Here is a 110,866-nt window from a genome sequence, read left to right as displayed (position 1 = left end):
ACGATTTTCTGCAATTTTATACAACATTTTTAAGCGAAATTTGATAATAAAATATTGAATATCAAATCGTTGTATTTATTTTTAGGAATGACTAAATATAAGTTCCGGAAGCTGTGCATGAACGGTCAATACAATCGGAGGATTGATAAAAGGTAATTTCTGATCAGCATCCCAGTCGGCATCTTTTTTATGGTTGTCATAGTGTTCCATGACGAATTCTGAAAGATTTCCGTGATATTCCATATAATGTTCCACAAACATAGGCACCTTGAGTACTTCCCCCGCATTGGTGGTAGCCAGCACATACATCATCGAGCATAATATGGAGAACCATTTTAACATTACTGCAAATATAGGGCTTAAATTTTTCCTGAGGAAAATGTAGAAGATTAATTTTTGTTTAATAAAGAGGTTTTCAGCTGATTTTAAAACCTGTACCTTATTTAAAATTTATATGTTGAACCTTTAGGGAATTTAAAGTTTTAAAAAGTATTAAGGTCTTGGATCAACGTTATTTAAAGATGAATTTTACTTAATGATTTGTAGTTATAACATTTTACTTAAAGCTTTGATTTAAGTCGGCTCAACGTTTCCTGCGAAATATTAAGATATGAAGCAACCATTTTATTAGAAAGCCTGCGGACGATAATCGGGTTCTCTTCCAATAACTGTCGGTATTTTTCCAGTGCATCCTGAACCAGGAAAGACATAAGACGTTTCGTATTGGTCACATAGGCTATTTCAAGGTAAATTCTGTAAAACTTTTCCCATTTCGGAACAATGTCAAGCAGGTGATAAAAATCTTTATGGGTGATATAGAAAACTTCAGTATCTTCTACTGCCTGTATGAATTCTTCAGAAGGTTCAGAAGTAATAAAACTCACTAAAGCTGTCGCAAACTGATTTTCAAAAGCAAAATACCGTGTTGAATCCTGCCCGTCTTCATTGATAAAGAATATTCTGAGACATCCGCTTGCAACAAAAAAAGTTTTCTGGCTGGATTGTCCGGTGGTAAGAAGCAATTCGTTTTTTTTTAATCTGATCGGTTTAAAATAAGGAAGAATGGTAGCCAGTTCTTCTTCTGTTACCGTTATTTTCTCTTTGATGTATAAAGCCAGCTGTTCTTCCATGATGGTAAATCAATCATTGGCAAATGTAGTAATAAATGCTTTATTCATCCCTATTTTGCCTATGAGAGCACTTTTTTTGAATAAGATTTATTTCTAATCAAAATCCAGAAACCCATCTGTAAGTTTTTTCCACTGAATTTTTGCAATTCCCATCATTCCGCCAGCTGCTACGGTCATATTTCTTAGAATATCTATAAATGCAGCATTGAAGTTGGGCGATTCATTCCGTCCGTATACAGCAGTTTTTAGATGGGTCGGACTTTTGTAAATCAGGAAGGAAGAAGTTGCTTTAGAGCTATAAAAATGAGCAATATGCGTGCTTTTTGTATCAATAGGATTTCTTGATGGTCTGCAAGTGATCATGATACTTTCTGAAATAGTATCTTGGTAAAAGCATATATCAACAATTTCCACCCAATCATAACCTTTGGCTTCCCTTTCTCCTGGTCCCGGAATATTTATTCTGATGAAATCTCCCTTTTGAGGATCACGTTCGGTAGGATTTCCGGTAGAATCGTAAAGTTTAAAATCAGCAAAGGCTTCTCCGCAATAGCTTTTCCATTGATGGACAGATAAAAATCTTTTCTTCAGTATTTCAAATTTAAATGGAACCCATTCTGTTTCGAACTGTTTTCTGCTTTCCGTATCATGAAATCCTCCGGACTTTTGTTGTGGAACTCCTTTAATGTTTTTAGGTTTCATATTATCTGTTTTATCCAAATTAAAAGAAATTATAAGTATTTCTTTATGATCAGAATCACAATGATTTACAGATTAATTTAAAAAAGTAATCACTTATTCCCTTTCACGGAGTATTTATTCCGCTTTATAGACATCATATTAGATTGCGGGCTGGTAAGTTTGCAAATATTAATATTATTTAGAATTATTCTTAATAATTATATTAATAAAAAATAGTACGTGTTCATTGAAAGCTGGAAAAGAAGCAGGAATCTTTTGTTGATTAAAAGATAAGTAGATTTAATTTTCATTTACAAATACTTTCCTCTTCGCCAGCTTTCTTTTACTTAATGATTTACAGCAAAATAATGGAGCAACAGAGACAGTTTATTTTAAATGAAAAGATACACAAGGTAATGTGGCAAATGTCATGGCCAGCCGTGATTGCAATGGTTCTTTATGGATTGAATAATTTTCTGGACGGAATTTTCGTGGGACATCTGATCAGCAATACAGCGTTGGCTGCTGTGGGAGTAGCATATCCATTGGCACAGTTTGCACAGGGATTCGGTACGTTGATTGGTACTGGTGTAGGTTCTGCAGTCAGCATATGGATTGGGGCAAATGACAAAGAAAGGCTGAGTCGCTCAATGGGAACTGTCAATTTTCTTACTTTATTGTTTTCTGTTGCCATTACCATTCCGTGTTATATTTTCGCTAAGGAACTGGTATATATGATGGGAGGAAGAGGTGAGATTTTAAGTTTAGGAGTAGAATACTTCAGGGCAACAATTTTGGGAAGTTTTTTCTGGATTCATGGCTTAGCTCTTAATATGCTGATCCGTGCAGAAGGCAAAATGAAAACTGCAGCATGGATGATTGCTGTGGGATTAATTGTGGATGTAGCATTAAAACCTCTGTTTATCAAAACTTTTGGCTGGGGAGTAAGCGGAGCAGCATGGGCAACGAATATTTCCATGATTATTTATACGGTTCTGGGAATCTGGTATTATGCATCCGGAAAAGCATCGTTCAATACTAATTTTTGGTCTTTCAAATGGGATCAATCTATCATCAAAGAGGCATTGTCTTTAGGAATGCCGGGTTTTATTATGATGGTAATGATTGTCGTTCAGAATATTGTAGTGTTTAATGTCCTTGCTAAGTATGGAAAAGATACGGATATAACTTTTTTTACAGCGGTAAACCGATTCTATATCTTATTAAATACGCCGCTCTGGGGATTGATGAGAGCCCTGCAGCCTGTTTCAGGAATGAATTTTGGAGCCGAAAAATATGAAAGAAGCATCAGAGCTTACCGGCTGTTTTCTTTTACAGGATTGATGATTCTCCTTCCCTTCTGGTTTTTGGTGATGTATTTCCCTTCAGAGGTTCTATCTGTCATGATTCCGAATGTAATATTTAATGAAGCTCAGCTAATGGATTTTAGAATTTATATGAGTGTTTTACCTACATTACCTTTTATATTTATGGCGGTAGTTTGGTTTCCTTCCATAGAGAATGCAAAACCTGCTACCATTATAAGTATTGTAAGACAGGTAGTACTTTATATTCCTGCTCTTCTTATTATTCCAATGATATATGGAATCAGGAGTATTTATGTAGTAAGTGCTGTAATAGAATGGCTGATATTTACCATTGTAATGTATGTGGTATGGCTAAATTTCAAAATGTTAAGAAAAACTAAAATATGTTAGCGAATGACTATTTTTAATTAAAATAAATAATTTTTAAAAAAAATGCACATATGATGCTTTGCATAATATAATTTTTGCTTATATTTGTGAATCGAAATAATTTTTTTTCATCATTTGTGTTTTTTTAAGGTCTCCATCACTGGGGACCTTTTTGTTTGGATAGATGTTGTAATTGGTGATTTTATGCTTATCTGAAAATACAGCAAAATGGGAATTATATATCAAAATGAATAACGGAAGTACTTTTAAATAAGGTAGTTTTTAACTCCGAAAATGTTAATAAATCCCCTTTTCTACGCTAACATTAATATTTTTAATAAAATCGGAAGGTCTTTCCTGCATCACAGACAAAAAACTTCTGGTATATGCCTGTACACTTTTATACCCTATTTCATAAGCGGTTTCTGAAATCGTTAAATTTCCTGAACTCAATAATTCAAGGCTTTTAATGATACGAAGCATCTGTTGGTATTTACTTAAGGTCAATCCCGTTTCCTTCTTAAAGATACGTTCCAGAGTACGGAAAGATAACAATGCTGTATCACCGAGATCTTCCAGTCGGATTTCTTTATTATAATGATCATGAAGATATTCAATGACTTTGGTTAGCCGTTTATCCTTTGGAAGACAAATATGAAGTTTCAGGGAATGCTCTACGAAATGCGGAAGTTCATTGAAAAGTACTTTTAAAAATAAAGTTTCATTACGGTCTTCTTTAAGATGCTTAGACCATTTTTCAGCATATTTTATCATTTCCCTTAGAACGGGAGGAACAGAAAATACATTCACCTCATCATAAAAAGGATTCTTTTTATCTGTATCAGCAAACATGATCATCAGTTTGATCTTTTCAGAATGAGAATTGGTTTTATGAATAATATTTGACGGAATCCACGCGGCATGATTTTGTGGAAGTAGGTAAATCTTTTCTTCAATTGTAATGTATTGAAAACCACTTTCTACATACACAAGCTGTCCCTTTTGATGATAATGAAGTACATCATCATGAATCCAGTTTTCTTCAAACCAAACGAAATAAGGTTTATTCAGTTCATCTATTTTTATACTGTCATTCGCATTCATGTCGTTTTAGGTTAAAACTTTGGCAAAATTAAACAAAAATACTGTCTTAATTTTGTACAAAAGTTTTTAATATGATGAAGAATGAAGTAAGAAAGAATGCTTCTTATGTTTTATTAGTTTTAAATGTTTTGGTAGTGATCCTGATCTCAAGTAATCTCCGCTCACCTATTGTTGCCGTATCTCCGGTACTTGGAGATGTCAGAGATACTTTGAAGCTGGATAATTTTCAGGTGAGTCTTCTTACCTCTATTCCACTTTTTATGTTTGCGGTGTGCTCTGTTTTGGTGAGCAGGTTTTCAAATAAACTGGGAATTAGTAGACTATTGATGTATTCATTGATTATTCTAAGTTTCGGATTGTTTTTAAGAATCACAGGATCTCTTTGGTTACTATTCATTGGTTCTGTATTTATTGGTCTGGGAATTTGCATTGGAAATGTTGTGACTCCGGGGTACGTTAAAAATAATTTTCCTAAACAGATTGGTCTCATGACAGGTATTTTTGCCGTTTCCATGAATCTTACGGCAGCTCTGGCATCAGGGTTTAGTGTAAGAATTGGCGAATGGACAGGTTTCGGATGGCGCGGTTCTTTAGGAATATGGTTGGTAATTGCTGCTTTAGGGTTTCTTGTATTGATTTTAGAAATGATTTTTAATAAAAAGAATTCCGATCAGCCAAAGCCTGCCTTGGGTACTTCCGATTTCAATATGTTTAAGTCTTCTCAGGCTTGGAATATCAGTATTTTTATGGGATTACAGTCATTGTTTTATTATTGTATGGTTGCATGGCTGCCCTCATTTCTTACAGATTATAATATGCCGGGTGAAAGTGCAGGATGGGTTCTTTTTGTGATTCAGATTACAATGATTCCAGTTACATTTTGTTGCCCGATTATTGCCAGTAAAATGAAAGATCAAAGAATAATGATCCTTTTTATCTGTGCTCTAATGTTTACAAGCACCATGATGTTTGTATTTTTAAAATCTCAATGGATCTATGTAAATGCTGTTGTAATCGGAATTTCAAATGGATTGTCTTTCAGTTTATCAATTCTGTTTTTTTCAACAAGAACGAAAAGCAGCATCAATGCGGTGAAAATTTCCGGAATGGCGCAATCTGTGGGGTATCTTATTGCCGCATTCGGACCTCCGGTATTTGGAAAGCTTCATGATTGGGATATTTCCTGGAATACGTCCTTCTATTTTTTAAGTATTGCTGTACTTATTATGCTTTATTTTGGAATGAAGGCTGCAAGAAATAAATATGTAGAAGATTAATATTATTTATTTAAAAATCTAGATAAAAAGAGGCTATTTCTGTTTGAAAAGCCTCTTTTTTATTGAAAATCGGATGTTGGTGTATTGATATAATGAATTTGAATGCTATATAGATTTAGATTAAAGTAAAATATTTAATCGTTAAACTGATCTAAGACTTCAAGAATATTCTGATAAACAAACTTAAGCTCTTCCGGAGATATGCAATATGGAGGAACCAGATAAAGAACATTTCCTAATGGGCGCATGATGATTCCTCTCTGCAGAAATTCATTATAAAGTTTCTTTCCAATCTCATTGAAATAGGATGTGCCATGTCCGGTTTTAAAATCAAAAGCTAAAATAGTTCCGATCTGACGAGCATTTTCAATCTGAGGATGAAGTGAAAGTGTTTTTATAAAATCAGAATGTTGCTGGGTAATCCGTTGAATATTCATTTGGGTTTCTTCTTTAAGTAATAATTCCATACTTGCTAAGCCTGCAGTACAAGCTAAAGGATTGGCTGTAAAAGAATGTCCGTGAAATAGCGTTTTATGCTGATCATCGGACCAGAAAGCATCAAATATTTCTTTTGAACAGGTAGTAATTCCCATTGGCATGGTTCCGCCAGTTAGTCCTTTTGAAAAACACATGATATCCGGATGTTCTGAAAGATGATTGGCAGCAAATAGTTTTCCTGTTCTTCCAAACCCTGTAAAAACCTCATCCTGAATCATGAGTATCTTTTGTTCTCTACAGAATTTCATCAGACTGTTTAAATCTTCAGCATCATACATCAACATTCCTGCAGCTCCCTGAACCAATGGTTCATAAATAAAGCACGCCACCTCATCAGCAAGATCTTTGATCTGAATCTTTAAGTCTTCAATATTTTCGGAATTGGGTGTATCAATGAAAACAACTTCAAAGAGCATGCTTTCGAAAGGTTTAGTCCAAAAACTTTTCTCACTTACAGACATTGCTCCGAAAGTATCTCCGTGATAAGCATTCCTGAACGCAAATATTTTAGTTTTCTTCTTTTCCTTATTATGAGCAAACTGAATACACATTTTCAAGGCTACTTCCACTGCCGTTGAACCATTATCGGAATAAAAAACTTTTTTCTGGTTAGAAGGCAGGAGTTTCAAAAGGTTTTCTGAAAGCTGTACCGCTGGTTCATGCGTAAATCCGGCAAAAATTACTTGCTCCAGAGTATTGAGCTGCTCGAATATCCGTTGAGCAATATAAGGATGAGAATGCCCATGAAGTGTTACCCACCACGAGGAAACCACATCCATATATTTTTTCCCCTCTTCATCGTAGAGATAAATACCTTTTCCTTTTGTAATAGGAATTATATTATCAGCTGTCTTCATTTGAGTATACGGATGCCAATTGACGTCTTTGTCTCTTTTCTGCAGGCTGGTTTTTACTTTATTCATTATTGTGGAATATGTACTGGTTACTTTAGATTGTTTTAACGCTATGTTCGCTAAGTTTCTGATATCATTGCTTCATTGATTATGATCGCAAGGGCGTTACACTCAGCAGAGGCATGTGTCCTTTGCTGAATGAAATACCGTTGCAAACTAATAAGTCTAATTATTATCTTTCCTTGCGAGCGTTGCGTTTAAAGATTAAAATAAAAGATTAATCATTTAAAATATTTGACAAAAGTTTTTTAATTGAATTGATAATACACATAATTAAAATCCAAAAACTCATAATACGTGATTAATGATATTAACAACAAGTTTCTTTTTTCATCATAGGCTTCAGTCCTAATGTTTCCAGCATCTGCATATCTTCAGATACACCAGGGTTCGGAGTAACCAATAAAGTTTCTCTTTCGCCTGTAAAAATAGAATTGGCTCCTGCCATGAAGCACCAAGCCTGTTCTGTTTCAGACATTTCTATACGTCCTGCACTCAGCCTTACCATAGAGGCTGGCATTACAATTCTTGCGGTAGCAATCATTCTTACCATTTCCCAGGTGTCTACTTTTTCATTGTTTTCTAATGGAGTTCCTTCTACTCTAGCCAGAGCGTTGATTGGAACAGATTCCGGATGTTTAGGCATAGTAGCCAGTGTTAAAATCATAGAAATTCTATCTCTGTGAGTTTCTCCTAATCCAATGATTCCGCCGGAACATACTGTAATTCCTGCTTTACGAACATTATTAATTGTATTGATTCTGTTATCAAAAGTTCTTGTTGAAATAATTTCTTCATAATACTGTTCAGAAGTATCAAGATTATGGTTATAGGCATATAATCCCGCCTCCTGAAGTCTTACAGCCTGTTCTTCCGTAAGCATTCCTAAAGTACAACATACTTCTAAGCCTAATTCATTTACACCTTTCACCATATCAATTACTCTGTCAAAATCACGATTGTTACGTACTTCACGCCATGCAGCAGCCATACAGAACCGGGATGAACCACTGTCTTTTGCTTTTTGAGCATGGGCAATTACCGTTTCTGTAGGAAGTAAAGCCTGTACTTTGATATTGGTGTGGTAACGTGCTGCCTGCCCACAATATGAGCAATCTTCAGGGCAGCCTCCGGTTTTGATGGATAATAATGTAGAAATCTGTACCTCAGAAGGATCATGCCATTCTCTGTGAACGGTTGCTGCTTTATAGATCAGTTCCATTAAAGGTAAATGATATATTTTTTCAATTTCTTCTTTAGTCCAGTCGTGTCTGATTGTTGTATCCATTATCATAGTTTTGTTATTTTTAATTGTTTTGCTGTAGTTGTGATATTTTTTTTATCAGGATCAATCTCAGATATTCTGATAATTTTTGTTTCTTTTTTAATATAATTACAGATTACTCTTTCTGTATCTTCAGGGAATTCTCCGTTAAGGATCAGATATTCCAGTTTTATATTCCTTTGTTCCAATGCCATAATGGAAAGTAAAGTATGATTGATACATCCCAGATAATTTCTCACAACAAGTGCTGTGGGAAGTTTCAGTTGTTCAATCAGATCAATCATAAATACATCATCCGAGAGAGGAACCATAAGTCCGCCCGCTCCTTCTACAATAAGAGAGTTTCCAGTATCTGGCAATTGGAAGTCATCTAAGTTTATTTGTATATTTTCAGCTTTTGCAGACTGATGTGGAGATGCAGCTAATTGGAGACGGTAAGTTTCAGGATGACAATACGTATTATCTGTCCATTTTTCAATTTTGTTACTGTCCGTATAATGAAGATCTCCTGATTGTACGGGTTTCCAGTAATCTGTTTTGAAATGTTCTACTAAAATTGCTGAACAAACAGTTTTCCCGATTTCAGTTCCTATTCCTGTAATAAATAATTTCATAATGTTGAGAGACAAAATAGTATTTGAATAAAGTCTGTTCTTTTCTCATTTACGATTTAGTCTGTTTTTAAATAAATTCTTTAATAATTTCTGTCAGTCTTATAATTTCTTCTTCTGTATTAAAGCTATGCAGGCATATTCGGAGTCTTTCTGTTCCTTCTTTTACTGTCGGGCTGTGTATAGCATACGTTTGAAAACCTTTTTCAAATAAAGATTTTTGTAGCATTTTCAGTTTTTGATTATCCGGAATGATAATAGCTTGAATAGGGCTTGATTCCGAAGATGGAGATTCCAATCCCTGGCTTCTGAATGCTTTTACGTTTTCCTTAAGTCTGGTAGAAAGTTTCTGATGATCTTCCAGAAATTCGTATCCTGTTTTTATGCTCATCCATTGAAAATCCTGTGCAGAAGTTGAGTAGATAAAAGGAGAAGCAAAATTGATCAGGTAAGACTTTATAATATCATTGCATAATATAGCAGCCCCATGAGTACCAAGTGCTTTACCATAAGTTACTACGGTTGCTGTAATTTCGCTTTCCAATCCGTATTTTTCAATCAATCCGTTTCCAAAAACGCCGAATGCATGAGCTTCATCTACCAATAGATCTGCATTATATTGCTTAGCAAGTTTTACAATCTCCTGAAGAGGTGCAAAGTCTCCTTCCATGGAGTAAAGACTCTCTATGGCAATGTAACAATGTCCTTTCTGTCTTTGTAGCACTTTTTCCAGATCATTCAGATCATTATGCCTGAATTTTAATTTCTTAGCATGAGACATTTTACAGGCGTCATGTACAGAACGGTGGATCTGTTCATCCGCAATGATAGTATCATGACGGCTAGGAAGTGTTGAAAATAACGCCAGATTAGCATTATAGCCGGATGGAAAAAGTAACGCAGAAGAAAATTTGTGCTTTTTTGCAATGAATTCTTCAGTAGAAATCACCAAATTGCTATTTCCACTGATAAGCCTTGAACCCGTACTTCCAGAAAGCAATTGAGGAGTATCATTGATCTTTTTTAATAAAATATCCTGAAACTCTCTATTTCTTGCTAACCCTAGATAATCGTTGGAATAAAAGTCAATACCTTCAGTTGGACTCTTTAAAGTTCTTAATGTACCTTCCTGCTCTCTTTTATGAAGCGCTTCCTCAAAACGGCTGATGTTTTTAAGCATAATCAAGCTGTACGACTTCTTCTGTAATCGCATTGATCCACTGTTCGTGCAATCCCTTTTCAATCGTTAATATATTTTCTGCATGGAGCTTCCAGTCTGTAGAGAACTCATTTAATTGATTGATCATTTCTTCGAGATGTCCTTCTTCTTCCAGAATAATAGACTTTACCATAATCCTTGAAGATTCTTCGGTGAGAACCTGCTGATATACTGGATAAAGCTCATCCGCACGAACTTCTATAGCATAGGTTACGAAAAGATAGGCTGCATACTTTAGATCTTCTTTGTTTAATTGAAATACGTCCTGCAAGTATCTGCATGCTTTAATATCAAGCGAATGAAGATACTGTCGGGTAGCAATTGAAGCAAGAAGTTCTTTATCTTCATATGTTTTACAAAGCTCCGGATCTATCTTGCTGATCTGTTTTTTCAGATAATAGGCATGACGATGTTCTTCCGCAGCGTGTTTAAGCTGGATTTGTGATACCAGAATCGGGTGTTCACATTTTGAGATCTTTCTTGCTCCGGCATTTTCCATGAAGGAAAGCGTATTCAGCCACTTGGCATGAGTACCGCCGTCCTGTACAATTTTTTTAAGCAGGCGATGAAATTCCATAGATTTTTATTTTGAGTCAAAAGTAGTATATTGCCGGATGGTTCCATGGTGCCAGTTTTTATATTATGGATAGTCCGGTTAAGATTCCTTATGAAAGTTTTATTAAAATAGATAGAAAATCAGAGACTTCTATTTATCTTCAAATCGCAAATCAGTTAGTAAATGCTATTCAAAGAGGATATTTACCCTTTGGAACAAAGCTTCCCGGTACCAGAGCTTTCAGTGAGATACTGGATGTTCACCGTAATACTGCTGTTGCGGTGTATGATGAATTGTCTGCACAAGGCTGGGTAGAAAGTTTCCCCAATAAAGGCACCTTTGTCATCGGAAAAGATCAGGAAAAACCAATAAAAGTAAAAGATTTTGAAGAAAATAATCTTCAGAACTATCCTAAAATAACAGGATTTTCCTTCAAAACATCAAACATTCTTGATAATCCTTTTGAACATTCAGACTGTGAATACGTTTTTAATGATGGAGTTCCGGATATAAGACTTACTCAGGTTGGCCAGCATTCCAGATATTATAGTTCTATTCTTAAAAGAAAATCCACTCAGAAAACATTAGGTCACTATAACCATGATGGAAGCGAGTTTTTTAAAGAACATTTATCTCAATACCTGAATCTTTCCCGAGGACTCCCTATTTCTAAGAATAATCTTCTCATTACCCGAAGTACGGAAATGAGTATTTATATTGTTTCTGAAATTTTACTTTCCGCAGGAGATACGGTTTTGGTAGGTGATCTAAGTTATTTCTCTGTAAATATGATTTTTCAGAAAGCAGGAGTTAATATTGTAACGTTACCGATAGATCAAGACGGAATTATTGTAGAAAATGTACGGGAAATATGTAAAAAGCAGAAAATAAGGATGCTTTATCTTACTCCTCACCATCACTATCCTACTACCGTTGCTCTAAGTGCACAAAGAAGGCTGGAACTTTTGGAGCTGGCGAATGAATACGGTTTTGTAATTCTTGAAGATGATTATGATTATGAATTTCATTATGATAAAAGCCCAATTCTTCCTCTTGCCAGCGCAGATACAAACGGTATGGTGATCTATATCGGTTCTTTTGGAAAATCGCTCGCTCCCGGATTCAGAACAGGCTTTATTGTTGCTCCTGAAAATCTTATGGTGGAAATGCGGAAACACCTTGGAATCATAGACAGGCAGGGAGATATTCTAATGGAAAGAACATTGGGTGAAATGATTGAAGAGGGTGAAATTAACCGTTACCTCAAGAAATCTTTGAAAGTATATCAGGAAAGGCGTGATCATTTCTGTGATTTGCTGGAAGAAAATCTAGGGAATCATATCAGTTTTGAAAAACCATCTGGAGGTCTTGCCATTTGGCTGCAATGGAATATTCCGCTGAATCTGATGCAGCTGAGCAGGAATTGTGCAAAAGATAATCTTTTCATACCCAAAACATTATTGTATCAGAACAAAGGGCTAACTGCAATGAGGCTTGGTTTTGGAGATTTAAACTTTGATGAAATGGAAAAAAGTGTCGATATTTTTTCAAAGAATTCAAAAAATTTCTTCTAGGTTCTATTTTTTATGCACGAGAGATTACCAAAAGATTCTCATTAAGATTACAAATGCAAAACTCCATGAATTATACAGATCTTGCCGATATGAAGATCAAAGCTTTTCCTTATCAGAGTCGTGGAACAACGTTTTCTGCAGGTTACACGTTTAATTATTAAACTCTCATAAGATTTGCTGATATATTTTAATACTGTTGAAAATCAAATATTCAATAGAGTTAAAATATATCAGTAATCTACATTCAAAACAGATTCTTAAGGGTTAAGAAGAATACATACACATCGTATCTATCAATACAGTTAGATCTATTGATGTAAAACTGTTTTTTATTTAATATTATTGGTTAAAAAACTTATCAAACAAAGTCAGTTGCTCAGAAAGTGATCTGCTCCAGTATTTATCATCATGAACTCCTAAAGATTCTATATAAAGATGTTGGATTTTAAGATCTGTAAGCTTTTTGTGAAAATTTCTGTTCATTCCGATCATCTGTACATCCTCAGTTCCACAATCAAAAATATAATGCTGTCCGGCATCTGCCATAAGTTTCACTTTGTTATCAGTTAAGAAACCAGGATTGATTGTTAATAATGGACCAAGCACCTTATCTACCATATATTTATTATATCCTTGCCCAAAGGAATTGAAATCCAGAGCACCACAAGAACTTCCTACAATACCAAAGGTTTTATTATAAGTAACCCCAATATTTGTTGCTCCATAGCCTCCCATACTCCATCCCAAGATACCTCGGAATCTCTTCTCTGCTTTTACTGGGTAATTTTTGTCAATAAATTCCACAAGCTCCTTTCCAATAAAGGTCTGGTACTGTGAATCTTTCACAATCGGACTGTCTACATACCAAGAACTGTAGTTTCCATCCGGCAAAACATAAATTGTTTGATACTCTTGTGCTTTCTGAACCAGATCCGGAATATCCTGTTTAATAATTCTTTCCGGATTTCCACTGAAGCCATGGAGAATATATACCGATGGATAGGTGGTTTTGGGTTGAATATCAGGGGTAATGATGATGGTTTTGATTTTTTTATTCATTTTCGGGCTGAAAACTTCCTGATGAATAATCTTTTGTGCTGATAACTGAATACAGGCAATCAGTACAAATACAATGTTGATGAGCTTCTTCATGTTGAAAAATATTTAATTAATGATAATCACAGGTCTCTAGATGACAAAACACATAGCGTACCAATGACCTTTTGACATAACAAAATTGAGGTAGAAAAAAGAAAAAAGCTTCAACATATGTTGAAGCTTTTGTTAATTTATTTTTGATATGACCAGATCATTCAATAAATTAATATCTCCAAAGCATTAAACCTGCCTGATAGCCTGTTCCCAGCGTCCATATGAGAATGTAATCACCTTTTTTCAAGCGCTTTACTTTTTTTTGATATTTGTCTAAAGCTAAAAACGGACTGGAAGCTCCGGTATACCCCAGTTCTTTAGAATAAAAAGGAATTTTTTCTTCTGGCAGCTGAAAGTATTCGCGAATAATATTGATGTTTTTTATAGAAAACTGTGAAAATAAGAATAATTCAATCTGCTCAAGATTTATCTGATTGCGATGTAAAAAGTGAGTAATATTATCCAGTGCAAAATTGACACTTCCCATTCCATCAAAAATTCGGTCCCATGTTGTCAGATCACCAGGATGATGTCCTGAATTTCCTTTAGGCGGGTACAGTACAGTATTACAAAAGCTACTGTCTGTATGATACAATACATCTATTAATCCTGAGGTAGCATCTCCGTCATTTTCTACGATGAAGGCAAAAGCTGAATCTGAAAGACAAAAAGCTGTCGTCGGGTTATCAGGGTCTAATATTGTCGAAAATTTTTCAGCACAAATAACTAAAGCTTTTGTTCCTTTGCCAGCTCCTGTTAAGTATTTTGATACCTGATCCAGTGCTATAAATCCTCCAATACAATTGGCGTTAATATCATAACATAATGTATCCGGCTTTCCTTCCAATGCATAATGGATCTGGATAGCATCACAAGGTATATGATGTTCAGGAGAGTTGGTAACAAAAACAATAATATCTATATCAGTAATGGAAATATTACTTTCATTAAGAACTCCTCTTCCTGCTTATATTGCCATGGAAAGTGTAGTTTCAAAAGAATTTTCTGGAACAATAAAACGATCTTCCCTCCCTAAAGCATTTTGGATTTTTTGCATTGAAATTTCCAGAAGTTCAAAACGCTCAATAACAGCAGCATTATTTTCTACAAACTCAGGATGATAGAAATACGTGTGATGTAGTTTCATGATTGGTTATTTTTGTTAATTATATCTCTAATAAGTGATATAATACAAAGTTAACACTAAAATGCAATATATCACATAAATATGAAATATATCATTAATACCTGATAATTAAAAATATATGATAAAATTTAATTATAAATTATTTCCGTGAATGTCTTTTTTTATCCTGCTTAGTTGTGTAGGTGTAATTCCCAGATAAGAAGCTATATGAAGTTGTTTCAATCTGTCATACAGAGATTTATTTTCCAGTAATTGTAAGTAACGCTGTTTCGCTGTCTCAAATTTTAAAGAAACTTCAAGCGGTTCTTTTTTCACGACCCAGTTATGTTCCAAATATCTGATATGAAAAAGAGCGAGATCATGATGTTTTTCTAATAAATCCCTGTAAGCTTTCTCAGGATATTGTATCACAGAGCAATCTTCAAGGGCAATGATATTGAAATCACTGGGTTCATTTTTAATAATGGCTGCTGTAGAAGCTACAAAACTGTTTTCCTCAAAGAAAATTTTATAAATAGGGTCGCCCTGTTCATCAACCGTGTAATATCCTACCAATCCGGATTGTAAGAAATAATAATACCTTGCCCTATTTCCTGCTTCCAGAATAAGATCATTTTTCCTGAATCGTTTTTCTGTACAGATATCCAAGAGGGGTTGAATAGTATTATCAGATAAAGGATAATACTGATTGATTTGTTTTAAAAATTCTAAGGTGTTCACGCAGTGTAGATGACTTCTAATCCAATACTTTCTTCATCATCAGATCAGTTTGTTCTTCATCTCCAAGTCTGAAAATATGCTTATCAAATTCAATAAATCCGTTTTTTCTGTAAAAGTTTAATGCTCTTAAGTTCTCTTCCCAAACTCCTAGCCACAGACATGATTTATTAAGATGCTGAGCGATTTCTAAAGCTTTGTCATAAAGAAGCTGCCCAACTTTCTTGCCATGATGGCTTTGTTTAACGTAGATTCTTTCAATTTCAAGACTGGTTTCATCCTGTAATTCTGTTTGGGTACTACCAGTGTTTACTTTAAGGTATCCAACGGGATTGTCTTCTTCCCAGGCAATAAAGAAATGGGATTCTTTATTGCTAAGTTCAGCTTTCAGTTTTTCTGCATTGAAACTTTCCTCAAGGTATTTTTTCATAGCCTCTTCAGAATTATCTTTTGCAAAAGTTTCTGTAAAAGTCTGAATTCCGAGGTGTTGTATGATTTCCCAATCTTCAGATGAAGCTTTATGGATGATAATGGATGCCATGATACTATTTTATGAGAATAATATTTTCTTAAATGCTTCAGAAGCTAAATGTACCTGTACACTCCAATCGTCTGCTGCATCACTTCCTGCGTCGTCAGAAATATATTTTAAACACAGGAACGGAATGTTTTCCTGATGAGCAATAAGTGCCAATGGATAAGCTTCCATATCTACAATATTGTAATCCGTTTCAGAATGGTTCATCTCAAAACTATCACCACTTCCGCAGATTCCTTCTTTTAGTGTATCCATTTTAATACCATATTCCAAGACAGGCGGAACTCCGGATAGCGGGGTTTCATAAAGTTTAAAACCAAGTCCTCTTACATCCATATCTCTCTGAATAAATTTCGTACAGCAAACTACTTCTCCTTTATGAAATCCTTTACTTCCTGCTGATCCCAAATTGACAATCAGCTTTGGTTTTCTGGCATGGATTTCTTTAGTCAGTTCTATCGCAGCATTTACTTTTCCGATACCTGTTATTAATTTATTTTTTCCGTCAAATACTGTTCCCGCTTCTGAATCCAATGCAAAAACGAAAAGCGTATCTGCAATCGGATAATGAAGTTCATTATTAATTTTTATCATTGAGAAAATAGATTTTATACAGCTACTGAAGCTGTCTTACAAAGATACGAGAGTTTTATTGTAATTCGGAAGTATTATGGTGCGTACTTTTTTAGTAAATATATTAAAATCCCCAAAGCAATAGAGAATTGTTTTGGGGATTAAAGATTTATTTTCTTAGATGCTACAGCCATCAGCATCGCAGGATGCACCGCTGTCTCCCGAAAGATCTTTAAAAGGACTCACCGTCTCTTTATAAGTTTGCTGAAGAGCATTTTCAAATACTTCTACAGGTTGTGCTCCGGATACTGCATATTTTCCATTCAGAACAAAGAATGGAACTCCGGTAACACCATTATTTCTTGCCTCAAGGATGTCCTGATTTATTTCATAATCCATTTCATCAGAAGTGACAGCCTGTCTTGCTTCTTCCGTATCGATTCCCATATTTTCTGCAAGAGAAACCAATACTTCAGGATCACCTACATTTTTACCGTCTATAAAATGAGCGATGAATAAAGCTTCTTCCATTTCATTAGACTTATTATGCTTTTTAGCTAAATGAAGAAGTTTATGAGCAGTGAAAGTATTTACAATTAATGCTTTCTCAAAATCAAAATTAATTCCCGCACCTTTTCCCATCTGAGCAACCTGAGCAAGCATTTGTTTAGCCTGAGATTCCGGTACTCCTTTTTTCTCTTCAAAATACTGTATGGTAGTCTGAGGCTTATTGGCATCCAATGTTGGGTCCAGCTGAAAACTCTTCCATTCTACTTCCACCTGATCTTTGAATGGAAGTTTTTCTAATGCCTGTTCAAAATTATTTTTTCCGATATAACAAAACGGACACATCACGTCCGACCAGATTTCTATTTTCATTGTATTTAATTTTAAATCAAATTGATCAAACAAAGATACGCATTTTATTTAATGTAACAAAAAATGTTACAGTTTAATTATGACAGGTAGAAAATTGTTGATTTCTTTTTTCTAAAATACTTCTTATCAATATCATTAAAAATGCCAGAATTCCAAAAATAAACCCTATCCACGGCGTATACTCCACTCCTTTTGTAATGATAATCCATCCTCCGATTGTAGTTCCCAATGTTACTCCAAGATTTCCAAAAGAAGTGGCTAAACTGTTGGCAAATTCCAGTGCGTCGGGTGCAGAGGAAATCATGTAGGTAGAAGCGTTAAGAAAACTTGGCGAATATAGAAATCCCCAAACTCCAATCACGACTACAGTTGCCCATAAATTTCCGTCTGATAAATATAATAATATAGGAACCAAAAGAGTTCCGGAGAGAAAGAATGCCATCGTTCGCGTTACATTTTTATTAAGCATTTTTCCGGCAATCCAATTTGCTATAATACCTATCACTCCAAATAAAAGCAGCATATAGCTTATCATAGAAGGATTCATTCCCTTACCTTTTCCAAGATATTCTGCAAAATAGCTGTAGCTGGAAAACCATGCCGTTATCATAAAGAAATTGGCTAATGTACTCAGTATAAATGAAGGCTGTGCAAGAATCTTAATCTGGCTTCCATAAGATTTTTTCTCTTTAACAGGCATTTCGGGAAGAAGAAAATAAATAGTGATTAAAGCAATGAAGCTTACCACAGACTGTATTATAAATGAGTATTCCCAAGACCATAAACCGGCAATCCATGTTGCAAAAGGAACTGTAGTTACCATAGCGATTGCCACCCCATTGAAAACAATACTCATCAAACCATTTTTTCTGCTTTCATCTGCTCCGGAAATAGCTACAGACAATGCTGTTGCAATATAAACAGGCTGAAGAAATGCAGGAAGTATCCTTACGATCATCAATAGCCAGAAAGGAGGTGAAAATGATGAAATAATTCCTGTAAGCAGAAACATGAATACAGCAATGAACATGATCTTCTTACGATCAATTCCTGAAGTGAGAAGGGTCATAAAAGGTCCTGTGAGTGCTATAACAAGAGCAAAAGCACTCAACAGGTAACCTGCTTTATCAATACTTATTTTATAATGCTCAGCAATCTGTGGCAAAATCCCAATGACCCCAAATTCTGTGGTAATCACTGCTATAAATCCCAGACAACCTATGTACGCATACTTTTTCATTCCTGATTTTCTTTAACCATCTTAAAATTGTGATGAGCAAATGCAGCCATTTCTTCAATTGCAAGTTGTACTTCTTCCAGAATTTCTCCCATATGCATAAAACCGTGAACCATATCTTTATAAAAACTTGTTTTAAGTGAAACGCCTGCATTGTTCATATTCTCTGCAAGTTGCTTTCCATCGTCCAACAATGGATCATGTTCGGCAAATATCATAAGCGTTGGTGGAGTTTCTTTAAAGTCTTTTATTCTCACTGGGATGGCAAGAGGATTATCAAGTTCTTCTTTTGGAAGATACCAGTTCCATGCTTCAATACCTCCCTGTTTATTTAGAACAGGACCGTTTTCATAGACTTTCCAGGTTTCTGTATTGAGTTGATTATCCGCAGCAGGATAAATAAGTACCTGAAATTTTAAATATTCTCCCATTTGAGTGGAAACAGCAGTGGAAACAGCTGCTCCTGCACTGTCTCCAATGATCCCGATCTGGTTTTCATCAATACCTAAAACTTCAGCGTTTTCTACTACCCATCGTACAGCATCAATACTGTCATTCAGCCCTGCAGGAAAAGGATGTTCCGGAGCAAGACGATAATCTACAAAAATAACTATGGATCCTGTTGCATTAGCCAATTTACGAACAACAGCATCATGGGTTTCAAAATTTCCTGCAATAAACCATCCACCGTGAATGTAAACAATAGCAGATGATTTTTGAACTGTTTTTCCTTTTGGACGGTATATTCTGATTGGAATCTGATGATTTTCTTTTGAAATATTCAGTTCTTCAATGATAGCAACAGGTTCTTTCTTACTACTCAATTGAAGAGACATTGTTTCAAGATATTTACGGGTTGCATCTAGCGGATTTTGTACATTGAAGGGCTGTATTTTTTCTAATTGGTCTACAATCTGATTTATTTTTGATGTTAGCTGCATTTTATTTCGATTTAAATGAATATTATAGCTGAGAACGTAAGCGCTATTGTTCTTTAGCTGGACTATTTTTCGTTTTACAGGGCAAAATTAAATCTCAAACCTTACATTTGCATTGTATACGACGAATTGTGCGGTACTAACAAATTTGTAAGTAATGGGTAAAATAAAAGAAAACTCAACCAATAATATCAACCGACAGTACATTCACGAGTGTGATTTGACTTATGCCGTTTGTAAAATTGGTGGAAGATGGAAACTCTTGATTCTGGATAAGTTAAAAGGTGGAAAACTGCGTTTCAGTGAGCTAAGGAAAGCTATTTCTGGAATAACCGAAAGGATGCTGACTTTACAGTTAAGAGAACTGGAAAAAGAAGGTCTGGTAAAGAGAACCGTATACGCTGAAGTTCCGCCAAGAGTAGATTATGAGCTTACTGAAATTGCTATCGATTTGATTCCAATATGGAACCAGCTCAGTAAATGGGGCGGAAAACATAAAAATTTAATACAAAATAAAGAAGCAGATGTATAAGTATTGCCACGAATACACGAATTATTTTATACTATTTGCTTATTTAGTTATAAAAAACTCATAGTAAGATATAGGTTTTAAGGATTAAAAACTATAGTGTATTCGTGGCAATATTTTAATTAAGCCTTATTCACTTTATTACAGAAAAGAATATGGGCAATGAGTGCTAAGACTCCAAATAAAGTTCCTACAAAACAAACGCCCGTCCATTGTGCCTTCTGCCATGCTATAGAAGCCAGCCAGGTTCCCAGTGAACCTCCGATAAAATAGGAAACCATATAAACCGTATTAAGCCTGTTCACCGCATTGGATTTTATCATAAAATAATTCGTCTGGTTCATGATGTGACTGGATTGTACGCCCAAATCCACAAGGATTACCCCTATAATTAATCCCCAATATGTTTCTCCTGCAAAATAAGTAAAGCCCCAACTTCCTATCAGAATCAGTAAAGAATATAAAATAATTCTATTGATATCCAGGTACTTCTGTAAGTTCCCAACTTTCGCTGCCGCTAATGCACCTACTGCTCCTGCCAATCCAAAACTTCCCACAACGGATGAACCTGCATTGAAAGGAGGTTTCTCCATATGAAAGACCAAAGTAGTAAATAAGGCACACATAGAACCGAATGCCATAGCACCACGGAACGAAGCAAGCTGAAGAATAGGTTGGGTTTTCGCAAGATGTGCAACGGAATTCATTAATTCTTTATATGAACCTTTAAAATTCGGGTGAAGCTCAGGAAGCATTTTGTAAACGGCTAGCCAAACCAAAATCATCAATCCAGCTGCAATTCCGAACATTGCCCGCCAGCCCCATACTTCTCCTACTATTCCCCCTATAAATCGGGAAAGAAGAATTCCCAAAAGCAATCCGGACATTACCAGCCCGATGTTGGCAGACTTTTCTTTATCAGATGATAATTCTGCGGCAATGGGAACAAACAGCTGTGGAATAACGGATGTGGCACCAATCAATAAACTTGCGGCATACAGCATCCACAATTGGGTGGCAAATGTCATCCATAATAAAGCTCCAAAAACAAGAAAAAGATCTGCAAGAATCAGTTTTTTACGATAGAACTTATCTCCAAGCGGAACAATCAACAATAATCCTAAGGCATACCCAATTTGGGTAAGTACTGAAATTCTGGAGGCTGCAGATTCAGAAACATTCAGGTCTTCTGAGATAAGAGCCAGCAAAGGCTGATTATAATAATTATTTGCCACAACCAGTCCTGAAATAATGGACATTAACCAAATCACCGTTCGTGAAATTCCGTTGGTAGAGTTCTCCTGCATGTTATTTTTTATTGATTGAAATGATGATATACAATAATTGAATATGTGTAAAATATATCATTTTAAAGGTCTCAAAGGTAATCATTTTCATAAAATATTTAAGATCCGATCATTGATTTAACCTTTGAGAATTATAGACGAAAAATTGAATTATTTCTTTATTTAATCGTTTTTACCGATGATTTATATTGATGAAAAACCTTTCAGATTTTAGAAATAATCAGGAAATTTGCAACATGAAAATCATTCCACTTAAAGAAGGCAATTTTTCAGCCAGCAAGACCAAAGACTTTACCCTTTTAACAGAAGATAACTTTGATACGATCACCGGAATAAAAATGTCTGTACAGCCTTTTCTTATCATTACGGAAAATGATTATATCCTTTTGGATGCAGGAATTGGATGGAAAAATGAAAATGGGATATCTGTGGTTTCAGAAATATTGGAAAGAGAGAATATCAGTCACGGGCAAATTACCAAAGTGCTCCTTTCTCATCTTCATAAAGACCATATTGAAGGTGCTGTAATATTTACTGAAAATGGTTTTGAGGCAACTTTTCCTAATGCGGACATTTACATCCAAAAACGGGAATTGGATTTTGCTATGGGAAATAAAGGAAATCCATCCTTTGATTTTGAGGTTTTGGAAAAACTGATTCAATTACCTAATATTATTTGGATGAATGATGATCAAGGACAGATCACTGATGAAATTTCTTACGAAGTGGTTGGCGGACATACTCCATTTATGCAGGTTTTCTGGATCAAAGAAAACGGAGAAACAGCTTTTTATGGTGCTGATGATCTTCCACAGGCATCTTACTTAAAATATCATTTGTCCTACAAAAGCGATTTTGACGGTAGAAAAGCAATGGAACTGAGACTTAAATGGGAAAAAGAAGCAAGAGAAAATAACTGGAAGATTCTCCTTTATCATGACCTTGAAAAAGCAGTGATAGAAGCATAAAAAAAATGGTTTAAAATTCATTAAACCATTTATAAATATCTAATTCAGAGGGAATATTGAGCTTCTTTCTGATCCTGTTTTTCCTATTTTGTATTGCTTTTGGTGTAACGAAAATGCAGGTCGCAATTTCTTTTGTTGTCATATTGAGCTTAAGGTAAATACAAAAAATCAGCTCAGAGTTTTTTAAGGCTGGCTGTATAGCAGATAACTTTCCGAAAAAATTCGGATATACCAGTCTGAACTTATTCAGCAGACGGGGAGAATTTGCTTTGGCTAATGCCATGATTTCATCTTGTACAAGAATCTTTTGATTCAAATCCTCTAAGCTGGATTCAAGGTTTTTGTTTTTCATAATACTTTCTCATCTTTACTAATTTCCAATAGACATCCTTTGTCCATGGGTGCAAAATCTTTTTTTATCAATAGTTTTTTAATATCAGGGATATGAAACGGCTTTACTTATGCAGGAGTTTCATCAGCATTTCTTAAAACAATTGACGTAAGGTTTGTATTTATCGAATAATTAGGTTGAAATATTCACACATTGGAATTTTAATTCATTTTTATATTGGGCAAAGAAAGAAAAAATGATTAAAATTTTATCATAATAGCGTACCACATACATACCACGTTCCATTTTTAAGTGAAATATCATAACTGCTTTTATCAGCCTGTTTGCAATTGTTTTGCTTTCCCTTTTTGATATGGTTGTAAATGTAACCAGTTTTACAGTTTACTTTTTATGATCGAGATCAATACTTTGAAACCTTTCTGAAAATAATGTGGTATATGAATGGTACCATATTCCGAGGCTGGAACTAAAAATATCCGTTACTTTATTTTAAACTCTGAATTTAAATGATATTATCTGAATGATAAAAAATGTGCATTTAAAAAGGTTTTGAAAATCACAAACTAAAATAAATTCACAAATAACATGATTCTTGAAAATTTATTAATTTCCTTTGGAGCCGAAATGAAGCATTATAAAACGGGAGAAATTATTTTTCGCGAAGAGGAAATACCTATGCATTATTATCAGATAAGAAAAGGAAAAATAAAGCTGAATAATTATACAGAAGAAGGAAAAGAATTTATTCAGAATATATTTTCAAATGGTCACAGTTTCGGGGAATCTCTTTTATTTGTAGAACATCACTATCCTATGAATGCGGTTGCGATTGAAGATTCTTCTGTTTTCAGAATGCCAAAATCCAGTTTTTTAAATTTAATACAGACTAATCCTGAGATTTCGCTCAGCATTTATCAATGTCTGGCAGAGAGAATGTATCATAAGTATATTATGTTCTATAATCTGTCTTTTCAAAATCCAGGTTCCAAGCTGAAACTCCTGTTGGACTATCTGAAAAGCTATCATGAAGACAAAACGCCCTACTCTTTTCAAGTTCCTCTTACAAGGCAGCAATTGGCATCCTTAACTGGTCTTTGCGTAGAAACAGTAATCAGAACCATAAAACAAATGGAAAAAGATCAGATTGTGAAAATTGAGAAAAGGAAGATTTACTATTAATATCGAACCTCTTTTAAACTAGAAACTTTCAGATTGTAATACCTACTGATCAAGCTGTCTTTGAAATTCCTCCACATATTTCGCAAGATGAATACCATCTGCAAGTCCATGATGAGCCTCAATAGAAACTGGTAGAAACTTCTTTCCATCACGGCTACTGAACCTTCCGAAAGCAATTTTAGGGATAGATTCTCCTGTATTAAAATTTGTAGGATGAAGAATCGCACTGAATGAGTTCCATGGAATTGTAGTATGTCTTATATGATCTTTTCCAAGCCTCTCATTGCTTAATCGAAGTCCTGTAGAATTGTGAACCCCTTTGATTTCTTCCTGTAATTCAGCATTGAACGTTTCAAAATCTTCTGAGAAATGAGTAAATGAAAAGCCAAAAGTTCCATCTGGTCTGCCAATCGTACTTCCGGCATGAACTGTATCAAACTGAATCACCTTCCCATCATCAATTCTAAGCTTTAGTTCATCTACTGTATTAATGGCAACCATAGATTTATGAAAGTAATAGGCAAAAAAAGAATATCCGTTTTCCTTAGCTTTGTCATAGGCTTTTGTACAATCCACTTCTGTTGTAAAACCAAAATAAGGACTTTCCATACCGGAGAAAAACTCAAAATGTTCTTTTCTGTTCCAGCTTTCAATATCTACAATCTTCATCAATCTTTTATTTGGCGCAAATTTCGGGATTTTTTATCAGTTTTTACTATTAAAACGAATATTAAATTTCCATAAACATTACAGTTTTTAATAAACAGAAAAGATTGATAAGCATGATTATTGCATATTACTTCAATAGCCACGAATACACGAATTATTTATAATGTTATGCTTTTTATAATAACACAACAGCAAGATGAAGTCATTCAGGAAATATAAACCATTCAGATAAAAATTTTCACCTCCTTCCCTTTTCTAAATTCATCAAATACACATTATTATGGAAATACTAAATTTAAAAGGAAATCACTGGTCTGCAAGAAAAACAGATCAAATTTATATGGTAAGTATTAAAAACAATTCAAGTATTGTGGAAGCTTTAACTGATTTTGTTCAAAGTCAGAATATTCAGGCTGGAGAAGTTACCGGAATTGGTGCTGTAAGTGAAGCCACACTGCGATTCTTTAATCCTGATACCAAAAAATACATCGATAAAACATTTAAAGAACAAATGGAAGTCACCAATATTTCAGGAAATGTTTCTATAATTGATGATAAACCAATACTTCACCTGCATATTACTTTAGGCAGAGAAGATTATACAGCTCTTGCAGGACATCTTTTAGATGCTAAAATCCGGGGTGCCGGGGAATTTATTTTTTACCCTTTACATACAAAAGTTGTTAAAACCAAGAATGAAGAAATAGGAATCAACCTTTATGATTTTGAAAAATAAGGTTCTCATTGGTACTGAAAGTCTTATTTTTGAGGAAATATTTGTAGAATGTTTGATGTCCTGCTTTCCCATATTCAGAATAAAGTTGATATAACTGAAGATCAGAAAAATAAGATCCCTTCTTTTTTTACTTTAAAAAAACTTAAAAAGAAACAATATTTGTTGCAGGAAGGTGATATCTGTAAATCTCTTTCATTTGTAAGTGAAGGGTTACTGAAATCTTATTTTCCGGATGAAAAAGGTAATGAACATATCAACATGTTTGCTTTTGAAGGTTGGTGGATCTCAGATTTCAATAGTTTTATTCATCAGGAAAAAGCAGTCTTAAATATTGATGCAATAGAAAATACAGAAGTATTAATGATCACATTGGAGAATTATGAAAAAATGCTCCTGGAAATCCCTGTAATGGACCGTTATTTCAGAATCTTATATCAAAATAGTCTGGTGACAAAAGATTACAGACTCATTGTTTCAAACAGCTACACAGCTGAAGAGAAATACCTGCAGCTTGCACAGAAGAATCCTGAAATGATCAAACGTGTTCCTCATAATTTAATCGCATCCTATCTTGGACTTGCTCCTGAAACTATAAGCCGCATCCGTAAAAAGAATTCATTGAAAAATACTTGATCCATATCAATTCAAATGCGTGATCCATATCAAGAGTTCAGGTAATAATCATCCATAATTTTGCTAAAGAATTTTACAATTATGGAAAACACAGAAAATATTGCACTGGTAGTAGGTGCTACCGGAATTACAGGAAGTAATCTTGCAGAAGAGCTTATTGCACAAGGTTTTAAAACCTACGGATTATCAAGAACTCCTAATGATAATATCATTGGTTTACATCCAATCAAAGCTGATTTACTGGACGTACAGAGCCTGACAGAAGCATTATCGGAAGTATCTCCTACCCATGTTTACTTTACAACCTGGATGCGTAATGATACTGAAGAAGAGAATATCCGTGTCAACAGCCTGTTGGTAAAAAATCTTTTGAACGTTTTATCGCCTAAAAAATCAGTTAAGCACGTTGCATTAGTTACGGGATTAAAGCATTATCTCGGACCATTTGAAGCTTATGCTAAAGAAGGAGTATTACCGATCACACCGATAAGAGAAGAACATCCGAGGCTTCCTCTTCCCAATTTTTATTATGCGCAGGAGGATGAAGTATATAAGGCTTCTGAAAGAGACGGCTTTACATGGAGTATTCACAGACCACACACTGTAATAGGATATGCCGTCGGTAATCTTATGAATATAGCTGTTACATTATGCGTATATGCCAGTATCTGCAAAGAAGCAGGGAAACCTTTCATATACCCTGGTTCAGAAGCGCAATGGAATGGTATTTCAGATGTTACAGATGCTGGAATATTGGCAAAACAATTAGTTTGGGCTTCCACTACTGAATCAGCAAAAAATCAGGCTTTTAACATAACAAATGGAGACGTTTTCAGATGGAAATGGCTTTGGGAAAGACTCGCTAATTGGTTTGGAATACAGGCAGAAGGCTACAATGGGTCCATAAGACCTTTAGAAAAAGAAATGGAAAACACTCAGGAAATATGGACAAAGATTGCTGAAAAATATAATTTAAAAGAGAAAAATGTAAACCGCTTATCTTCGGCTTGGCATACTGATCTGGACCTTGGCAGACCACTTGAAGTAATGTGTGATATGTCGAAAAGCAGAAAACTGGGATTTACAGCTTATAAAAATACCGAAGACTCTTTTATAGAAGTATTTGAAAGATTAAAGTCTGAAAATATAATTCCGTAATCTATTCTGTTTCACAAAACTTTTTTTATCGCCACGAATGCAAGAATTATTCTATACGATGCACTTATTTTGTTATAAAATATAGTTTTAAGGATTAAAATCATTCGTGTATTCGTGGCAATTTTTATTCAGAGTACAATTTTTACTTTCGATAAAATCCTCGCTCCTTACAGCAATATTAGTACTTGCGCTCCTATATTTTCAAACACATACAGGTTGTAAACAACTTTTCTTTCATCATAGGCATTGAATTACAATAAATCAACAGTTTATCGTAAATTGGTTAAGTTTTTGAAGCATCTTATCCAAACCAATCACACCATTGAAGCTAATCACATTTACAAAAAAAGGAATTTACTGCCCTCAGGGAAAATTTTACATAGATCCGTGGCGACCTGTAGATTTTGCCATTATTACTCATGGACACGCTGATCATGCCCGCTGGGGAATGAAGAAATACCTTTGTCATCATTTTACAAAACCAATTTTATATCAAAGAATTGGTGTGGACATTAATTGTCAGAGTGTAGAATATGGTGAAAAAATTAATATTAATGGAGTCAGTGTTTCATTGCATCCTGCGGGGCATATTATAGGTTCGGCACAGATAAGACTTGAATATAAAGGATTTGTAACCGTTGTTTCCGGAGATTACAAAGTTCAGAACGATGGTTTAAGTACCCCTTTTGAATTAGTGAAATGCAATGAATTCGTTACAGAAAGTACTTTTGGACTGCCCATTTATAACTGGTTGGAAATTGATGATTTAAATAAAAAACTACAAAATTGGGTATTAAAAAATAAAGAAAACAATAAAACATCTGTATTCATTGGCTATTCCCTTGGAAAAGCACAACGCATTATGAAAGCCGTAGAAGGATTGGGCAAAATTTATGTTCATTACTCTATTGGAAAGCTTAATGAAGCATTTGAATCCGTAGGAATCCATCTTCCAGAGTATGAAATTGCAGACTTCAGAGAACATCCTAAAGATCTGGAACATGAAATTGTCATTGTTCCTCCAGCTTTGCTGGATAGTAATGTTATCAGAAAGATTCCTGATCCGGCAACAGCCATTTGTTCAGGATGGATGCAGGTTCGGGGTGCCAGAAGATGGCGAAGTGCCGATGCAGGATTTGCGATGAGTGACCATGCCGACTGGAAAGGATTATTGCAAACCGTAAAAGCTACAGAAGCAGAGATTGTACATGTTACCCACGGACAGACAGAGATATTTTCAAAATATCTGAATGAAACAGGCATAAAAGCAGATGTTGTAGAAACATTGTTTGGAGAAGATGAAGAAGAAACAGAACAGGAAACCATCAAAACCTCTGAATCATGAGACATTTTGCAAATCTTATCAATGCCTTGGAAACCACCAATAAAACCAATGCTAAAATAGATGCCATCATCGATTATCTGGAACGTGCTCCCGATGAAGATAAAGTATGGTTTATTGCTCTGTTCACGGGAAAAAGACCCAAAAGAAATGTGAACACAAATTATATGAAAGAATGGGCGTTGGAAATCACAGGACTTCCGCTTTGGCTCTTTCAGGAAAGCTATTCTTCTGTTGGAGATCTTGGAGAAACCCTTTCATTAATTCTTCCGCCACCACAGGAAAAAATTGAACAAAGTCTGTCTCAATGGATGATGGATATTGTTCATTTAAAAGATAAAACAGAAGCTGAAAAGAAAGAATTTGTACTCAATTCCTGGAATGGATTGGATTATACCGAACGCTTGATCTTCAACAAACTAATAGGCGGAAGTTTTAGAATTGGTGTATCCGATAAAACATTGATTAACGCATTGACAAAATTCTCAGGACAGGAATCAAGTACACTGATGCACAGCTTAATGGGAAAGTGGTTACCTGATGAAGTCTCTTTTAAAGAATTAATCTCCGCTGAAAATATAAACCCCGATAATTCGAAACCGTATCCTTTCTGCCTTGCCTATCCTCTTGAAAAAGAAACCGAAGCCTTGGGAAATCCCGATGAATGGCTGGCAGAATATAAATGGGACGGTATACGAGGGCAGATCATCAGAAGAAATGACGAAGTTTTCATCTGGTCAAGAGGTGAAGAACTTGTCACAGAACAGTTCCCTGAAATCACTGAAGTTATCAAAAATATGAAAGGAAATTTCGTTGTAGATGGAGAGATTCTTGCGGTAAAAGAAAATAAGGTTTTAAATTTTAATGAATTACAAAAAAGATTAAACAGGAAAACTTTAACTAAAAAAATGCTGGAGGAAATTCCGATTGAAGTATTTGCTTATGACTTATTGGAACTCGAAGATAATGATCTCCGGGAAAAACCGATTTCAGCAAGAAGAGCAATATTGGAAGAATTATTATTAAATGAAAATCCCAAAAATATAAAGCTTTCCCAAAGTATTAATTTTGACAAATGGGAAGAACTTAATGACATCAGAGAAAATTCCCGATCGGTAAACAGTGAGGGACTCATGCTGAAACAGAAAAGTTCGCCTTACCATTCCGGCAGAAAAAAAGGTGATTGGTGGAAATGGAAAATCAATCCATTTACCATTGATGCCGTTTTAATCTATGCACAAAAAGGAAGCGGCAGGCGAAGTGCTTATTACACCGATTATACTTTTGCCGTAAAAAATGAAGATAAATTGGTAACCATTGCCAAAGCATATTCCGGGCTTACAGACAAAGAGATCATGGAAGTCAGCAAATTTGTAACAAAAAACGCGATTGAAAAGTTTGGTCCAGTACGAACAGTAAAAGCAGAACTTGTTTTTGAAATTGCTTTTGAAGGAATTGGGTTCAGTAATCGCCATAAAAGCGGTGTTGCTCTCCGTTTTCCAAGAATTGTCAGATGGCGTAAGGATAAAACGGTGGATGAAATAGATAATCTGGAAGAAATTAAGAAATTAATACAATAGAAATGACTGCCTTTGAACATACCGACGGATTTACAATCATTCAGCAATGGATGAAAGATAAAGGAATGTCCCCTTTTAAATTTCAAACAGATACCTGGCGGAAGTTCGGAAGCGGATATAGCGGAATGGTTGTGGCTCCTACAGGTTTCGGGAAAACTTTTTCTGTTTTTCTGGCTTTAATTTCAGACTTCCTGAATCATCCTGAAAGTTATAAAAAAGGACTTAAAATGATCTGGATCACTCCCCTGCGGTCTTTGTCTAAAGATATTGCCAAGGCAATGCAGGAAGCGATGGATGAGATCGGGCTAGACTGGGTTGTAGGCGTAAGAAATGGAGATACCGATCCCAAAGTAAGACAACAGCAGATCAAAAAAATGCCGGAAATCCTTGTTGTAACCCCTGAAAGCTTACATTTACTTCTTGCTCAGAAAAATCATGAAACCTTTTTTAGTGGTTTAAAATGTATCGTTGTAGATGAGTGGCACGAGTTGCTCGGCTCAAAGCGGGGAGTCATGGTAGAACTGGCAATCTCACAGCTCCGAAAATATACTCCGAAGATGAAAATCTGGGGGATTACTGCTACTATTGGAAATCTGGATGAAGCAATGGAAGTATTAATTCCTTATGATATTAAAAAAGTAAAAATTACAGCAAAAGAACATAAAAAAATTGATATTATTCCCGTCATTCCCAATGAGGTTGAAATATTACCTTGGGCTGGACATCTGGGAAACAGACTTGCGGATCAGGTAGTTCCTATCATTCTTAATTCGAAATCAACAATTGTTTTTACCAATACGCGTAGCCAAAGTGAAATGTGGTATCAGCTACTTTTAGATGCACATCCTGATTTTGCAGGACAAATTGCCATTCATCACAGTTCTATTGATGCCCATTTACGAATCTGGATTGAAGAAAACCTAAGCTCAGGAAAGTTGAAAGCCGTTGTTTCTACATCTTCATTAGATTTGGGAATAGACTTTAAACCCGTTGATACCGTAATTCAGATCGGATCTGCAAAAGGTGTTGCCAGATTCCTTCAAAGAGCCGGACGTAGCGGACACTCCCCTTTTGAAACTTCAAAAATCTATTGCGTTCCCACTCATTCTTTAGAACTTATTGAAGTAGCTGCATTAAAAGAAGCTGTAAAACAAAAAGTAATAGAACCCAGAGAACCACAGGTCTTATGTTTCGATGTGCTGGTTCAGTTCCTGATGACTTTAGCAGTTGGAAACGGTTTTTATCCCGATGAAACCTATGAAAGAATCAAAAAAGTATATGCTTTCCGGGAAATGATAGACGAAGAATGGAAAAGCATTCTGGAATTTCTCACGATTGGCGGCAGTGTCTTAAAAAGCTATGAAGAATTCCATAAAATTGTCGTTTTAGAAGATGGGTTGTATAAAGTAACTTCACGAAAGATTGCCATGCTTCACCGTATGAATATGGGAGTCATTGTAAGCGATGCAATGCTGAAAGTTAAGTTCATTTCAGGCGGATATGTCGGAATGATTGAAGAATATTTTATTTCAAAACTTAAAAAAGAAGAAAAATTTATTTTGGCAGGACGAACCTTGGAGGTCGCGATGATCAAAGATATGACCGTTTATGTAAGAGCTGCAAAAGGAAAAGCTCTGGTTCCCAGCTATCTTGGAGGAAGATTACCCTTAAGTTCTGATTTGGGGCATTTTTTAAGGGAAAAACTCTCTCATGCTTTGAATCCTAAAGCTTCCGAAAAAGAACTGAAATTTTTACATCCGTTATTAATCAATCAGGAAATGAATTCCCACATTCCCAATGAAGATGAATTCTTAATAGAAATGATCAGAAACCGCGAAGGTTATCATCTTTTTATGTACCCTTTTGAAGGGCGTCTGGTTCATGAAGTAATGGCAGCATTGATTGCTTACCGGATTTCAAAACTGGCACCTATTTCTTTCTCCATGGCAATGAATGATTATGGTTTTGAACTTTTCAGTGATAAGGAAATCCCGTTGAATGAAGAAAACTTACAACAGATTTTAACCAGAGACAATCTCATGAACGACGTTATTGCAAGTATTAATTCCGCAGAAATGGCAAGAAGAAAATTCAGGGATATTGCTGTGATTTCAGGAATGGTAATTCAAAATTATGCAGGTAAACAACGTTCTAATAAATCATTACAGAGTTCCGCAGGATTGATTTTTAAAGTCCTGGAAGATTATGACCCTAATCATTTTCTAATCAGGCAGGCTTATACGGAAGTTTTTAATATCCAACTTCAGGAACAGCGTCTGGTAGAAGCCTTTAAAAGAATTGAAAAATCAACAGTCGTTTTAAAACATTCCCGTTCCTTTACTCCATTAAGTTTTCCAATCAAGGTAGACAGTCTCAGACAGACACTTTCCAGTGAAGGATTGGATGCAAGGATCAGAAGGATGCTGAAATTATAAATGAATAAAATAAACCTGAAATAACTTTTATAATAAGGTTTTTCATGAGTTTCAAACGTTTTTTTTAGTTTATTCTATCAATTAAAATTAAGATAAAAATCATCTGTTTCTTTTTTGATAAGTTTAAGAATAGCCGTACCTTAGAGTATCTTCTCTGAAGAGTAAAAAATTAAATGATGACAAAATTATTTTTAGTCCGACACGGGCAGTCACTCTGGAATCTTGAGAATAGATTTACAGGCTGGCAAGATATCGACATTACAGAAGTTGGCATTGAAGAAGCAAAAAAAGCAGGGATATCCTTAAAAAAAGAAAAGATAGACATTGCATTCACCTCAGTACTGATAAGAGCAAAGCATACCCTTTCCATTATCCTTGATGAAATAGGAAAACCTAATATTCCGGTTATTATGGATAAAGCTCTTAATGAACGTTCCTACGGAAATCTGGAAGGACTTAATAAAGCTGAAACAGCATTGAAATATGGTGATGAACAGGTTCATACATGGCGAAGATCTTATGACGTTGTTCCGCCTGGAGGAGAAAGCCTTAAAGATACTTATAACAGAGTTATTCCTTATTTTGAGAAAGAAATTGTTCCTTTCCTGAAAAAAGGTGAAAATGTTCTGATCGTAGCTCATGGAAACAGTCTTCGTTCATTAATCATGTATCTGGAACATCTTTCTCCTGAAGAAATTCTGGAAAGAGAAATAGCAACCGGAGTTCCGGTAACCTATACTTTTGATGAAAATTTTCATGTAAGCAGAGTGGAAAATTAATAACTAATCTTAAATTCAAAACTTTAAACCCTCTCCTGTGTTTATAGCTACAAAAGAAATCCTTATTCAAAATGAAACCTTTACGCTGACCAATCAACGGGCTGTATTTTGGAAAACCGAAAATGCGCTGATCCTTTCTGATCTTCATATTGGAAAAACAGCACATTTCCGTAAAAATGGTATTGCCATAGCCAATCATATCATGAAAAGCGATTTGGAAAGACTATCTGCGTTGATTGAATTTTTCCAGCCGAAAAAGTTCATTGTCGTGGGTGATCTGATTCATGCTGGTGATAATTCTGATGTGGATGAATTCTGCACATGGAGAAAGCAATATCCTGACCTGAAATTTCACCTTGTTGAAGGTAATCATGACCGTATTTCAGAAACTTTGGAACAGAAACTCTGTCTGGATTTTAAGGCTTCTTTGCTGGAAATAGGAGGATTTTCTTTTATCCATGATTTTGATAAAACCAAATCAGATTTTCAGATTACCGGACATATTCATCCTGGAATTATATTAAATTCTGCAGTTAAAAGTATCAGACTTCCCTGTTTTGCTATTAGTGACAACCAGTTGCTACTTCCTGCTTTTAGTGAATTTACAGGTTTGGATACAAAGAATTTACCTAAAAAAAGTAAGTTTTTTGTATTTACAGATGCTGAAATTTATGAGATTTGATTTACCTATCATACATAAGAATGCAGACAAAAAAATCTGCATTCTTAACATAACTACTTTACATTATTAAATTATTATTCTGATCGTTTAATTCTCTTTTTCATTCAACCATACTACTTTCTGTACCGAGGAATGCTCTTTTCCTATGATATCTTTGTAAAGTTCAGGTCTTCTTGCCTCTAAATATCGGTAGCCACCAGCCTGATTCAGCTTTTGAGGAGTAATAATAGCCGTTTCAAAACTATCCTCAAATGAGCGGCATTCTGCAATAATATCACCAAAAGGATCAATAATCATAGAACATCCATTCTTAAGCTGATCATCATCCATTCCTATAGGATTGGAAAAAACAATATAAGCACCATTGTCATAAGCTCTTGAGGGAAGCCATTTCATCAGCCAGTCTCTCCCTTTCATTCCATTAAACTCCAATCGTAAGGAAGTAGGATCCGATTCTCTGTTGTCCCAAAGCAGAGGATCTACAAAACCCGCTCCCGGTCTTGTTGAAGGAGTACACATCGTTACATGAGGCATAAAAATAATATCAGCCCCCAAAAGTTTGGTTGCTCTTACATTTTCTATAATATTGTTATCATAGCAGATCAGAATACCACATTTCCAGCCAAGGATTTCAAAAACACAATATTCATTACCAGGAATAAGATGAGGATTGATAAAAGGATGCAATTTTCTGTATTTTGCCTTCAATCCTGTTTTATCCACACATACATAAGCTTTGAAAAGGTTATTATTTTCATCCTTCTCAAAAAGTCCGGCAAGAATTGTAATCTTATATTCGGAAGCTATCTGTTGTAATCTTTTAATGCTTTCTCCGTCCGGAATAAGTTCAGCAATATCAAGAAGTTGATCCTTTGAAAGTTTTCGGGCAAAAGTATATCCCGTGATGGAACATTCATGAAAGGCAATAACATCAGAGCCGTTGGCAGCTGCCTGTTTAGCAAGTTTTTCTATGACGGATAGATTGTAATTTTTATCTCCGCTTCTATTTTCAAACTGTGCGGTTGAAATTTTAATATTCATTGATTTTTTTCAGCAAAACTAGACGGTATGGTTTCTGAAAAATTGTATAAAACCGACATATTTGCTTTACAGCTCAATGAAATTAACAGCGATTTTATTTTCCGTTTTTTGATATTGTTTAGGAGTAAGCCCGATATTATTCTTAAATTCTCTGATAAGATGTGACTGATCAGAATATCCCGCTTCATAAGAAAGTGTAGTTAGGTTTTTATCATCAATACCTTTATTCACAAGGCTTAAAAAGTAATGTAAACGGATAATATTTGCATATTTTTTAGGACGCATTCCCATATGATATTCAAACTTTCGTTCTAAATGACGTTCAGAATATCCGGTAAAATGTTGCAGATCCTTGGAAGATATTGCCCCCTTATTATTCAGAATATACTGTTGAGTAGCCGAAATAAGATGATGATCCATACTCGTTCTTTCTGATAAAAAATGGGTAAAAAAGATATTCAGGTCTTCAATAATACTTAAAGGATTTGTTTTATTAAACAGTTTTTCTTCAAATACTTCCATCTTATTCTTCAATACATCTTCTACGGAAATAATTTGATTACTCATTTCTTTCGCAGAAGTTTTCAGAAGGATATTCAAAAAATAAGGTTGAAAAACAACTGCGATTAGGGAAAACCTCCCTTTCGAAGAGAAGTCTTTATATCCATTTAAAGTGCCGTAAAAAAAAGAGATTGGCATCCGATCTTCCGAAACTTTGGAATACAGATTCATATCTCCGGATAAAATAAGCCCGGAACTTCCATCAGTGAAGAGCCTTAAATTTCTCATATCCTCTTCGGAGTTCTCCAAAAAGATATAATGTCTGATATAAGGAGCTAAATGCTTAGGAGGCGAAATCTGCATTCATCAAATGTACATAAAACTTATTTGTAGAAAAAGAAGGCTTCAAAATATCTTTTAGTTTTTAAGCTGAGATACCACATTTAATTTGCTTTTGGTCAGGTATTTGAATGATTTAATGCATATTATTCTCCATTTTGTTGAATATATATATTTAATCAAAATACCAACCACTTAAAATATTATGTCATGTCAACACAAAACCTTACCCATCTGGAAGCAATCAGGAAGATCAAAGAACTATCTGAAAAAGCAAAAATATGTATGTTCTGTACCGAATTGGAAACAGTTCCTGTTAATTCAAGACCTATGACTTTGCAGGAGACGGATGAAAATGGTAATCTTTGGTTTATCAGCAGTGGAACCAGTAACAAAAATTTTGAAATAAAGGAAGACCGGAGAGTACAGTTATTCTTCATGAACAACAGTGATGCTCAATATCTTTCGGTCTACGGGAAAGCTTCCGTTTATAAAGACAGAAAAACCATTGAAGAAAAATGGTCACCTTTGGTAAAAGCATGGTTTGATGGTAAAGATGATCCAAATGTTACAGTCATTCGCGTAGAACCACAGGAAACCTATTATTGGGACACAAAGGCGGGAAAACTTCTAAGTCTTTTCAGTTTTGTAACAGCTGCAATTACAGGACATAAAACCAATAATGCCGATGGTATAGAAGGAAATGCCATTATCTAAAGTTTTTTCCACGAATTAACGAATTTAATTATTACGTCATAAAGCCTATGTCGCCTTTAGTTTGTAAAAAGAAATTAAATTTACAAACTAAAAGTAGCATAGGCTTATATTTATCCGTGCATTAGTGGTACTAATTCTTTATTTCATTAAGAATCTTTCTGAATTCTTCAGATTCCTTATCAGTCAAAGGCTTTAAAGGTTTTCTTAAATGTCCGCTTTTCTCTCCTAAAATATCCAAGCCGGCTTTTACCGCTCTTGGTAATCCTTTCGCTACAATAAATTTTAATAACTCAACTTGTTTATAGAAAACATTCTGAGCTTCAGCAAGCTGATTATTCTCAATGGCTTTATAAAGATCAAGGTTCAATTCCGGGATAAGATTCGGAGCAGCTGTACACCAACCTCTTGCTCCTGCAGCAAATGCCGCAAGTGCTAATGGATTAGAGCCATTATAAAAAGCAACATCTTCACCCAATTCCTTTCTCAAAAAATGCATTCTCTGTACATCGCCGGTACTTTCCTTGATCATTGTGACATTAGGTATTTCAAGAAGTCTTTTCAATAGATTTGGAGACATATCTACTCCACCGGTTGCCGGATTATTGTATGCCATAATCGGGATTGAAATTTTCTTTGCTACAGCATCATAATGAGCCACGATTTCGTCATCCGTCAATTTCCAATAACTCATGGGAATGATCATTACTGCATCAGCACCTGCTTTTTCTGCAAATTGGGCATGATAAATAGTTCTTTCTGTAGTCAGGTTTGAAACGCCTATCAGCGTGGGAATTCTACCATTTACCTGTTGAATTGTGGCTTCTGTAACGGCTTCTTTTTCATCATCAGACAGATAAGGCATTACTCCGGCACTTCCCAAAGAAGCAATACCATGACTTCCTGTAACGACCAGTTTCTCAACCATACTTCTGAAAAGCGAAAGATCTATAGTATCATTTTCATCAAAAGGCGTGATCGGATACGCTATAATTCCTTTAAATGGAACATTTTTCATATTCTTATTTTAAAAATTAAAAGTTGTTGTAAAATATTTTTAAATAAATTATTAAGAGGTATTAAGTCTAATATGAAGGAACTAAATGATGTTTAAAACCTTAATACCTCTTAATGGCAGGAGGATTAAAGATCTCTTCCTTCTTCTTCTCTCAATGCAACTCCAAGATTCTGTAACTGAGGCGCATTCTCACAGGCAATATATTTGGCAGGCTCCGTATCACTTAAATTCTGATGCTTATGCCAAGCCCATGAAGGAATGTAAACAGCATCTCCTGCTTCCCAATGAACGCGCTCGCCTTCCACTTCTGTCCACCCCTTTCCTTCGATTACAAATAATACCGTTTCATAGGTATGGCGGTGTCTGTTGGTCTGTTGCCCTGGCAGCAAACCTCCAATAGTCATACTTACATTTTTACTGGGAAGATCTACAAAGAATACAGGATGTTTTCTTTCCGTTGAAAATTGATTGTGTTCCCCTGCATTTTCCACATTTTTATGAATTAAATGACTTGGTTTTACATACTTTGGTCTTGCAAACGTTTCGTGAAAGTCTTTTGAACTGAACTCTTTTTTGTCCATGATTTTAAAATTTTAAAGATTCTGTGCTTTATTGCATGACAAAATTATTTTATATTTGGACTGTTTAAATAACTCAGTTTTTACATAAATAAGTAGTCCAGATGCTTCGACCTTGGAAATTAGAATTTGAAATTGATAAAAAGCTTGATAAAGCAGTCTATTTACAGATTGCCGATACGATTATTACCGATATCCGTTCAGGAAGACTGAAGGCAGGAGATGCCCTTCCCGGAAGCCGAAATATGGCGACCATGCTGAAAATCAATAGAAATACGGTAGTGGAAGCCTATCAGGTATTGCTCAATGAAGAATGGGTGATTTCCAAAGAAAGAAAAGGAATTTTTGTGTCAGAGAAAATTCCGGTTCTGCATTCGAAAGGAATGAATAGAACTTCAGATGCCCCAAATATGCAGGTAATAACAGACAGAATGATCATCAATTTTGATGACGGACATCCGGATAGTAAAATTGCCCCTGTTACCGAATTGGCAAGAGCTTACCGGCAAATATTTGGTATAAAAGCTAAATGGCAAATGATGGGTTATGGCGATGAGCACGGAGATATTGAATTCCGTAAAACAATTTCCCAAATGCTGAACCATCAACGTGGCATGCAGATCAATGAAAGCGAAATATCAATCACCAGAGGTAGCCAGATGGGAATGTTTCTTACAGCACAAAGTCTTTTAACTTCAGGAGATTGTGTTATTGTAGAAGATCCGGGATATCAACCGGCATGGCAAGCTTTTGAATACACGGGAGCAACATTATTACCGGTCTCTGTAGATGAAGAAGGCATTGATGTTCAATCTGTAGAAAATCTGTTGATTCATCATAAAAATATAAAAGCAATATACATCACTCCTCATCGTCAATATCCTACAACGGTTACATTAAGTTTGTCAAGACGTTTAAAACTGATAGAACTATCCAATCAATATAATATCACCATTATCGAAGATGATTATGACAATGAATTTCACTTCGGCTATCGCCCTATTCTCCCTTTATCGAGCTTTCCTGAGCTTAATAATTATGTTTATATAGGGACATTGAGCAAAGTGGTGGCACCTGCTTTAAGAATTGGCTATCTGGCTACTAAAAATCAGGATCTCTTGAAGAAAATCGGTGATTTGAGAAAGATTATTGATGTGCATGGAGATGTTATTATGGAACAGGCAGTTCTCCAGTTGATCAAAGAAGGAGCTGTAAAAAAGCATATCAGGAAAGCTACAGTTCATTACAAAAATAAGAGAGATTTTGTATACAACCTTTTGACTAAACACTTGAAAAATGTTGCGAATTTTACTTTACCGGAAGGAGGATTAGCATTTTGGATAGTCCCTAAAACAGCATTGGATTGGGATCTGGTGACACAACTGTTATCAGAAAAAAACATAAGAATCATTCATCCGAAGCAATACAGCAGAAATTCGGTTAATGGATTTAGATTAAGCTATGGTTCCCTCGGAGAAGAACAATTGGAGCAAAGTATAAAAGTTCTTTCCGAAATTTTGACAAAGCTTTCTAAATAATGATTGAAACGATTTTAAACAAAGATGTCATAAAAAATTCGTGCATTCGTGGCGAAAAAAACACGCCACGAATGCACGAATAAAATTTATATTATTACTTATTACAGATTACTTTAAACATAATTATCTATAAAATCTGCGAGAGTAATAAATACTACTCCACTTCAAAAACAGCCTGAATTTCAACAGATGAATTTACAGGTATAGAGGATGCTCCAAACGTAGCTCTTGCATGCTTTCCTTTTTCTCCAAAAACATCAGCTGTTAAATCAGATGCAACATTCATTAAATCTGCATGTTTTATATAATCATCCTTTGTATTGAAAATTCCTGTAAGCTGTACACATTGTTTTACTCTGCTTAAATCTCCGCCTACCGCTTCATTTAATACAGAAAGAACATTCAGCATCGTAACTTTTGTAGCATCTTTTACCTGTTGTTCCGTCACATCTACTCCTAATTTTCCAGCATTAAAGATCTTCCCGTCTTTTAAGGCAACCTGATTGATGAATACAAGATTTCCGGAACGTACAAATGGCTGATAATTTCCGGCTGGTTTAGGAACCTGAGGAAGCACAATATTTTTTTGCTTTAAGATTTCACTGAAATTTTGGTGGTTTTCAACGATTGGACTATTTTTTTTAGGATGGGTATCCTTTAAAGCTAAAGCAATCTTTGCAAAATTTTTCCCTTGAAGTTCCGCCAAATGTCTTTCTCCTTTTGTGGGTCTATCAACATCTTTTAAAGAAGCCATACTCGTGATTCCCAACACGGTATTTCCCTGTGGTATAGCTTTATTCAACTCTTCAGTTCCACGGATTCCATTGGAAACCAGTACCATTCCATGTACGGCAAGACTATTCCAGAATGCCTGTAGAGCAAGTTCTTTTCCTGCTCCGCTTCCTGCTGACATAAAAACTGTTGCCGGAACACCCTCAAGAGCATGATTAGTCCAAAGTTGTACCGTTTTGGATAAAAATTCACTCATTCCCGTACTTATATTCCCGAAATAAACAGGTGATCCAAAAGCAATTCCGTCATAATTTGTCAGCTCTTCCACGGTGGCTACGGGAAGGCTTTTCAGACTGGGATTTTGTGATGCTTTAACTAGTTTAATAGCTGAAACAGCATTGTTTTCACTTTCAATTCCCTTTGCAATTTCTTTGGCAAGTTCGTAAGTTCCACCATTATCCGAATGGATAAGAACTAGTATTTTAGCTTTATTTTGAGCCATAATGTTGCTGGTGTTAAATAATAAAATTAAGATAAAAAAAAGACATAATTTTCTCATTCTGAATAAAATATAGTTTTAATATTATTGTTCGCTTTTTAATGTAAATGTACCCCTTAGTAAGATCATTCTTCTTCAAACCAATGTACATGAAATCACATTTGTTTTGATAATACAAAATTAGTATTGGCGTTTTTATTAAATTTGCCAAAAAACACATGCAGAACGACAAATTAAAATGTGGCTTATTTGAAAAATCCGAAAGCCAGTTTGTAGATACCATAGAAAAGGAAGCTTATGTATGGTGTGAAAAAGACTGGAGACATGACACCTATGAGCATGTTCATGACCGGGCTCAGTTAACTTTTGTAGAAGAAGGTTACCAGTATTTTCATATTGATCAGAAGATTTATCTTGTTCCACAGCATCATGTGATTTGGATTCCGTCAAAAAAAGCACATAAAATTACTTCTGAAGCAAAAACAGTGAACTTAATGGTATTTTTATTCAAATCTGTTTTTGAAGATGATTTTTATAATAATGTACAGGTTTTTGCAGCTCCTCCAGTGCTTAAAGAAATGTTATTTTATGCTTCGAAATGGAACCAGTCATTATTGGAAAATGAAGAACAGGACATATTTTTCAGAGCTATTTTAAAAAGTCTTCCCAATTTATACAAAGAAAGTAACGGACTGGAAATTCCTGTCCCTATGGATACCAGACTGATCCCTGTTTGCAATGATATCAATGCCAATTTTAAATACAATCTGGATATTGATTCACTCGCAGAAAAAGCAACGATGTCAGTAAGAAGTCTCCAGAGGATTTTTAAAAACGAAACAGGAATTACCCTTCAGAAATATCTTCAGCTGACCAGAATTTTGAAAAGTATAGAACTGATAGATACCCAGCATTATACTTTAAGTGAGATCGCTTATAAAGTAGGTTATCAGAGTCTTTCTGCATTTACAAATGCTTATTTTGCCGTGATGAAAGCTAAACCTAAAATTTATAAAAATTAAATGGTAATTTTCGGAATATTAGCAGTGAAATGCATTGGATTTATTTTAAAATCAATAGCCTATTGATCTCACTCTTAAAACAACCCAAAATAAACTCTGTATAATAGAGCTGGGCATTTAGTGCTTGAGTTTTGGGGTGAAGTTCCAGTTTCTTTGTGAGAACAATTTCTCCTTTGTATGAAAAAGAGAAATAGGCAAAAATTTTATAGGAAGAATTCCTGATCGGTGTGCAGTAACCAGTAGTTGCTATAGACCAGTCTGATTCGAAAAGTGAGGCAACATTCAATGCCATTGTTTCCGCTATGTTCTCTGAGACACAATCACATTCTTCAGCTTCCTGTTTGTCTACTTTTAGTAACCTTATTTTTTCGGGTAAAGTATAAGTAGTGATGCCTCCTTTATAAAATAATGAAGCGTTCGACATCTGTGAAAAAGCCAATTGTAAACATCCTGAAGTAACGCTTTCTGCAATGGAAATAGTTTCATCTGTAGCCATTAAAGATTGGCTTATATATTCGATAAGATTTTTTTGAAATTCCATAATATTAATATTTAGTGATTGTATTGCAGCCATGGTTAATTTAGACGGCAATGTTTTTTAAACCTCAATTTCAACAATTAATTTTGCCTGTCTATTATTAAGATTTTAAATGTCTGTACTGAAATTGAATTAATCAAAAGTACATGAGAATACATTATTTTTTTATGACCTGAATCATGTTGGCAAATATTAATATAAAATTTTTCTTTCTTTAAATGCTATACTTCCCTCTTTTTCCATCTTTTTTAAGGCTCTGATCACCGTTTCTACACGCAATCCTACAAGATTGGCAATCTGCTGCCTCGTGAATTCTATAGGAAAACAATGCGTACAGTCACCATCATGGTAACTTTTAAGATAATCAAGCACGCCTTTTAAACGCTGAATAGGATTTTCTGACGCCATACTCTGCATCATTTTTAGCTTGTAAAATATTTCCTGAGAAAAGCAGGTGTTCATTTCCAGTGAAAGTTTTGGGTTTTTACGGATCATTTCCATAAAATTGTCCTTTGTAATCCTTATAATTTCAGATTCTTCCAGACAAATAGCATTCATTGGATAATATTGATTGAGGAAAAGTAATGCATCACCAAAACTTTGGTTTTTTCCTAGAATATTGTGAATAAACTCTTTACCTTCTTCACTGTAATTATTAAGTTTTACCTTTCCTTTTGCGATCTGAAAAAAATAAACCACATGATCTCCTTCTTTAAAAACTGATTCCTTTTTTTTATAAATTTTATTTTCTGCACCGAAAGAGTACAAAAGATCTTTATCAATATTCATGCAGCTTATTGTTTTCATAATGTCGAATAAATTTTAATTAAAAATCGTAAAATTTATGCTAATATAAAATTTTACGATTTTCAATTCTAACAATTTTATCTTTTTCCATATGCTTTATGGTCCTTATTGCAGTTTCTACACAAAGACCGGTAAGGCTTGCCATCTGCTGTCTTGTTAAAGGGATCATAAAAGAATAAGGGCTTTCATCCTCCTGAAAACTTTTAAGATAATCCATTAAACCTTTTAGTCTGATTGTTGGGTTTTGTGATGAAATATTCAGCATCATAACAAACTTATAATAAAGCCTTTGGGATAGAAAGCTGCTAACTTCCAAACATAATCTAGGATTCTGATTCAGTAATTTGAAAAAGGCTGTTTTATGAAGACGCAGAACATTACATTCTGTCATTGCCTCTGCATTCATAGGATAAGGTCTTTCTATAAAAAGAATAGATTCTCCACAGCTTTGCCCTTCCGAAAGAATATTCTGTATAAACTCTTTACCCTCTTCATTATAATTGTTGAGTTTCACCTCTCCTGTTATAATCTGATAATAATAATTGGGGGTATCACCCTCACAGAAAATAGTTTCTGTAGGTTTATAATCTTTTATTTCCGCTCCCGCTGAAAGTAAAATGTTTTCGTCAATAACCATAATAGCTTTTTTGATGTTGTTTTCTTCTTCCTTTCTTCTTAGTAAAAATATCATTGGGAACTGATAATTATATGTATGCAAATATTAAACCTTATACTCTTTTTAAAAAGTTAAATAGAGTTAAATAATACATTTATTTTTTAAATTTCAAATAAAAACCATTCATATTTCAACAACTAAATCAATTATAAATGAATTTTATTAAATAATATTCAAAATACAAATAATGAATACTTTGATAAAATGATAAAGCCCGCTTTTTCGTAAAGAAAAAACAGGCTTTGAAATTTATAGATAGATTGATGTTTTTTTGACTTATCTTTATTTTGCAAATTTTTTGGTTCCTGCTACACACAGAATCACTCCTATCGTTATACCAACCATACCAATACTCACCTGTTCATGAAGAAGATAAGCTGCCAGAGCAAGTCCGAAAAATGGCTGCAATAACTGAAGCTGTCCTACCGCGGTAATTCCGCCCTGCGCAAGACCTTTATACCAGAAAATAAATCCGATAAACATACTGAATAGAGAAATGTAACCTAACCCGAACCATCCTTTAAAACTTATAGCTTCCAGATTTTGAGGAAAATAAACAAAAAACAACGGAAGCATTATTGGTAAAGACAAAACAAGTGCCCAGGAAATCACCTGCCATCCACCCAATGTTTTTGAAAGTTTAGCTCCTTCTGCATATCCTAACCCACATAGAATGATTGCTACAAGCATCAGAATATCACCTATAGGCGAAGCTGAAATACCTTGAGAAAAAGCATAGCCTACTACTAAAAGACTGCCAATTACTGAAAAGAACCAAAATACGGGATGAGGCTTTTCCCCGCCACGAAAAACACCAAACACAGCAGTAGTTAGAGGTAATAAACCTAAAAATACAATAGAATGTGCCGAAGTAAGGTATTGTAATGCCAGTGAAGAAAGCAAAGGAAACCCAATGACACAACCTATCGCAACCAAGGCTAAGGAAAGTACCTGATTCTTTGCCGGACGTTTCTCTTTATATAACAACAAGACCGAAAGTGCCAGAATTCCTGCTATTACAGCACGGGCTACTGTTGCAAATATAGGATCCATTTCCATCACGGCAAGTTTAGTTGCAGGCATTGAACCACTGAAAAGCAACACTCCTATAAAACCATTGATCCAGCCACTTACAGCCTGGTCTTTTGAAATTGTATCTGTCATCATTTTTTACAAGTTTTAATTAATGGTTCAAAATTATAAAGTAAAATTAGATAAGCACAGTATCAGTTTTGTATATTTGCATGAATACAGTTAAGAAAATGAGTAAAGAATTTTTATATACAGAGATTGCAGATGGCATTGCTGCTCAGATTAAAAATGGAGTTTTAAAGGCAGGTGATAAGCTTCCTTCTGTTAGAATGCTGTGTAATGAACATCAGGTAAGTATGAATACTGCAAAACGTGTTTTTCTTGAACTTGAGTCATTATCTTTAGTAGAATCAAAGCCACAATCCGGTTATTTTGTGAGCCAGTTACTGTCTGTAAAGCTACCATTGCCTGAAGTAAGCCGACCTTCTTTAATAGCCAACAATGATGAACCTGACGAACTGATCAGTAAAGTATACGAAAATATGGGACGAAAGGATATTACCTTTTTTTCCATTGGAATTCCATCAGGAGACCTATTACCTCAGGCTAAGCTTAAAAAGGAGATCGTACACGCCATACGTGAACTAAAAGAAGGCGGTACTGAATATGAAGAGCTTCAGGGAAATCTTAAATTACGAAGAATGATTGCCGTACGCTCACTGCAATGGGGAGGAAATCTCAATGAAAATGATTTGATCACAACCAACGGCGGAATGAACGCATTATCTTTCTGTTTGATGGCTCTAGGAAAACCAGGTGACACCATTGCCATTGAAAGTCCATGTTATCCTGGAATATTACAGCTTGCCAACGGATTAGGCTTAAAAGTACTGGAACTTCCTACACATCCCACTACAGGAATAGAAATTGATGCTTTAAAAAAATTGATTCCCCAAATTGATCTGTGTCTGTTAATCCCAAATTTTAATTCCCCTCTGGGAAGCTGTATGCCGGATGAAAATAAAAAAGAAATAGTAAAGATTCTTTCAGAGAATAATATACCACTGATCGAGGATGATGTTTATGGAGACCTTTATTTTGGAGCCAGCAGACCAAAGTGTTGTAAATCTTTCGATAAAGATGGAAGTGTGCTCTATTGTAGTTCCATTTCCAAAACATTAGCTCCCGGATATCGTGTAGGCTGGATCGCTCCAGGGAAATACAAGGATAAGATATTAAAGCTTAAACTTCTGCATTCCACTTCATCAATTTCCATCGTTAATGAAGCTGTGGCTAATTTTCTAAAATCTGGAAAATATGAAAAACACCTTCAGCAATTGCGAAAAACATTACAAAATAATTATCAGAACTACGTACAGACCATCGCAGAATACTTCCCGGAAGGCACTAAAACCAGTCGCCCGCAAGGAGGTTTATCTCTTTGGGTAGAATTTGATAAAAAAATACGAACCAAAGAACTTTATGATCTTGCCATTAAACAGAATATAAGCATTGCCCCCGGAAGGATGTTTACTTTTCAGGAACAGTTTGAAAACTGCATGAGACTTTGCATTGGTCTTCCCTGGTCAGAAGCAACACAGACAAAACTCAAGCAGGTTGGACTGCTTGCCAAACAGATTTATAAATCATAAACTTTACGTAAAAAAATCAAAGCTGGAAGCTGGAAGATAGAAGTTGTAATAGTTACAAAGTTCTTTTGTGTTCAACAGAACTGCTAGCTTCCCTCTTCCAGCTTCAATCCTTTTTATTTATTATCAGGAATAAAATTCTTCCTTGCCAGTTCTTTTCTGACACGGCTTAAACTTTCAGGAGTAATTCCAAGATAAGAAGCAATCATCCATTGAGGAACTCTCAGCAACAAATCCGGATACATTTTAATAAATTTCATATATCGTTCTTCAGCAGTTTCTCCTAATAAAGAATTGATTCTGTTTTGAAGACTTCTGATATGTTTTTGAAGTAAAAAATCACTTCTTTCTATACTATTTGGAAACTGTTCCACCAGCTTATTGAAAAAGTCAGGATGCAGAAACAAAACTTCAGAATCTTCTACCGCTTCAATATAATAATTGGATTTTTCATTGAAATAAAGACTGCTTCGATCAGAGATCAACCAGCTTTCAGGAGCAAACTGTATAATATGTTCCTTCCCGTTTTTATCAATGGAATACATTTTTAATAACCCTCTTTCTACAAAGAATATATGTCTGCATATTTCTCCGTATTGAAGCAGAAACTGGTTTTTAGGTATTTTCTTTACTTCATAATGAAGGCTGCAAGCATTCACACTTTGAATCGGAACATTGAGAACTTTAGCTAAATAATCATTAATATTCTTCATTATACAATCTGGCTTAAAGAAATATCCTGGTGCGAAGCACTGTTAACGGGCTTTCCGTTTTCTATAACGATCAGCTGTGGACTTTCATGTCTTATTCCAAGATCCTCAGCAATTTTATTGGAAATAGGTCTGTGAGCTAATAAGTCCAAAAAGTAAAGCTCCGGCTTTTCATCAGAACCATCCACTTCTTTTTCGAAGTTTTTCAATACAGTTCTGCTGATAAAGCAGCTTGTTGAATGTTTAAAAATAGCTATTTTATGTTGGTAAGAAAGTTCAATTGCCTTTGCAAGATCCTCTTCCTTCTCGATCTTTTTCCAGAAAGATTTTTGATCAGGGGTTTCATTGTTGCTTCCACCGAATATTTTATCAAAAAAACTCATACATTAAATTGTTTTAAATGATGATCAAGATGTTTATATTCTAAAAATTCCCAGTCTTTTTCAGTCATGTTTCCGAATAATTGATGACTCTCAGGTAAAGTTTTATTTTCACAAGCAGCTCTGAATTCCATCAATGTTTTCAGTAGATTGGTTTTTGATTCATCGAAATCACACTCAAAATTAACGATTAGTTTTTGAAAAGTAGGCATGTTTCTGGGAATTCCGTTATTGAAAACATACATTTCCCGCTTAGTAAGAATTCCAATTCCTCTAAAAAGTATATTAATTGAAGGAAGTTCTATTTTTTGTAATGCTACTTGAAGCACTAGATCACAATGCTTTAACATCTGTGAAACATTCATTTCACCCCATTTTCCAGGGCTGTTCACAGATAATTTAGAAATTCTTTCTATAACTTCCTCAAAGTAGATCGGATTATTAAAACTCTTCTTTACCAACCTTTTTCTTTCTTCAGATTTTCAATATGTGCAAAATGATGATCGCAATGCCATACATATAAAGCTAAACTTTCCCTAAGATTGTAATTTTTATTATGCTCAGGATGGTAGAATGTTCTCTCAAATTGTTTATTGGTAAGGCTTTTGAGAAGCACGGTCCATCGTTGGTGAGTTCCTTTAAGTATTCTCATAGCCGGTTTTACAGGCATGTGAAAACTATCCTGAAGTTCTGCCCATTTTGCTTCATCATAAGGTTTAATAGTAGGATTATCTTCTGTAAGAGCCAGTTTAAAACGGATAAAACTATTCATATGACTATCCGAAAGGTGGTTTACAAGCTGTCTTACTGTCCATCCTCCTTCTCTGTAAGGAGTATCCAGCTGTTCATCTGTAAAATGCTCAATGAGGTTTTTCAATCTGCCTGGAAAATCTTTTATGACTTTGATATAAGTATCCAAGGTTGTGTCACAAATATTTTCCGGCGTTTCAAATTGTCCTATCGGAAATTTCTTTTTTTCTAAATCGCTCATTGGTCTGGCTTTTAATTTTTAAATATTGCAGAGTTGTCCAATTAGGTTGTTGGTGGACAAAATAGCTTGGTAAATTTATCAAAATTCAAGAAATTTGAATATGAAAAAAATGTTAATTGTATACATTTTCTCATTATGAATAAAAAAGCTCCAATCAAATAAGATTGAAGCTGTAATATTTATTGTAAATGATATTAATAACCATGCAAATTAATATCCTCTGTTCTCTGCAAAGGTACTTTTTTCCCCATTTTCTTTTGAATTACCCTAAAATGCTGCAACTCATCATCAGTTAAAATATTAATAGCAGTTCCTTTTTCGTTGGCACGTCCTGTTCTACCAATACGGTGAATATAATCCAGCGGTGAGCGAGGTAATTCATAATTAATAACACAAGGCAGGAAATCAATATGTATACCTCTACCAATTAAATCCGTAGCAACTAAGATCTGTGCTCCGCTTGATTTAAATTCTTCCAGATTATTCCTACGGGCTCCTTGTGACTTTTGACTATGGATCGCTACAGCCTTAATTTTATTCTTCTTAAGTTTTTCAACCAGATTATCAGCCGATCTTGTAGACGAAACAAAAATCAAAGCTTTCTCAACCTTCTTTTCTTTAATCAGGTAACGTAGAAAAGGTCCTTTATTTTCAGGAGAAACATGATAAGCAAGTTGTTCAATATTGTCAATTTCAACTTCTTCTTTCTTAATTTCAACAATCACAGGATTAATGGATAAACGTTCCTTCATTTCAGAAACTTTATCATTTAACGTTGCCGAAAACAAAGTGGTTTGCTTTACTACAGGCATTTGAGCAAAAAGTTTATTCATTTCCTCTCCAAAACCTAACTGAAACATTTTATCTGCTTCATCAATGACCAAATGCTGAATTCCTGAAATACTCAATGCATTATGATCAATCAAGTCCAATAGACGTCCTGGAGTTGCTATAAGAACTTCCACACCAAACATTCCTTTCATCTGCGGATTAATGGAAACTCCTCCATAAACAGCCATTGTACGTATTTCGCGTTTCAGATTATCAGTAAAAGCTTTAAAAACTTCATCAATCTGAATTGCCAATTCTCGGGTAGGCACCAGAATTAAAACCTGAACATTACGTCCTTTTTTAACTTCCGAATTTTGCAATTTCTCCAAAATAGGCATTACAAAACAAGCCGTTTTCCCAGAACCTGTCTGTGCAATTCCCATCAGATCTTTTCCCTGCAAAATAACAGGTACAGCCTGCTCCTGAATTGGAAATGGCTTTAAATAACCCAATTTTTTAACTGAACGAATGATATTGTGTGATAATCCTAAAGATTCAAATGACATAAAAAAATATTTATTGCAAAGATAAGCTATTGGGATTTGGTTTTACGGTCTAAGTAATATACTTCTGCAAAGCTTTTCTTTTCAAAAGTAACACCAACTAACAATTACAAGTTCAAACACTTTATTTTAAAGTATTTCTAAGCTTGAAAATAAAGCACATAATATAAATTGGAAATCAACCATGTTTTATTGTATAAGAACTTTCGGGCTAAAAACTTTTTTAAATCTACTCATTTGTTTCTCTACAAGATGCCAAGAAAAATATGACAGTATATAAGTTATAATTGTAGATAAAGTAAACAATAAAACGGGAGACAGATGCAAAAAGTTCATTATAACCTGTTGTACGAAAAAGGCATAAATGTAAACTCCATATGATATATCACCAAGCTTTTCTGGAAGCTGAAATGACTGAAAATAACTTTCACCTAATGGAATTATTAACAATGGAAAAATAAAAGGTGAAGTTAGATGGTATACGTTAAAATAGAAACTAACAACCAAAGACGTTAATAGTACGAAAAACAAAATAGGATTAAACTTAATTTTAACGTAATTCATTAGTGCTCCGCCAATAAATAAAGCTGAAAGCTTATAAAATAGAACAGGCTCAAGATTGATTGTATTAAAAAATATTTTAAGATAATTAGGATTAAAATTAATAAAGTAAATACTTATAAAAAAAGCAACTATCATCAAATTCCTCTTTACTAATGGCGATTTAATAAAAAACAAAAGGCTTATAACGATATACATACTAAATTCATACGCTAGTGACCATAAACTACCATTAGTTGCATTGGGGTAAGGGTTTTTATTAAAAATTCCCGGAACATTATACTGAACATTGTATAAACTTAAGTTATTAGGCAGATAGAGCCAATACTCTTTTTGAAAAATAATTTTGTACTTGAGTAAAAACATGATCACCATTGAAAAACAAAGCATAACAAAAAGACCTGGAAAAAGCCTTAGCCCTCTTTTCCAATAATATTCATATAAACTTTTAGAATTATTAAGGCTCTGAAAGATCAAATATCCACTCAAAACAAAGAAAAACGCAACGGCAATTCCACCAAAAGAAGTTGCTTTTGTTAAATCAGAAAGAATGTCTGAACCTCCAGTGAGATCAAATGAATGGGAAAAAATAACTAATGTTGAAAATAAAAGCCTAAGGGAATTGAAATTATTTTTCATTTTCAAATTTAACATTAATATTTTTATGGATACAATTGACTTTTTAGAAAAATTACTTTATACTGATTAGAGTACATTTAAATTAAAATGATTTTCGATATTAATGAAGATTATCACTACTTTGAAATAGAAAGATTACAGACAAAGTTTGATGGCAGCGAGATGATTTATGTATTGAAAAAAGTACTTAAAATCACATAAACAGGGTTATTGAGTTAATTAAAGGCTATTATTTAAAATAAGCTCTGATAAAAGGCAGCTTAATTTGGTGCTGCTTTACTCTCACTGTTGTAAAAAATTATTGCCGATTTGTCAGATAATTTAATTTTGGACAAATTTTTGCCTGTTAGTTTTGTAAATTTATCAAAAATTCGAGAAATCAAAATATGAAAAAAGCGTTAATAATCGTCGATGTACAGAATGATTTTTGTGAAGGTGGAGCTCTTGCAGTTCCTGGAGCCAGTGAAATTATTCCATACATTAACCTTCTGATGGAGGAAAATGAATATGACCAGATAGTCTTAACACAAGACTGGCATCCTGTAGGGCATAAAAGTTTTGCCAGCAGTAATGGCAGAAACGTGGGCGAAAGCATTATTCTTAACGGAGTTCCACAGTTTATGTGGCCAGATCATTGTATTCAGGGAACTTTCGGAGCAGAATTCCATAAAGATCTTAACCAAACTAAAGTAACTCATGTAATTCAGAAAGGAAAAAATCTTGAAATCGACAGTTACAGCGGATTTCAGGATAATAATCACTTTATGAAAACAGGATTGGATGATTTCTTAAAATACCACGATATTCAGTTGGTAGAAATTGTAGGATTAGCAATGGATTATTGTGTGAAGTTTACAGCTTTGGATGCTGTGGCAAGCGGATATGTTACCTGTCTTCATTTCAACGGAACCCGTGCAGTAAACGTAAAGCCGGATAACGGAAGAGATGCAATCTATGAAATGATTGAAAAAGGAGTAACCGTATTAGGATAAGTTACAAATAGAATAATATATAAAAGCACAGAAGTAAATTTCTGTGCTTTTTATTTGTCATTAAAAAAATACAAAAGACGCTGATGATTTCAGCGTCTTTTATATTTTTAAACTTAAAATTGTATAATTCTGAACTTTAGAAATTCAAAGTTCGTATTATATTAAAGCATTTTAAGGTTATTCACTTCCAGCTCGGAAAGGATTCTCCAGTGTCCTCTTTTGATATTCTTCTTCGTCAATCCGGCAAACATTACTCTATCTAAAGCTTCTACTTCATATCCTAATCTTTGGAAAATTCTTCTGATAACACGATTCCATCCGATGTGAATCTCAATACCAATCTCATTCTTAGGCTTACCTTCAATATAAGAAATCTGATCTACTACAGCTACTCCTTCATCTAAACGAATACCCTCAGCAATAAGACGTAAATCCTCACCAGTTAACTTCTTATCCAGTGTCACGTGGTAGATCTTTTTGGCATCAAAAGATGGGTGTGTCAACTTTTTAGTCATGTGTCCGTCATTAGTCAACAAGATAACCCCTGTTGTAGAACGATCAAGTCTTCCTACTGGGAAAAGTCTGTAAGGAGAAGCATTAGCTACAAGATCCATTACTGTTTTTCTCGCTTTGTCATCCTTTGTTGTCGAAATATAACCTTTTGGTTTATTCAGAAGTACGTAAACAGGTTTTTCCGGAGTAATACTTTGTCCGTCAAAAACAACTCTGTCGGTTTTCTGTACCTGATATCCCATTTCAGTTACTACCTTTCCATTTACCTCTACAAGCCCTTGAGTGATAAGCTCATCAGCTTCTCTTCTGCTGCAGATTCCTGAATTAGCAATATACTTATTAAGACGGATGCTATCTTTATGAACATCTTTTTCGATTTTATTCAATCTTCTCTTTTGTACAAAAGATCTTGTCTTGTCCTCACTTCTATCGTCTCCATTAGATGGTCTTCTACCATACTTTAAGCTACCTCTTTCGTACTTATCTCTGGTATCGAAATTTTTCCCACCTCTTTTAGGTTTACCAAAAGATTTTTTCTCAAAGCCCTCACTTTTATTCGTGATATAAGGTTTTCTCTCTGATTTTGATTCAAAATCATCATTGGAGCTTTCAAAACTTCCGGTATTTTTCTTGAACGGTTTCTTTTCAAATTTTGAGTTGGACCCTCTGTGTTCTGGACCTTTTCTATCTCCATCTTTAGAGAATGGTTTTTTAAAAGGTCTTGATCCTGAAGAATTTCCAGATCTGGAAGCACGAGAATCATCAGAACTTTTCTTGGTTGAAATTCTTGGTCTCTTTGGTCTGTCTGAATTATTATTATCTCTGCTCATTCTAAAAATTTCTGCAAAGATAGTAATTTAGTTATGAGTTAAAAATTAAGAATCATAACTTTGCAATATAGTTTACGTTTTTAACTTTATATATAAACTAAGATGATAACAATATTAAACGATAATTTTTCTCAGCTCAACGACTTTCTTCACGAAAAATCATTTAGTAAAATTTTTATACTAGTAGATGAAAACACTCATGAATACTGTCTTCCCGTTCTTTTAGGAAACATGGAAACAGATCTTGGGTTTGAAATTCTGGAGATTGAAGCCGGAGAGGAAATGAAGAATATCCAGACAGCTAATCAGCTTTGGGAAATTCTTACAGAAATGCAGGCAGACAGAAAAGCATTGGTTATCAATCTTGGTGGCGGTGTGATTACGGACATGGGAGGATTTGTAGCTTCTACTTATAAAAGAGGAATACAGTTCATCAATATCCCTACTACCCTTTTATCCATGTGTGACGCCTCTATTGGCGGAAAAACCGGAATAGATCTGATGCATTATAAAAATATGGTAGGAACTTTTGCTTTTCCTGAACAGATTTTTATTTATCCTAAATTTTTAGAAACTCTTCCTTTCAAAGAATTAAGAAGTGGTTTTGCAGAAATGTTGAAACACGGATTGATTGCTGATAAAAGTCACTGGAATCAGTTGATACAAATTCATAAAATTGATGTAGAAGCAGTTACTCCTCACATCCAGACCTCAATGGATATTAAGCAGGATGTTGTTGAAAAAGACTTTCACGAAAGTAATATCAGAAAGACACTAAATTTTGGGCATACCATAGGACATGCTGTTGAAAGCTTATGCTTGCAGCAGGGAAATCCAATTCTGCATGGAGAAGCAGTTGCAATGGGAATGATCGCAGAAACCCACTTGGCTTACCTTGAAAATCTTATCTCAGAAGATGACTCGAAGGCTATTATTGAAAATATCCAGAGATATTATCCTTATTTGGACATCAGTGATTTTAGTGATGAAAAAATTACTGCCTTGCTTTTAAATGATAAAAAGAATATAGACAGCAAAATAAACTTCTCCCTTCTATCAAGCATTGGTTCATGCACTTACGACTATCAATGCAGCCAAAAAAACATCCTTGAATCATTATCTTTCTACAGAAAATTGAATGATGCCTAATAAATTATTCTATTTGTTTAATCAAATTTTGACAAAATTGTCAATTTAGATCATTTCTAAACAAATGTTTAATTAACTTTATAATAGTCTAAAAATCAATATATTAAAATTAAAACCACTTAATCATTAAGTGGTTTTTTCATTGATTTTAATCATGAAAAATATTTTTGGCAAGCAATTTGAAAGATATCCTGCGTTCTACAGAAATGTGAACAAGTAGTAAAATTTAAAATTAAGAAAGAGTAAAAATTAAAAATTTAAAGTTATGAAAAAGTTAATTTTAGGATTAGCAGTAACTGCAAGCACGCTAGCGTTCGCTCAACAGACAACTTCTTCTAATCCGGTATCATTCGGGGTAAAAGGTGGAATGAACGTATCTTCACTTTCAAAAGATAGCGGTTTAGATGATCAAAAATCTAAAATAGGTTTCAATGCAGGTGTATTTGCAAACATCCCGGTAGCAACTTCATTCAGCATTCAGCCGGAGGTATTATATTCTCAATATGGTAACAAATCAGACTTTACAGCACTTGGAACTAAGTATTCAGCTTCTACTAAATTAGATTATATCGCTGTACCGGTAATGTTCCAATATAATGCCCTTCCAAATCTTTATTTAGAAGCAGGACCAGAATTTGGTTTCATGGTAAGTGCAAAGAACAAACTTAAAAACGAATCAAATGGAGATTCTACTACATCAGACAACTACAAAGATAATTTTAACACATTCAACTTTGGTATTGGTCTGGGTGCAGGATACTATTTCACTCCAAACTTAGGAATTACAGCGAGATATGTAGCTGGTTTAACAGATATCGCGAAAAACAGACCTAGTGGTTCTGATGCGGTAAGAAACAATGTATTCCAGGTAGGATTGGCTTATAAATTCAAATAAGCCCCAACATTCACTAACAAATTTTATATTCAATAAAAGATCAGATTATTTTAATCTGATCTTTTTTTATGTTAAAACTTAAAAGTTTGTTAATTAAGATAAATCATTTTACTATGAATAAAAAAATATCTCCTATCGCTTTGATTACAAGATATATTCTATGAATAAAAAGTACTTAAGTAAGGCATTATTACTTTTGGCACGCTGTTTGATAATATACAAAGTGTTAAATAAAACTTAAAAACTATTAAATAAATACTTATGAAAAAGATTTTTTTAGGCCTAGCATTAGTAGCAGGTACTTTCACTTTCGCACAAAAAACATCTAGCAATACTTCTTCATCTCCAGTTAGATTTGGTTTAAAAGCTGGTCTTAACGTATCTACACTTTCAGGTGATGGTATGAAAGCTAAAGCTGGTTTCTACGCTGGTGCATTCGCTAACATTCCAGTAGCACAGGATTTCTCTGTACAGCCGGAAGTTTTATATAGCGGTATGGGAGCTAAAGATGACTATAATTCAGATACTAAATTAAACTTAGATTATATCGCAGTACCGGTAATGTTCCAGTATAATGCACTTCCTAACCTTTATTTCGAAGCAGGTCCTCAATTCAGCTTCTTGGTAAACTCTAAGTTTAAAAACGGATCTAATTCATTAGATGTAAAAGATTATACTAAAGGATTTGATTTTGCTCTAGGTTTAGGTGCTGGATACTACTTCACTCCAAACATTGGTGTTAACGTAAGATATGTTGCAGGTTTAACAGACATTGCAAAAGACAGACCTAGCGGAGCTGATACATCTAAAAATGGTGCATTCCAAGTTGGATTAGCTTATAAATTCTAAGCTTTAGCTTAAGATTTAAAAATAAATTTATCAACCGGATTATTCATTTAATCCGGTTTTTTATTTCTTTATACGGATTCAAAATTTTTGGCAAGAAATTTGCCTATTGTATAATATTGTATCTTATCTCGAATAAGGATGTTTTATTAACGCAATTTTCGGATACAGGATAATATTATCAGAGATACACATCTCTAAAATTTAAATACATTTTGATTTCAATAGAAAAAGTCAGGTTTACTCGTTTAAGTCTGACTTTTTCGCATTTATATGACTTTTGTCATTTTCTTCTCTTTGGCGGAGGTTTTGCTGCAGTATCAGCAAAATTAATTTAAATTTTAAACCATGAAAAAATTATTCACAGGATTAGCATTTATGGGAGTTCTTTTCCTTAACGCACAGGAAAAAAAACAATCTACTTCACCTATATCCTATGGAGTTAAAGGAGGATTTAATGCTTCTAACCTTTCCCGCACTGATATGGATCGTTATAATTACGGCAGCCAGTACGAGGAGCAAAATAATGATGACAGATTAAAGCCTGGTTTCCATGCGGGAGTATTTGTAAATATTCCGGTAGCACAGAAATTCAGCATTCAGCCTGAACTTCTTTTTAGCCAACTAGGATCAAAAGCAGAGGAAAGATACAGATATGCTTCGGGAGGTTCTATATATAAACGTAATGTTGATTTTACCACAAACTTAAATTATCTTACCCTTCCGATTATGGTTCAATATAATATTCTTCCTCAGCTTTATGTAGAGGCAGGTCCTGAATTTGGATTATTAATAGGAGGAAAATTAAAAGGAGATATGAGCGTTGAGGAAAGATCAGGCTCTCAAATTAATACATACCGTGATAGTTTTTCTAATAAACTGGTCATGGACTTTTATAATAGATTCAATTTTGGGTTAGGTGTGGGTGCCGGGTATTATTTTACTCCAAAATTTGGAGTGACGGCAAGATTTACAGCTGGTATTACCAACGTTATGAAGAACACTGATTCGGATTACAAAGTAAGAAATAATGCACTCCAGGTAGGAGTAGCTTATAAGTTTAAATAGAGATATTCATTATTTTTCAAATGATACCGGGTTTTGCGATCCGGTATTTTTATTTGTAGCTGGTTTTAATATATTAAAAATGAATTAAATTCATCATATTTTTCTATTTAAACAATATTTAACGCACTAAATGAATTTAACAGAAAATTTATTATAAATATTCAATATATATTGAAATATTTCAAAGATAAGAAAATAAAACAGTTATTTTTAAAACAACAAAAACTATCATAAAACCCCTGTTTATCGGCATTTATTAAGTTTGGCAAGCATTTTGCAAATTATAGTGCAAATAGTAAAATTAAAAATAAAAATTATGAAGAAGTTATTTTTAGGACTGGCATTAGCTGCTGGTACATTAGCCTTTGCTCAGGAATCAACAACTGTAAATACATCACCTCTTAAAAAAGACGTTCAACCTGTAAGATTCGGTATTAAAGCCGGAGGTAACTCTGCTTACTTCAGTGCACAAGAATTCGGAATGAACAGCCAAAAGCTAGGTTTCCATGCTGGTGCATTTGTAAACATTCCAGTTTCTAAACAATTCAGCATCCAACCGGAGGTATTATATAACCAAATGGGAGCAAGAGACGTAATCTCTAATTCTCCAATTGAGAACGGAAATGTAAAAGTACAGGATAAAGTAACAATGAACTATATCTCAGTTCCTTTAATGGTTCAAATGAGACCAATGGATAAGTTTTATGTAGAAGCAGGTCCTGAATTCAGTTATTTCATCAATGGTAAAAATAAAGGTGACGTAACAAGAACAACTACAACAGGTGGTATTACAACTACTACTACTCAGTCTCACTCTGAAGATCTTGATAAGGATCAGATCAATAGATTTAACTTCGGTTTAGGGCTTGGTTTAGGATATGATATCACAAACAATATCGGAATCAATGCAAGATATACTAATAGCTTGACAAAGATCGATAAGAGCAGACCAGCTGCGGAAAACAACAACAGAGTATTCCAATTAGGTTTGAACTATAAGTTCTAATTAAAAATAAACCAATTTTTTAACTCCAAGTGCATGTATTTGCATTTATAAAATAGCCGGAAGATTTTCTTCCGGCTATTTATTTTTTTGAACATTAATTAATAATAATTGTTTTCTTTAAGAATCCAATTGATTTTTTTAACTACGTAATCACATAGAAATTTTCCATTTTTTATTCGAATATTCTGGGATCATCTGTGATAACGCCATCTATTCCTATTTCTTTTAGTTCTTTCAGTCTTTCTTTGGTATTAACAGTCCATGGAATAACTTTCATTCCTAATGCATGGCATTCTTGTATAAGTTTTGGAGTTACAAGTGTATGTTCCGGGCTATAAATGGTTGGTGTGAAGCTTAAAAATTTCATGTCTTCCGCTACTCCATTCAGATGATTGGGATATTGTTTGAATTTCTCTAAAGGAATATTTTGAAAATACTGCTGCTGCTGTGCCAGCTTTTTATCATCTACTTTTTCTACCAATAATGCAGTCATAATTTTAGGATATTCTTTATGAACAATTTCCAATGTTCTTGGATCAAATGACTGGATAATTACTCTATCCTGAATTCCTTTTTTAATAATAATCTTCATCATCAGATCTACAAACTCTTTGGGTTCAGGGTGAAAGATATTATCTGAGAAAGGGCGTGTTTTGGTTTCTATATTATAAAAAGGTAAAGGTCTTTTAAGTTCCCGGGCATAAGATTCACAAGCGTCTACAACATCTGAGAAAAGAGGCTTTTGGGCTTTCATTTTCTTTTGATCTGGATAGTTATTGAGTTTCTTTAACCCTACATCAAATGTCTTAATTTTCTCATACGGCATTTCATAAATTTTATAGTAAAATCCTGAATCTTTTGGAATGTAGCTTCCATCGGGTTTTGTAACTAATTCTGGAGAAAGAAAGGCATCGTGAGAAAGAATTACTTTTTTATCTTTTGTGGTGGCGAGATCCATTTCCAAGGTGGTTACATTCATTTTTAAGGCATTTTTCATTGCCGGAATTGTGTTCTCAGGATACAGAGATTTCCCACCACGATGTGCTTGATTATCGAAAGACTGAGAGTAATAAAATTGAGTAAATACCAGGAAAATTCCTGCGAAAAAGGCATGCTTCATATGTTCTGTTTTAACCTTATAAAATTAAAGTTTGTCTTATTCTTTTAGACTACAGCAACATTAAGCTTTTGCTATATTTTCCTTAGTTTACCGACTTTTTGGTAACATATAGTTATAACAAAAAGAGCCAGATATAAAATCTGGCTCTCTATTATATGTAAGAAATATTAATTAAATAATACTGCTTCCTCACCTTTTCCTACCGGATATTCTTCTGTGAAGCATCCAAAGCAATGATTAGAAGATCCTAAAATCTCTTTTAGGTTATCTATACTTAAAAACTCTAAAGAATCTACTCCTAAATAGTTTTTAAGTTCTTCTGTAGTCATGTTTGCAGAGATCAAATCATCTTTTGACGGAGTATCGATTCCCAGATAACATGGAGCGATAATTGGTGGAGAAACACTTCTGAAGTGAATTTCTTTTACGCCTGCATCTTTAAGAATCTTAACCAGTCTCTTGGATGTTGTTCCACGAACGATAGAGTCATCAATGATAACTACCCTTTTATCTTTCATTTCTGAAATGATCGGGTTAAGTTTAAGGTTGACTACCCTTTCTCTCATTTCCTGTGTAGGAACAATGAAACTTCTTCCGATATATCTGTTTTTGATCAAAACCGGACGGAATGGTATTCCTGAAGCTTTTGAGAAACCAATAGCAGCCGGGACTCCTGAATCTGGAACTCCAATTACCAAATCAGCTTCTACAGGTGCCTGTTCCCAGATTTTCTCACCAGATTTTTCTCTGATTTCGTAAACGTTGATATTCTCTAAAGTAGAGTCAGGTCTTGCAAAATAGATGTATTCAAATGAGCAGATTCTTTGCTTGCCCTTTGCTTCATCCATCATATAAGATTGAAGTTTTCCAGGTTCATTTTCATTTGTATAAATGATTTCTCCCGGAAGAATATCACGTACATACTGAGCTCCTACAGCATCTAATGCTACAGATTCTGAAGCAACAACATAGGAGTTTTCATCAATTGCTCCTAACACTAACGGACGGATACCGTTAAAGTCTCTGAATGCAAAGAATTTATTTCTAGTCATTCCCACTACAGAATATGCACCTTCAATCTTTTCCATTGTAGCTTTGATGGCTCCACGAAGTCCCAAATCAAGGTTTTTCTGGATTAATCTTAGGATTACTTCAGAATCTGAAGTAGCTCTGAAAACTACACCTTCAGCTTCTAGTTCTGCCTTTAATTCTTTCGCATTGGTAAGGTTACCATTGTGTGCTATTGAAAGTATAATCTGGTCATATTCGTTTTTCGCGAAAAATGGCTGGAAGTTATATTTCTTTTTATCTCCTGCAGTGGTATAACGTGTATGTCCAATTGCAGAATTTCCCATAAAAGTTTCAGGTTCCTGAATTTCTTTATAAACATCTAAAACCAGTCCTTCATCTTTCATGTTTGTAATTCTTCCATCCTTTAAAACGGAAATACCACAAGCTTCCTGACCTCTGTGCTGTAAAGCAAAAAGCCCGAACTGTGAAAGGGAAAACGTATCCAGATCATTATCTGAATATAATCCGAAAATACCACATTCTTCGTTAGGAGCATCTAATCTTTCCTCTTCCTGAGTTCTGAAAAGATTCCTTCCGTAAACCTGGTTTTCAAACTGTTTTAAATATTCACTTTTATGAATGTCTAAACTTTTCATTTCTATTTTTTCTAATTGTAGATCTTAGAAGTCAGATTTCAGACCTCAGACTAAAAGCTAACTTCAAATTTTAATTTTGTTTTAACTAACAAAGTATTTTCAGTGTCAACATCCGGTATCTGACATCTGGTATCTTATTTCCCTAAAAGATTTTTAAGACGGTTATAGATCTCAACATATGCCTCAGTTACTTCACCTAAGTCTCTTCTGAATCTGTCTTTGTCAAGTTTCTTCATCGTATCTTTATCCCAAAGCCTGCAAGTATCAGGAGAAATTTCGTCAGCAAGGATGATTTCACCATCTGAAGTTTTTCCTAATTCGATTTTAAAGTCTACTAAGATGATATTGATCTTGTCAAATAAGTCGATAAGGATCTCGTTGATATCTGACGTTAATTCATACATTTCGTCAAGTTCTTCGTAAGTAGCAGCTCCTAAGAAAACAGCGTGATGATCATTGATAAGCGGATCTCCTAATTCGTCTTTCTTATAGCAGATATCGAAGATCGTTACTGGAGATTTAATTCCTTCTTCCACTCCTAATCTTTGTGCCATACTTCCTGCAGAATAGTTTCTTACTACCATTTCTAATGGAATGATAGATACTTTTCTTACCAATTGTTCTCTTTCGTCCAATTGTTTGATGAAATGAGTTTTGATTCCTTTTTCATTTAAGTATTCAAAGATAAGGGTTGTGATCGCGTTGTTCATCTCCCCCTTCAGGTCAACCTGACCTTTCTTTTGAGCGTTAAATGCTGTAGCATCGTCTTTGAAACGTACTACTACTTCATCAGGATTATCGGTAGCAAATACTTGTTTCGCTTTCCCCTCGTACAACATTTCTTTCTTTTGACTCATAATTTTACTTTCTAAATTGTAGTTAGATTTATTGATTTACTTTATTATTATTCCTGTTAAGACAGCCAGTCCAAAACTCAACAATGTACCAATTAATACATATTCCGTGAGTTTTCTCTGTTTTGCCTGTGCAAGGTCACTGAATCTGAAAACAGATTTGGCAGCAACCATGAAACCTACGCCTTCCCAATGATTCACCAAAATAAAGGTGAAAACAAGAAGACGTTCTAAAATTCCGATATATTTTCCGGCACTTGTTAAAGATTCGGTTTGGATATTGTTGGGACCATCCGGAGCAGGTGTCCATGATGATAATAGGATCTTAATAAAAATAGAAGCAGGCGTTGTAAGAAACAATGCAGCCATTATTATTTTTAAAAATTCCTGATTTTGTAAAAAGTCAAATGTAAATTCGCCGAAATAAAAAGATATACCGCCGATCACTAAAACATGCAGCAGCTGATCTATAAAAAACCATCTTTTTTTCGTTTTTACATTCTGAAAACAAAGTTTTGCCAGATCAATAATGAAATGAGAAATACCCACCAAGACAGCGACCCACCAAAGTTTTAAATCCCAAAGGAAAATTAAACTTAAAGCAGTGTGAATCAGAATATGAAGGTATAAAAACTTACTTTTTAGTTTATAGTTCTCCTTATCCGCAACCCATGAATTTGGCTGAAGTATAAAATCTCCGAGTAGATGTGCCAATATGAGTTTGATAAAGATCATGCTTATAGTTCTGAGATTTTCTTTCTGAAATACTGATTGGTTTCCACGATGAGCTCATAGTTAGCCCGTTTCAGTCTCTGGCTGATAGAAGACTGTGAAATAGCAAATCTTTTGGCAAGATCTTCCTGGGTAATATCCTGATTCATAATCATTTCGTGAATGATTTCTGATGTAGCCATTGTCCAGTTATCAAAATCCTTTGATGACCATTTTAGAAGGATATTAAGATCCCTGTCTACAGCATCGTTGGATGTTTTGATGGCAACGGTATGTCCGTCGTTTTTAAGGTCGTTCAATAATCTTCCGGAGTGTACATAAGCGGTACCGTTGGATTCGGTGATTTTTTCGGATGAAAAACTTTCTTCTCCAATGCCTATAGCAATCCTTACATCGAGGTTTTCCTGACTTTTAATGAGAGATTTAATGGCTAGAAAATGCCAGAAGACAGAGTCTATACTACATTTGAACTGAAATTCATCCCCTCTGTAAATTTCCCATGTATCAGGAGCGCTCCCCCAATTTTCGAGAAGATTTTTCAGCTTGGTGATCCAAACTTCAGTATCTGCATGTTGTGAATTTATAATATCACCGGTAATGACCGCTATCATACTGCAAATATAAGCATAATTACTTATATATAAAAAATATAAGCAAAAACACTTATAGATATTGATTATTAGTGAATATGCTTATATCGATTATATCGTAAACATAAGGTTTTTAAGGGTTTAATTGAAATCGTAAAATTCCTGAAAGATAAAAAATGACAGGAAATTTGTAGAACCCAACGAATATTAACTCAACTTTTTTAATGTTTTTTATTCAAGGAGCTATTTCCCGCTATCCGCTCATACTCCTCGCGCCAGACTTTTCCTTCACCGCTGTGGGGTAACCGCTACTATCGGGGCTAAGGAGTCATTGTGCAAAGCAAAGTGATCTCGTTATAAAGAAACCTCATAGATTTTTAAAATCTATGAGGTTTATGATTCATGTAAAGGTAAAATATACCTCTATTTATTTCTTGATAAACTGCTGTACTTTATCATCCAGTCTCAGAAGATAAACCCCAACAGGAATTCCCTGTACAGAAATATTTTTCTTATTTCTGAACGGATCTTTTTCCATGTAGATTACTTTTCCTGAAAAATCAAGGATTTGTGCAGTTTGTATTTTTTCAGTTTCCCCACTTACATAAATGTTCTCATAAACTGGGTTCGGATAAATCTTAAACTCTTTATTAACCGAAGTAATAAGTTCCGAAGTAGATAGAGTTCCACCTAAATCCTGGCAGTAATCTACGGGATAAATATCCCACTCAGTACTATTAAAAGAACCTGAAGGCTGATTAACAGAATTTTTTCTGTACAAAGAAACATCCTTCAAAGTAGAAGCATTGGACTGGTTTTTAATTCCTAAAGCATCAACTGTTGTTGATTTATATCTTAATTCATAATATTTATCTCCGTCATAAGCTAATTGAGGCGCTGCCGTCACAAATCTTGCCTGTTCCATATTGAAACATATTAAATTAGACCTTGGATTTAAAATTACGATCTTTTCATTATTTTGTATCATCCCTTCCATTTCAAAGCCGGCAGGAAAATAATAATTAGAATTACCATATGCCTGAACAGACAGTTTATAATCTTTAAGATCTACAGGATGACCTGTTTTATTCGTGATTTCTATTGCTTTATTATCAGATGTTCCTTCTATATATTTAGAGATGAACAGATCTTTTGCAAATCCGTCTGAAGCAAGAGTATTTACAGCAACAGAATTACTGTCCGATGAATTCAAATATCCATTATCATAAGACTTCACGGTATAAGTATAGGACGAGGAAGGATTGAGATGATCAACAACCAATGTTGTTGACTTGGTAGAGCTTAAAAACACTCCGTTTTGGTAAATATTATACCCAATCACATCTGAACTTGTACTTGGTGACCAGCTTAAGGTTGTAAAATAGGCACCCGTTTGCCCTGCTGTCACATTTAATGGAGCCTGAGGAACAATTGCATCCGGTGTCTGACTCCATATTTCATTTACCCATTGTGGATTATCAATGAAAGGATTTCTATTCTTTTGGATAGCAAACACCGCATTATTTCTGTTGGTTTCCCTTGAAGTAACCGGATCCTGCTGATGCCATTGAAGAAGCATCGCAATATAAGGCGCATCAAATGCTCTTTCTGCTGTTCCATCAAGAGCAGACCTGTCTATTGCCGGATTAATATTGGTCGAATAATTAAATGATGGCAACTTATTTTCATAACGGACAACGAAATACAACAACATTCTGGCTACATCACCTTTAAATTCATCAATAGGTTCATAAACCCTATTCGTATAAGCATAATTAGGTATAGCACTATTAGCAATTTTTGAGGTGTTTGTAAATGTATGATGTATTGTCGAGTTACCAACGCCATATGGATAGTTATTTCGCAACTGGTTGATTTTAGCGTCCGTAGGAATCACAAAATGTAAATCAGAAAACATAGGATAGCTACTATTGAAGGTGCTTTGAGGCACAGCATGCTCTCTGTTATACCCCTCTCCTTCACCACCTGTACTACTGATAAGGTTGGCTGAAGTATATTCATAAGCATCCGGACCAGTAGGATTTTCAGAATAGATATCCAATAGAATTGTACTATTGTTAGCTTGTGTATGACCATCATAATACCAATCAAGATCAGTCTGATTATAAAATCCGGGAAGGTCATCATAATGCCAGTTGATATTCTTTTTAGAGATAATCTCATGAACCTTTGTTTTCAGGGCATAGCCTGTAAGTCCTGCTGTTCCGTCATAATATCCGGCAGGAGCCTGCGCGGAAATATAAGAGGATATTAAAATAATAGGAAGTAGAATTTTTTTCATGCCTTAAAAATTGGGAGGCTAAATTAGTGAAATAAAAAACGTAAAAACCTGAATATTTTATTACGAATATATTAAATTATAAAAATATAAAAAACTGTAAATTAAAATATTGTGAATTGCCGTATTATGGTTTGAATAATTTTCTTTAGCATTCCGTCAATTTAATTATCTTTGGGAACTAACTATTATCAATATGAATACAGAGACAATTGACAACATCAAAATGATAGCGGAGACAGCTAGAGAATTTGCAGAAAAGAATATCCGACCGAATATTATGGAGTGGGATGAGAGCCAGACTTTTCCAAAAGATTTATTTCATCAATTAGGAGAAATGGGTTTTATGGGAATCGTAGTGCCTGAGCAATATGGAGGTTCCGGACTGGGCTATCACGAGTATGTTGCTATTTTGGATGAAATTTCCCAAGTAGATCCTTCTATTGGACTTTCTGTAGCAGCACACAATTCTCTTTGTACAAATCATATTTATGAGTTTGGAAATGAAGAACAGAGAAATAAATGGCTTCCTCAATTGGCATCCGGAAAAGTAATCGGAGCTTGGGGATTGACAGAGCACAATACAGGTTCCGATTCTGGTGGTATGTCTACAACTGCTGTGAAAGACGGTGACGAATGGATCATCAATGGAGCTAAAAACTTTATTACTCACGCTATTTCAGGAGATATCGCTGTTGTAATGACAAGAACAGGAGAAAAAGGAGCTAAAAATAACTCTACAGCTTTTGTTTTAGAAAAAGGAATGCCAGGTTTCACTTCCGGTAAAAAAGAAAATAAACTGGGAATGCGTGCTTCTGAAACTGCTGAATTAATTTTCGATAATGTACGTGTACCGGATTCTCACCGTTTAGGAGAAGTAGGTGAAGGTTTCAAGCAGGCTATGAAAATTTTAGATGGGGGTAGAATTTCTATCGCTGCTTTAAGTTTAGGTACAGCAAGAGGAGCTTACAAGGCTGCTTTAAAATATGCTAAAGAAAGACATCAGTTTGGAAAATCAATCTCTGAATTCCAGGCAATAAACTTCATGCTTGCTGATATGGCTACTGAAATTGATGCTGCTGAACTTTTGATCCAAAGAGCTTCTACATTGAAAAATGCTAAGCAAAAAATGACAAAAGAAGGAGCAATGGCAAAATTATATGCTTCTGAAGCTTGTGTAAGAATTTCTAACAATGCAGTTCAGATCTTCGGAGGTTACGGATATACAAAGGACTTCCCTGCTGAGAAATTCTACAGAGACTCTAAACTTTGTACGATCGGAGAAGGAACTTCTGAAATCCAGAGACTGGTGATCGGAAGAGATATTACAAAATAACTTTAATCCTCATACAAATGATCAAACAGGCACTTTTGGGTGAATTTTTGCATGAAGCAGAAAACACCAGAAAAATTTTAAAAGCAATCCCTGACAGCGCTTTAGACTGGAAACCGTCTGAGAAAAACTGGACAACAGCTCAGTTAGCTTCTCACATTGCTGAAGTTTACAACTGGTATGACTCTACCTTCAACCAGGATGTTTTTGACATGGGAAAATATCAATATGATAAAGGTGATATTTCCAAAGCTGAAAATATTCTTGCCAAATTTGAAGAGAATGTAGCCAATGCCCAGAAAGTTCTTGAAAATTCAGATGAAAACACTTATTTCAATGAATGGAAAATGGAAATGAACGGAAATGTACTTTTCCCTCCTTCACCAAAAATTCAGGTTGTAAGAGGTTTTCTATTTAATCATTTGTACCATCACAGAGGTGAACTGGTTGTTTATCTAAGATCTACCGGTAATAAGGTTCCCGGACTTTACGGACCTACCGCTGATGATAAGATGTAAATACAATCATTTTATTTGATATACGAATGCCATATGTTTTATACATGTGGCATTTTTCTTTTCTGGAAGCGTCTTTTCAATCATATGCAATGTTTCGCATAGTAAATTAAATACAAAGTCTAAAATTTTCTTAAAAAATTTTGTTTTTCGTAATATATTTTTTATTAATTTCGATTTACCATAATAAAAACAAATATTTAATATGAAAAGACAATTAACCCTGATTGGAATGCTCCTAATCACTGGAGTTTCCTATGCACAGACTGACCGTCTTTGGTCTCAAGACTCTAAAAGAACTTCTTCGGAGATCTTTGAAAACAAAACAAACATTAATAATCCAAAGGTTTACAGCCTTGACATCAACGGATTAAAGAACGCTTTAGCAAAAGCACCCAAAAGACTGGCAGCCGGTGAAAAATCAGAGATTATCATCTCTTTCCCGAATTCTGAAGGGAAAATGGAAAACTTCAAGGTGAGAGAAAATTCCAACTTTGCTCCTGAATTGGCAGCAAAATATCCGGATATCAAATCCTATATAGGACAAGGACTTGAAGACCCCAATTCTACAGTTTATTTCAGCGTTTCTTCACTAGGATTATCTTCAATGGAGATATATGGTGACAGATCAGCGGTATTCATTGAGCCTTATTCAAAAGATCTTTCAACGTATGTAGTATACAAAAAGTCTGATAAGAAAGATGATTTAAGCAAATTCGAATGTACAGTCATTGATGTGGCTAAAAAAGGAGCAAACAATACAAACCTTGCCGCAAGACCAAATGCCGATGATGCAAAATTAAGAACATTCAGACTGGCATTGTCCACTACAGGAGAATATACTACCTATTTCGGAGGAACAAAAGCTCAGGCTTTGGCTGCAATGAATAATACAATGACCCGCGTGAACGGTGTTTTTGAAAAAGATTTTGCTGCAAGAATGGTATTAATTGCCAACAATGACGCTGTCATCTATACCAACGCTTCCACAGACCCTTATTCTGCCGCTTCAGGAATGAGCAGCTGGAATTCACAGTTACAAAGCACTTTAACATCTCTAATCGGAGAAGCTAATTACGATATTGGACACTTATTCGGGGCTTCCGGAGGTGGAGGAAATGCTGGTTGTATCGGTTGTATCTGTACAAATGGCTCAAAAGGCAGCGGTTACACCTCTCCTGCAGATGCAATTCCGTCAGGAGACAACTTTGATATAGATTATGTGGCTCACGAAATGGGGCATCAATTCGGAGGAAATCATACCTTCTCTATGAGTAATGAAGGAACAGGAGCTAATATGGAGCCAGGTTCCGGATCTACCATCATGGGATACGCAGGGATTACCAGCCAGGATATTCAACCCCATTCTGATGCATTTTTCCATGCAATAAGCATTCAACAAATCACTAATAATATCAAAGCTAAAACCTGCTCAGTAAATACAAATACAGGAAATTCTATTCCGACAGCTAATGCAGGTCTTGATTATACTATTCCGAAAGGAACTCCATTTGTACTTAACGGTACGGCAACGGATGCGGACGGAGATTCTTTAACTTATATCTGGGAACAGATGGATAATGCGTCTTCTTCTCAAACAGGCGCAAGTTCGGCAGCCAGCGCAACAAAAGCTTCAGGACCTAACTTCAGATCATGGGCTCCAACTACGGTTCCTACAAGATATTTCCCAAGAATGGCTTCCATATTGACAGGAGCAACCACAACTGCTGGTTCTGAAATTACTGTTGAAGCACTTTCTTCAGTAGCAAGAACACTCAATTTCAGATTTACCGTTCGTGATAATAAAGCAGGAGGTTCAGGGAACAATTCTGATGATGCAGTAATTACTGTTAACAGTACTGCAGGACCTTTCCTGGTAACATCACAAAACTCAGCAACTACCTATGCAGGAGGTAGTTCACAAACGGTAACATGGGATGTGGCAGGAACTACTGCTAACAATGTAAATACTGCCAACGTAGATATTCTTTGGTCTACAGACAACGGAAATACTTGGACTACTCTATTATCAGGAACTCCAAATGACGGTTCACAGGCTGTAACAATTCCTAATGCTACTACCACTACAGGAAGAATTATGGTAAAAGGATCTAATCATATTTTCTTTGATGTAAACAATGCTAATATTTCAGTAAATGCAGGTTCAGGAACACCTGATACTGTAGCACCTACAGCACCTACCCTTGCGGCTTCAGGAACTACTTCTACAAGCACAAACTTATCTTGGTCTGGAGCTACAGATAATGTAGGAGTTACAGGTTACGATGTATATCAAGGGTCTTCATTGATTGGTTCTACAGCTTCCACCACTCTTACTGCAACAGGATTGACTCCTTCTACAACATACAGTTTCTCTGTGAAAGCAAAAGACGCAGCAGGTAATACTTCTTCTTCAAGTAACACAGTAAGCGTTACTACTCTTGCAGGAGGAGGTACAGTTACTTATTGTTCATCTTCCGCATCCAATACAGCTGATGAAAGAATTGGAAATGTAAGCTTCGGAACGATCAATAATACTTCAACAGGAACTGCAGGTTATGAGAACTTCACTTCTGTTTCTACAAACGTTACCAGAGGAAACACTTACACTATCTCTATCACTCCGGTTTGGACATCTACCAAATACAGCGAAGCATATGCTGTTTACATAGACTACAACGGTGATGGTGACTTCACAGACAGCGGAGAGTTAGTTTGGACAAAAGCTGGATCTACCACTTCTCCGGTTACAGGATCTATTACAATTCCTGCAACTGCAACAATTGGCTCAACAAGAATGAGAGTTATGATGAAGTACAGCTCAATTCCTACATCTTCATGTGAAGCTTATACCTATGGGCAGGTGGAAGACTATACGGTGAATATCGTTTCTTCAGGAAGAGGTGATTTATCTAATACCAACGATCTGATCACAGATATTAAGCTATATCCAAACCCTGCAAAAGATATCATGCATATTTCAAATACGTCATCTGAAGATTATAAAATCTTCGATATGGGTGGAAAACTAATTGACTCAGGAAAACTTCAGAGAGGTACAGTAAATGTAAGTAACCTGGTAAAAGGTGCTTACATGCTCCAAGTTGGAGATAAGGCTCAAAGATTCATTAAGAACTAATAGTCTATAAAATTTTAAACGATGTGAAGACTGCCCTGTACAAGGGCAGTCTTTTTTTTATTTATAATCAACAAGTTATGTATTTCACTTATTTCTTATTTTAAATTATTCTAAAGAAAAATTATTTTTTTACTAATATTTTTCCTAGTTTTGAACTGCAAAAATTCACGGCAACATGAAAAAACAATTATTAATGATGGGGATGCTGGTGTTATCTGGCGTTTCTTTTGCGCAAACAGACCGTCTTTGGTCCAAAAGATCTGAGAAAAACTCCTCACCCATTCTTGAAAACATGAAAAGTATTGATAATCCAAGGGTTTTTCATCTGGATATTGATCGTTTAAAGAATTCATTGGCAAAAACGCCAAAAAGATTAACTGAAAAATCGGGAGTTACAATTTCTTTTCCAAACTCCAATGGAAAAATGGAAGCTTTCAAGGTCACTGAAAATTCAAATTTCACTCCTGAGCTGGCAGCCAGATACCCTGATATCAAATCTTACGTAGGGCAAGGTGTAGAAGATCCTTCTTCGACTATTTACTTCAGTATTTCTTCTTTAGGGCTTTCTTCAATGGAGATTTACGGAGATAAATCTGCGGTTTTTATTGAACCTTATACCCAAGATCAGTCAACTTATGTAGTATATAAAAGATCTGACAGAAAAGATAACTTAAACAAGCTTGAATGTAAAGTCCTTGAAACAGCACAAAAAGACACTTCCGGTGCTATCAGCGCAAGGAATGCCAATGATGCTACTTTAAGAACATTCAGACTGGCACTTGCTTGTACAGGAGAATATGCAGCATTCTTTGGTGGCACTAAAGCACAGGCTTTAGCAGCAATGAACAATACACTTACCCGCGTAAACGGTATTTTTGAAAATGACTTTGCTGCAAGAATGGTCTTGATTCCCAATAATGATGTTATTGTTTATACCAATGCTTTAACAGACCCTTTCTCTCCATCCGGACAAATGAATAGATGGAATCTTGAGCTCATGAATGCACTAAGCTCCACTATTGGTAATGAAAACTTTGACATCGGTCACTTGCTTGGAGCCACAGGAGGTGGTGGTGATGCAGGCTGTATCGGCTGTATATGCAGTGATGATATGGGAACCTACCTTGACATGGGAACTTATCCTGATAATTATAAAGGTGCCGGATATACTTCTCCATCTAATGGAATTCCTTCAGGTGATACTTTTGATATCGATTTCGTAGCTCATGAAATGGGACATCAATTCGGTGGAAATCACACATGGTCTTATAGTACACAGACGGATTTACAACCTGTAGAACCGGGCTCTGGATCTACTATTATGGGATATGCTGGTATTACCGGATATGATGTTCAGCGCAATTCAGATCCTTTCTTTCATGCCCGAAGCATTGAACAGATTACCGATAATATTAAAACAAAAACATGTTCTGTAAACTCTCCTACCGGAAATTCAATTCCTACGGCGGATGCGGGACAGGATTATACAATTCCTAAGAGTACTCCATTTGTACTTACAGGTTCCGGAACGGATGCAGATGGGGATTCACTTACTTATATCTGGGAACAGATGGATAGAGGAACGTCTTCTCAAACAGGAAGCAATTCTGCTGCTACTGCTACAAAAACGGTGGGACCAACCTTCAGATCATGGACACCTACAACATCTCCTGTAAGATATTTCCCACGAATGTCATCTGTTTTAGCTGGTGCAACTAACACCATGGGAGCAGAGATAAATGTAGAAGCCTTATCTTCAGTATCAAGGAACTTAAATTTCAGATTTACCGTTAGAGATAACAGATTAGGAGGTGCCGGAAATAATTCGGATGATGCAAAAGTCACAGTAAATGCTGCTGCAGGTCCTTTCATTGTTACTTCACAAAGTGAAGCCATCTCTTACACAGGAGGAAGCTCACAAACCGTGACATGGAATATTGCAGGAACCACTGCAAACAAAATCAATGCTGCCAACGTAGATATTCTTTGGTCTACAGACAATGGAAATACCTGGACTACTCTATTAGCAGAAACACCCAATGATGGTTCAGAATCTGTAATGATTCCAGATACGGCAACTACTTCCGGAAGAATTATGGTAAAAGGAAGTAACCATATTTTCTTTAATGTGAATAAGGCAAATATATCTGTTACAGAATCAGGGAAACTATCCACTGTAGAAACTGGTTTTACTAAGTCTACAGAAATAAAACTGTACCCTAACCCTGTAAAAGACATTCTTACATTATCTAATACAAATTCCGAGGATTACAAAATCTATGATATGTCAGGAAAACTGGTAATGTCAGGGAATCTTCAGCGAGGAACAGCTGACGTAAGAATATTGGTAAAAGGAAATTATGTAATCCAGATTGGAAAATTCTCCAAGATCTTCATTAAAGAATAAGCTCATATTTACCACAAAAACAAATTGGCTGCTCTTCAAAGGGCAGCTTTTTGATTTTAAATAAGTTGCATTATTTAAAATCCAGCACACACATCATTAAACATTTAAACACAAAACATTAATATTCATATAATTAATTCTAAAATAATGTTTTATTATAAATAATTTCACTAGTAATTGACTTTTTAATTAAATTTACCATTCAATACATTGCTTTTAGTTGTACCGTACTCTAATTTGTATTTAAGGGAATTTCACCTGTGCTTTTCAGGCAACACACAGGTTTATTTCGTTGATAAAAATTGATTGGTTATACTTTAAAAGTTATTATAAGTTCAAAAGTGCAATTTTAACCCTCTTTATATTTAAATCATTTTTACAAAGCCACAACAGTAAATCACACTCAGCATTCCCTGATAATACTTAATTAATTTTTTACATAATTTAAAATTTATTATATGAAACATTTATTTAAGTACTTTTTTGTTTTAACAATTGCCACTTTTTCAATTGCCTGTAGCTCAGACAGAGATGAAGAAGTTGACAACAATCCTGTAAAAATTGTATTCTACAAAAACGCAGATGAACTTGCCATCACCTATGATACAGCCGGAACCGTAAGTGCCACCATCAGAAATCAGGCATACGATTTATACAAACAGGGAAAATGGAGTGAACTTGAAGCTCTTTTCAAAGCAAATAACCTGAACGGAGGCTGGCCACCGGCAAACGGAGGGTATAATATTGTAGATGATGTACCTTTTGTAGCGGGACAAAAATTCGACAGATACAGCGTGGCTATCGGAAGCTATGACGGAACGGGTGTTCCTACATTGGGAGGAAGCTTTACAAGTCCTATCATTAACGGATATGTATACACCTTTACTCAAAGAGCATTAAATCAGCCGGAAAACAAATATGATTTCTACTACGAGATTGATGTGGTAAATAATGCACTCCCTTTCAAATCACAAACTGCGGATATTATCCCTTGGTTTAATATGGAAGGTAAAGGCAAACAAACTATGTGGAAAATTCCGATTGATATTGCAACAGGATATCAAAAAACATGGAATAAATTAGCAGAAGAAGGTTATGTAAAAATCACCATCAAAAAAAGTCCAAGCGGAAAATACCCTAATAGTGTAGGAACCGTTATTCAGTAAAAAATAAATTCAGATGTATTCAATATCAAAGAAAATAAGCATTGGTAAAAAAGCTACTCTAGCAAAAGACAGATTTGTTAATGATGAAGCAATTCCGGCTGCGATTACCCAATTTACATGCTGTAGCTGTAATCATGAAAATACCATTAAAATATCTCCCTACCAATCAGGATTTCCAATCATTCAGGTTTATCATGAAGATAAAGTTTTACCTAAATCCGGATTATTAAAAAACGGAATGGTTGCAGAAACTTCACAAAGAATGATCCATTTGGGAGAGCTGACGGTAAATGATTTACCAACTCTATATTTCGGAACAGATTGCCCATCATGCCTGTCAAAATATATTTGCGTATTCAGTTATGGAGAAAGACAGCCGGGATTAGAAATCTTACAAATCTCAGGAATCTGGGAGTATCAGGAACTGAAATAACTGAAATTGAACACATTACAAAACAAAGCTACAACTTTAGAGTTGTGGCTTTTTTATAGTTTTAGTTTAAAGCTTATAAATTGTATTTTTAATCAAAGATTAGTACAAATAATTGCCTATAAATAATCAAGCTTATTTACATCAGACATTTCACCATTAACGAATCGTTTTCTATCTTTGTCATAAATAAAAAAATTCATGGATAAAATTGATAGTTTGAACCAAGTAGCAGAATTCCATACTACTTTCAAAGCCCCTATTCTAGACACCCCACAAATTCCTTCTCCTGAAAGATGTAACCTTAGAGTTGAACTTTTGCAGGAAGAATTAAACGAACTTAAGCAGGCAATTGCCGATAACAATATCGTAGAAATTGCTGATGCTCTTTGTGATTTACAATATGTTTTGAGTGGTGCTGTTCTGGAATTCGGTCTTGGCAATAAATTTGTAGAACTATTCAACGAAGTTCAGCGTTCTAATATGTCTAAAGCATGTGACAATGAAGAGCAGGCTAATGAAACCGTTGAATTCTATAAAGAAAAGGAAGTAGAATCTTTTTATGAAAAGTCTGGTGAAAAGTTCAACGTTTACAGAAAGGCAGATCATAAAGTATTAAAAAACAAATACTACTCTCCTGCTGATCTAAAGTCAATTATTGAGAAATAAAATATGAAAAAATTTATTACAAACCTTGTTGCCGTTTCAGGTCTATTCTTAGCTACCCAGCAGCTTAGCGCTCAAAAAGTAGTGGTAAACCGCGAAGTAAATACAGAAAAAGATGGCAAAATGCTTTTGGGACATCAGCTGAAAGAGCAGTTCTTAAAGGCTCCCTATGCAGATTGGTATGTAAAAGAACACGATGAATATGCTTTGGATCAAAAGGCAATCAGTGAACTGAAAAAAGAAAGACTTGGATCTTATGATATCATAGTTTTCATGGGAACCTGGTGTGAAGACAGCCATAGAGATATTCCAAGATTAATGAAAATATTGGAAGAAGTAGGTTTTCCGGAAAGTAAGCTCACCATTATTGCGGTAAACCGTAAAAAAGAATCTCCAACAGGGGATGAATCTCTATATAATGTACAGAAAGTACCTACCATTATCCTGAAAAGATATGGCAAGGAAGCCGGAAGAATTATAGAAATGCCTACTACCGGTTATATCGAAAGAGATATGGTTGAAATCCTGAAAAAGAATGATTCGTCTGTAATTAAAGATATTTTTAAATAGATTTTGAGAAATTATAAAACAATTTTATCATTTGCAGCCGGTGCCGGAGTGATGGTACTGCTCTTTTTTGGTCTTAAATCCTGTCTTAACCTTGGAAAGAAAACGGAGAAATCAGATTATTATATTCTGACCAACCAAATCTCCAAGATGAATAAGATGGTGGTGATAGAACAGAACAGTTCTACCATGCAGAAAACCAAAATGGGTTATGAATTTCTTGGAAAAGAAGTTTCAAGCAACAGTATCATTACCTACACAAAAACCAATGCTCAGGTTTCTTATGATCTTAATAAAATGAAGCTTGAAGTAGATTCCATCAATAAAAAGCTGATCATCGCGGAACTTCCTGATGCAGATATAAGAATTACACCAAGTGTGGAAATTCAATCGCTGGATGATTCATTTTTTAATAGAATTTCCGAAAGAGACATAAAAAATGTAACCACAAAAGCGAAGGAAACTGCGGTTAAATCTATTGATCAGAATCAATTGAGAAGTGAAGGACGCAAACAATTAATGGAAAACCTTGATAATATTTTCGTTTTGGCAAAAGCTTTGAATTATACTATAGAAGATAAGACCGGAAAGATCGGTGTTCTTGGACTCTAAAATAATTCAGGCAATGGACTCAAAAGGAAACAGCAAAAAGAAAGAATCTGCCAATACAGCAGAGACTAAAAAGCAGAATCAGGATTTCCAGAATATTCCTGCTTCATCGAAAAAGATTAATCCCCCTGACATTGACAAAGAAGACATTCAAAAATCTTCTAAAAACAAATCAGGAAAAACGGATAACACAAAGGACTAAGATAAACCAATGAAGGTTGATTTTAATTTCAGTTTAGAATAAAAAACAAAAGGTTCTGTCTCTACATGAGGCGGAACCTTTTTAATTGTATCTATTTAAAATTATGATAAAGAAATATTACCGTTTAAAAAGTCGAAAGGCTCTGTATCATATGAAACAGAGTCTTTCTTCTAACTATCTATCTAAGTGAACTTTTTTATTATACAATGGTAGATTTACCAATTTTTATATTTTCAAAATTATAATATGATTTTTCAGAATATTTAATGTGATCCGCAATAAAGCTTCCCACTTCGCTTGTAGAATAATATTGTTTACTATTAAGGTCTATTGTAACATATTTATTTTCAATAGCATGCTCTACAGATTGTCTCAGTTTATTAGCGGCAGCATGAAGATGAAGATGATCCAGCATCATTGCCACACTTAAAATGGAAGCTATCGGATTGGCAATTCCTTTTCCTTTCGCCTGTGGATAAGAACCGTGGATAGGCTCAAATAAAGCATTACTCTCTCCTACTGATGCAGATGGAAGCAAACCGATGGACCCACCAATTACACTCGCTTCATCAGAAATAATATCACCAAACATATTCTCTGTTAAAATAACATCAAACTGTTTTGGATTAAGGATTAATTGCATTGCCGCATTATCTACAAACATATAATCCAATTGTACATCAGGATATTCAGAAGCAATTTCCTGACAGATTTTCCTCCATAGCCTTGAAGTATCCAGCACATTCGCTTTATCAATTAATGTCAGCTTTTTACTTCTTTTCTGCGCTTCCTGGAATGCCATGTGAGCAATCGGAAGAATATCTTCTCTGCTATATTTACAGATATCATAAGCGTAAGCCCCCTCAGGATCAGTAAATTTTTCACCGAAATAAATACCGCTTACCAATTCTCTGAAGATCTGAATGTCTGCTCCTTCAACAATTTCTCTTTTCAATGGGCTCTTTTCAATCAGAGAGGCATATGTCTTTAACGGACGGATATTCGCAAATAATCCTAACTCTTTACGAAGTTTCAATAATCCTTGTTCAGGACGTACTTTTGCTTCCGGATTATTGTCAAAAGCAGGATCACCAATCGCTCCGAAAAGCACGGCATCAGATTCTTTACAAATTTTTAAAGTTTCATCTGGCAAAGGATTTCCTGTTTTAAAAATAGCTTCAGCACCAATCAATCCATAATCAAACTCAAATTTATACTGGAATGCTTCCGCAATTACATCTAATATTTTGATGCTTTCACTGATGATTTCAGGACCTATTCCGTCTCCGGGAAGTACTGCGATTTTAAAATAATTGTTGCTCATTTGTTTTTTGTGTTTTTAGTTCAAAATTTGTGATCGCCTGTTTTTTGCTGATTAAAAAATCAATATCGTCATAGCCATTTAATAGGCATATTTTTTTATAAGAATCAAGTTCGAAAGTTTCTGTAGTATCTTTAAAACTGATGGACTGCAATTCTACATCGATAGCAATTTCATTATCCGGATTTTCGTTGATTCCTTCCAAAATCTCCTTTAAAAATTCTTCAGAGACTTTTACTGGAAGAAGTCCATTATTGAGAGCGTTTCCTTTAAAAATATCTGCGAAATAACTGGATATAATTACCTTAAAACCATAATCTGTCAACGCCCAAGCTGCATGTTCACGGCTACTTCCACACCCGAAATTATTCCCTGCCACCAGAATTTCACCATTGAACTTTGGATTGTTTAAGACAAAATCAGGATTGGGTTCATTGGTATGAATATTAAACCTCCAGTCTCTGAACAGATTTTCTCCAAAACCTTTCCTGTCTATACTTTTCAGGAATCTTGCCGGAATAATCTGATCTGTATCTATATTTTCTGCAGGCAACGGAACTGCGGTGGATTTTATTATAACTAATTTTTGCATGTATTCTTTTTAATTTAAACTTTCAAAAGCAGAAATTCTACCTTCTATTGCGGCTTTTGCTGCTGTAAGCGGACTTGCCAGAATTGTTCTCGCTCCCTGCCCCTGTCTTCCTTCAAAGTTTCTGTTGGAAGTAGAAACACAATATTCTCCTTCAGGGATCTTATCATCATTCATCGCCAGACAAGCTGAACATCCGGGCTGACGGATCTGAAACCCTGCATCATTGAATATTTTATCCAAACCTTCTTCATAGATCTGCTTTACCACCTGCTGAGAACCGGGAACTATCAATGCTTTTACAGCTTCTGATTTACTTTTCCCTTTAATATACTGAGCCGCAGAACGGAAGTCTTCAATTCTTGCATTGGTACAGCTTCCTATAAACACGTAGTTTACCTTAATGCTGGATGGTGTCTGTCCCGCTTCCAACCCCATATACTTTAATGCTTTTGCTTCCGATTCATTTTGTGGCGCAGGAATTGTTTCATGAATTGATATCCCCATACCAGGATTAGTTCCGTAAGTAATCATTGGATAGATATCTGATGCATCAAAGCTTAATTCTTTATCAAAAACAGCTCCTCCATCAGTTTTCAAAGTGTTCCAGTAAGCAACTTTTTCATCCCATTCTTCACCTTTTGGAGCAAACTTTCTTCCCTGAACATATTCAAAAGTGGTATCGTCAGGAGCAATCATTCCTCCTCTTGCACCCATTTCAATGCTCATATTACAAACGGTCATTCTTCCTTCCATCGACATTTCTTCGAAAACATTTCCGGCATATTCACAGAAATATCCTGTTCCGCCATCTGTTCCGATCTTTGAAATGATATACAGAATCACATCTTTAGGCTGAACATTTTCATTAAGCTTACCATTCACGGTAATTCTCATAGACTTTGGCTTGTTAAGCAACAAACACTGGCTGGCAAATACCTGAGCAACCTGACTGGTTCCAATTCCAAAAGCGATGGCTCCAAAAGCACCATGTGTTGAAGTATGGCTATCACCACAAACAATACTCATTCCCGGCTGTGTAATCCCCAATTCCGGAGCAATAATATGAACGATTCCCTGGTACTGATGTCCCAATCCGAATAATTCTATATTATTTTTCTGGCAGTTCTCCGTTAATTGCTGAACCTGATTTCTTGATAATTCATCACGGATAGGTTTTTCCTGATGAAGTGTGGGCACATTGTGATCTGCTGTTGCTACAATCTGTTCCGGTCTGAATATTTCAAGATTTCTGGACTCAAGCTCTGCAAAAGCCTGTGGACTGGTAACTTCGTGAATCAGGTGTTTATCAATATATACGATTTGTGGTCCGTCCGGAACAGTGTCTACAACATGAGCGTCCCAAACTTTATCAAAAAGTGTTTTTTTATCGTTGTTCATTTTTACTTTTACTTGAATTATATCAAACTCTATCCTATTTTTCGGCTACAAACATCCATGATCAGAGCCAAATCATCGTTTCCTACTTCTTTCTTCAGGTCTGCTATTTTTAGAAATTCCTGATACAAATAATCCAGTTCATTCTTCGTAACATCAAAACCGATATGTTTAAATCTATAGGCAAGTGCAGAACGTCCGCTTCTTGCAGTAAGAATGATAGATGATTCATTCACTCCCACTTCAGCCGGATCAATAATCTCATAAGTTTCCCTGTTTTTGATCACTCCATCCTGATGAATTCCTGAGCTGTGCGCAAATGCATTAGCTCCTACAATAGCTTTATTCGGCTGTACAGACATTCCCATCAGATCAGAAACCATTGCACTCATTTCATTCAGCATTCTTGAGTTCACATCGGTATACAGATTTAAGTCTTTATGTTGTTTTAAGATCATTACAACTTCTTCTAAAGCAGTATTTCCTGCTCTTTCGCCTAATCCATTGATTGTACATTCAATCTGGCGTGCCCCGTTGATGGCTCCCGAAATTGAATTTGCAGTTGCTAATCCCAAATCATTATGACAATGGCATGATAAAACTGCTTTTTCAATGCCTTTTACATTCTCTCTCAGATATTTTATCTTCTGTCCGTACTCTTCAGGAAGGCAATATCCTGTAGTATCAGGAATATTTAGAACAGTTGCTCCGGCTTTGATGACAGCTTCACAAACCCTAGCCAGATACTCATTATCTGTCCTTCCCGCATCTTCTGCATAGAATTCAACGTCTTCTACATAACTCTTTGCATATCTTACAGCTTCTGCTGCGCGTTCAATGATATTTTCCCTTGTTGAGTTGAATTTATATTTGATATGAGAATCAGAAGTTCCGATTCCGGTATGTATTCTTGGTCTCTTGGCATATCTTAAAGCTTCAGCTGCAGCATCAATATCTTTTTTATTGGCTCTTGTGAGTCCGCAGACCTTTGCATTTCTTACGAGTTTTGAAATTTCAGAAACAGATTCAAAATCTCCAGGGCTGGAAATCGGAAAACCTGCTTCAATGATATCAACTCCCAGTTCATCAAGCTTTTCAGCTATAATCAGTTTTTGTTCCGTGTTTAGTTTGCATCCGGGAACCTGTTCTCCATCTCGTAGTGTGGTATCAAAAATTTCAATTTTTTCGGAATTCATAAATGAAGTTTTTTACTTAATTTTGACCCAAAACTACAGCTTGCAATATTTTTTGATTTTTATTTTTCCTGAAAATTACAATATTCAATAGTTGAAAAAATAGTTTTATCATCCTGATATTTAATTATTTAAATCCTTAAAATTTACAATGGCAGAATTGCAGAAAGATTTTTTGTTTGTATTGGTAAAGTCATTGACCACCTCTGAAAAAAGACAGTTTAAATTGTATGTAAACCGTCTCGGAATTAATGTAGATGCAAAATTTTTACTCCTCTTTTCCGAAATGGATAAGATGAAGGAATATGATGAAAGCATAATTATTGAGAAGAAAATCTCTACAAAACAGCAGCTTTCAAACCTAAAAGCTCATCTTTACAAGCAAATTCTTGTAAGTCTCCGCATGAACCCAAGTCATCAGAACTATCGTATACAGCTTAGGGAACAGTTGGATTTTGCCAATATTTTATATCAGAAAGGGCTTTATAAACAGGCATTAAAAATTTTAGATAAGACGAAACAAACTGCTTTAGAACTTGATGAGAAAAGTATTGCTTCCGAGGTTATAGATCTTGAAAAAGTCATTGAATCACAATTCATTACCCGAAGTATTGAAGGACGTGCTGAAGAACTGATCAGACAATCTCAGGAGTTAAGTAAACAGAACCGATATACTACCAAACTTTCCAATCTTTCATTGAAATTATACAGTGAAATGCTTACGCATGGCTATGTGAAAAATAATACTGCCCGTGAGGAAGTTATGGAAGTTTTCAATGCACAGATTAAAAATATCAGTTTTGATAAATTGAATTTCACGGAGAAACTTTGGTATTTCAAAGCACATGTCTGGAAAAATCAGTTGTTACAGGATTATAAATATACTTTAAAATACGCCTATCAATGGGTTGATCTCTTTCATAAAAGCCCAGAGATGATTTACAGCCATCCGGTTTGGTATATTAAAGGAAACACTTATTTACTGAAAATTCTTTTCCTGTATGGAAATATTGATATTCTGGAAGAACATTTTGCAGATTTTAATAAGATGGTAAATGCTGAAAACTTCGCTCAGAATGAAAATTTACAGTCACTTATCTTCCTTACCCATTACAATACACTGATGAATATTCACTTTGTGAAGGGTGAGTTTTTTACCGGAACAAAACTTATTCCTGAGATTGAATTAAAAATGGAAAAGCTCAGGGAACGAATTGACGAACACCATTTTATGATCCTTTACCTTAAAATGGCGGCCATGTTTTTTGGAAGTAAAATGTACAAAAAAGCCATTGAATACTCAATGAGAGTGATTGAATCTAAAGGAAATGTGCAGGAAGATCTTTTATTCCATACCCGAATTCTTATTTTAATGTCAAAATATGAGTCTGGGAATGATGAGGATTATGACGAATTCATTGCTTCTACACTGAAATTTGCCAAAAAGATGAAAAAACCGGAAGATTTTCACTTTGAAAGTATTCAATTTTTTAAGAACCTGAATAACCAAGTTTTGGATCAAAGACAGAAAGCATTTGAAGCATTTGATAAAAAGTTAGAGGAATTTTCTCACAACGAATATTACAGAAGGTCTTTATTTTACATAGATATTCATGGTTGGATTCAGTCTAAAGTGAGGAACGTGGATGTGATTGAAATTATCAAAAAGAAGGTAAAGTATAAAAGGAAAGGTTGATTAGGATTCCTGTAATATTTTGGGCATAAAAAAAGCTTCAATAAAAACCAAGTAAAAATCTAACAAACAAAAACTTACATGCATTTATTTAACGCAAAGATTCATAATAAAACTTTGCGTTAAATAAAGAGTTAAATAAGTTATTTATAAATATTTTCAATAAATCTTAAAGCATTTTCATGGCTGATCTTTTCCGTCAATTCAGAAGAAAATCTTGTCCCAATTTCCTGATTAATGGCAGGATAAACTGATGCATTTGAATGCTCTTCAAAGAAGAAAGGATGACGGGAAATGTCCGGATGATCTTTCCAATAGAAATAATCTGCGCCGTAAGCAAGGCTGTCTTCACCTCCAAGATCCAAGCCATATTGAATATGTTCATACAATCTTTTAGGATCTTCAAGATCAACATAGTCTTTGATGAAATTTAGTCCGATTAAGCCTTTTCTGTGGATGACTTCTTTTGCCAGCTCATCAGGAAGATTTCTATTGTTTTTATAGACAGACCTGAAGTTGGAATGACTTGCCAAAATAGGAATAGAATAGTTTCTCTGATCCACATAATTGAAAATATCATGCGCCAATTGATCACTTGTATGTGCCAGGTCAATTGCTATTTTTTTATCCGCGATATAATCAATCAGCACTTTTCCATCATCCTTTAGTCCTGCTGTAGCATTATTCCCGCCTCCGAAACGGTTTTCCAAATGATGGGTAATTCCAATATAAAAAACTTTGCGGGTATTTTCTATAATGGTTTCCAGCTTTTTAAATCCAGAATCCAGAGTTTCATTTTCGTCACAGAAAGAAGAAGCATTTTCTATGGAAGCAATGACTCCAACCCGGTTTTCATTCTCAGAAGATTTATAGTTTTCAGGATTAAATAGGAAGAAATTTTCGTTTTTTATCAGATCTGAAAACAATTTACTCTGTTCCAAACCGTGAACAGTACTGTTTGCCCCCGTTCCCGAGTAAATAGCCATTACCTGCAGCTTTACATTTCCTTCTTGTAAATAAGGTAAAGAGCTGCCTAATTCTTTATCATCAATGGTTGAATTCGATCTTAATAAATAGTATAATAGATCGCAGTGTAAATCAATATTTATTGTATTCATAGTGGATGACAATTTATAGCTTTTATTACTTGTTTTGAGCCAACATATTATTGATAGATTCAATATCTGTATTTTCAAAAACTTCTAACAATTGAGGTACAAAATCCCCGAATGTTTTATATTTTTTTCTGTCGGCATTATATTCTTTCAGTTTTTCTTCCAATTTCGGAAGGAAAATAAAGTTTTCTTTCAGATGATAAGCTTCCAGTCTCTTTGCTCTTTCAAAATCTTTTTGAAGTCTTGCAGTCTGAATTTCTCCCAATCTCACCAGATGTTCAGCTACGCAGGTTTGATAGTCTCCGTACCCTCCGGTTTTGATCATTGCTTCTTTTAATTTTGAGTTTTCAAACAGATCTTTGAACTTTTTAAGTTTGTCTTTATGCTTATACACTTCTTTATTCACAAAGGAATGCCCAAACTCATGAACACTTAAAAATCTAGCCTGAAATTGATTATCATAACCAAACTGTCCTTGCTTCTCAACCTTTACAAAGGGGCTTGCAATCTCATAAATATTCTTTTTCCCTGTTTTTAAAAGAACATCGGCACCTATTCCCCTTCCTTCATTATTGTCAATAGGCCACATCATTATTGGAGAGATAAGAATGGTATATCTATTAAAACTTTCACCATAAAACTGCTCCATTGCGTTCGTAAAACCAGCCGGGATCTGTTTGCTGTATTCATTTATTCCACCAGCATAAAAGTCTTTGTTCTCCTTAAAAAACTGTTCAAGATTCTCCTGTTTGTAGAATTTTGATAGTTCTGAAAGGTAATTTCTAATTAAATCCGTAGCTTCTTTGTTCTGTTCTTTGGTTAAATTATTGTTGTCAAATTGATATTCGTTGATCCAGCCCGTTGCCGGAAATTCTTTATGATACATCAGGGGTTTCATCAGAAAATCATTTCCTGAACCGAATTTTTCGATCAAAGCATCATTTAATTTTGCTGTTAAAATAGCAATCTCAGAATTTTTCAAATGATTGTATTTAGCCAAAGTACTTTTTACAATTGGCTGATATACTGAACATTCTTTTATTTTATAAAGTTCAAAGTCTTTATTTGTTTTTCGGTGTTCTGCTGAAAGAATTTCGGCAAGAAAATAGGTTTCTACATTTTTATTGTAAGTTACGGAAAACTTAGAGGTATTTTTCTGTGAAATGGCGAATGTAGAAGCCAGTGAAACAAAAACTACGAATATCTTTTTCATCTATAATATTAATTATCATTCTAAATATATGCTAATATAGTATTTTATCTAAAAAATGCGTATTTTTGCATCTTAAAATTTCTTAGTAAACAATGATAAAAATTACACTTCCAGACAATAGTGTCAAAGAATTCGAAGGAGCAGTGACTCCTCTAGATGTGGCAAAATCTATAAGCGAGGGATTGGCTAGAAATACCATTTCCGCAATTGTTAATGACAAACAAGTAGAAACAACCACACCTATAACCACGGATTCTACGGTACAGCTTTTGACCTGGAATGATGATATGGGTAAGAAAGCTTTCTGGCATTCTTCTGCTCACCTTTTGGCGCAGGCAATCCTTGAGTTTTATCCGAATGCTAAGTTGACCATTGGTCCGGCAATCGAAAGCGGATTCTACTATGATGTAGACTTCGGTGATGAAAGCTTATCTGAAAAGGATTTTGAGAAGATTGAGAAGAAAATTCTTGAGAACGCTAAAAAAGGTTCTACTTTCTCTTTATACCCGGTATCTAAAGAAGATGCCTTAAAAACATATGCTGATAATCCTTACAAAGTGGAATTGATCTCTAATCTTAATGATGGAGAAATCACTTTTGTAACTCATGATAACTTCACAGATTTATGTCGTGGAGGACACATTCCAAACACAGGAATTGTAAAAGCGGTTAAGATTTTAAATGCAGCAGGAGCTTACTGGAGAGGAAATGAAAAAAATCCTCAATTGACAAGAGTATATGGTATTTCTTTCCCTAAACAGAAAGATCTTACTGAATATCTTGAAAGATTAGAAGAAGCTAAAAGAAGAGACCACAGAAAACTTGGTAAAGAGCTTGGAATTTTTGCATTCTCTGAAAAAGTAGGTGCAGGTTTACCTTTATGGTTACCAAAAGGAACTGCTTTAAGAAGAAAACTAGAAAATTTCCTTTCTGATGCTCAGAAAAAAGGAGGTTATGAATTTGTAATGTCTCCACACATTGGGGCAAAAGAATTATATGTAACTTCAGGACACTGGGATAAATATGGGGAAGACAGCTTCCAGCCGATTAAAACTCCAAATGAAGGAGAAGAATTCTTATTGAAGCCAATGAACTGTCCGCACCACTGTGAGATCTACAAGACTTCACAATGGAGCTACAGAGACCTTCCAAAAAGATATGCGGAATTTGGTACGGTATACAGATATGAGCAAAGTGGAGAACTTCACGGATTAACAAGAGTTCGTGGATTTACTCAGGATGATGCTCACCTTTTCTGTACTCCGGATCAGCTTTCTGAAGAATTCGAGAAAGTAATTGATCTTACGCTTTATGTATTCAAATCTTTAGGGTTTGAAGATTTTGTAACTCAGGTATCATTAAGAGACCCTGAAAACAAGCAAAAGTATATAGGTACTGACGAAAACTGGGAGAAAGCAGAAAGCGCTATCATCAATGCCGCTCAGAAGAAAGGCTTAAAAACAGTTGTAGAATATGGTGAAGCAGCATTCTACGGTCCTAAGCTTGACTTCATGGTGAAAGATGCTTTAGGAAGAAAGTGGCAGCTAGGAACAATCCAGGTGGATTACAACTTACCAGAAAGATTTGATCTTCATTATATTGGAAATGATAATGAAAAACACAGACCGGTAATGATTCACAGAGCACCATTTGGTTCTATGGAGCGTTTTATCGCTATTTTATTAGAGAATACGGCAGGTGATTTCCCATTATGGTTAAGCCCTGATCAGTTTATTATTCTACCGATTAGTGAAAAGTATGTAGATTATTCAAAAAAAGTTTCACAATTTTTGGAAAATCACGATATTAGCGGTCAGATTGATGACAGAAACGAGAAGACTGGTAAAAAGATCCGTGATGCTGAATTAAAGAAGATTCCTTTCATGCTTGTAGTAGGAGAAAATGAAGAGAAGGAAGGTACAATTTCTGTAAGAAGACGTGGAGAAGGAGATCTTGGAGTAATGAAAATGGAAGATTTTGTGACTTACTTCAAAAAAGAAGCAGCAATCTAATTAAAAAAGAAAATAAGGTATTGAGAGATGAATATATCAAATGCTCTCAATCCTTTTATAAATAAGTAGTTAACCAATAAAATTATAATACAATAGCACAAAGATTTAACAACAGGGGCCCACAAAGACGTCCTGTACAGGAGGACTTACACTTGATCAACGATAAAATTCGTGTGAGAGAGCTTCGTTTGGTGGGCGATAACGTAGAGCCGGGAATTTATCCAATTGACAAAGCAAGACAAATTGCTGCGGAACAAGAATTGGATCTAGTAGTAATTTCTGATAAGGCAGAACCTTTCATTGCAAGAATATTAGAATATAAGAAATTCTTATACGAGCAAAAGAAAAAACAAAAGGAACTTAAAGCTAAACAAGTAAAAGTGGTTGTAAAAGAGATCCGTTTCGGACCTCAGACTGATGATCACGATTATGAATTCAAAAAGAAACATGCTGAGAAATTCCTTGAAGAAGGTTCTAAATTGAAAACCTACGTATTTTTTAAAGGACGTTCGATTATCTTTAAAGACCAGGGAGAAATTTTGCTTTTAAAACTTGCTCAGGAACTAGAGCACGTAGGAAAAGTAGACCAGCTTCCTAAGCTTGAAGGAAAGAGAATGATTATGATGATGAGTCCTAAAAAACCAGCAAAATAATTCAATTTATTTAAAATATAAAAAAACCTCAAAGTAATTTGAGGTTTTTTTGTTTAAGTTTTCATGGAAAAAGTTAAAAGATGATGGAGTGGATTTAGCATAAAAGTTGGGGAGATTGCAATATTGCGAATATCATTATGTCCTTAGCTTATTTACAGATAAAATGACTATATATTATTTTGTGTTTTTTATACAAGTCAATCATTTTAAATGTACAAGATCCTCCCCTAACTTTTAAGACTACTCTGTTGTTTTAATTAGTTTTTCATGGTGTCTGCAATAGATTTATAAGGTTATACTACCCTTCAAAATCCCCGCAGTCGTGTTCTGTAAAAAGAGGTAAAGTTTTTTGAGTTGTAAAATATTTCGATACTCTTTTATTCTTTAATTCAAGTTTCTGCCCTTCTATGCTTAGTTCATAAACAGGAGCTTTATCTATTTGTGTTAAAATATAAGTTCTTTCCGCAGTTTTTATAATCGTCTTGTCTCCTTCGTTAGTGAATGAAAAATCATTAATTTTAAAGGTGTCCTTGTCATCACAAACATTCGTCCATGTCATGGTATTGTTTGTAACAGATAAACTAGCCAAATCGCATGAATAACAGTTTCCTGAGAATTCTATTCCATATTTTTCATGTACGTTTGTACTTTTTGGATTCAATACATCAATAGGAACTAAGGTCAAAAAATCGACAGACATCTCTGGTTTGATGATCTCATTTTTTACAGGACTCTGCGTAGCTACAGTATCGGCTTTTTTTGCTTCTGTAGAATCTGCTGTATTCACTTTTTTGTCTGTAGCAGGCGAACAGGAAGCCAGTATAGTTATTAGAAATGAGCAATTGATTATTATGTTTTTCATCTATATAAAACGGTTTATAATACCTTTAATTTAGCTTTTGTAAAATTCTCTAAAATAGATCATTTATTATATCCCTGTTTTCAGCCATTTTCTGCGGTTTTATTTGCTGCGTGTATGATTACCGATACTTTTGCAGAAAAAAATGAAAATCTTATATCCCTTATTTATATCCTCAATGGTAACCATCACAGGATGTAATTCGAAAAATAATACATCAGAAATAAACAAATCTGAAACGGGTACTACACAGAAAGTCATAACATTTGCTGATTTCAAAAAGATAAAAGGTGTGGATAATGTGCTTAATGTACCTTTTGAATTATTTACCAAACTTGATTCTGTACAGTTTTTTGTATCTCCAAATAAAGATGCACCCCGTCTTAAAGTGGCTTACAATAAATTTGATAACTATTATGGCTTTGAAGAATTTGATGACTTCTACTCTATTCACTACAGCATCAATAACAATATTTCCAATAGTATTGAGGCTTTTGTTTTGAAATCAGAATTCACTCCGGCATCTGAGCTTACCCTGCAAGGGATAAATCTTTCTGAGATCAGAAGTAGTAGATTAAAGGGGAAAGAGGACTTAAAGAACAAATCATTCAATACATATGGAACAATAACCGAAGTTTCTGAACAGGAATTTAAAACAGTTTCAAAAAATAGAATTGATGAAGTTTTAGTTAAAAATCCTTCTGTAAAACTGAAAGATGATAACTGGATCTTTACTGGGAATAGTAAGGAAACTATAATTACTCAACACGAAAATGTATCTACTGAAGACGGTGTGTTATCAAATGAATATATAGGACAATCCCCTTCCCTGAATTTAGAGATTTTCAAAGAAAACTCAGTAGAGGTTTCAGACACCTATTATACTTTCTATAATGTAAAGTCAACGGCGGATTTTGCGCTATTTACAGGCGGATTTCCTCATATTCTACCTGGTAAAAACTGGATTTCTTATATAAGTTCAAATGACGATGTAGGAAGCAATTTTGAGATCAGTAAATATCCGGGACAAGGATCCGGTCAGGAAAGTCTTTTCTATGTAAACTTCACTACCTTCAAAATTGCTGATGAAACAAAAGCTTTTTGGGCAGATCAGGAAACTTTCTATGCTGAAGTATACCCTGTAAATTCAGCGGCTTCAAAAGGTAAGAAACAGAAGACGGCTTATATAAAGATTAAATTGAAGCCCAATTTACTTTAGAGAAAAAAGCTAAATGATAAAATTATTAAGACGTAAAAAAAGAGTTATTGTTACTAATATAAGTTTTGAAAAATAAAAACCCCTGAAATCAGCCAGTGTTTATGGGGATAAAGTCTAATATCTTTGCAACAGTTATTTAAAGATCAACCATGAAAAAAATAAGTTTAACTGTTCTTTTTTCTTTACTTGGCATCGTCACTTTCGCACAGTCGTTAAAAGTGGTGATCAAGCAGGACGGAAAAGTAATTGAGCCTGTAAATGATGTTTATGTATTAAAAAAAACACCATTCCAATTTGAGTTTACTTCGAACAATCTGGAAGGTTTTTTAATCGGGGCAACAACGGATAAAGATATTTATGCCGCTGCTTTAGGAGTTTACAAAGCTGAAGTTCCATGGTTCCAGAATACAGGAATGGCTGAGGAATTATATAACAAGGATAAAGAAATGTTTTTGATGGATCAGGCACCATCGTATTGGTATTATACGGATGCAAAAGATCATAGATTTGATAAGAATCCTAAAGGAAATTTAAAACAATGGACTGCTACCCGTACTGTTACAAGGTTTTATGATGTAATGGTTGCGCAACCCATCAATTTAAAAGATTTTAACGGAAATGTTTTTGTCTTGATGTATGAGCCTGTGTATAACAATGACTATGATTTAACAGGAAAAAAAGATCTGTTTAAGGCTGCGCTGAGATTCAGAGATTAAATAATTGAACACCTAATTTTAAATTATATAGAAAAGGTCTGCTATTACGATGTAAGCAGACCTTTTTGCTGATTAGCTGAGAAGTAAAGCGATGGTTATTGATTCTGATTAAGCGAGAGCTTAGCATCTACTTCTTTACTTTTAACCACATAGGTTTATAATCTATAAATAAAATTCACAATATCATCTGTGAAATTGGTGGAATGTTTTTATAACCAAATATCATTCGATAATCAAACCATATTCGATTGCCAGCTTAATTGCTGAACTAAGATTAGCCGTCTGAAATTTTTCAATGAGATTCTTTCTGTGGCTTTCTACAGTATGAGGACTGATAAAGAGTTTTTCTGCCATTTGATTGGTTGTAAGTCCCTTTGCGGCTTCTGCTAAAATCTCTTTTTCTCTTCTCGTCAACTTTGGAACCTGATGTAATCCGTCCGCTGTTTTTTTCTCTAAAACAGAAGTAGTTTGTGAACATAAAAACCGATTACCTGTATATACGGTATTAATTCCTTCCAGAATTTCAGAAACCGAAGCATTCTTCTGAATGTATCCCAACGCTCCTTCTGCAAGAGTACTATTGATCACAGGCAGTTCATTGTGAACGCTAAGCATAATAATCTGGAGATTTTCATACTTTTTCTTTAAAGGTTTTATGAGTTCAATACTGTTGATATCTGCCAGATTGATGTCCAGCAATAAAATATCGACATTGTGTTTTGCCAAGCCTTCATTCATTTCTGAAACGCTTTTGAAACAGTCTACCACATCAATGGTATCGCTGCTTCCTAAAATGTTTTTCAGTCCTTCCAGCAAAAGTGGATGGTCATCTGTTATGGCTACTTTTATCATGTTTAATTAATAGGGATTTGAAGTTCTATACTGGTACCAATATTCTGTTCGGATCTGATATTCATCGTTCCTTTTAAAAATTGTACTCTTGATTCTATATTATGAAAACCTGCTGTTTTACGTTTGTCTAATTGTGTTGGATCAAAGCCTTTCCCGTTGTCCTCTACAGTAAGATTCAATACATTTTCCTCTTCACTTATCTGGATAATGATTTCGGAAGTATCGGCATGTTTTATCGCATTATTGACCAATTCCTGAATGATTCTATACATGATCAATTGCTTTTCTTCCGGCATGGAATTGCTGTAATTTATAAATTCAGTATGAATCTCTAATGCGCTGCTCGACATACGGGATGCAAATTCCTGAATAGCTGCTTCCAAACCGTATTTTATCAATAAATCCGGCATTAAATTATGCGCAACACGCCTAAGTTCTTCCACGGCACCATCAATCTGGTTAATCGATTTTGAAATTCCTTCTTCTATATTTCCGGACTGTTGAGGATTTAAAGAGGATAGCTGAAGTTTCGTTCCTGAAAGTAAACCGCCTAATCCATCATGAAGATCACGCGCCAAACGACCACGCTCCTGCTCCTGTCCTTCAAGCAAAGCGGTAAGCGTAGATATTTTAGAGTTTTGTTTTTCTTTTTCTAATGCCAAAGCATGCAGCTCATCTCTTTGTTTCATAGATTTTACACGCTGTTTATAAGCATACAGCAATAAGATGATCAGAACAATGAAAATGAAGATAAAAGTAATATAGTAAGTATTGATCTTTTCCTTGAAGGTCAATAACTTTTTATAACTATTAATATCATTATTCTTCTGTTGGGTTTCCAGTTTTGCCAAACGAAGCTGCTGTTCTTTTTTCTCTGATTCAAGTTCTGAAAACTTGAGTCTTTCCCGTTGATTTTCTTCAACAAGTTTTAAGTTGTTATAAACCTGCTCACGTTGTGCCCTAAGAATATTGATCAACTTAATCTGTTGTGCTTTCTTATCACTTTCAAGCTGTAGCTTTATGTACTTTTGCTCCTGTCTTTCTTTCTCAAACTGGGATTCCAGTCTTTTGGTTATATCCAGTTTTTCCTGATCATAAATGCTTTTGTATTTCTCTACATAGCTTTTATAATATGTCAGTGCTTCTTTATAATTGCCTTGTTCTTCACTGATTTCGGATAAGGATTCAAGAATAGACAATTCAATATTATGATCTCTCACCGGACCTCTCCCGATTTCCATGGAGGCTTTTAAAAAGTAAGATTTTGCCAGATCATAGTTTTTATCCTGTGTTGCCAGTTCTGCAAGAATTCCAAAGGAAGAAGCGATATGAATAGGATCTCCTGTTTCCAGACTTACCTTGTTGGCTATCTGGGCATATTTCATTGCTTTTTCCCGATCAAAACTAATGTATAAATTGGCAAGGTTGATCGCTGCATAAGAAAGGTTACTCTTATTAAGCATCGCATCCTGACTTTTATTGAAAGTAGCAATGGCTAACAAATAATACTGCTCTGACTTATTTCGCCAGTTAATGTCAGAGGAATTTTGAATGTATTTTTGTTCATACACATACCCCATTCGCATATAAGCATCAAAGGTAAGGTTGGGGTCATTCTGCTTGGAAGCCAATAGCATAAACTGTTTGCTATATTTTTCTTCTAACTGATATTCATTAAGATTAGAGTAAATAGTGGATAATTCTTTAGCTACGTTTCCAAATCTTCCGTAAAGTGTGGAAGTCGTAGGTGAATTTTCGTAATAATCAATTGCTTTAAGGTAAGCAGCAACAGCATCTGTCGTTTTATTATTTCTTACCAGAATCCATCCTTTTGCATATTCAAAATAACCTTTGGCTTCATTACTGTTTGTTTTTAAGCTGTAGATTCTTGCCTTATCTAAGCTTTTTGAAGATTCAGATGCTTTATTATCTAATCGATAATTCATCGCCTGAACAGCATACAAAATGGTAGCATATTTCCCGTCAGTCTGTTTTGTTGCGATAGAGATATTGGATTCTAAAACCTGATAAGATTTTGATTTTAAGTTCTGTAAGAATAATGCTTTCGCATATTTTGGAGCCAGATTTAGCTGCTCTATTGTCTTGTCTGAAGCATTGTTATACTCCTTTTCTAATCTGCTTAAAACATCTTGTGCCTGAGCAAAAAACGGACAAATGCATAAAATGAATATAAATAATAATCTGTATATCAAACCTTTATATCTATTGGATTTTATTACCTTAAAGAGCGTAAATATAGGAAAAATACCTCTGATGCGTTGAAGCTTGAAACTTGAAGAAAGAGGCAGGAAATTGATTTTAATTATCAATTACACGAGTAGTTCTATTCTTACATCTTCCTTCTTGTGTCTATTTATTTCTTACCAACCTGAGTTGCTTTCCATCTTTTGCAATATTAAATGACATCTCTTTTGCAGGTTTAAAAATTTGTTTAGGCTCATCACAAGTTCCCCAATGGGTAATGCTATCAACCTCCATATCTATCCTATTGGTTTCTGTAAAATAATATTTTCCATGTACTTCTGTAAAGCAATCATTTCCACATTCCCAGCTATCATAACTTTTGAATTTCTCAGCATCCAGAAAATCTATGGCATGGAAATTTAAAATAAATGCAGTATCTATCCTCTTAGAAAGATAATAGTCTTTTGCTCCATCCGGCTTTACTAATCCGCCAGCCTCAATAATCCAATGGGTATTTTTCAGGGTATTCGGGAAATTTGTTTTTTTTCTTTCAGGATCTTTACAACTGAGAACCGTTACCAAAACGGCACTTAAAAACGAGAAAGCAAACTTACTTTTCATAGTGTTATTTTATTAAAGATAGCTGTATTATTTAGACAGGTTTTCTGAATATTTCAGGTATTTCCCAAGCGATTTTTTTCTTTTTGTAAACTACTTTTTCATCAGACTGAGGGTTGTAGCTTAATATTTCAGGATACCTATTGTTTAGGATATTATTAATAATTTCTTTCAGCTTGTCGTTTGTATCTGTATATAGAGAACATTCGGTATACAATCGCCAGAATACCAGCACTGCAATTCCTTTATCACATAGCGGATGCTGTAATATCAGATCTGCATGTTCAGGTTCATTTATAAAATAAGCTATATTGAATAGCTCAATTGAGGTTTCAGCACGGTTGATATTCTTTTTCCAATCTTCTTCAAACCAATAGTCTATATTATCTTCTTCATAATAAACATAGCTTTCCTCCCCATTTGTTCTCTGAAAAATCCAATCGAGAATTAATAATTCACTTTCATACAATGGTTTGGGATCAAATACAATAGTTGTTTTTGGATAAAAGCCTTTCGGATAATTGATAAGAAGTGTTTGCATGTTCTAAAATCAGACATATTAATTTAATGATTTACAATTTCATCACTCCCAAAATCGTTTTCCATCCATCCATGGAATCCCATGCACATTCCATCACCATCAAGAGTATTGAGTTCTTCAATCACTTCTTCATCTTTATATAAAACAATATTGGTTTGTAATGCTAAGCGATAGTTTTCATTTTCCAGAGGATCAAAAATTCCGTCCATTTGCATCATCATTCCATAAATAGTATTGTCGATAGTTTTTAAATGAGCTTCACGGAGGTTTTCGTCAATCTCTGCCGGCAGTCTATCAATGGCATACTTCCTAATGTTTTCGAAAATAATATACCCTGCCCCATGCTGCATCCACAATTCACGGTCACGTTCATTTGAAGGCGGGTTTGCTAATTCTGTCTTCATATATTCTAATTTAACTGAGCATCATTTTCCGCAGTATATATGTCAAAAGCCAAAGCAGCATCGCCAATCTCAACCACTCGATCTTTATGGATCATAAAACCCAGATCATGCTCATTATCCCATGAACAATTAAAGCTAAAACCTATGTATGGATAATCATCTTTCACCACTGATGTCACATAGAATACCGTTGGTGATAATAAACCGGAAAAGCCTTTAATCGTTTTTAGATCAGGCATGAATTCTTTTTTGTAATCTCCTACATAGCCATAAGCCTTTTGTAATTCAGGATAAATCTTTAAAAGTTCCCCCAGCATGTTTTGTAAGATCTGCTCCTGATTCTCCTGCAGATATTCAATGCCGTTTTCCTGTAAAAGTGTCGCGTTTTCAGTGATTTCACTATCTTCATCTAAAAAGCTATAGCAAAGTTCGCCTTCTTCTTCAAAGAATTTTTCCCAGTACTCTAATTGAATATAGAAATCTATTTCGGGTTCGTCATCTTCTATTTTGAAGTTTATATCTCTTGGATTTTCAAGATGCTTATTAAAAAACTCATAGCAAAAAGGAGCTCTTTCAAAAATATAGTCAGGATTTTCAGCATACGAAAGATTGAAAAACTCTAAGGCTTTTTCTTCATTTCCACACTCTAAACAACATTGTCCTTTATAGTAATTAATGATATAAGGCTCATGTTTTTGAGAAGATGTATGTTTTTCGTCTTCTGCCAGCCAGCGCATCATATTATCAAAATCTTTTACCCAAATGTATTCGTTGGTCATCCTTCCAATATAAATACTTGCCTGATGAATATTGTATTTTTCATCATCTGCTTCCGCCCATTTTTCTTCAATGAACGCAATTAATTCTTCTTTGGTAATTTTTGATTTTTTGAGACTTGATTTTTCTAAATAAAACCCAATTTCTTCTATTACTTTATCAGCATTTGACATTGATTACTAATTTAATTTTTTAGATGGCTCTACTTTAAACACTCAGATAGGGTTCAAAACAGTTAGATTTTCGCAAAGAAATTAAAGGTTTGCTGAGCAATAAGCTTGGGTTTTACCTCAGATGTATTGATGTGTTCTTCGTACAGCTCAACGTTTATAATCTTAACATCTTTCGGTATTTTGTAATTTTCATCTTTTACATAATTATACCCTGTTACATTTGCGTTTTCTTTGCCAGGCTTTCTCTTTATTTCAACATAATATCTTAATGTTACACTATTCCCAACTTGTGCTCCTTTTTCAAAACGAATTTTTCTAATTTGATGAATAGTATGCCCACCAGAGCTGATATTTCCCTGGATTCTAAATTTCAAGTTCTCCGCATTTTTAGACCGCATAAAAATTCTGGAATCAAGACGTTCCGTAATTTCCGTTCTCGTTGTGAAAGTATGTGTGGAATCTGTTCCCGGAACTTCTCTTGTAACCTTAGTCGGTTCCGTATAAATGGTAGATACCTGTAATTTCTGAGCATCAGTTTTGCAACCAAACAGAGTTAAGAATGAAGTTAAAATCATGAAATCTTTCACTACCTTATTTTTAAATTAAAGATAACGAAAGGTTTCTCATGAAAATATCCCTGATAATAGTGGTTTTTATGCTTTTTAATAATGATAAAAACATTTTAGTTTAGTCCTTTTTTAGCAGCCTTTAAGATCTTTTCTGCTTTCATTCTTATTGCATTGGGTAATAATTTGAAATTTTCATCTTTTTCTTCACGGTATTGATCTTCTTCCTGAAAAGGAATCCAGCCGGTAATTTTAGATTTCGAGAATTCTTTTTTACTCATACTTGTGTATACGATTACCTTTAAAGGTTTAGCATCTAACCCGTCTGATTCTTCAAAATAAGTAAGATAAAACTCGGGAAAACCATCGTTGTTGGCATCTCCAATCTCACAGAAATTAATCAGATATTTAGGTTGTGACAGACCTTTTGCAAAGTCTTTAAAAGTGATTTGCTGAATTAATCCACCGTGATCTTCCAGAAAAATACCTGAATGCAGATCTTTTGGCTTATTGTCTAAATAGCCTTCATTTTTAGCTTTGCTTTCGTTCAGATACCAGACATAACTTCCATGATTAGGAACAAACGTCTGTACGATCATCACGGGCTTTCCCTGTAATGGATTTCCAATATCTTCAATAATTTCGCTGTATTTTTTATCTGAAGAAAAATATACTCCCGTTCTCATTTGCGCAAAAGATGAAAGACTTACGGCACAGGCAAGAACAGGTAATAATTTTCTGAAAGTCATAATTTATAGTATTTTGAAGTTGTTTTTAATTCTCTTTATATTCTTTTCCGGAGTAAATATCGATATAATAGTATATATTTTCACCAGAATTCTGCTTAATATTGACTAAACCATCGGAATTAACAGAGGTATAAGCCTTAGAACCAATACTTTTTTTATTCTTATTATCATACAATGTGTACAAGCCGTCTTTCTCTTTTTGAAGCGAGTAAATCTGCTTTTCTGTATCCAACACTGAAATGGTATAATATTCAGGTTTGATTTCCCATACATTCTTATCACTATTCCACAATCCCTTCGTTCTCAATTGGTTTTTATCTTCAATAGGAATAATATACAGATCATTCATGTCACTATAAGAAGTAATCTTTCCGAACTTCCAGCTTTTATCTACAAATTGAGTAGGCATAATCATTTTTCGATCAGGCCAGACGATATTTCCAATCTGATCCAAAACCTTAAAATTATACTTATCAATAGAATCTGTAACATTTCCTTTTGTATCAATATAAAGCCAATCGAACGCCCATACCTCATGATCATAATTAAAAACACCAAGTAAAAAGTAAGGTGAATTGGTTATAGAATATACAAGTGATGTCTTTTTAATGAAATCAATCTGAGCAGTAGTTGCCTTTGTTATCTCTTTTGGAAATACCTTTTCATATTGCGGAAAAGGATAAATATCATTGGTGTTGGTATCTGTTAAAAGCTTAGGAACTTCCGGCTCATAACGTTCTTTATTGATTTCTTTCAAAACAATATCTTCATTCCCAAACTTGATCGAAAGTGTTTCTGTGCCTTTTAAACCGTTATAAACAGCTTTTTTTTGATCCAAACCATAGATTGAAAAAGAGTTTCCTAAAGCTTTAATATAACGCTTGTTTTCCAATAATTCAGCAATGTTGTTTTCTATTTTGCTTAAATGTCCTTTTTTGATTAGGTAAAGTGTTCCGTTCCAAAAAATATGGTTTTCATCTACCGAAACAAAATTCAGAGAATAATTGTCCTCCAGATAAGGAACCTCTTTTTGAAGTAAAACCTGTTTGGTTTCTAATACGCCAATCTCAAATTTATGATAAGTCTGTTCTTTCTTAACATCACCTCCTAAAATATTCCAATCCCATTTCCATACAGGCATTTTCTTTTCATATTCAATATCTTTTTTATAGAATGTAAGTCCATTGATCACATCCAAGCTGATTGGGCTTGCAGAAAAATCTAATACTACTTTTCCTGTTTCGTCTATAACAGCATATTCATTTTTATCATTTTCAACTACTGCAAAACCTGTAGGAGTTAATACAAAAGCGTTTCGGAATTTCTGATTATTAACAGGTTTCAAACTGGTTTTATCTACATATATAAAATCATTTTGCTTCGTTAAAAACGGAACTGTATAGATTGTCTTTGCTTTTGAAGGAATCCATGGAGAATTATCTTTTTTTTCCTGTGTGCAGGCTGTAATTGAGGTCAACACACATAAAATACTGAATGCTATTATTTTCATACTTCAAAATTCTATTCGTCTTATTAAGCAATATTAAAGAGATACAGTACTTGAAACAATCCCCACTATCAGCCATATTTTATATGGTTGACAACTTTTACAACTTCTTAATACCTTCCCAAACCATTGTATTATAAATTGTTATATTTTAAATTCTGCTGTTAAATTATCGTTAATGTATCTCTCGTTTCTTTTACAACTTAATCAATTATATTATCTTAGATCAACGGATAGGGAAGATTTTCCATCTAGATTTGTGAATATAAAAAGATCAAACAAACTATTTTATTAATCATAAAAAAAGAACCTATGAGCAAACTTACATTAAAAGACGGAACAGAAATTTATTATAAAGACTGGGGAAAAGGTCAAACTATATTTTTCCATCATGGATGGCCATTATCAAGCGATGATTGGGATGCTCAGATGTTTTTCTTTTTGGAAAAGGGATATAGGGTGATTGCCCATGACAGAAGAGGTCACGGAAGATCTGAACAGACCCCTTACGGACATGATATGGATACTTATGCTTCCGATGTTGCTGAGATTGTAGCCGCTTTGGATTTAAAAGATGTTATCCATGTCGGACATTCCACTGGTGGTGGTGAAGTGATAAGATATGTTGCTAAACATGGTAAAGGAAGAGTTGCTAAAGCTGTATTGGTAAGCGCGGTAACTCCTATCATGGTTCAGAACGAGAATAACCCAAATGGAGTTCCTATTTCTGTTTTTGATGATATCAGAAATAATACGGCTAACAACAGACAGCAGTTTTTTATTGACATCACCTTCCCTTTTTACGGATATAACAGAGATGGGGCAAAAGTGTCTGAAGGAATTCAGAGAAACTGGTGGCGACAGGGAATGAACGGTTCCATAAAAGCGCATTATGATTGTGTGAAAGCTTTCTCTGAAACAGATTTCACCGAAGATCTTAAGAGCGTGGATGTTCCGGTATTGGTGATGCACGGTGAAGATGATCAGATTGTCCCTTTTGAAACGACAGGTAAAGTAGCTGCTACTCTACTTAAAAACGGAAAATTGATTTCTTACCCAGGCTTTCCACACGGTATGCCAACTACAGAAGCAGAAACGATAAACAGAGATCTTTTAGAGTTTATTAAGTCATAAATTCTTTACAGATATAAAGAAAAGCTACGGATAAAATGGTCTGTAGCTTTTTTTATTTTCGTTATTTTGCATCTGTTATTCCTAAAAAGCTTAGGAAGCCTCAGTATAAATATATATTAACCATGAGATTAGGATATTTATCCTTTTTTTTACTTGCAGCCATCATTTTTTGTCTTGGATGTTATTATTACTTTCCTTTTTTTTCCGATGACAGCTTAATATCACTTCGTTACGCGCAACGTTTTATAGAAGGAAAAGGTCTTACCTGGAACGACGGTCATCCTGTGGAAGGTTATTCTAATCTACTTTGGGTTTTGGGAGTTTCAGCGTTAGGGAAATTAGGAATGGATCTCATTCTTGCCGCAAGAATTTTGGGTATTTTTTGTTCTCTGGGAACTTTGGGAAGTATTCTTTATTATTTTAAAGATAAAGATATAAAAAAGGAATATGTTTTTCTTGGAGTAGCCTTATTGGTAACTACTCCATGTTTTCCAATTTGGGCAATCGGTGGTCTTGAACAGCCTTTATATGCTTTTTTGCTTACCTTGATAGTTATTGAAGTATCTAAAATCATCAATGATAAAAGCTTTAAAACAATTTATCTTTTGTCCTTATGGCTTGGACTTTTAGCCCTTACCAGACCTGATGGATTCTTGTTTACGATCTTAACATCCGGATTTTTGCTGTTGAGTTTTGGAAAAAACAGAAAACAATTGATTACAATAGGTTTAGCGACAGCTATCATTCCTGCCCTATTTTTATTGGGACAGCTTGCATTCCGTTATAGTTTTTATGGAGAATTGGTTCCTAATACAGCTTTGGTAAAGGTAAAAGTGACTTTCCATCATATTCTGAGAGGTGGTTTTTATAATTTCAAGGCTTTCTTTGGAACTTTTCTATTATCAGGATTGGGATTGGCTTCCCTTTATTTCCTTGTGAGAAAAAAACACCCTTTCGGATATTATTTATTATTGATTACTGCTGCATGGGTGGGCTATGTAACTATGGTTGGCGGTGATATTTTCCCTGCCTTCCGACATTATTATGTTGTATTGATTACATTTGTTTTCTCTATTATTTTCGGACTATCTTATATTCAAAAAATCAATCTGGAATCAAAAAAAGTAAGTATTGCTTTCATTTTCCTATTGGTTGTCAACGCTTTGATTCAATCTAAAATACCTGATAATGACCGCGCCATTGACGAAAGATGGGAGTTCAGAGGAATGAGTCTTGGAGAAATACTAAAGAAAGCATTTCCCAATCAAACCCTGATTGCGGTAACCGCAGCAGGATGTATCCCTTATGCTTCTGAACTACCTACTTTGGACATGCTTGGGTTGAATGATTATTATATTCCAAGACATCCACCTAAAAACTTTGGAAACGGAGCTTTAGCCCATGAATTGGGTGATGCCAACTATGTCATAAAACGAAATCCGGATATTATCATTTTTCATATTGGTGGTGAGCTTAACTTTAATATAGGGGAACAATTGAAGATTAATAAGACTTTTAACAATGACTATGTTAAAGTGAAAACAAAGGAAAAAGATCAGGAGTATACTTTATTCTTTAATAAATATGGTAAGAATACAGGAGTTCAACAAAACGGAAAAAACCTGTCAATTCCTGCATTTCTTTTCGATTCTTCTTCGAAAGATGTAAGTATATTTTCGGAAAATAAACTTTTAAAAGAGATGGATAAAGGAAAAAAATACACTCTATCTCTTCATAATATTCCTCAAGGAAACTGGTTTATAGTAAAAACAACAGGTAAAAATTTAGATTTTGATACTGATATTGCTTACAAAAACGGCGAGTTAACCATTATAATCTCCCCAAAAAGTAAGATATTTTTAGAAAGTCTTGTTTTAGAAAGGAAAGATTGATATTTTTTTCGTACTTTTGCACACTATTATTCCTGATGTCTTCAGGGATAGCCAAAACAGATATTGATAACAAAAACAATAAAAAAGCAGAACAATGCCAAAATTAAAAACGAAATCAGGTGCTAAGAAACGTTTTGCTCTTACCGGATCTGGTAAGATCAAAAGAAAAAACGCTTACAAAAGCCACATCTTAACTAAGAAAGAAACTAAGCAGAAGAGAAATCTTACTACTACTTCTTACGTAGCTAAAGTGGACGAGAAAAGCGTTCAACGTCAATTAGCAATTAAGTAGTTTTTATAAATCTATATTCGGTTTATAAGAATTCAAAAACAAATTCAACAATTTAACCCTGAAACGGTGCAAATAAGAGTAACATCAGTTGCCGCCCTTTTCAAAAAAACAATTTAAATTATGCCAAGATCAGTAAATGCAGTAGCTTCAAGAGCTCGCAGAAAGAAAATTTTTAAGCAAGCTAAAGGTTTCTTCGGAAGAAGAAAGAACGTTTGGACTGTAGCTAAAAACGCGGTAGAAAAAGCAATGCAATATGCTTACCGTGGTAGAAAAGAGAAAAAGAGAAATTTCAGAGCACTTTGGATCACTCGTATCAACGCGGGAACTAGAGAGCACGGAATGTCTTACTCTCAATTTATGGGAGCTCTTAAAAAGAACAACATCGAGCTTAACAGAAAAGTTTTAGCAGATTTAGCAATGAATCACCCTGAAGCTTTCAAAGCAGTTGTAGATCAAGTAAAATAATGTAGAATACTATTTTTGTTATCAATATAAGTCCCGGAATTTTCCGGGATTTTTTTGTTTAATAGCAGATGAATACAGATAAGAGATAATTCATTAGTAATAAGCATTTTGACATAACGCAATTATTAATTCACAAATCAAACAAAATAATATATACCAAATACCTACAGAAAACACTGATTAATTACTATATTAGCACCCGAAAAACAGATCAATTATAAAATGAAAAAAATCGCTGTATTTTTGTTCACATCAATAGCAATGCAAAGTATTGGAGCTCAAAGTTTTATTCAGGCTTACAAGGACAGAGCTGACGCTGTTTCCCAATCCAATATCATTACGAATTTACAGCAGTTTGCCGCTTTGGGAATAAAGACCACTGGCTCACAGGAAAATGCAAACGCCCTCAACTGGCTTAAAGAAAAATATCTTTCTTACGGATATACTGCTGATCAAATTGTGGAAGATCCTTTCAGCTTTTCAGTTACTAATTCAAAAAACCTTGTTATTACGAAGCAAGGAACTTTATATCCTAATAAGTACGTTATTATTTGTGGACATTTTGATTCCATTAACGGACCTGGCGTAAACGATAATGGCAGCGGAACTTCCATTATGCTTGAAGCTGCAAGAATTCTGAGAACGGTTTCTACAGAATATTCAATAAAATTTATTCATTTCTCTGGAGAGGAACAAGGATTAAAAGGCAGTTATCATTACGCCAACAATGTAGCCTATCAGGGAAGTACTCGTGTTCTTGATATTAAACTGGTCTTTAATCTCGATCAGGTAGGAGGAAAAATGAGCAATAGCACCAGCAATAATGTGGTATACTGTGATGAAGATCAAGGAGGACTTCCTGGTAACAATGCTGCATCTACTGCTGTGACACAACAACTTAGAAACTGTACGGCATTATATTCTCCTTTGCAGACAGAGGTTGATCCTGCTGAAAATACGGATTATATTCCTTTTGAGCAGAAAGGTGAAATCATTACCGGTTTTTTTGAAAGAATCAGAAGTAATTTCCCTCATTCGGTTGATGATACTTTTGCCAATACTGATCCGGTATATATTTACAAGATTGGAAAAGCCTCTGTAGGAGCATTACAACATTTTGCAACGGCTTTAGAAACTTTAGGAACGCATGAGGTCACTTCAAAGAATTCTTTGGAAGAACTACAGATCTACCCTAACCCGGTAAAAAATACCATTAATCTTAAATTACCTGATTCTAAGATAAAGAATTTCAGTTTTGAAATTACAGATTTTCAAGGACGATTATTACTTAAAACTGAAAATCAGACAAAAGTGGATGTTTCAAATCTGGAAAATGGTGCTTATGTAGGAGTTTTAAAAACAGGAGATCAAATTGTGGTAAGAAAAGTTCTTGTAGCAAGATAGTTTTATTTAAAATCATCTTCTATTGAAAATATTTTAGCCCTTTGAATCCGTTCAAAGGGTTTTGTTTTATAGCAATATATTGTTTATCAAAACATTAAATAACACTCTCTTATTTTTTTATAAAATAATTATGGAATCCATAAAATTTTAAACACTTCATTGTGATTTATTTACTACATTCGCGTTACCAAACAAAATAAATTATATGAAAAGAATTACCACATTTGCATGTGCTGCATTGATGATGCAGAGTCTTGCTGCACAAAATTTTATTCAGGCTTATAAAGATAGAGCTGATATGGTTACCCAAGCCAACATTACGGCAAACCTTCAGGATTTTGGAAATCTTGGAATCAAAAAAACAGGAACCCAAGCTAATACAAATGCTTTAAACTGGATCAAAAATAAGTATCTTTCTTATGGATACACGGCAAGTCAAATAGTAGAAAGCCCTTTTACCTACGGCTCGGCAACTTCTAAAAACCTGATCATCACTAAGACCGGAACTCTTTATCCCAACAAATATGTGATTATTTGCGGACACTTTGATACCATTAATGGTCCGGGAGTGAATGATAATGGAAGCGGAACTTCTATTATTCTGGAAGCAGCAAGGATATTAAAAGATGTTCCTACAGATTACTCTATTAAATTCATTCACTTTTCTGGAGAAGAACAGGGATTAATAGGGAGTTCTCACTATGTAAATAATGTTGTTTATCAGGGAGGTATCCGTAAATTGGATATAAAATTGGTATTTAACCTGGATCAGGTAGGCGGTGTAAAAGGCAATAATAACAATACCGTATACTGTGATGAAGATCAGGGCGGACTTTCCAGTAATAATGCAGCATCTGCAGCTGTGACACAACAACTTAGAAACTGTACAGCGCTTTATTCTCCTCTTCAAACGGCTGTAGATCCTGCGGAAGATACAGATTATATTCCTTTTGAACAGAAAGGTGAAGTAATTACAGGATTCTTTGAGAGAATACGAAGCAGCTATCCACATACTTCCAAGGATACTTTTGCCAATGTAGATCCTGTTTATGTTTATAATATAGGAAAAGCAACTGTAGGAGCCTTACAGCATTTTGCTACTGCTTCCACTACTCTGCTAATGAATAAAACAGCAGCCAATAACTCTTTGGAAACAGCGAAAATATATCCTAACCCAGCACGTAATGTGTTAAATATTGAGTTACCGGAAAAAAATGATAAGTTCAGTTTTGAACTGACCAATTTAGCAGGAAGATCTTTGCTTAAAGTAAACGATCAAACCAGCATCAATGTTTCAACATTAGAAAAAGGATTGTATATTGGGATTTTAAAAGTAGGTGATCAAACACTTGTCAAAAATATTCTGATTGACAGATAAGTATTTTGAGCTTTATAAAAAAGCAGAACAGGATTGATTTCTGTTCTGCTTTTCATTTATTAAAATCAGATTAAAGTTGTTCAATAATCTGTTCTTCTGTTTTATCATTTAAATCAATGATTTTTGTAGGAATAAGTTTGTTCGGGGTAATGTTTCCTGCGGGTCTTATCCATTCTTTAACGCCAAAACGGAAATCAAGTTTCGTATTGGGTGTCTGGAATTCGATAAGTTCCCCAAAATGGTTGGGATGTCCTTTTTCGGGGATCTCTCCTACTACTTCCGCCAGTTTATTATCCAAAACGATTGCACCAAACATCATTGCACTTGAAAACGTATTTTTTCCTACAATCACATAAGTCTTTCCATTAAATTTTAATGGAATCTTTGAGGCTTTTACTGAATGTGACTTCATGGGATAATAGTCTCCGTTCTTAAGTTTTTCATAATCAGGAACGCTTTCATTTTCTTTTTTCAGATAGTCTACATATTCCTGGCTTTTCTTCCACCTTCCCTGATAAGTATTATAAGATTTATCTGAAAAATAACTGATCAAAAGATTACCTATCGCAGAATTTCCGCCTGAATTGTTGTGCACATCAATGACTATCTTTTTTACATTATCTTTTCTAATTTGGGTAAAAATGCTGTCGAATTTTTTTTTCCATTCTTCAATAGGATATGTTTGTCTGTCATTGAAGGTATTCACAGCCAGATAGCCAGCATCTTTAATTTTCTTATAATCAATAGGCTTAAACTTTTCCTGCTTTTTCTGTGGTGTATTTGAAGCGTTTTTCCTTAACTGTTCCAAAGAAATACTTTTGACAACCGTTTGATTTCCGCTTTTGAATTTCAGATCATAATTATCTTTGATGAAATAGCAGAATTTATTGATCATAATCCAGAACTTGTCGACAGCCATCGAAACCCTTTCGTCTTTATCTCCGGGAATGGTCTGAGCACAGGTTTTCAATACTTCATTGATAGGAATATTATTTAAATAAGTTAATTCATCTCCAATATTCAGTTGGTTATCAGAATAGTTTTCCGTCAAAATCATTTTAACACTATCATACTTAAATTTCAGTGGTAAAACCTTCATATTGTTTTTAATACTGTCTGTCACGCAATAATCAGATAAGCTGCTGTGTTCATCGTTTAATGTCACAATCAACGGTTTGGCAAGGTAATAGAAATCCTTTTGGGTCATTCCATCTTTCATGGACTTGCGAATATCTGTATATTTCTTCTCAAACTCTTCTTTTGAAATTTCCGTAAAAGGATTTACATGAGCATTCACAATCTTTTCTTTTATAAAATCCACATCCTGCTCCAATTGTTTCTGAGTAAATTTTTGATGATAAAATTCATTACATACTTTCTGAGCAAAAACGGAATTGGCAAGGAGTAGTAATAATAGTGTGGATTTTATTTTCATTGGAATTAGTTTTTTGATTGTATTAGTGGGATGTTGGGGTGAATTTGTTACATTTTGGAGTAGTTTAAATTTAGTAATGCATTTTTCAAATGATTTTTATGAAGTTTAGAATAATAAAAAACCACTGCAATTTTGCAATGGTTTTTATTAATTGTGCTAAAAAGCTTATTTATTTTATTAAGTATACTTTTTTCTCTTTATAACACCAATTGATATTTTCTTATTTTCAATATACCAGTATTTCTATTTTCTTAATGTTCATTTAGCAACTAATTATTGAATGGAAGGCAGAGAGTTTTTACTTTTAATAATAGCATTATCTTCTTCAATCTTTTTAAAAACTAAAACTTATTTTCCGTGTGTGACTTTTAGTATCTTCCCGTCTTTTTGAATTTTGATATATGGAACACCACCTTTTCTTTCATGTAGAGTACCCTCAATTATCCATATATTATCTTTTAGAGTGACATTAAATGGTCGTGATCTTTCAATTTTGTCTCCGTACATGGAAAGCCAGACAGCTTCAGCTATTTTAAGTGCAACCTCTTTTGTGTTAATATAATCATTAATATTTGATAAATTACTTGCTTTAACGGTGTCATTTATCTGTGATTTGCATGAATAGAATATAAATAATACAAATATTGATAAGATTTTTTTTTTCATAATATAAATATTAAGGTTTTTCAATTTTTTGTTCTATTTCAACTGGTTTTATAGTTGTTGGTTGTGCAGGTAATGGAGGTATTGTAACTGTTGGTGAAACAACCGGTGAAATATTATTTAACCGATTAGGATCATTAGGATCACTAGGCAAATTTGTATTAATCGTCGATATAAGACCACTTTTGGGATCATATTTTTGCAAAGAGCCATTTGGTGTTGCAATATATCCTGTTAAACCTGTTTTATTGTTGTCTCCAATATCACCAATTTTAGATGTTAGATTATCACCTGTCTTTGATCCTGAAAATTCATTATTATCATAAGCTTTATCATACGCTGAATGTGTATGAGCGTCCGCAACAGAAGTTGTTCCACTAGGTGGTAAGCTAGGTGTTACAGCAGCACCTGTAGAATCACCTATTGCAGGTTGTGAATATGCATATTGTGTGTTTTCAACACCATTTACGGAGGTTTTGACACTATAAATTGTTGACCCATACTCCCTATTCATCATAATTGAAAACCCATTATATTATTGACCAAAATTTTCTGCAGCAGCATCTATTGATCCAAATAAAACGTATGGCTCTAAACCTTCAATTTCTCTAGCATTAATTACTATATTCCCACTAAATGTATATGGACTCCATTTTCTATATTTATCTGCCAATGGATCTATATTAAAAAACCGTCCTACATCCGGCATATAGTTCCTCCATTTAAAAGAATAGAAGCCAGTTTCTTGCAACTCTTGTCCTTGATACTTGTAGTTCTTATAATTCCCCTGTCCAAAGAAGGCATTTCCAGTTTTTAGGTGATTCATCCCGAACGGATAATAATCATTGGCATCCGTAATTTCAAGAGCGCCTGCGCTGGTTCTGCCAAAGCTTATTCTCACGTTTCCAAGGTGATCCTTGTACTGGTAAATATATTGATTTTTCACAAAATCAAAACAATCTCAATTTATAAGTCTCATAAATGTAAGCTTATCAAATCAGATTCATGAGAATTTTAATTTCTTATCATTTTAATACATTTATAAAATCTATAACCTTTGGTAAGGGTCTTACAGAAGTAAGAAAAAATAAAAAGATGTGACAGGACGAAGTGAGCAAACTCGTAGGTGTCCACGGTGCTGTCATAGGTAGATATGAGCGTGAGGAAGTAAAAGCATGTCTTCGCTCTCCTGGATGCATTTCTCAAACAAACTAAACTGCAAAGCATCTTATAAAACAACAAAACCAACTCAAATTGAGTTGGCTTTAGTTTAATTATGAGCAGCTTCTAAATTATATATATCTCCGCCTTCTTTTGTACATTGTATAAATATTTGTCTTGGAATACTATCTTTCAAACTTATTTTGGTAGTTTGATTACAACTCTCATTGTTGTATTTAAAAATCAACTCTTTATTCTCAATATTGCTAGGTACTGCATCTGCAGAACCTAAATTATAAAAGCCTAAAAGCTTATTATGTGCAGTATAAATATACACTTGTCCACTTCCTCTCTTCGAGTCATCATAAACACCTGTGTAATGAACAGAGTTTAAAATTTTTAGAGTATCTTTTTTAGAGGTGATGATATTCCCCAAATATGTGACTACTTGTTCATCAATTTCTTTTCCTTTTTTTGTAAATCCAAAATCTTGATTAAGAGTATTTTGTTCTAAAACTAATATTCTACAACGTTCATAATAGTCCAACTTGGTTTCAATAACTTTATTTTTACTATTCTGCTGTAAATCTGACTTATTACAACTCGTAAATAAAATTACAATTAAACTCAAAAAAAATCTTTTCATATTTTAATAATCTGAGGGTTTAGGTTTTTTAGATTCTTGTTGCATTTGTAAGACACTTTTTTGATAACCTGCTGTTCCACCACCATTATATGCTTCTACAGCTTTTGCCCATCCTTGAAATTTATAGGTAGCTTTTCCTGTTTTTGAATCAACTGAAACGCCTCCTTTAAATCCTTTTGTAGCTAATACTCTGGTTCCCGCATACAAAGAGTTTGTTTCGCTTGTTTTTTCACCTTTAGTTAATTGATAACTGCTTTTCATCTTAGACCAATCTCCAGGAACATTAGCCTGCATAATATCTGTAATACCTGTTGTACCTACATTCGACTCTTGAACTGTAACAGCTTTAACTAAAGTAGGGTCTAAGTCAGGAATTCCCTTTGTAGCTTCAGTCGGAATAGAATTCCCTCCTTCAGTTACTAAATTTAATTGTCCAGAATTTTTAGCCTGATTAAAATAGCCTGTTCTTGCTGCAATTTGATAGTCGTTTTCCTGATAAGCTGCGCCAGATACATCTTCATTAGACTGCGGTCTATGTTGAATTATATTAGGCATAGGAACTGACTTCCAGCCTGCAGTGCTTTGGGCAGGGTTATTACTTGCATTTGTAGATTCTTGTATATATGTTTTAAATTGAGTGTCACTTTTAATACGATGAACTTCTACACCTCGATTATTAATAAATACAATATCATTTGGTGCCATTCCATCAGGATCAATAAATCGAATAGGATTATTAAGACTATAACTATATGGTGACCAACCTGGAAACTCAGCTCCCTTTGGATCTACAACTCCCCATCTTCCTAAATCAGGCATGTAAAACCTTGCTCCATAATCATACATTCCCGTTTCCTGAAGCTCCTTACCGTTGTACTTATAATTCTTATAATTCCCCTGTCCAAAGAAAGCATTTCCGGTTTTTAGGTGGTTCATTCCAAATGGATAATAATCATTAGCATCTGTAATTTCAAGAGCGCCTGCGCTGGTTCTGCCAAAGCTTATTCTCACGTTTCCAAGGTGATCCTTGTACTGGTAAATATATTGATTTTT

General features: G+C 34.6%; 109 protein-coding genes and 1 pseudogene. 45 read left to right on the top strand and 65 right to left on the bottom strand.

Annotated features, from left to right (window positions below):
* Window positions 1–81 precede the first annotated feature (81 nt).
* From BW983_RS21510 to BW983_RS21500, 3 genes are all read right to left on the bottom strand, one after another.
* Window positions 82–342: a hypothetical protein gene (locus tag BW983_RS21510; protein ID WP_139329337.1), complete on the bottom strand. Its 261-nt coding sequence runs from the start codon at window positions 340–342 to the stop codon at window positions 82–84.
* Window positions 343–560: 218 nt separating this feature from the next.
* A complete protein-coding gene (locus BW983_RS21505; protein WP_076553839.1) occupies window positions 561–1,130 on the bottom strand; it encodes a Crp/Fnr family transcriptional regulator in 570 nt (189 codons plus the stop codon).
* A 93-nt stretch (window positions 1,131–1,223) separates the two neighbouring features.
* Complete coding sequence (locus tag BW983_RS21500; RefSeq protein ID WP_076553838.1) at window positions 1,224–1,832, bottom strand: hypothetical protein; 609 nt, start codon at window positions 1,830–1,832, stop codon at window positions 1,224–1,226.
* Between the two features lie 347 nt (window positions 1,833–2,179).
* Between BW983_RS21500 and BW983_RS21495 the strand changes: the two genes are divergently transcribed.
* Window positions 2,180–3,529 (top strand): MATE family efflux transporter, encoded by a 1,350-nt coding sequence (locus tag BW983_RS21495; RefSeq protein ID WP_076553849.1) that lies wholly within the window; start codon window positions 2,180–2,182, stop codon window positions 3,527–3,529.
* Between the two features lie 276 nt (window positions 3,530–3,805).
* On the opposite strand, the gene BW983_RS21490 is transcribed toward BW983_RS21495, so the two are convergent.
* Window positions 3,806–4,612: a helix-turn-helix domain-containing protein gene (locus BW983_RS21490; protein WP_076553837.1), complete on the bottom strand. Its 807-nt coding sequence runs from the start codon at window positions 4,610–4,612 to the stop codon at window positions 3,806–3,808.
* Window positions 4,613–4,683: 71 nt separating this feature from the next.
* Between BW983_RS21490 and BW983_RS21485 the strand changes: the two genes are divergently transcribed.
* Window positions 4,684–5,889, top strand: a complete 1,206-nt coding sequence (locus BW983_RS21485; RefSeq protein WP_228409060.1) for a CynX/NimT family MFS transporter — start codon at window positions 4,684–4,686, stop codon at window positions 5,887–5,889.
* Window positions 5,890–6,023: 134 nt separating this feature from the next.
* On the opposite strand, the gene bioA is transcribed toward BW983_RS21485, so the two are convergent.
* The 5 genes from bioA to BW983_RS21460 all read right to left on the bottom strand — a co-directional run bounded on the left by bioA (window position 6,024) and on the right by BW983_RS21460 (window position 10,993).
* Complete coding sequence (bioA, locus tag BW983_RS21480; protein WP_076553835.1) at window positions 6,024–7,310, bottom strand: adenosylmethionine--8-amino-7-oxononanoate transaminase; 1,287 nt, start codon at window positions 7,308–7,310, stop codon at window positions 6,024–6,026.
* 301 nt (window positions 7,311–7,611) lie between these two features.
* Complete coding sequence (bioB, locus tag BW983_RS21475) at window positions 7,612–8,595, bottom strand: biotin synthase BioB (protein WP_185116878.1); 984 nt, start codon at window positions 8,593–8,595, stop codon at window positions 7,612–7,614.
* Entirely contained in the window at window positions 8,592–9,200 is a 609-nt protein-coding gene (gene bioD, locus BW983_RS21470) for a dethiobiotin synthase (RefSeq protein ID WP_076553833.1), read from the bottom strand. The genes bioB and bioD overlap by 4 nt, the downstream gene beginning before the upstream one ends.
* 67 nt (window positions 9,201–9,267) lie before the next feature.
* Entirely contained in the window at window positions 9,268–10,377 is a 1,110-nt protein-coding gene (locus BW983_RS21465) for an aminotransferase class I/II-fold pyridoxal phosphate-dependent enzyme (RefSeq protein ID WP_076553832.1), read from the bottom strand.
* Window positions 10,370–10,993 (bottom strand): hypothetical protein, encoded by a 624-nt coding sequence (locus BW983_RS21460; protein WP_076553831.1) that lies wholly within the window; start codon window positions 10,991–10,993, stop codon window positions 10,370–10,372. The genes BW983_RS21465 and BW983_RS21460 overlap by 8 nt, the downstream gene beginning before the upstream one ends.
* A 65-nt stretch (window positions 10,994–11,058) precedes the next feature.
* On the opposite strand from BW983_RS21460, the gene BW983_RS21455 reads away from it, so the two are divergent.
* Entirely contained in the window at window positions 11,059–12,546 is a 1,488-nt protein-coding gene (locus BW983_RS21455) for an aminotransferase-like domain-containing protein (RefSeq protein ID WP_076553830.1), read from the top strand.
* Between the two features lie 339 nt (window positions 12,547–12,885).
* On the opposite strand, the gene BW983_RS21450 is transcribed toward BW983_RS21455, so the two are convergent.
* From BW983_RS21450 to BW983_RS21415, 9 genes are all read right to left on the bottom strand, one after another.
* Complete coding sequence (locus BW983_RS21450) at window positions 12,886–13,698, bottom strand: alpha/beta hydrolase (protein WP_076553829.1); 813 nt, start codon at window positions 13,696–13,698, stop codon at window positions 12,886–12,888.
* A 169-nt stretch (window positions 13,699–13,867) separates the two neighbouring features.
* Window positions 13,868–14,545 carry a 3-oxoacyl-[acyl-carrier-protein] synthase III C-terminal domain-containing protein gene (locus tag BW983_RS21445; protein WP_228409059.1) on the bottom strand — a complete coding sequence of 226 codons (678 nt, stop codon included), beginning with the start codon at window positions 14,543–14,545 and terminating at the stop codon, window positions 13,868–13,870.
* 120 nt (window positions 14,546–14,665) lie between these two features.
* Window positions 14,666–14,845: a hypothetical protein gene (locus tag BW983_RS24415; protein WP_228409058.1), complete on the bottom strand. Its 180-nt coding sequence runs from the start codon at window positions 14,843–14,845 to the stop codon at window positions 14,666–14,668.
* Between the two features lie 132 nt (window positions 14,846–14,977).
* Window positions 14,978–15,565 (bottom strand): Crp/Fnr family transcriptional regulator, encoded by a 588-nt coding sequence (locus tag BW983_RS21440; protein ID WP_076553828.1) that lies wholly within the window; start codon window positions 15,563–15,565, stop codon window positions 14,978–14,980.
* Window positions 15,566–15,581: 16 nt separating this feature from the next.
* Window positions 15,582–16,103 (bottom strand): GNAT family N-acetyltransferase, encoded by a 522-nt coding sequence (locus BW983_RS21435; protein ID WP_076553827.1) that lies wholly within the window; start codon window positions 16,101–16,103, stop codon window positions 15,582–15,584.
* A gap of 9 nt (window positions 16,104–16,112) precedes the next feature.
* Window positions 16,113–16,694, bottom strand: a complete 582-nt coding sequence (locus BW983_RS21430) for a 5'-methylthioadenosine/S-adenosylhomocysteine nucleosidase family protein (RefSeq protein WP_076553826.1) — start codon at window positions 16,692–16,694, stop codon at window positions 16,113–16,115.
* Between the two features lie 156 nt (window positions 16,695–16,850).
* Window positions 16,851–17,552, bottom strand: a complete 702-nt coding sequence (locus tag BW983_RS21425; RefSeq protein WP_076553825.1) for a DsbA family oxidoreductase — start codon at window positions 17,550–17,552, stop codon at window positions 16,851–16,853.
* Window positions 17,553–17,625: 73 nt separating this feature from the next.
* The gene (locus BW983_RS21420) at window positions 17,626–18,792 is read right to left on the bottom strand and encodes an MFS transporter (protein ID WP_076553824.1); all 1,167 of its coding nucleotides are present in this window, start codon (window positions 18,790–18,792) and stop codon (window positions 17,626–17,628) included.
* Window positions 18,789–19,730, bottom strand: coding sequence for an alpha/beta hydrolase (locus tag BW983_RS21415; protein WP_076553823.1), 942 nt, complete (start codon window positions 19,728–19,730; stop codon window positions 18,789–18,791). Before BW983_RS21415 ends, BW983_RS21420 begins: the two co-directional genes overlap by 4 nt.
* 154 nt (window positions 19,731–19,884) lie before the next feature.
* Here BW983_RS21415 and BW983_RS21410 point away from each other — a divergent pair, with 154 nt between their 5' ends.
* Window positions 19,885–20,259, top strand: a complete 375-nt coding sequence (locus BW983_RS21410) for a winged helix-turn-helix transcriptional regulator (RefSeq protein WP_076553822.1) — start codon at window positions 19,885–19,887, stop codon at window positions 20,257–20,259.
* A gap of 119 nt (window positions 20,260–20,378) precedes the next feature.
* On the opposite strand, the gene BW983_RS21405 is transcribed toward BW983_RS21410, so the two are convergent.
* Entirely contained in the window at window positions 20,379–21,563 is a 1,185-nt protein-coding gene (locus tag BW983_RS21405) for an MFS transporter (protein WP_076553821.1), read from the bottom strand.
* Between the two features lie 236 nt (window positions 21,564–21,799).
* Between BW983_RS21405 and BW983_RS21400 the strand changes: the two genes are divergently transcribed.
* Window positions 21,800–22,531, top strand: coding sequence for an MBL fold metallo-hydrolase (locus BW983_RS21400; protein WP_076553848.1), 732 nt, complete (start codon window positions 21,800–21,802; stop codon window positions 22,529–22,531).
* Between the two features lie 10 nt (window positions 22,532–22,541).
* Here BW983_RS21400 and BW983_RS21395 read toward each other — a convergent pair whose 3' ends face one another.
* A complete protein-coding gene (locus tag BW983_RS21395; protein WP_076553820.1) occupies window positions 22,542–22,883 on the bottom strand; it encodes a helix-turn-helix transcriptional regulator in 342 nt (113 codons plus the stop codon).
* Window positions 22,884–23,468: 585 nt separating this feature from the next.
* On the opposite strand from BW983_RS21395, the gene BW983_RS21390 reads away from it, so the two are divergent.
* A complete protein-coding gene (locus BW983_RS21390) occupies window positions 23,469–24,062 on the top strand; it encodes a Crp/Fnr family transcriptional regulator (protein ID WP_076553819.1) in 594 nt (197 codons plus the stop codon).
* 42 nt (window positions 24,063–24,104) lie between these two features.
* On the opposite strand, the gene BW983_RS21385 is transcribed toward BW983_RS21390, so the two are convergent.
* Window positions 24,105–24,731, bottom strand: coding sequence for a chloramphenicol acetyltransferase (locus BW983_RS21385; RefSeq protein WP_076553818.1), 627 nt, complete (start codon window positions 24,729–24,731; stop codon window positions 24,105–24,107).
* A gap of 280 nt (window positions 24,732–25,011) precedes the next feature.
* Between BW983_RS21385 and BW983_RS21380 the strand changes: the two genes are divergently transcribed.
* The 8 genes from BW983_RS21380 to pdeM all read left to right on the top strand — a co-directional run bounded on the left by BW983_RS21380 (window position 25,012) and on the right by pdeM (window position 34,076).
* Window positions 25,012–25,467 (top strand): PPC domain-containing DNA-binding protein, encoded by a 456-nt coding sequence (locus BW983_RS21380; RefSeq protein WP_076553817.1) that lies wholly within the window; start codon window positions 25,012–25,014, stop codon window positions 25,465–25,467.
* A gap of 48 nt (window positions 25,468–25,515) precedes the next feature.
* Window positions 25,516–26,100, top strand: a complete 585-nt coding sequence (locus BW983_RS21375; RefSeq protein WP_076553816.1) for a Crp/Fnr family transcriptional regulator — start codon at window positions 25,516–25,518, stop codon at window positions 26,098–26,100.
* A gap of 81 nt (window positions 26,101–26,181) precedes the next feature.
* A complete protein-coding gene (locus tag BW983_RS21370; protein WP_076553815.1) occupies window positions 26,182–27,258 on the top strand; it encodes an SDR family oxidoreductase in 1,077 nt (358 codons plus the stop codon).
* Between the two features lie 322 nt (window positions 27,259–27,580).
* Window positions 27,581–28,603 (top strand): ligase-associated DNA damage response exonuclease, encoded by a 1,023-nt coding sequence (locus BW983_RS21365; RefSeq protein ID WP_076553814.1) that lies wholly within the window; start codon window positions 27,581–27,583, stop codon window positions 28,601–28,603.
* A complete protein-coding gene (locus BW983_RS21360; RefSeq protein ID WP_076553813.1) occupies window positions 28,600–30,180 on the top strand; it encodes an ATP-dependent DNA ligase in 1,581 nt (526 codons plus the stop codon). Before BW983_RS21365 ends, BW983_RS21360 begins: the two co-directional genes overlap by 4 nt.
* A 2-nt stretch (window positions 30,181–30,182) precedes the next feature.
* Entirely contained in the window at window positions 30,183–32,615 is a 2,433-nt protein-coding gene (locus BW983_RS21355; RefSeq protein ID WP_076553812.1) for a ligase-associated DNA damage response DEXH box helicase, read from the top strand.
* A 176-nt stretch (window positions 32,616–32,791) separates the two neighbouring features.
* Window positions 32,792–33,394: a 2,3-bisphosphoglycerate-dependent phosphoglycerate mutase gene (locus BW983_RS21350; RefSeq protein WP_139329336.1), complete on the top strand. Its 603-nt coding sequence runs from the start codon at window positions 32,792–32,794 to the stop codon at window positions 33,392–33,394.
* Window positions 33,395–33,431: 37 nt separating this feature from the next.
* A complete protein-coding gene (pdeM, locus tag BW983_RS21345) occupies window positions 33,432–34,076 on the top strand; it encodes a ligase-associated DNA damage response endonuclease PdeM (protein WP_076553810.1) in 645 nt (214 codons plus the stop codon).
* A gap of 87 nt (window positions 34,077–34,163) precedes the next feature.
* Here the strand turns inward: pdeM and BW983_RS21340 are convergent, their stop codons facing one another.
* Complete coding sequence (locus BW983_RS21340; RefSeq protein ID WP_076553809.1) at window positions 34,164–35,117, bottom strand: nitrilase family protein; 954 nt, start codon at window positions 35,115–35,117, stop codon at window positions 34,164–34,166.
* A gap of 66 nt (window positions 35,118–35,183) precedes the next feature.
* Window positions 35,184–35,981, bottom strand: a complete 798-nt coding sequence (locus BW983_RS21335; protein WP_076553808.1) for a helix-turn-helix domain-containing protein — start codon at window positions 35,979–35,981, stop codon at window positions 35,184–35,186.
* Between the two features lie 186 nt (window positions 35,982–36,167).
* On the opposite strand from BW983_RS21335, the gene BW983_RS21330 reads away from it, so the two are divergent.
* Window positions 36,168–36,674, top strand: coding sequence for a pyridoxamine 5'-phosphate oxidase family protein (locus tag BW983_RS21330; protein ID WP_076553807.1), 507 nt, complete (start codon window positions 36,168–36,170; stop codon window positions 36,672–36,674).
* A 130-nt stretch (window positions 36,675–36,804) separates the two neighbouring features.
* On the opposite strand, the gene BW983_RS21325 is transcribed toward BW983_RS21330, so the two are convergent.
* Together BW983_RS21325 and BW983_RS21320 are read right to left on the bottom strand one after the other, a co-directional pair.
* Window positions 36,805–37,689 (bottom strand): dihydrodipicolinate synthase family protein, encoded by an 885-nt coding sequence (locus BW983_RS21325; protein ID WP_076553806.1) that lies wholly within the window; start codon window positions 37,687–37,689, stop codon window positions 36,805–36,807.
* Between the two features lie 125 nt (window positions 37,690–37,814).
* Entirely contained in the window at window positions 37,815–38,270 is a 456-nt protein-coding gene (locus BW983_RS21320) for a cupin domain-containing protein (protein WP_076553805.1), read from the bottom strand.
* Between the two features lie 101 nt (window positions 38,271–38,371).
* On the opposite strand from BW983_RS21320, the gene pdxR reads away from it, so the two are divergent.
* Window positions 38,372–39,805, top strand: a complete 1,434-nt coding sequence (pdxR, locus tag BW983_RS21315; RefSeq protein ID WP_076553804.1) for a MocR-like pyridoxine biosynthesis transcription factor PdxR — start codon at window positions 38,372–38,374, stop codon at window positions 39,803–39,805.
* A gap of 154 nt (window positions 39,806–39,959) precedes the next feature.
* On the opposite strand, the gene BW983_RS21310 is transcribed toward pdxR, so the two are convergent.
* Window positions 39,960–41,096, bottom strand: coding sequence for an Atu1372/SO_1960 family protein (locus BW983_RS21310; protein WP_076553803.1), 1,137 nt, complete (start codon window positions 41,094–41,096; stop codon window positions 39,960–39,962).
* A gap of 158 nt (window positions 41,097–41,254) precedes the next feature.
* Between BW983_RS21310 and BW983_RS21300 the strand changes: the two genes are divergently transcribed.
* Window positions 41,255–42,058, top strand: coding sequence for an AraC family transcriptional regulator (locus tag BW983_RS21300; RefSeq protein ID WP_076553801.1), 804 nt, complete (start codon window positions 41,255–41,257; stop codon window positions 42,056–42,058).
* A gap of 40 nt (window positions 42,059–42,098) precedes the next feature.
* Here the strand turns inward: BW983_RS21300 and BW983_RS21295 are convergent, their stop codons facing one another.
* From BW983_RS21295 to BW983_RS21280, 4 genes are all read right to left on the bottom strand, one after another.
* Window positions 42,099–42,599 (bottom strand): CinA family protein, encoded by a 501-nt coding sequence (locus tag BW983_RS21295; protein ID WP_076553847.1) that lies wholly within the window; start codon window positions 42,597–42,599, stop codon window positions 42,099–42,101.
* Between the two features lie 189 nt (window positions 42,600–42,788).
* The gene (locus BW983_RS21290) at window positions 42,789–43,403 is read right to left on the bottom strand and encodes a Crp/Fnr family transcriptional regulator (RefSeq protein WP_228409057.1); all 615 of its coding nucleotides are present in this window, start codon (window positions 43,401–43,403) and stop codon (window positions 42,789–42,791) included.
* 40 nt (window positions 43,404–43,443) lie between these two features.
* Window positions 43,444–44,094: a Crp/Fnr family transcriptional regulator gene (locus BW983_RS21285; RefSeq protein ID WP_084184629.1), complete on the bottom strand. Its 651-nt coding sequence runs from the start codon at window positions 44,092–44,094 to the stop codon at window positions 43,444–43,446.
* A 267-nt stretch (window positions 44,095–44,361) separates the two neighbouring features.
* On the bottom strand, window positions 44,362–45,243 hold the full coding sequence (locus tag BW983_RS21280) for a DMT family transporter (RefSeq protein ID WP_076553800.1): 882 nt from the start codon (window positions 45,241–45,243) through the stop codon (window positions 44,362–44,364).
* 98 nt (window positions 45,244–45,341) lie between these two features.
* On the opposite strand from BW983_RS21280, the gene BW983_RS21275 reads away from it, so the two are divergent.
* Window positions 45,342–46,763: an aminotransferase-like domain-containing protein gene (locus BW983_RS21275; protein WP_076553799.1), complete on the top strand. Its 1,422-nt coding sequence runs from the start codon at window positions 45,342–45,344 to the stop codon at window positions 46,761–46,763.
* Window positions 46,764–46,876: 113 nt separating this feature from the next.
* On the opposite strand, the gene BW983_RS21270 is transcribed toward BW983_RS21275, so the two are convergent.
* From BW983_RS21270 to BW983_RS21245, 6 genes are all read right to left on the bottom strand, one after another.
* A complete protein-coding gene (locus BW983_RS21270) occupies window positions 46,877–47,473 on the bottom strand; it encodes a Crp/Fnr family transcriptional regulator (protein WP_065394471.1) in 597 nt (198 codons plus the stop codon).
* A complete protein-coding gene (ytxJ, locus tag BW983_RS21265; protein ID WP_076553798.1) occupies window positions 47,473–47,853 on the bottom strand; it encodes a bacillithiol system redox-active protein YtxJ in 381 nt (126 codons plus the stop codon). The genes BW983_RS21270 and ytxJ overlap by 1 nt, the downstream gene beginning before the upstream one ends.
* Window positions 47,850–48,311 (bottom strand): DUF1569 domain-containing protein, encoded by a 462-nt coding sequence (locus BW983_RS21260; RefSeq protein WP_228409056.1) that lies wholly within the window; start codon window positions 48,309–48,311, stop codon window positions 47,850–47,852. Before BW983_RS21260 ends, ytxJ begins: the two co-directional genes overlap by 4 nt.
* Window positions 48,305–48,841: a YfiT family bacillithiol transferase gene (locus BW983_RS21255; protein WP_076553797.1), complete on the bottom strand. Its 537-nt coding sequence runs from the start codon at window positions 48,839–48,841 to the stop codon at window positions 48,305–48,307. Before BW983_RS21255 ends, BW983_RS21260 begins: the two co-directional genes overlap by 7 nt.
* Before the next feature lie 194 nt (window positions 48,842–49,035).
* Complete coding sequence (locus BW983_RS21250) at window positions 49,036–50,178, bottom strand: DEAD/DEAH box helicase (RefSeq protein ID WP_076553796.1); 1,143 nt, start codon at window positions 50,176–50,178, stop codon at window positions 49,036–49,038.
* A 186-nt stretch (window positions 50,179–50,364) separates the two neighbouring features.
* On the bottom strand, window positions 50,365–51,375 hold the full coding sequence (locus BW983_RS21245; RefSeq protein ID WP_167370019.1) for an acyltransferase family protein: 1,011 nt from the start codon (window positions 51,373–51,375) through the stop codon (window positions 50,365–50,367).
* 386 nt (window positions 51,376–51,761) lie between these two features.
* Between BW983_RS21245 and pncA the strand changes: the two genes are divergently transcribed.
* Entirely contained in the window at window positions 51,762–52,367 is a 606-nt protein-coding gene (gene pncA, locus BW983_RS21240) for a bifunctional nicotinamidase/pyrazinamidase (RefSeq protein WP_076553794.1), read from the top strand.
* Between the two features lie 161 nt (window positions 52,368–52,528).
* Here the strand turns inward: pncA and BW983_RS21235 are convergent, their stop codons facing one another.
* Window positions 52,529–53,710, bottom strand: coding sequence for a pseudouridine synthase (locus BW983_RS21235; RefSeq protein WP_139329334.1), 1,182 nt, complete (start codon window positions 53,708–53,710; stop codon window positions 52,529–52,531).
* Between the two features lie 102 nt (window positions 53,711–53,812).
* Between BW983_RS21235 and aroB the strand changes: the two genes are divergently transcribed.
* From aroB to BW983_RS21210, 5 genes are all read left to right on the top strand, one after another.
* Window positions 53,813–54,859 carry a 3-dehydroquinate synthase gene (gene aroB, locus BW983_RS21230; protein WP_076553793.1) on the top strand — a complete coding sequence of 349 codons (1,047 nt, stop codon included), beginning with the start codon at window positions 53,813–53,815 and terminating at the stop codon, window positions 54,857–54,859.
* 265 nt (window positions 54,860–55,124) lie between these two features.
* Window positions 55,125–55,754 carry a porin family protein gene (locus BW983_RS21225; protein ID WP_076553792.1) on the top strand — a complete coding sequence of 210 codons (630 nt, stop codon included), beginning with the start codon at window positions 55,125–55,127 and terminating at the stop codon, window positions 55,752–55,754.
* Between the two features lie 261 nt (window positions 55,755–56,015).
* Complete coding sequence (locus BW983_RS21220) at window positions 56,016–56,603, top strand: porin family protein (protein ID WP_076553791.1); 588 nt, start codon at window positions 56,016–56,018, stop codon at window positions 56,601–56,603.
* Between the two features lie 345 nt (window positions 56,604–56,948).
* Window positions 56,949–57,668: a porin family protein gene (locus tag BW983_RS21215; RefSeq protein ID WP_076553790.1), complete on the top strand. Its 720-nt coding sequence runs from the start codon at window positions 56,949–56,951 to the stop codon at window positions 57,666–57,668.
* A 316-nt stretch (window positions 57,669–57,984) separates the two neighbouring features.
* A complete protein-coding gene (locus BW983_RS21210; protein ID WP_076553789.1) occupies window positions 57,985–58,674 on the top strand; it encodes a porin family protein in 690 nt (229 codons plus the stop codon).
* Window positions 58,675–58,846: 172 nt separating this feature from the next.
* On the opposite strand, the gene BW983_RS21205 is transcribed toward BW983_RS21210, so the two are convergent.
* The 6 genes from BW983_RS21205 to BW983_RS21180 all read right to left on the bottom strand — a co-directional run bounded on the left by BW983_RS21205 (window position 58,847) and on the right by BW983_RS21180 (window position 65,939).
* Window positions 58,847–59,794 carry a glycerophosphodiester phosphodiesterase family protein gene (locus BW983_RS21205; protein WP_076553788.1) on the bottom strand — a complete coding sequence of 316 codons (948 nt, stop codon included), beginning with the start codon at window positions 59,792–59,794 and terminating at the stop codon, window positions 58,847–58,849.
* A gap of 167 nt (window positions 59,795–59,961) precedes the next feature.
* On the bottom strand, window positions 59,962–61,461 hold the full coding sequence (purF, locus tag BW983_RS21200) for an amidophosphoribosyltransferase (protein WP_076553787.1): 1,500 nt from the start codon (window positions 61,459–61,461) through the stop codon (window positions 59,962–59,964).
* Window positions 61,462–61,595: 134 nt separating this feature from the next.
* Entirely contained in the window at window positions 61,596–62,318 is a 723-nt protein-coding gene (purC, locus tag BW983_RS21195; RefSeq protein WP_065394483.1) for a phosphoribosylaminoimidazolesuccinocarboxamide synthase, read from the bottom strand.
* Window positions 62,319–62,354: 36 nt separating this feature from the next.
* A complete protein-coding gene (locus BW983_RS21190) occupies window positions 62,355–63,050 on the bottom strand; it encodes a DUF3307 domain-containing protein (protein ID WP_076553786.1) in 696 nt (231 codons plus the stop codon).
* Window positions 63,051–63,052: 2 nt separating this feature from the next.
* Window positions 63,053–63,658, bottom strand: a complete 606-nt coding sequence (locus tag BW983_RS21185; RefSeq protein ID WP_065394485.1) for a SatD family protein — start codon at window positions 63,656–63,658, stop codon at window positions 63,053–63,055.
* A 406-nt stretch (window positions 63,659–64,064) separates the two neighbouring features.
* Window positions 64,065–65,939 carry an endonuclease gene (locus BW983_RS21180; protein WP_076553785.1) on the bottom strand — a complete coding sequence of 625 codons (1,875 nt, stop codon included), beginning with the start codon at window positions 65,937–65,939 and terminating at the stop codon, window positions 64,065–64,067.
* A 193-nt stretch (window positions 65,940–66,132) separates the two neighbouring features.
* On the opposite strand from BW983_RS21180, the gene BW983_RS21175 reads away from it, so the two are divergent.
* From BW983_RS21175 to BW983_RS21130, 10 genes are all read left to right on the top strand, one after another.
* Complete coding sequence (locus BW983_RS21175) at window positions 66,133–67,272, top strand: acyl-CoA dehydrogenase family protein (RefSeq protein WP_062699683.1); 1,140 nt, start codon at window positions 66,133–66,135, stop codon at window positions 67,270–67,272.
* Between the two features lie 17 nt (window positions 67,273–67,289).
* Window positions 67,290–67,787, top strand: coding sequence for a DinB family protein (locus BW983_RS21170; protein WP_076553784.1), 498 nt, complete (start codon window positions 67,290–67,292; stop codon window positions 67,785–67,787).
* Window positions 67,788–67,989: 202 nt separating this feature from the next.
* Window positions 67,990–70,923, top strand: a complete 2,934-nt coding sequence (locus tag BW983_RS21165) for a reprolysin-like metallopeptidase (protein ID WP_076553783.1) — start codon at window positions 67,990–67,992, stop codon at window positions 70,921–70,923.
* Window positions 70,924–71,098: 175 nt separating this feature from the next.
* Window positions 71,099–73,330 (top strand): zinc-dependent metalloprotease, encoded by a 2,232-nt coding sequence (locus BW983_RS21160; RefSeq protein ID WP_076553782.1) that lies wholly within the window; start codon window positions 71,099–71,101, stop codon window positions 73,328–73,330.
* A 458-nt stretch (window positions 73,331–73,788) separates the two neighbouring features.
* Window positions 73,789–74,496 (top strand): glycohydrolase toxin TNT-related protein, encoded by a 708-nt coding sequence (locus BW983_RS21155; RefSeq protein WP_076553781.1) that lies wholly within the window; start codon window positions 73,789–73,791, stop codon window positions 74,494–74,496.
* 13 nt (window positions 74,497–74,509) lie between these two features.
* A complete protein-coding gene (locus BW983_RS21150; RefSeq protein WP_076553780.1) occupies window positions 74,510–74,929 on the top strand; it encodes a hypothetical protein in 420 nt (139 codons plus the stop codon).
* A 198-nt stretch (window positions 74,930–75,127) separates the two neighbouring features.
* Window positions 75,128–75,595, top strand: coding sequence for a pyrophosphohydrolase domain-containing protein (locus tag BW983_RS21145; RefSeq protein ID WP_065394492.1), 468 nt, complete (start codon window positions 75,128–75,130; stop codon window positions 75,593–75,595).
* A gap of 3 nt (window positions 75,596–75,598) precedes the next feature.
* Complete coding sequence (locus BW983_RS21140; protein WP_065394493.1) at window positions 75,599–76,162, top strand: TlpA family protein disulfide reductase; 564 nt, start codon at window positions 75,599–75,601, stop codon at window positions 76,160–76,162.
* A gap of 3 nt (window positions 76,163–76,165) precedes the next feature.
* Complete coding sequence (locus BW983_RS21135; RefSeq protein WP_076553779.1) at window positions 76,166–76,771, top strand: DUF4230 domain-containing protein; 606 nt, start codon at window positions 76,166–76,168, stop codon at window positions 76,769–76,771.
* Entirely contained in the window at window positions 76,761–76,970 is a 210-nt protein-coding gene (locus BW983_RS21130; RefSeq protein WP_228409055.1) for a hypothetical protein, read from the top strand. The genes BW983_RS21135 and BW983_RS21130 overlap by 11 nt, the downstream gene beginning before the upstream one ends.
* Before the next feature lie 199 nt (window positions 76,971–77,169).
* Here the strand turns inward: BW983_RS21130 and leuB are convergent, their stop codons facing one another.
* From leuB to BW983_RS21110, 4 genes are read right to left on the bottom strand one after another with little or no spacing between them, the layout of a single operon-like run.
* The gene (leuB, locus tag BW983_RS21125) at window positions 77,170–78,294 is read right to left on the bottom strand and encodes a 3-isopropylmalate dehydrogenase (protein ID WP_076553778.1); all 1,125 of its coding nucleotides are present in this window, start codon (window positions 78,292–78,294) and stop codon (window positions 77,170–77,172) included.
* On the bottom strand, window positions 78,275–78,883 hold the full coding sequence (gene leuD / locus BW983_RS21120) for a 3-isopropylmalate dehydratase small subunit (protein ID WP_076553777.1): 609 nt from the start codon (window positions 78,881–78,883) through the stop codon (window positions 78,275–78,277). Before leuD ends, leuB begins: the two co-directional genes overlap by 20 nt.
* Window positions 78,884–78,892: 9 nt before the next feature.
* Entirely contained in the window at window positions 78,893–80,281 is a 1,389-nt protein-coding gene (gene leuC, locus BW983_RS21115) for a 3-isopropylmalate dehydratase large subunit (protein WP_076553776.1), read from the bottom strand.
* A 29-nt stretch (window positions 80,282–80,310) separates the two neighbouring features.
* Complete coding sequence (locus BW983_RS21110; protein ID WP_076553775.1) at window positions 80,311–81,474, bottom strand: 2-isopropylmalate synthase; 1,164 nt, start codon at window positions 81,472–81,474, stop codon at window positions 80,311–80,313.
* A gap of 148 nt (window positions 81,475–81,622) precedes the next feature.
* Between BW983_RS21110 and BW983_RS21105 the strand changes: the two genes are divergently transcribed.
* Window positions 81,623–83,167, top strand: coding sequence for a hypothetical protein (locus BW983_RS21105; protein ID WP_076553774.1), 1,545 nt, complete (start codon window positions 81,623–81,625; stop codon window positions 83,165–83,167).
* 140 nt (window positions 83,168–83,307) lie between these two features.
* On the opposite strand, the gene BW983_RS21100 is transcribed toward BW983_RS21105, so the two are convergent.
* A complete protein-coding gene (locus BW983_RS21100; RefSeq protein WP_076553773.1) occupies window positions 83,308–84,282 on the bottom strand; it encodes a dipeptidase in 975 nt (324 codons plus the stop codon).
* Window positions 84,283–84,307: 25 nt separating this feature from the next.
* Entirely contained in the window at window positions 84,308–85,492 is a 1,185-nt protein-coding gene (locus BW983_RS21095; RefSeq protein WP_076553772.1) for a DUF4932 domain-containing protein, read from the bottom strand.
* A gap of 92 nt (window positions 85,493–85,584) precedes the next feature.
* On the opposite strand from BW983_RS21095, the gene thrS reads away from it, so the two are divergent.
* Together thrS and infC are read left to right on the top strand one after the other, a co-directional pair.
* On the top strand, window positions 85,585–87,504 hold the full coding sequence (gene thrS, locus BW983_RS21090) for a threonine--tRNA ligase (protein WP_076553771.1): 1,920 nt from the start codon (window positions 85,585–85,587) through the stop codon (window positions 87,502–87,504).
* A gap of 152 nt (window positions 87,505–87,656) precedes the next feature.
* Window positions 87,657–88,157, top strand: a complete 501-nt coding sequence (infC, locus tag BW983_RS21085; protein ID WP_172625635.1) for a translation initiation factor IF-3 — start codon at window positions 87,657–87,659, stop codon at window positions 88,155–88,157.
* A gap of 298 nt (window positions 88,158–88,455) precedes the next feature.
* On the opposite strand, the gene BW983_RS21080 is transcribed toward infC, so the two are convergent.
* Window positions 88,456–89,019 (bottom strand): hypothetical protein, encoded by a 564-nt coding sequence (locus tag BW983_RS21080; RefSeq protein WP_076553770.1) that lies wholly within the window; start codon window positions 89,017–89,019, stop codon window positions 88,456–88,458.
* A 142-nt stretch (window positions 89,020–89,161) separates the two neighbouring features.
* Here BW983_RS21080 and BW983_RS21075 point away from each other — a divergent pair, with 142 nt between their 5' ends.
* Together BW983_RS21075 and BW983_RS21070 are read left to right on the top strand one after the other, a co-directional pair.
* The gene (locus BW983_RS21075) at window positions 89,162–90,235 is read left to right on the top strand and encodes a resolvase (protein ID WP_076553769.1); all 1,074 of its coding nucleotides are present in this window, start codon (window positions 89,162–89,164) and stop codon (window positions 90,233–90,235) included.
* A gap of 149 nt (window positions 90,236–90,384) precedes the next feature.
* Complete coding sequence (locus tag BW983_RS21070) at window positions 90,385–90,951, top strand: hypothetical protein (RefSeq protein WP_076553768.1); 567 nt, start codon at window positions 90,385–90,387, stop codon at window positions 90,949–90,951.
* Between the two features lie 222 nt (window positions 90,952–91,173).
* Here BW983_RS21070 and BW983_RS21065 read toward each other — a convergent pair whose 3' ends face one another.
* The 9 genes from BW983_RS21065 to BW983_RS21025 all read right to left on the bottom strand — a co-directional run bounded on the left by BW983_RS21065 (window position 91,174) and on the right by BW983_RS21025 (window position 99,346).
* A complete protein-coding gene (locus BW983_RS21065; RefSeq protein ID WP_076553767.1) occupies window positions 91,174–91,803 on the bottom strand; it encodes a response regulator transcription factor in 630 nt (209 codons plus the stop codon).
* Between the two features lie 2 nt (window positions 91,804–91,805).
* Entirely contained in the window at window positions 91,806–94,016 is a 2,211-nt protein-coding gene (locus tag BW983_RS21060; RefSeq protein ID WP_228409054.1) for a tetratricopeptide repeat-containing sensor histidine kinase, read from the bottom strand.
* Between the two features lie 157 nt (window positions 94,017–94,173).
* A complete protein-coding gene (locus BW983_RS21055) occupies window positions 94,174–94,629 on the bottom strand; it encodes a hypothetical protein (protein ID WP_076553766.1) in 456 nt (151 codons plus the stop codon).
* A 31-nt stretch (window positions 94,630–94,660) separates the two neighbouring features.
* Window positions 94,661–95,167 (bottom strand): hypothetical protein, encoded by a 507-nt coding sequence (locus tag BW983_RS21050; protein WP_228409053.1) that lies wholly within the window; start codon window positions 95,165–95,167, stop codon window positions 94,661–94,663.
* Window positions 95,168–95,190: 23 nt separating this feature from the next.
* Window positions 95,191–95,571, bottom strand: coding sequence for a hypothetical protein (locus tag BW983_RS21045; RefSeq protein ID WP_076553765.1), 381 nt, complete (start codon window positions 95,569–95,571; stop codon window positions 95,191–95,193).
* A 5-nt stretch (window positions 95,572–95,576) separates the two neighbouring features.
* A complete protein-coding gene (locus BW983_RS21040; protein ID WP_076553764.1) occupies window positions 95,577–96,521 on the bottom strand; it encodes a DUF6985 domain-containing protein in 945 nt (314 codons plus the stop codon).
* Between the two features lie 62 nt (window positions 96,522–96,583).
* Window positions 96,584–97,108, bottom strand: a complete 525-nt coding sequence (locus BW983_RS21035; RefSeq protein ID WP_228409052.1) for a hypothetical protein — start codon at window positions 97,106–97,108, stop codon at window positions 96,584–96,586.
* Between the two features lie 95 nt (window positions 97,109–97,203).
* Complete coding sequence (locus BW983_RS21030) at window positions 97,204–97,836, bottom strand: hypothetical protein (protein WP_076553762.1); 633 nt, start codon at window positions 97,834–97,836, stop codon at window positions 97,204–97,206.
* A 25-nt stretch (window positions 97,837–97,861) separates the two neighbouring features.
* Entirely contained in the window at window positions 97,862–99,346 is a 1,485-nt protein-coding gene (locus BW983_RS21025) for a hypothetical protein (protein ID WP_076553761.1), read from the bottom strand.
* 309 nt (window positions 99,347–99,655) lie between these two features.
* Between BW983_RS21025 and BW983_RS21020 the strand changes: the two genes are divergently transcribed.
* The 6 genes from BW983_RS21020 (at window position 99,656) to BW983_RS20995 (ending at window position 105,908) form a co-directional block, all read left to right on the top strand.
* The gene (locus BW983_RS21020) at window positions 99,656–100,477 is read left to right on the top strand and encodes an alpha/beta fold hydrolase (RefSeq protein WP_076553760.1); all 822 of its coding nucleotides are present in this window, start codon (window positions 99,656–99,658) and stop codon (window positions 100,475–100,477) included.
* A 122-nt stretch (window positions 100,478–100,599) separates the two neighbouring features.
* Window positions 100,600–102,369, top strand: a complete 1,770-nt coding sequence (locus tag BW983_RS21015; RefSeq protein WP_139329333.1) for a hypothetical protein — start codon at window positions 100,600–100,602, stop codon at window positions 102,367–102,369.
* Between the two features lie 94 nt (window positions 102,370–102,463).
* Complete coding sequence (rpmI, locus tag BW983_RS21010; protein ID WP_002979658.1) at window positions 102,464–102,661, top strand: 50S ribosomal protein L35; 198 nt, start codon at window positions 102,464–102,466, stop codon at window positions 102,659–102,661.
* Between the two features lie 120 nt (window positions 102,662–102,781).
* Complete coding sequence (gene rplT / locus BW983_RS21005) at window positions 102,782–103,126, top strand: 50S ribosomal protein L20 (RefSeq protein WP_034694451.1); 345 nt, start codon at window positions 102,782–102,784, stop codon at window positions 103,124–103,126.
* Window positions 103,127–103,348: 222 nt separating this feature from the next.
* On the top strand, window positions 103,349–104,530 hold the full coding sequence (locus tag BW983_RS21000; protein ID WP_076553758.1) for a M28 family peptidase: 1,182 nt from the start codon (window positions 103,349–103,351) through the stop codon (window positions 104,528–104,530).
* A gap of 205 nt (window positions 104,531–104,735) precedes the next feature.
* The gene (locus BW983_RS20995; protein ID WP_076553757.1) at window positions 104,736–105,908 is read left to right on the top strand and encodes a M28 family peptidase; all 1,173 of its coding nucleotides are present in this window, start codon (window positions 104,736–104,738) and stop codon (window positions 105,906–105,908) included.
* A gap of 70 nt (window positions 105,909–105,978) precedes the next feature.
* Here BW983_RS20995 and BW983_RS20990 read toward each other — a convergent pair whose 3' ends face one another.
* The 6 genes and pseudogenes from BW983_RS20990 to BW983_RS23755 form a co-directional block, all read right to left on the bottom strand.
* Window positions 105,979–107,343 (bottom strand): S41 family peptidase, encoded by a 1,365-nt coding sequence (locus BW983_RS20990; RefSeq protein WP_076553756.1) that lies wholly within the window; start codon window positions 107,341–107,343, stop codon window positions 105,979–105,981.
* Between the two features lie 348 nt (window positions 107,344–107,691).
* On the bottom strand, window positions 107,692–108,009 hold the full coding sequence (locus BW983_RS20985) for an NTF2 fold immunity protein (RefSeq protein ID WP_076553755.1): 318 nt from the start codon (window positions 108,007–108,009) through the stop codon (window positions 107,692–107,694).
* Between the two features lie 10 nt (window positions 108,010–108,019).
* Window positions 108,020–108,529, bottom strand: a pseudogene (locus tag BW983_RS20980) (DUF4329 domain-containing protein); the annotation flags it as partial.
* A gap of 12 nt (window positions 108,530–108,541) precedes the next feature.
* Window positions 108,542–108,952, bottom strand: a complete 411-nt coding sequence (locus BW983_RS20975; RefSeq protein ID WP_084184625.1) for an RHS repeat domain-containing protein — start codon at window positions 108,950–108,952, stop codon at window positions 108,542–108,544.
* 324 nt (window positions 108,953–109,276) lie between these two features.
* The gene (locus BW983_RS20965; RefSeq protein ID WP_076553753.1) at window positions 109,277–109,813 is read right to left on the bottom strand and encodes a hypothetical protein; all 537 of its coding nucleotides are present in this window, start codon (window positions 109,811–109,813) and stop codon (window positions 109,277–109,279) included.
* A 3-nt stretch (window positions 109,814–109,816) separates the two neighbouring features.
* The coding region (locus BW983_RS23755; protein WP_139329332.1) for an RHS repeat-associated core domain-containing protein at window positions 109,817–110,866 on the bottom strand (1,050 nt) is incomplete at its 5' end.

The sequence above is a fragment of the Chryseobacterium ureilyticum genome, assembly GCF_900156735.1.
GTDB classification, from domain to species: domain Bacteria; phylum Bacteroidota; class Bacteroidia; order Flavobacteriales; family Weeksellaceae; genus Chryseobacterium; species Chryseobacterium ureilyticum.
The sequence above is the reverse complement of the archived record's forward strand: the minus strand, read 5'-3'. Positions and strand labels throughout refer to the sequence as shown.

Bases quoted from the DNA above. Each gene is read 5' to 3' on its own strand.
- BW983_RS21510 (WP_139329337.1), bottom strand. From the start codon at position 342: ATGTTAAAATGGTTCTCCATATTATGCTCGATGATGTATGTGCTGGCT.
- BW983_RS21505 (WP_076553839.1), bottom strand. From the start codon at position 1,130: ATGGAAGAACAGCTGGCTTTATACATCAAAGAGAAAATAACGGTAACA.
- BW983_RS21500 (WP_076553838.1), bottom strand. From the start codon at position 1,832: ATGAAACCTAAAAACATTAAAGGAGTTCCACAACAAAAGTCCGGAGGA.
- BW983_RS21495 (WP_076553849.1), top strand. From the start codon at position 2,180: ATGGAGCAACAGAGACAGTTTATTTTAAATGAAAAGATACACAAGGTA.
- BW983_RS21490 (WP_076553837.1), bottom strand. From the start codon at position 4,612: ATGAATGCGAATGACAGTATAAAAATAGATGAACTGAATAAACCTTAT.
- BW983_RS21485 (WP_228409060.1), top strand. From the start codon at position 4,684: ATGATGAAGAATGAAGTAAGAAAGAATGCTTCTTATGTTTTATTAGTT.
- bioA (WP_076553835.1), bottom strand. From the start codon at position 7,310: ATGAATAAAGTAAAAACCAGCCTGCAGAAAAGAGACAAAGACGTCAAT.
- bioB (WP_185116878.1), bottom strand. From the start codon at position 8,595: ATGATAATGGATACAACAATCAGACACGACTGGACTAAAGAAGAAATT.
- bioD (WP_076553833.1), bottom strand. From the start codon at position 9,200: ATGAAATTATTTATTACAGGAATAGGAACTGAAATCGGGAAAACTGTT.
- BW983_RS21465 (WP_076553832.1), bottom strand. From the start codon at position 10,377: ATGCTTAAAAACATCAGCCGTTTTGAGGAAGCGCTTCATAAAAGAGAG.
- BW983_RS21460 (WP_076553831.1), bottom strand. From the start codon at position 10,993: ATGGAATTTCATCGCCTGCTTAAAAAAATTGTACAGGACGGCGGTACT.
- BW983_RS21455 (WP_076553830.1), top strand. From the start codon at position 11,059: ATGGATAGTCCGGTTAAGATTCCTTATGAAAGTTTTATTAAAATAGAT.
- BW983_RS21450 (WP_076553829.1), bottom strand. From the start codon at position 13,698: ATGAAGAAGCTCATCAACATTGTATTTGTACTGATTGCCTGTATTCAG.
- BW983_RS24415 (WP_228409058.1), bottom strand. From the start codon at position 14,845: ATGAAACTACATCACACGTATTTCTATCATCCTGAGTTTGTAGAAAAT.
- BW983_RS21435 (WP_076553827.1), bottom strand. From the start codon at position 16,103: ATGGCATCCATTATCATCCATAAAGCTTCATCTGAAGATTGGGAAATC.
- BW983_RS21430 (WP_076553826.1), bottom strand. From the start codon at position 16,694: ATGATAAAAATTAATAATGAACTTCATTATCCGATTGCAGATACGCTT.
- BW983_RS21425 (WP_076553825.1), bottom strand. From the start codon at position 17,552: ATGAAAATAGAAATCTGGTCGGACGTGATGTGTCCGTTTTGTTATATC.
- BW983_RS21420 (WP_076553824.1), bottom strand. From the start codon at position 18,792: ATGAAAAAGTATGCGTACATAGGTTGTCTGGGATTTATAGCAGTGATT.
- BW983_RS21415 (WP_076553823.1), bottom strand. From the start codon at position 19,730: ATGCAGCTAACATCAAAAATAAATCAGATTGTAGACCAATTAGAAAAA.
- BW983_RS21410 (WP_076553822.1), top strand. From the start codon at position 19,885: ATGGGTAAAATAAAAGAAAACTCAACCAATAATATCAACCGACAGTAC.
- BW983_RS21405 (WP_076553821.1), bottom strand. From the start codon at position 21,563: ATGCAGGAGAACTCTACCAACGGAATTTCACGAACGGTGATTTGGTTA.
- BW983_RS21400 (WP_076553848.1), top strand. From the start codon at position 21,800: ATGAAAATCATTCCACTTAAAGAAGGCAATTTTTCAGCCAGCAAGACC.
- BW983_RS21395 (WP_076553820.1), bottom strand. From the start codon at position 22,883: ATGAAAAACAAAAACCTTGAATCCAGCTTAGAGGATTTGAATCAAAAG.
- BW983_RS21390 (WP_076553819.1), top strand. From the start codon at position 23,469: ATGATTCTTGAAAATTTATTAATTTCCTTTGGAGCCGAAATGAAGCAT.
- BW983_RS21385 (WP_076553818.1), bottom strand. From the start codon at position 24,731: ATGAAGATTGTAGATATTGAAAGCTGGAACAGAAAAGAACATTTTGAG.
- BW983_RS21380 (WP_076553817.1), top strand. From the start codon at position 25,012: ATGGAAATACTAAATTTAAAAGGAAATCACTGGTCTGCAAGAAAAACA.
- BW983_RS21375 (WP_076553816.1), top strand. From the start codon at position 25,516: ATGTTTGATGTCCTGCTTTCCCATATTCAGAATAAAGTTGATATAACT.
- BW983_RS21370 (WP_076553815.1), top strand. From the start codon at position 26,182: ATGGAAAACACAGAAAATATTGCACTGGTAGTAGGTGCTACCGGAATT.
- BW983_RS21360 (WP_076553813.1), top strand. From the start codon at position 28,600: ATGAGACATTTTGCAAATCTTATCAATGCCTTGGAAACCACCAATAAA.
- BW983_RS21355 (WP_076553812.1), top strand. From the start codon at position 30,183: ATGACTGCCTTTGAACATACCGACGGATTTACAATCATTCAGCAATGG.
- BW983_RS21350 (WP_139329336.1), top strand. From the start codon at position 32,792: ATGACAAAATTATTTTTAGTCCGACACGGGCAGTCACTCTGGAATCTT.
- BW983_RS21340 (WP_076553809.1), bottom strand. From the start codon at position 35,117: ATGAATATTAAAATTTCAACCGCACAGTTTGAAAATAGAAGCGGAGAT.
- BW983_RS21335 (WP_076553808.1), bottom strand. From the start codon at position 35,981: ATGCAGATTTCGCCTCCTAAGCATTTAGCTCCTTATATCAGACATTAT.
- BW983_RS21330 (WP_076553807.1), top strand. From the start codon at position 36,168: ATGTCAACACAAAACCTTACCCATCTGGAAGCAATCAGGAAGATCAAA.
- BW983_RS21325 (WP_076553806.1), bottom strand. From the start codon at position 37,689: ATGAAAAATGTTCCATTTAAAGGAATTATAGCGTATCCGATCACGCCT.
- BW983_RS21320 (WP_076553805.1), bottom strand. From the start codon at position 38,270: ATGGACAAAAAAGAGTTCAGTTCAAAAGACTTTCACGAAACGTTTGCA.
- pdxR (WP_076553804.1), top strand. From the start codon at position 38,372: ATGCTTCGACCTTGGAAATTAGAATTTGAAATTGATAAAAAGCTTGAT.
- BW983_RS21310 (WP_076553803.1), bottom strand. From the start codon at position 41,096: ATGAGAAAATTATGTCTTTTTTTTATCTTAATTTTATTATTTAACACC.
- BW983_RS21300 (WP_076553801.1), top strand. From the start codon at position 41,255: ATGCAGAACGACAAATTAAAATGTGGCTTATTTGAAAAATCCGAAAGC.
- BW983_RS21295 (WP_076553847.1), bottom strand. From the start codon at position 42,599: ATGGAATTTCAAAAAAATCTTATCGAATATATAAGCCAATCTTTAATG.
- BW983_RS21290 (WP_228409057.1), bottom strand. From the start codon at position 43,403: ATGAAAACAATAAGCTGCATGAATATTGATAAAGATCTTTTGTACTCT.
- BW983_RS21285 (WP_084184629.1), bottom strand. From the start codon at position 44,094: ATGATATTTTTACTAAGAAGAAAGGAAGAAGAAAACAACATCAAAAAA.
- BW983_RS21280 (WP_076553800.1), bottom strand. From the start codon at position 45,243: ATGACAGATACAATTTCAAAAGACCAGGCTGTAAGTGGCTGGATCAAT.
- BW983_RS21275 (WP_076553799.1), top strand. From the start codon at position 45,342: ATGAGTAAAGAATTTTTATATACAGAGATTGCAGATGGCATTGCTGCT.
- BW983_RS21270 (WP_065394471.1), bottom strand. From the start codon at position 47,473: ATGAAGAATATTAATGATTATTTAGCTAAAGTTCTCAATGTTCCGATT.
- ytxJ (WP_076553798.1), bottom strand. From the start codon at position 47,853: ATGAGTTTTTTTGATAAAATATTCGGTGGAAGCAACAATGAAACCCCT.
- BW983_RS21255 (WP_076553797.1), bottom strand. From the start codon at position 48,841: ATGAGCGATTTAGAAAAAAAGAAATTTCCGATAGGACAATTTGAAACG.
- BW983_RS21250 (WP_076553796.1), bottom strand. From the start codon at position 50,178: ATGTCATTTGAATCTTTAGGATTATCACACAATATCATTCGTTCAGTT.
- BW983_RS21245 (WP_167370019.1), bottom strand. From the start codon at position 51,375: ATGAAAAATAATTTCAATTCCCTTAGGCTTTTATTTTCAACATTAGTT.
- pncA (WP_076553794.1), top strand. From the start codon at position 51,762: ATGAAAAAAGCGTTAATAATCGTCGATGTACAGAATGATTTTTGTGAA.
- BW983_RS21235 (WP_139329334.1), bottom strand. From the start codon at position 53,710: ATGAGCAGAGATAATAATAATTCAGACAGACCAAAGAGACCAAGAATT.
- aroB (WP_076553793.1), top strand. From the start codon at position 53,813: ATGATAACAATATTAAACGATAATTTTTCTCAGCTCAACGACTTTCTT.
- BW983_RS21225 (WP_076553792.1), top strand. From the start codon at position 55,125: ATGAAAAAGTTAATTTTAGGATTAGCAGTAACTGCAAGCACGCTAGCG.
- BW983_RS21220 (WP_076553791.1), top strand. From the start codon at position 56,016: ATGAAAAAGATTTTTTTAGGCCTAGCATTAGTAGCAGGTACTTTCACT.
- BW983_RS21215 (WP_076553790.1), top strand. From the start codon at position 56,949: ATGAAAAAATTATTCACAGGATTAGCATTTATGGGAGTTCTTTTCCTT.
- BW983_RS21210 (WP_076553789.1), top strand. From the start codon at position 57,985: ATGAAGAAGTTATTTTTAGGACTGGCATTAGCTGCTGGTACATTAGCC.
- BW983_RS21205 (WP_076553788.1), bottom strand. From the start codon at position 59,794: ATGAAGCATGCCTTTTTCGCAGGAATTTTCCTGGTATTTACTCAATTT.
- purF (WP_076553787.1), bottom strand. From the start codon at position 61,461: ATGAAAAGTTTAGACATTCATAAAAGTGAATATTTAAAACAGTTTGAA.
- purC (WP_065394483.1), bottom strand. From the start codon at position 62,318: ATGAGTCAAAAGAAAGAAATGTTGTACGAGGGGAAAGCGAAACAAGTA.
- BW983_RS21190 (WP_076553786.1), bottom strand. From the start codon at position 63,050: ATGATCTTTATCAAACTCATATTGGCACATCTACTCGGAGATTTTATA.
- BW983_RS21185 (WP_065394485.1), bottom strand. From the start codon at position 63,658: ATGATAGCGGTCATTACCGGTGATATTATAAATTCACAACATGCAGAT.
- BW983_RS21180 (WP_076553785.1), bottom strand. From the start codon at position 65,939: ATGAAAAAAATTCTACTTCCTATTATTTTAATATCCTCTTATATTTCC.
- BW983_RS21175 (WP_062699683.1), top strand. From the start codon at position 66,133: ATGAATACAGAGACAATTGACAACATCAAAATGATAGCGGAGACAGCT.
- BW983_RS21170 (WP_076553784.1), top strand. From the start codon at position 67,290: ATGATCAAACAGGCACTTTTGGGTGAATTTTTGCATGAAGCAGAAAAC.
- BW983_RS21165 (WP_076553783.1), top strand. From the start codon at position 67,990: ATGAAAAGACAATTAACCCTGATTGGAATGCTCCTAATCACTGGAGTT.
- BW983_RS21160 (WP_076553782.1), top strand. From the start codon at position 71,099: ATGAAAAAACAATTATTAATGATGGGGATGCTGGTGTTATCTGGCGTT.
- BW983_RS21155 (WP_076553781.1), top strand. From the start codon at position 73,789: ATGAAACATTTATTTAAGTACTTTTTTGTTTTAACAATTGCCACTTTT.
- BW983_RS21150 (WP_076553780.1), top strand. From the start codon at position 74,510: ATGTATTCAATATCAAAGAAAATAAGCATTGGTAAAAAAGCTACTCTA.
- BW983_RS21145 (WP_065394492.1), top strand. From the start codon at position 75,128: ATGGATAAAATTGATAGTTTGAACCAAGTAGCAGAATTCCATACTACT.
- BW983_RS21140 (WP_065394493.1), top strand. From the start codon at position 75,599: ATGAAAAAATTTATTACAAACCTTGTTGCCGTTTCAGGTCTATTCTTA.
- leuB (WP_076553778.1), bottom strand. From the start codon at position 78,294: ATGAGCAACAATTATTTTAAAATCGCAGTACTTCCCGGAGACGGAATA.
- leuD (WP_076553777.1), bottom strand. From the start codon at position 78,883: ATGCAAAAATTAGTTATAATAAAATCCACCGCAGTTCCGTTGCCTGCA.
- leuC (WP_076553776.1), bottom strand. From the start codon at position 80,281: ATGAACAACGATAAAAAAACACTTTTTGATAAAGTTTGGGACGCTCAT.
- BW983_RS21110 (WP_076553775.1), bottom strand. From the start codon at position 81,474: ATGAATTCCGAAAAAATTGAAATTTTTGATACCACACTACGAGATGGA.
- BW983_RS21105 (WP_076553774.1), top strand. From the start codon at position 81,623: ATGGCAGAATTGCAGAAAGATTTTTTGTTTGTATTGGTAAAGTCATTG.
- BW983_RS21100 (WP_076553773.1), bottom strand. From the start codon at position 84,282: ATGAATACAATAAATATTGATTTACACTGCGATCTATTATACTATTTA.
- BW983_RS21095 (WP_076553772.1), bottom strand. From the start codon at position 85,492: ATGAAAAAGATATTCGTAGTTTTTGTTTCACTGGCTTCTACATTCGCC.
- thrS (WP_076553771.1), top strand. From the start codon at position 85,585: ATGATAAAAATTACACTTCCAGACAATAGTGTCAAAGAATTCGAAGGA.
- BW983_RS21080 (WP_076553770.1), bottom strand. From the start codon at position 89,019: ATGAAAAACATAATAATCAATTGCTCATTTCTAATAACTATACTGGCT.
- BW983_RS21075 (WP_076553769.1), top strand. From the start codon at position 89,162: ATGAAAATCTTATATCCCTTATTTATATCCTCAATGGTAACCATCACA.
- BW983_RS21070 (WP_076553768.1), top strand. From the start codon at position 90,385: ATGAAAAAAATAAGTTTAACTGTTCTTTTTTCTTTACTTGGCATCGTC.
- BW983_RS21065 (WP_076553767.1), bottom strand. From the start codon at position 91,803: ATGATAAAAGTAGCCATAACAGATGACCATCCACTTTTGCTGGAAGGA.
- BW983_RS21055 (WP_076553766.1), bottom strand. From the start codon at position 94,629: ATGAAAAGTAAGTTTGCTTTCTCGTTTTTAAGTGCCGTTTTGGTAACG.
- BW983_RS21050 (WP_228409053.1), bottom strand. From the start codon at position 95,167: ATGCAAACACTTCTTATCAATTATCCGAAAGGCTTTTATCCAAAAACA.
- BW983_RS21045 (WP_076553765.1), bottom strand. From the start codon at position 95,571: ATGAAGACAGAATTAGCAAACCCGCCTTCAAATGAACGTGACCGTGAA.
- BW983_RS21040 (WP_076553764.1), bottom strand. From the start codon at position 96,521: ATGTCAAATGCTGATAAAGTAATAGAAGAAATTGGGTTTTATTTAGAA.
- BW983_RS21030 (WP_076553762.1), bottom strand. From the start codon at position 97,836: ATGACTTTCAGAAAATTATTACCTGTTCTTGCCTGTGCCGTAAGTCTT.
- BW983_RS21025 (WP_076553761.1), bottom strand. From the start codon at position 99,346: ATGAAAATAATAGCATTCAGTATTTTATGTGTGTTGACCTCAATTACA.
- BW983_RS21020 (WP_076553760.1), top strand. From the start codon at position 99,656: ATGAGCAAACTTACATTAAAAGACGGAACAGAAATTTATTATAAAGAC.
- BW983_RS21015 (WP_139329333.1), top strand. From the start codon at position 100,600: ATGAGATTAGGATATTTATCCTTTTTTTTACTTGCAGCCATCATTTTT.
- rpmI (WP_002979658.1), top strand. From the start codon at position 102,464: ATGCCAAAATTAAAAACGAAATCAGGTGCTAAGAAACGTTTTGCTCTT.
- rplT (WP_034694451.1), top strand. From the start codon at position 102,782: ATGCCAAGATCAGTAAATGCAGTAGCTTCAAGAGCTCGCAGAAAGAAA.
- BW983_RS21000 (WP_076553758.1), top strand. From the start codon at position 103,349: ATGAAAAAAATCGCTGTATTTTTGTTCACATCAATAGCAATGCAAAGT.
- BW983_RS20995 (WP_076553757.1), top strand. From the start codon at position 104,736: ATGAAAAGAATTACCACATTTGCATGTGCTGCATTGATGATGCAGAGT.
- BW983_RS20990 (WP_076553756.1), bottom strand. From the start codon at position 107,343: ATGAAAATAAAATCCACACTATTATTACTACTCCTTGCCAATTCCGTT.
- BW983_RS20985 (WP_076553755.1), bottom strand. From the start codon at position 108,009: ATGAAAAAAAAAATCTTATCAATATTTGTATTATTTATATTCTATTCA.
- BW983_RS20965 (WP_076553753.1), bottom strand. From the start codon at position 109,813: ATGAAAAGATTTTTTTTGAGTTTAATTGTAATTTTATTTACGAGTTGT.